We start from the raw sequence: 115,343 nt of genomic DNA on the forward strand, positions 1-115,343 counted from the left end.
GTTTAACGATGAAGCGCTGTTTAAAGGCACGGTCAACTACCTGTCGACGCACACCATGCCCGATGAAGTAATTGCTGACGAAGAGCTCTTTCTGGATAGAACCAAAAGTCGCATGACCATAGTTTCCGAGGCTGAATCCGCCCTCTAATCCCGCAACCGCAAGCGCTCGCGACCAGCCATTGCGCACCCGCACGCTATCGATACTTGAGGTACTCTTTGTCCGAATCCCAGGGCTTGCCCTTCCCCCGCCGCATTGTTGCGGTTTTCGCCCTCTGCAGTGGTGGCCTGACCTTAATGATCGACGCCTCCATCGCCAATATCGTGCTGCCCACCCTGGCCCAGGACCTACAGGTGAAAAGCTCGGAAGCGGTGATGGTGGTTACTGCCTACCAGCTGATTCTGGCCATGACACTCATGCCCCTGGCCGCGCTTGGCGAGCGCATCGGCCATCGCCGGCTCTACTGCGCGGGTTTAATCATCCACAGCCTGGCAGCGCTTTTGTGTTTGCAGGCCGACAGCCTGCCACTGCTGATTGCCGCCCGCGCCCTGCAGGCAGTGGGCACCGCCTCGGCCATGAGTGTGGCCTTTGGCCTGATTCGGGCCGTCTACCCGCCCCACCAGCTGGGCAAGGGCATGGCCATTAATACCATCGCCAATGCCAGCGGCACCGCCCTGGCGCCGGTGGTGGGCGGCCTGGTATTAACCTTCGCCAGCTGGCACTGGGTGTTTGCCGCCGCGGTGCCCTTCTCTCTGGTGACGCTGCTGTTTAGCCGCTACCTGCCGGCACCGGAGCCCCAGCCACACCCCTTTGACCGGCGCGGCGCCCTGCTCTGTGCCATCACCTTTGGCCTGGTCATCGGCGGCCTGGAGATGACCAGCGGTGGGCCGGGCCTGCCCCTGGCACTGTTGGTGCTGGCCGTTGGTATTGGCGCCGCCTGGCTGTTTGTTAAACACGAGCTACAGCAGGAACACCCGGTACTACCTGTGGATCTGCTCACCCAGCCGCCACTGGCCCTGGCGCTCATCTCCAACTTCGCCACCGTGCTCGGCTCCATGACACTGCTGATCTTTCTGCCCTTTTTGCTGCAACACCGCTTCGGTTATTCACCGGCAGCCGTCGGTGGATTACTCGCCTTTTACGCCCTGGCCAGCGTCATGATCGCCCCCACCTCGGGCTACCTGTCTGACCGCATTCCAGTTGCCATTCTCTGTACCGCCGGCATGGCGGTGGCAGCTACCGGCCTGATCCTGCTGGCCCTACTGCCCGAGGCGCCCAGCCGGGTCGATATCGCCTGGCGGCTGTGGGTCTGTGGCGCCGGCTTCGGCATGTTTTTCTCCCCCAATGCCCGGCTGGTCATTGGCTCGGCACCTATGCGCCGGGCCGCGTCGGCGGGGAGCATGGTGACCACCTCACGCATGCTCGGCCAGGCCACTGGCGCCACCCTGGTGGCGGGTCTGCTGGCCCTGGGCTTGGGCGACGGCAATGCCCCCATTTTCTGTGCCCTGGCCTTGATACTCACCTCTGGCTCAATCTGCGTGGTGCGGCTGCTGGGTGAACGGCGACAGAACACGGCCAGCGCCGGCTGAGCCATTGGCCCACAGGTCGATTGAGATCAATAGCCCAACTGAAGGCGACGGCTACACTGGCACCGACCCTACCCACTTGGCTGACTGTGAAGCAGGCCAGTCGGGCTGGAAACGCACCGCCACCGTTCGCAGCACTGCTATCGCCACCGGTTTGGCGTTAAACTGCTTCTCGTCTCAGAGCCCATATAGAAGGCAAGCATCATGAAACTGCTACAGTCACGCACCCTATCCGCATTCACACTCACATTCACATTCTGCCTGGCGCTGGCCACCGGTGGCCTGGCACTCGCTCAGGATGATGAGCTGGTATTGGAAACCGAAGAGATCAAACCCGTACCCGGCCAGCAGGAGCACACCCTGGGGGTTAAGGTCTACAGCGTGGAGGAGAGCGACGAAGGGGTTAAAATCAGTGTCTCGGTGCCCCAGGAGATCGCCAACGGCAGCCAGGGCAACCTGGAAGAGGTGGTGGTTTACGGCAAGCGCATCGAACAGGACAAACCCCGCCCCACCCTGCCGCAGATTAAACGCTATGAAGTGATCAACAACCTGGAAGAGGGGCGCAGCGGCATTGTCCTCTACCTGGGTAAAAACGAGGATTTCGTCCTGCGCTTCAACTACAGCGACGACCGTGTGCAGGACGGCCCCAACCTGTTGGAAAATTAAACCCGCAGCGCCGGGTAGGAACGCTAAGGAAACTTTGCGCAGCCCGGCCAGTCTACGCCACACCTCTGTGTTGTCGTCGTCCTGCTGGGAGCTGCCATGAAACTCAAACTGCACCACCGCTGTAAACTTCTGTCACTAGCCCTGCTCGCCACTGCCGGAGCGCTGCTCAGCCAGGGTTGCGCCACCACCAGCCAACCAGATCCAAGCGATGCTATCGCCGCGATTATTGATCGTGGCTACCTGCTGGGCGAAGAGGTCAACAAGATCCGCCAGTATGAAATTGATGGCTGGCAGTACCTCTCGGATGAGGCCATCATCCTGCCCGCCCGCCCTCGCCAGCAATATCTCATTACCTTTAAAAACAGCTGCCCCGGCCTGAGTTTCACCCCCGTTATCGGCTTTACCAATACCGGGCTCAGCGTGCTCTCTAACTATGACGCGGTAATCATTCCCGAGCGGCACAATCGCCTGCACGAGAAGTGTTTTATCGACCACATTTACACCATTACCCGGGCCGACAAGAGCGAGCCGGAGGCCCCTGAGGCGACAGCGCCCACTGAGGCGACAGAAGCCCCGGATGCAAACGCACCGGCTCCGGCAGACGCCGACCAGTGAGCCCAAGCAACCTCTGCCCGCCGCCGCTTTCGGTTAACTGATAGCAGCGGCGCGTTAGACTTTGCCGTTTAAATTGGCTAGCGTTGACCAGTGCTGCCCATCGAACAGCGCCAAATCAGAACAAGAAAAACAATCCCGAAACCGGCAAGACCAATCCCCAACCATAACAATCAGAAATAGAGGAGCCCGCCCATGAGTGATGAGTCCAGCGCAGAAATTCGCGATGCCCGCCAGGACTGGATGGTGCAACACCGTAATATGTACCTCAATTCCGGCGGTACCCTGGGCCACATCATGGACCTCACCGCCGTCGGCGGCCACAGCCTGGGCACCCACTGTTTGATCAAGTACACCGGCCGCAAAAGCGGTAAGGTGTTTATCACCCCACTCTGTTACGGCATCATCGGCGGTGAAGTGGTGCTGGCAGCCTCCAAAGGAGGCGCCGATGAGCACCCGGCCTGGTACCTTAATATCCGCGCCGCCGATGAGGTGGAGTTTCAAATTGCCAGCCAGGCCTTTCGCGCAAGCTGGCGTGAACCCGAAGGGGCCGAGCGGGACAAAATCTGGAATTTTATGGTCGACTGCTACCCCTTTTACGCCAACTACCAGGCCTCCACCCAGCGCCAGATTCCCCTGCTGGTGATGAAGCCCATCGAAGAGATCGAGCTCTTTAAAGTGTCTGACGCCACCGGCGAGCGTAAATTCTAAGCCGCGGCCAAGCCCCGGCCAAACCCACCCAGCCACGGTCCGGCCGTGGCATGCCCGGGTGAGTTAGGTCATAATCGCCGGCTCATCCGCATTCGCGTCATTCCATCACCTTTCAACCACAGTTGTCGATCATGAAATATATCGGAGCGCACGTCAGCGCCGCCGGCGGTGTGCAGAATGCGCCGCTCAATGCCCACAAGATTGGCGCCACCGCCTTTGCCCTGTTCACCAAAAACCAACGCCAGTGGCAGGCCAAGCCGCTGACGGAAACAGAGATCAACGCATTTCAGGCCAACTGCCAGGAGCTCGGCTTCAGCCCCGAGCAGATTCTGCCCCACGACAGCTACCTGATTAACCTCGGCCACCCGGAAGCGGAGCCGCTGGCCAAGTCCCGCGCCGCCTTTATCGACGAGATGGAGCGCTGCCAGCAGCTGGGGCTGATCTACCTCAATTTCCACCCCGGCTCACACCTGAAGAAGATCGACGAAAACGACTGCCTGGCGCGCATTGCCGAGTCCATTAACCTGGCTCACCAGGCCACCGAGGGCGTTATCGCCGTGATCGAAAACACCGCCGGCCAGGGCAGCAACCTCGGCCACCGCTTTGAGCACCTGGCCGCCATTATCGAGCAGGTGGACGACCGCAGCCGGGTTGGCGTCTGCCTTGATACCTGCCACACCTTTGCCGCCGGCTACGACCTGCGCAGCTGGGAGAGCAGCGAACAGACCTTTGCCGAATTCGAAGCCATCGTCGGTTTTGAGTACCTCAAGGGGATGCACCTGAACGGCTCCAAGTCGGCTTATGCCAGCCGTGTCGACCGCCACCACAGCCTCGGCCAGGGCAACCTGGGTATGGCGGTGTTTGAATACATCATGGCCGACCCCCGCTTCGACGGCATCCCCCTGGTGCTGGAGACTATCGACGAGAGCCTCTGGCCGGAGGAGATTGCTCTGCTGGCGAGCCTGGCCCAGGCTGCCTGAGCGACGCAGGCAATGACCAGCCAGCCGGCGGCTGCCTCCGAACATCGCCAAGCGCCGACTGTGACAAGGATTTGCACGCCGGCACTGGCTAAAATGCGCCATCGATAATAACAAGCGACACAAAGGACTATGTCTGATCAGCCAGAGCAGCTCACCGCAGCCGTGCGAGCGCTTCTCCACTCCGATAAAACAGTACTGCAAGCCGTAATCAACGCCGTACCCACCCCCATCTTCTTCAAAGATGACGAGGGCCGCTATCTCGGCTGCAACCGCGCTTTCGAAAATTACGTGGGCCTCACCCGAGAGGCGCTGGTGGGCCGTTCCGTATTCGAGCTGTTTGAGCCAGAGCTGGCCCGCGTCTACCACGAGGCCGACAGCGCCTTGCTCCAGGCGGGTGGCGAGCAGGTGTACGAGGCCCGGGTAAAATACGCCGATGGCTCCATTCGCGACGTTATGTTCCACAAGGCGGTATTTGAGGCAGAGTACGAGGGGATTTCCGGCCTGGTTGGGGTGATTCTCGATATTACCGAACGCAAGAAGATCGAGTCCGAATACCGGCAGCTGGCCCTGACCGACACAGTCACCAGAATTGATAACCGCTTTTCATTTATGAGGAGCGCTGAGGCCGCCATGGGGCGCCTGGCCCAGGCCGGCAATCCGGTCAGCCTGATGCTGATCGATCTGGACGACTTCAAAGGCATCAACGACAACCACGGCCATTTCGCCGGCGACACCATTCTGCGCGAGGTGGCCCAGCGCCTGCGTCAGGTCATCCAGCCAAACGATATGGTCGCCCGCATAGGGGGCGATGAATTTGCCGTGCTGCTGCCCGACACCCAATGCCCCGATGCTCTGGCCTCGCTGGCGGCCAAGCTGATTGAGCAGAGCGCCCGGCCAATAGCAACCGGCGACCAGCAGATCTGCACCGGGGTCAGCATCGGTATCGCCTGTGCTCCGCACCATGCTACCAATGTCACCGCGCTGCTGAGATGTGCCGATCAGGCGCTCTACCAGGCCAAGTCGCAGGGCAAGAATTGCTTCCATCTCTTTAATAGCGACCAGCCTGCCGCCAATCAGGAGTAGATACCGGCCCACCAGCCGATAACCGCCAGCGGCGCAATTTCCACCCGGCGATTGCCACTCCACGCGGAATGCTTCACCGCGCCACCATCCTGAGACCTGGTTCATGTTTGCCAGCGTCGTATTTGACGCCTTCGCCATGTCCGACTAAAGCTTACTATTGAGCGCCAAATTTACGGCCGCTTCAGCCTGTGGGCCTGCGTCCATCCAGCCAGCGCCGTCAGTCAGATTCAACCTGTACATCCAAGCTGATTGTTCAGCTGTTTACTCTTCACACAACCACCAATTGGAATCAATGCCATGTCCGATGCAGTCTCTTCCTTCTCGTTAATCACGGAAAGCTTTCAAAAAGGAGCCAAAAAGAAGATCGAAGCGTGGTTGACGGGTATGGGCGCCATCGCCTCCAACAAAGCCATGGTGAAGTACTCAGAGCTGCCCTTTATGGCCACTCAGGATGCCCACGGCTTTGCCTGGAGCCGCAAACACGATGGTTGGGTGGATATTTTACAAAGCGACGACCAACTCAAGCAGGTGGTCTGTAATATCCGCTACCCCAAGCAACGCTGGTTCTCGAAACAGAAGAAGGATTGGCAGGCGTTGAATAACTCTGCCGGAAAACTGTTTGGCAGTGCCAAAACCTTTGACTTTGGCGAGAAGCAGGGCCGGCTCTACAAAACCAAAGATATCGACGTGCTGCTGACCGCCTACCAGAAGAGCCGCAGCAGCCACATTGAAATCAAAATCGCCCGCGGCGGCTTTTGCAGTTAACAGGCAATTAACGGGCAGACAACCCCTGTTTGTAGGGCGGTACCCGTAGGCGCAAACTGTTTTGCAGATAGGCAACCGTCTTGTACTGCCCGGCCAGGACAATAATTTCGATCAACTGTTTATCGTTGTACACCTTGGCCAGCTCGGCCCAGGTTTCATCGCTGATCATGGAGTCGAAATGCAGCTCCTCCATCGCCCGCAGCAGAGCCCGCTCGTGGTCGACCCAACCGTCTGCGGTTGAACCATCGATCACCCGCTCCACCTCCTCTGCGGAAATGCCGTTGCGTTTACCGATCACCACGTGAGAACCCCACTCAAAGGGCGCCTGGCTGAGCCAACCTACGCGCATAATGGCCAATTCACGATCGCGAATGGGCAGCTCGCCATCGGAGAGAAATTTTTTACTCACCTCCAGATGCGCGTGGTAGAGCTCAGAGTGTCGGATCAGTATCTCCAGGGAGTCGATATCCTCACGCGGCTTGCGCACACCGTCAACCACCACCATGCTTATCTCATCCAGCAATTGCTGTTGTTGTGGACTGCGCGCATCGGGTGCCAGGGCGGCGAGCCTGGGCGGCTGGCCAAGGATATACGCTTCCCGCTGACTGGTATCGCGATCGGGTTCGCTGAAACTCTCGCTGGTTCGACGGCTATCGCTCATCAATCACTCCTCTCTGTTATTGTTAAACTGGCCAAACAATAACAGAGCCCCTGCGGAAACTCAGCATCGCAAAAACTGGATAATACGCATACACGGATTGCCATCCACGAATGAGAACCTTAGTGCAGGCACCAGCTCACCCAAGCACGCCCTGTTACTGGCCGGGGTTTAACTCACGCAGCAACAATATGGCCTGCTCTGCTTCCGCCGCAGTCATCCCGCCCTCCTGCAGCAGGCGAATATTGCCCTCGCCGTCGAGCACAATTATTGCAGCACTTTTCTTCTGTAACTGCCACCGTTGCCGGCCAACGCCAAGGGCATCGACTACCAGGCGATCCTCGGGGTGGGCCTTTTTACTCTTCGCCACCTCGCCCGCCACCAGCCCCGCCGTACCCCACAGGGCATCGGCAGAATTGACCAACTGGGTTACCGGGATTATGTCGCGCAGGCCGGCCGCCGCCAGGGCCTGATAAAACGGCTGGTTTAGCTTGTCGATACCGGCGCGGGCGGCCACATACTCAAAAATCTGTACCGGCCCGCCTGCACTGGCGCTCTGCCAGGGGACAAATAGCGCCTCACCATCTACCAGCAAACACTCACCCTTATCGGTAATACTCAGTGCCGGTAGGGTCTGCCCCAACTCGAGCCCAAGCGCCTCCCCCCAAGGGGACGACAACAGGCCAACAACGAGGTAAACGTACACTTTTATTATTCTGGTCATACTGGCAACCCGTTGAATTAAATGATGAACCGGGAGTCTTATTGGCTAACGCTTTTTATGGCCGCGTTGCATAGTGGCCAGTTAAGAGATCACCACTCGCTCTCTGGATTCGCCACCACTGGCCGCTGAACTGTGGCTGGCCAGGCGATAGACGCAGAAATCGAGCAGGCAGTATACTCCAGGCCAATTCTCGCCAAGGTAGGCAAAGAAAACGACTATGTTTATTCGATTGTGCTCACTACTGTGCTTGGCCCTATGCACACTCATGTGCTACGCGGCACCCACCGAGTTACTCAACCTGGATCAGCGCCACTTTCTGATCCGCCAACCACAGAATATCGCGCAGTTCTCCTTCACCGGTTACGACAGCAACTGGCGCTGGCTGAGAATTCCCAAACCGCGCCTAACCGAAACCGCCACTGGCAGCCTCTATCAATACGGTGACCAGGCCGATGACCTGATCTGGAAGCTGCAGGTAACCCCCACCGGTAACACCGTCCAACTCGATACTGACATCACCGCTAACCGTGATCAAAAGGTTGTCTACCTGGCCTTGGTCTTCTCATTCATTGATCAACTCACCAGTGGCCGCCTGGAGGTGACCAGCAGTGGCCAACAAACCAGCACTCTGCCACTACCATTGGCGCGGGCACAGCTTACCGGAGTGACACAGTTCAGCGTGTTTGATGACGCTGGCAGCAAGCAGTTTACACTCAGCCTGCAAACCCCGGCCGATATCCATATCGACAAAACCCTGCGCATCAAGTTGGTCAGCAATGCCATCGCCAAGGGGGAGGCGGCCCACAATCGCCTAACCCTGACCTTTGCCGAACCACCCAAGTTTTACGCCAGCCTGGACGAGCGGCCAGGGGTCACCAGCCAGTCCCACTGGTACCCTTTCACGCCCAACAATCAAACCGCACCGGGTGAATTCGGCCTGCAGGATTGGCTGAAGCTCCCCACCGAGGCCATCACCGCGCGTGGCGCCAGCCTGTTCGCCGACAATCAGCCCTTCAAGGTGTGGGGCACCAATGTCGAGTATCAGGCCAATGCCCCAAGCCACGCCGAGGCTGAACAACGCGCGGCCTTTTTTGCCAAATACGGCATCAATGGCGTGCGCCTTCATAAACTCACCAACCCCGGTTGGCAGGGTTTGGGCAACAAACATAGTGCCAGTGACTACGACCCCAAACGACTGGAGCTGTTTGACTACTTCACCGCCCAGTTGCGCAATCAGCAGATCACCTACGGCCTCTCGCCCATCTGGCAACTGCAGGTATTCGATGGCGATCGCGAAAAATTACTCGCCTACGACGAAGTTAAAAAAGCCGGCAGCACCCGCGGTCTGATCTGGTTTGCCAAAGATGTACAGGACCTGCACATCGCAACCATGCTCAATCTGCTCAACCACAAAAACCCCTACACTGGCCTGAAATACGCCGACGACCCTGCCGTTACCTATTTTGAGATCCAAAACGAGGAGGATGTTTTCTTCTTTAGCACCGGCGCCTCGGTGGCTCGCTCACCAACCTACTACGCTCTATTGGCCGGCCAGTTCAGCGATTGGCTACTGGCCAAATACGGCTCCCAGGCCGGGCTGGAACAGGCCTGGGGCAAAGCTGCCATCAACGCCTTTAAGAACGAGGGCGGTGCCAGTGATGAGGCTTTGAGCAAGCGCAATATCTTCCCGGTAGGCAACCCCTGGTTGTGGGACAACCAGATCCAGGACCGCGCCCGCGGCCGCCGCCTGCAGGACACCGCCCGCTTCCTGTTTGAGCTGCAAAACAACTACTATCAGCGCGCCAGCGAAGCGATTCGTGCGGCGGGCTTTCGCGGCCAGATAGTCGCCAGCAACTGGCAGGCGGGTTCGGGCAGTGCCCATTTCCTGAACTTAATTTCCGATGCTGAACACGGCATGATCGACCGCCACAACTACATGGGTGGCGCCAGTGGTACCCCCGGTAATCTTGGGCGCGGCAACAACTACGCCATGCAGTCCGGCTTCCAGCTCAACAACTACACCATGCTGCCCGAACCCGGCAGTGGCCTGCTCAGCGTGGGCATGCAACAGGTGCAGGATAAACCCTTCCTATTAAGCGAATGGATGTCGGTCGTACCCAGCGAGTGGGCGGCGGCAGACACCACCATCATCGCCGCCTATGGCATGGGCCTGCAGGATTGGGACATGAGCTACCACTTCGCCTCCAACGCCAGCGGCTTTACGCCATCACTCACCTTTCCCGGCCCCAAAAAATTTAACAATCTAACCCCCGTGGGCGTCGGCCTCTACCCGGTGTTGAGCCGCATGGTATTGCGCGGCGATGTCGCTCCCGGCCAGGTCATCGCCACCCGCCGGGTCAGCCTGCGCCAGGCCTACGACAGCGATTTCGACTTCACCAATATCACCTTGCAGGAGAACGATTTTAAGTCCTTTAGCGGCACCCCCAGCCACAACGCCCTGGCCGCCGGCCAGGTGCTGGTGCAGATCACCGACGACGATCAAGCCTCCAGCATCGGTGACTGGCAGCAGTACCAGCAGGGCGACACCATCACCGCCAGCACCGGGCAGCTGAAATGGACCGGCGGCAAGGAGCCACACTCCGGGTTTATCGAGATCAACACCGGCGGCACCCAGGGAGTGGCTGGCTTTGCCGAGGATCGCCAGCTTGCCTTCAACGACATGACCATCACCCCACACAGCAACTATGCCGTCATCCTGACCACCGCCAAGGCCCGCCAACAGACCCTGGCCAGTGACAAACAGGTGTTGATCGTCGCCATGGCCCGGGCTTACAACAGTGGCATGGTGCTCACCGACGACCTGATAATCGAGGCCGGCAAAGCCCCAGTGGTACTGGAACCGGTGCAGGCGGAACTCGCCTTTAAACGCCGGCAGGGCAAGGTGACCGTGCTCGACCACGATGGCTTGCGCACCAATAAAAGCTATCGGCTGGAGGATGGCCAGTTCCAGCTCGATACCGGCCGCGATCAGAGCCCCTACTATCTGGTTGAGTTCGATTAACGTCCGCAACCGGTAGTCTCTGCGCATAGGCGATACCCGGCGCCAATATTCGCCCGCCACCTTGCGGGAATTGCGCCCGGGGCCGTCCTTTCTCTGGAACCATCATTCAGCGCTACCCTCCAACCCCTGTTTGGAGGCCGCCGTTCCCTCTCCGCCACGGTGGCCCTGCCGCCTTCGCGGCCGTAACCGTACAGAGCCTCTTGCCGTACGCCATTAAGAGATTGAAATAGAGAGTTGTAGTAGATGCGTAAGCTTTTGATTACCGGGGCCTGTTTGTCTATTCTGGCCAGTGGTTGCGGTACGCCGCCACCCGAATCGACCTCCGCCGCCACCGAGACCCCTATGCTAAACCCAGCCAACCCCTTTGCTGCCACCAGCCCCCTGGATTACCAGACGCCCGATTTCAGCAAAATTCACATCGATGACTACGAACCCGCCTTTGCCGCGGGAATGGCCGAACACAGCGCCGAAATTGAGGCCATTGCCAACAACCCGGAGGCACCCACCTTTACCAACACCATCGTCGCCATGGAGAACGCCGGCGCCCTGCTGCATCGGGTGGATGTGGTGTTCGGCAACCTCTCGGCGCTGCTCTCCAACGACGAGTACCAGCGCATTGATACCGAAATGGCGCCTAAGCTGTCGGAGCACAAAGACAACATCTACCTCAACCCCAAACTGTTTGAGCGGGTGCAGGCCATCTACGATCAACGCGACCAGCTGCAGGCGGAGGATCGCCGCCTGATTGAGGTCTACTACACCGATTTTGTGCGCGCCGGCGCCAAGCTCGATGCCGCCGCCCAGGCACGCCTGCGGGAGATCAACGCCCGCCTGTCGCTGCTGGCCACCCAGTTCTCCCAGAATATTCTCAAGTCGTTCAAAGACGACACCATTCTCGTGGCGGATAAATCAGAACTGGCCGGCCTGTCGGAGGAGGATATCGCCTCCCTCGCCGCCGCCGCCGAGAAAGCCGGCAAAACCGGTTACCTGATCACCCTGGTCAACACCACCCGCCAGCCTATTTTGGGCCAGTTGGAGAACCGCGCCCTGCGCCAGCAGATCTGGCAACAGTCTGCCGAGCGCGCCCACGCCAGTAACGACCCGGTGCTGTTGGAGCAGGTACAGCTGCGTGCCGAGGCAGCCGCGCTGCTCGGCTACAGCAACTGGGCCGACTACACCCTCGACAACCAGATGGCCAAGACTCCAGCCCCGGTGTTTAAAATGTTGGATGACCTGGCGCCCAAAGCCCTGGCCAGAGCCAAAGCCGAAGCCGCCGATATCCAAGCCGAGATCAGCAAAACCGGGGGCGACTTCGCCCTGCAGCCCTGGGATTGGGCCTACTACGCCGAGCGGGTACGCAAAGCCAAGTACGACCTGGATGAAGATCTGCTCAAACCCTACTTTGAGTTCAACACCGTCCTGCACGCCGGCCTCTTCTACGCCATGAACAAGCTCTACGGCATCACTTTTAAAGAGCGCAAGGATCTGCCGGTGTGGCAGGAGGATGTACTGGCGTTTGAGGTGTTTGAGCGCGATGGCAGCAGCATTGGCCTCTTTTACCTCGACCCCTACGCCCGCGAGGGTAAAAATGGCGGCGCCTGGATGAGTTCGTTTGTCGACCAGAACCGTCTGCGCGGCGAGAAACCCGTGGTCTACAACGCACTCAACATTCCCAAGCCAGCCGCCGGCCAACCCACCTTGATGACCTTCGATGAAGTCACCACCATGTTCCACGAGTTTGGCCACGCCGACCACGGCCTCTTCTCCGACGTGGTCTACCCGTCGCTCTCCGGTACCGAAGTGCCCCGGGATTTTGTCGAATTCCCCAGCCAGTTTAACGAGGATTGGGACATCAACCCGGAGGTACTGAAACACTACGCCCGCCACTACCAGACCGGCGAGCCCATTCCCGCCGACCTGTTGCAGCGGCTGCTGGAAGCACACACCTTTAACCAGGGCTTCGATACCGTCGAGTACCTGGCGGCAGCGCTGCTGGATATGGAGTGGCACACGCTGCCCGCGGGGCAGGCGGTGACCGATGTCGATGCCTTTGAGCAGGCCGCCCTGGCCAAGCACGGACTCGACTTCGCTCCCGTGCCGCCGCGCTATAAATCGGCCTACTTCAGCCATGTCTTCGGTGGCGGTTACTCGGCCGGTTATTACGCCTACCTCTGGACCGAGGTGTTAGCGGCCGATGCCTTTGCCTTCCAGCGTGAACACGGCGGCCTGACTGCCGAGAATGGTGAGGCCTACCGCCAGGCGATTCTCGCCATCGGCAACAGCAAAGAGCTGATGCAGAGCTACCAAGCCTTCCGCGGCCAGGAGCCCGGTGTCGAAGCCTTGATGGTCCGCCGCGGGCTAGAGACACAATCCCTTCAGTAATTGCGGACGGGGTAATCGGCAGCCGCGTGAATCGCCGCTGCCGTTGCCCCCAAAGCATCTAATTAGTCGCCTTCATCCGCCGCCATTCAACAACACCCCTCAACACCCCCCCCCCAGCAGCACTGAGCGAACACCCCGCCAGCGGTATTAATGGTGATCAGAAATGTTAAGCCCGGAGAAATTAAGATAGTGACGATAATTTTTCTGGTAAACCGACTCCCCCATCAGGGCAATTTGCCGCTCCATAAAAGGCTTGAGCATCCCCGCCAATTGGCCATCGGCCACGGCCAGAGCAAACGCCTCCACGCTTGAAAGCGCCCCGGCATCGGCCACCTTGCGCAACAGGTAGTCGGAGCTTTTCTCAGGTCTGAGTGCCACCTTCGGCAGCGCCTGCAACCAGGGGTTTTGATGCAAAATCCGCTTCGCCTTGCGCCAGGTGGCGTCGATCAGAATCAGGTGTTCATACACCTGCAGGGCGCCGGTTTGGTCGTCGGCCTCACTGCCAATATTGGTCGCATCGGGAAACAGCAACGCCAATTTACTTTGCCGCAGCGGCGCAAAGTGCTCCCCTTCCTTCACCAACACTGCAGGGTAGCGCTGCTTGATTAACGACACGGTGGAGAGAGTGCGGCCGCGCTCTTCCGGGTGGCGCAAAATGGTAATCGGCGGTGGCGGCAGAATCGGATCAATAGCACCACAATTACAGACCCGCTTGGGCAGCGCACAACCAAAGCAGTAACGGCTGGCGCTAAGCGGATGGTGATAGATGGCCGTGCGTTTGAATTTATTTTCCGCCCGGTGCAACCGCACGCCGATTAGCTGGCCGGCCTCATCCACCTGCAGTTCAATCTCGCGCCGGGCAATGCCCTGCTCCAGCTTGGTGGCATCAACCACCGCCAGCCGATAACAGTGATCGGCAACGGCCAACGGCTCACCAGCAACCATCAGCACATGGCCGCTGTCTCCGGATTTCGGCAACTTGTCTTTGCGCCAAGCAAGCAGATTACCGGGTTTCAAATTGGCCAAACGGTTACTGCCGATCTCCTGCAAGATGGCAAAGTAGTGAACCGCTTTGGGCCTGGCTAATTGGTAGGGTTTACTGAGCTGCAACTGCTCAAACAGCAGGTTGATCAACCCCGAGCAGTCGCAGGCGATAGCCTCGCCGGTGACCACTGGCTCGCGGGCGAAAGCGCGGTTGGGCAGTGCCAACCAATGATTCAACAGTTGCTCTGGGGTCAAATAAAAATTCCTGTTAACGCTCAAGCCAACGACTCGGATCGGCCCGGTGCCAACGGCGAAAATCCTGAATGCCGTAGTACTCCTGATCCTCGCCCACCGCATCGGTAAAGCCATCGTAGCGCCAGGCAAACTGCGACCACCACTGGCCACGGTCGGGGAAGAGCATAAACTCCGCTGGCACCGTAGCCTGACCCACGGCATGCAGTTCACGCCCTAAATTATCGTGCAGGATCACCTCCACCTTATCAGGCCGGGGGCCGGCCCGCTCCAATACCCGGCGCACACCGCCGGTTACCGGGGCGATCACGCCATCGCGAAAAATATAACCACCCACCACCTTGGTATCGCGGCTGTTGTCCCAATCCTTGGCCAACAGATGCCAGCCGTTGTTGGCATCCGCCGACGACCAGCTGTAACCACCCGGTACCACCTTCTCCAAAAAACGGGGGCCGTTGGAGCCGTCTCGAATGGAGAAACAGTTAACCTCATACATCTGGCCATCCAACTCGACGGTGCCCTCAATTCGGCCCGGCTGTTCAAAATGGAGTTTAAAGGCTTTGTCTTCCTTGGTGACCGAGCCGATCACATTGGGCTCACAGCTGGCGGTAAACAGCAGGTCCAATTTAAAGCCTTCACGGTCGTAACCCAGACGAAATTGCTGCATCGGTTTTAGTGTGCGAATCGACATCGACCAGGGGGTAACAAAATCGTATTTGTCGTAATCAATGCCGTAACGCCCCTCCGGTAGCACGCGCATCTGCTGCCAATCAAAGAAGAGAAAATTCCAAACATTCTGGCCGGTAAGATTTTTGGCCGAGGTATCCCACATGGCCGGGCCACCCAACATGCAGTTCATATTGGGGCGAAAGTGATTGTAAAAAAAACCGTTGATGTTCTGCTCAGGAATGGCCCAGGAAAACCAGGAGCTGTCGGTCCAGTAGGGGTCGTCGGTTAGATTTAGATTGAGGTGGTCGGCAATATCAGGGGTCAGTTCCTGTTTGGGGGTAGGTGACATCAATGTTTCTCCGCGGGTCAACCATCTGCACCGCCAGAGACAATTATCCGGCTGCACTGCTGGGCGCTTGTGGCTCATTATTATTTAGCCGTTATAATGCCGCAAACCGGTACGCACTGCCACGCCCTCTCAATTGGGTAACCGGTTTTTACCGCAGTTTTTGCAAGGCTCAGGCCCACTGAATAATAATAATTTTTGGCCACGGGCCAACACAGCGGATTAGAGATGACAGGACAGATAATAATAATTAATGGCACCTCGGGCTCGGGCAAATCAACCACCTGTGAGCTGTTTGCCAAAAGCGCTGAGGATTTCTGGCTGGTTTACGGCATTGACCATTTTCTGGGTTCCACCTACCCCAAGGCTTACAGCCACGGTGGTGAACGCAGTGAGCAGGGCATCTACACCTACCCGGTCGACAGCAACGACCCCAACAGCGCCTGGCGCTGGGGCATGCAGGCGCAGGCCCTCAAAGCCTTTGCTGTCTTTCACGAGTGGGTCGCCACGGCCGCGCGCGAAGGCTGCAATATTATCGTCGACCATATTTTATTAACCGACCCGCCCCTGCTGCAGGATTGCATCCGCCGCCTGCACGGATTACCGGTATTAATAGTGACCCTCAAGCCCGACTACGAGGTGCTGCTGAAAAGAGTCGAACAGCGCAACATCGGTAAGCGCTTCTCAAATTCCAATCTCAATGAAGAGCAGGTGGCCAAATCGAAAGAGCGTCTGGCACGCCTGCGCCCCTGGTTTTACGAAGAGGTCTATCGCAATACGGTTTGCGACTTGGCCATTGATACCGTCGCTCACACACCCGAGTCGGTCTGCGCCCAAATTAAAGCGCGGCTGGCAGAAGGGCCGGGCAGCGCAGTCGCCGAGCTCGCCCGGCAGTTTGCTATTCAATAAGCCGATTTAAAACACCGACTTCAGTTAATCGGTCGCAGCGTTTTCGGATTGAGCCATCAGCAGCGGCTGAAAATAAGCCCACACCTTGGCATCGCAGGCCGTGGCTTTCTCCATAGCCGCTACAGCTTCAGGTAGACGCTGTAATTTTTGATAAGCCTCGCACAGAAAGGAGTAACAGATAGCGCGATTGTGGGCGGAGCCATGTTGATAATCAGCCAACGATGCCAGCATTGACTGCAATCCGCGATCGGTGTCACCAAAGCGGATATCAACTGCGGCTTGCGTGGCGCGCACCGCAGTTTCCCAGCCAATCTGAGCCATAGCACTGGCGACCAGCTCCCGAATAGAATCCCCATCCTCATAACCCAGGCTAAGCTCGCCATAGGCAATATTATTCTCCAGCACATAGCGTACAAATTGCCGTTGATCTCCCTCCGGCAGCGAAGCATCTTCACCCGACTGCAACAGGCGCAACGCATGTTTCTGCCAATATAAAAATTCCGCATATTGGCAGTTACTGGAGTATCCATAACCCAACAACTGACACAGCAGGATGCTACGCTCAAAATCTGGGCAGCTTTGTACGTAATCGATAATCGCTTGCGGCTGGGCACGTAGAAAGAGCACGTAGGCCATGCCGACGTGGTAGCTGTAATTCTGTTCAACTTGGTCGCTGGTGCGGGCAAAAAGCAGGGCCCAGATGCGGCGACCATCACTCACCAAGCCTGGTCGTTTAATGGAGCCAAATAAGGCCAGAAAAAACAGTAAGCTATTCACCACCCCAAACAGCATGCAGTAAAAATTCCATTGACTACCACTCGGGGCTGAGTACGCCAATGCGAGAGCTAGCATGGCCAAGCACAAATTCATAAGTCCTCCAGCCGCCAAGGTAGCCACCAGTCGCCAACGCTGCCTTTTATCGGGCGGAAACAGGCAGTAAGCCAACCCCAATGTAGGTGACGTACAAAATTGCCAGAGGGTATTGCGCCCTTGTAGCGTCCACAGAGGTTTGCCTTCGCCAATTATCACCGCAGGACACTGCCCACCTACAAGCAAAGCCACGGTAAAATGCGCTAGTTCATGGGCAATTACCGCCATTACCGTCATGACGCTATACCAAGCCACTGCAAGCAGCAAAAACCAGAGAATGGAATCGGGCTGCCAGCGAATCAACCATTCGCTGCCAACAATCAATAGTGGATAAAGCAGCCAAAAACGTCGGCCTTTGCGTGTCACACGGCGCTGCCAGCAGTTGGGACAAAAACGTTTATTCTGGGACTGGACCACAAATAAACTGGTTAATGACGATTGGCAACCACAGCCACAGCAACACACTTTTTCCTTGTGATCCGATTCCTGCATCCCGCATACCTTAATTTTACGCTCAACCAAAAATTGACCAGCCCGTGTGTTCAACCAACTTCTCCAATGCCGCGGAGCCGAGTTTGCTGTTGCCGATTTTATCCAGCCCCGGCGACCAGACTGCAATCGACGCGCGCCCCGGGGCGATAGCTAAAATGCCACCACCGACACCACTTTTTCCGGGTAAGCCTACCCGATAGGCAAATTCACCGGAGCCATCGTAGTGGCCGCACATCAACATCAATGAGTTGATGCGCCGCGCCCGCCGTGGCGAAACCACGCGCACGCCGGTCACCGGGTTTTTACCGTCACCCGCCAAAAAAAGCCCGGCCCGGGCCAACTGCCGGCAACTCATGGCGATGGAGCAGTGGTGAAAATAGGTGCCCAAAACGTAATCGACGGGATTTTTTAAGCGGCCAAAAGAGGCCATAAAATGGGCCAACGAAGCGTTGCGGTCACCGGTTTCCAACTCCGACCTGGCCACCTTGTCATCAATGGCGATAGTGTCGTCCTCGGCCAGGTAACGAACAAACTGCAGAATCTCCGCCAGCGTCTCTTTCGGCTGGTGGCCCATTAAAATGGCATCGACAATCGCCAGCGCGCCGGCATTGATAAACGGGTTGCGCGGCTTACCGCTCTCGTGCTCCAGCTGCACAATCGAATTAAACGGGTCGCCCGAGGGCTCGCGCCCAACCCGCGACCAGATGGCATCACCCAGTTTGCCCAATGCCAGGGTCAGGGTGAACACTTTGGAGATACTTTGAATGGAAAAGAGCTTGTCGCTGTCGCCGGCGACATACAGCTGGCCATCAACAGTGGCGACCGTGATGGCAAATTGATTGGGGTCGACACAAGCCAGTTGCGGAATATAGCTGGCCACCTGGCCGCGATCATCACTGGCGCCAATGGTGGCGACGATCTCTTCTAAAAATTTTTGCACGCGACAGCCCTAATCAGCGCAAATTAACAAATTACTCCAGGCAGTATAGCCATTGCCTGTGGTGGCTGGCGTTACACGCAGACCACTACAGGCTAACATCCAATACCGTTGCCGCCAGGTTGTAGTGGCCGTGCAGATAACCACGATAATAGCCACTGCGTAATTTGGCGATGGAGAAAATCAGTTGCGATTTCTCGGTGATCACCACCCCCTTCTCTTTCGCCACCAACTCGGCACCGGCCAGATCCAGGCGGCTGCCGGAAACATCGATGGCCGCGTCGCCGGAGAGAGACACATTGGTCCCCTCCAGATGGCTGTCGACCAACGTCAGCGCGGTACCCGGCCCAGCGACACGTACGTTGTCCAGCAGCACCTTGGCGTTGCGCACAATTAACTGCTCCGCCTGCAGATCCTGCAACAACACCCGCTCGCAATTTTCGATCACTACGGTCTGGTAGTGGCCGCTGATGCGCAGCCGCTCACGGTTATCGACGCAGTGGTAGTCGCCCAGATTGGGCTCGATCACGGCCGCATCGCTGACGGCACTGTGATCGGGAAGAGTCGTGTCGGCGCGTAGAGCCGTTAACAGCCGCTGATTAAATTGTTGTGTGTGGCTGTGCATGGGCACGTGCTCAGCGCCATCAATCACCTGCAGATCGGCGTGAGCCAGTTGCCCGGCCAACATCTGCCCGGTACGCAACGGCGCCACGCCATCGCTGCCACCCCAAATCAGATGCACCGGCTGCTGCAGGGTGTAGACCGCCGAGGAAAAATCTTCGTTTACCAACGACAGCGCGGCATTGGCGTTACTCTTGCCGTTAAAGACCCTGGCCCAGATAAAATCGAAGCGGCCGATACTGCTCGTTGGATCGTGAATTTTATCCATCCAGCCCAAGCCGACCCCGGCAATCAGTTCACCAAAATTACGCGATGCATCCCCCAACAGCGGCACGGTATCGCCGGTGAATGAGCCCGCCTCTTCCTTCAAAAAAGCGGTGCGCTCCAAAATACCGGCGGCGTCCACCAATATCAGCGAGCGCACCGCCTCGGGAAAGAGCACGGCAAAGCGCAAACTCACCGCTGCGCCCATGGAGTGGCCCACCACGGTGATGGGTTGCTCGCTGATATCGCGCTTTAAGGCGTTTAACACCTTGGCGTAGTTGCTGGGCGAGTAGCGGCCGGCGGGGGCGTCAGAGCGGGCAAAGCCCGGCAGATCCACCAGCACCACATGAAAATCATTCACCAGCGCCGGCACCACGGGCATCCAATCCTCCATACCCACCTGGCCCAGGCCATGCACCAGCAACAGCACCGGTTTGTCCTGGGCACCGGTTTCGGCAACAAACAGTTGGGAATTAAACACCGGCTCCAGAAACTGCCGGGTCCGCCACTCCTTGGGCAACTCCGCCGCCTGTACCAGCAGCGGCGCTAACCAAGCCAGCGCCAATAGATATTGCAAAGGCCGCAACCGATGGGAGGGAAAAAGAGAAGCTGCATTTTTCACTAAAGACATGATGATTCGCTAGCAATCAGATCAATTTTGAGCGCGCCAACCTCAGGCTTAAGGAGGCTCAACGCAGCCGGAAAGTAATGCAATAGGACTTTTGAGCCCGCCTCAGGCTTGCGGTTCAATGGCGGGCTGTACTTGTCCGCAATGGCCAGGCAGCCCCTGGCGGGGTGCGCTGGACCAGGTGGGGAGCGCGATAGAATGATTATTCCTAGCGCAGCTCAACTATTTGGCCGCGGGAATAATATCCGGATCGAAGGTGGCCTGTCCCTGGCCATTAAAGTAGGGAGTGCCAAAGAGCAGCAGTTCCATGGAGCCTGCCGCCAGGCTCTGATCAAACAGCAGCGCTACCCGCCCGCCCAGGTAGGGAGTCAAGGCGCCCAGCAGCTCTCTCGCCAGTGCGGTATCGGCAATGGCACAGTGCAGCACCACGCCGCTTTTGTTGGCCTCGTCGCTAAAGGGCTCGATAGTAACGCCGCCCAACTGATGGCTGGCCAGCGCTGCCCCCAAGCGCTGGGCAATCTGCTCGCGGCTGGCCAGCCCTTCATGAGCAATAATCTGCAGATGAGGCGGTGCGCTGGCATGGCCTTCGGCAAACTGGTTTAACAGCGCCTGCACGGTCTGTTCGGCCGGCGCTGATGCCGCCACCCACTCACCTTGCCAGCTGACTTTGCGGCTATCGGAGATTACCGGCAGTGCCAGCAACACTCCCTGCTCATTCTGCTCCAGCACTCGCGGCAGCGGGTACTGCTCGCCGGGTGTTAACCACAACACCAATAGCCCAGCGATCACCAGTATCACCGGAGCCCATAACCACCACATTTTTTTCATTGATCTCTTCCCGGCGCGCACAACAGAATAGAACGATTCACCCGCTCCCCGCGGGGGCGCCAGTGTAACAAAAACAGCTCCCAGGCCCAATCGGTCCGCCTGGTGAACACTGTCCCGCTTATTTCACCCCAACCGGAGAGCAATTTTTAATCACCACCTTGCCCTGCAACAGGTTGCCCTTGGAGTATTCATTGAAATAACAGGTGTTGGTTTCAGGGTCGTAATTTTCGATCCAGAGGTTGTCATCTTTCCAGGTAGCAGCAATGTGCAAGCGACCTTCGGGTACCGACACCGACATCACACCGCCATAATTTTTGACAAAGACCTGCTGAAAGTGAAAGTAGTAGGCCAGGCTGCCAACCAGCAACACCAGCGCGCAACTGATCAAGGCCGGCTTCCATTTTTCCCGCTTACCCAACAGCACCAACAAACCGATGGCAATGGCGATAACCAGCATCCAATAAAAATAGGTAATCATAAGCAACTCCTCACACAGCGATTAATTCCAGCACGCGCACGTAAATTGATTCCGGGGGCAATTCAACCACGGGCGATCGCCGATCGCCCAACCGAGGTATCAATTTATTCCCGGGTAACCCCACCACGGGCGACCACCGATCGCCCCTACAGGTGAAATATTTGATCCTCGCAGTAATCCGAACCCCCGTAGGGCAGAAAACTGTTCCTTCGTTTTTTGCATTCTCCGCCATCCATGGCGATCGGCGACCGGCGGTCGCCCAATCGAGGTATAAATTTATTCCCGGGTAACCCCATCACGGGCGATCGCCGATCGCCCCTACGGGTGAAATATTTGATCCTCACTGTAATCCGAACCCCCGTAGGGCAGAAAACTGCTCCTTCGTTTTTTGCATTCCCCGCCATCCATGGCGATCGGCGACCGGCGGTCTCCCAACCGAGGTATCAATTTATTCCCGGGTAACCCCACCACGGGCGACCACCGATCGCCCCTACGGGTGAAATATTTGATCCTCGCAGTAATCCGAACCCCCGTAGGGCAGAAAACTGTTCCTTCGTTTTTTGCATTCCCCGCCATCCATGGCGGTCGCCCAACCGAGGTATCAATTTATTCCCGGGTAACCCCACCTCGGGCGATCGCCGATCGCCCGCTCGGCATTTAACAACGTTTTACCACCTGCACCACCCCCGGGTCATATTCCAGGCGCTCACCGGTGGTACCCTTGTTGGTGTACTCCATATGACTCAATACAAAACGCATCGCCTCCAACCGGCCCAGGTCACGATCATTACCCTGCACCACAACCCAGGGACAACGGTCGGTGGCGGAAGCGGTGAACATGGCCTCCTTGTAGCGGGTAAAGTCGTGCCAGTGTTCCTGAGCCTGGGCATCCACCGTGCTCAGTTTCCACTGTTTTAACGGGTTGGTCTTGCGCTCCTCCAAACGCCGCTTCTGTTCAGCGACACTGATCGAGAACCAAAACTTCACAATCTTAATGCCGTCTTCCAGCAGCATATCTTCAAACACCACCACCTGCCGCAGAAAGCGCTGATACTGCTCCTCGTCGCAAAACCCCATCACCGGTTCCACCACCGCCCGGTTGTACCAACTGCGATCAAAAAAGGCGATGCGCCCCGGATCCGGCAGGTGGTTGATATAACGCTGAAAATACCACTGTCCCATCTCCATTTCGGTTGGTTTCGACAGCGCCACAATCTGGTAGTGCCGCGGATTCAAAAAGCGGACAAAGCGCATAATAGCCCCGCCTTTGCCGGCGGTATCCCGCCCCTCAAAAATAATCAGCAGACGCTGGCGCTGGCTGTGCAAATGTTGCTGCATCCAAACCATTTCAGTTTGTAAATTGACATATTCCGGATCGGTTTCCAGCGTGTGTAGAGCCATAACTTCGCCCACAAAAAAGTTGGAGTTGAGAGTAGTGAGGTAACTCAGGATGGCAAATCTAACTCAGCAGCTTCAGCCCGAGCAATTGCTTTTAGTGGCCAGCCGTAGGGGCGACCGGCGGTCGCCCAACCGAGGTACAAATTTATTCCGGAAGTAACCCAACCGCGGGCGACCACCGGTCGCCGACCGCCATGGCTGCGGAAGGCCGCCCCGGGGGAATGCAGAATACGAAGCGGTCTGACGATTCGGAGCGGTTATCTGCCCTAGAGGAGGAAATATTGAAACCCGGTGGGAACCCCAACTACTCGCGAGACAACCGGGAAGCGGGGTTTTGGCCGATCAACCACGCCTGAAAGGCACTGCTGGGCATGGGCTTGCCATAGAGGTACCCCTGGGCCAGATCACAGCCCAAAGATTGCAGATACTCAAGCTCCGCCTCCTGCTCTATCCCCTCGGCCACCACCGGCTTTTGCAAATTGTGACTCATCTCTATGGTCGCTTTTACAATCGCCTGATGTTTTGGGTTGTGGGTAATATCGCGGACAAAACTCTGGTCGATTTTCAGCAGACCAAAGGGAATCTTGGCCAGGTAAGCCAATGAGGAGTAGCCAGTACCAAAATCATCCAGGGCAATGGTGAAGCCGCGCAGGGTCAATTTTGCCAGCGCCGCCTGACTGATCTCCGGGTCTGTCATCAGAGCCGACTCGGTAATTTCAAACTGGATGCTGGTCGGGGGGACTTTATACTCACGCACCTTGGCCTGGATATAGTCCGGCAATTTTTTATCGAACAGATTGCGCGCCGACAAATTGATCGAGACCTTCAGGTCTAAGCCCTTATCCAGCCAGGATCTCAAATCCCGTAGGGTAAGGTCGATAACCCGGTAGGTCAGTGGCTTGATCTGATCGGTGGCCTCAATAAAAGGCACAAAATGGCCGGCACTCAACAAACCCCGGCTCGGATGGTGCCAACGCACCAGCGACTCGGCCGCACAGCAGCAACCACTGGCCAGATCCACCACCGGCTGGTAGTGCATCTCAAACTGGTTGGACTCCAGTGCATCGCTGAGACTCGCCATCAGCTGTACCCGGGCACGCACTTCGTTATCCGCCTCCTTACTGTAGATGGCGATAGTGGCATTGGTTTTTTTCGCCTGGTACATAGCGATATCGGCACAGCGCAACAGCTCATGGCTATCGAGCTCACTGGTCAACGCTTCCACCAAGCCAATGGCCGCTGTGGCCTTCAGACTGAGGTCGTCAATTTCAAAGCGAGCCTCAAAGACACTGCCTAACTTGTCAATGTAATAGCCCGAGGAGTGGCTGCTGTTGTGCTGGTTTACCACCACCACAAATTCGTCACCACTGAGGCGAAATACCGCCGCCACCGACGCCGGTAGCGCCTGAGTGATGCGCTGCGCCAACTGCTTCAGCAGTCGGTCACCCACCGGATGACCAAAGGTATCGTTAACCTCCTTAAAGCGGTTCATATCCAACAGCATCACCAACACCTGAGTCTCCCCCAGGCGGGCAATGTATTCGTGGTAGGCCAGGCGATTGCCCAGGCCGGTGAGGGAATCGAACTTGGCCTGTCTGGCCAGTTCTTCCAGAGATTGGGCATTGGCAATACTCATCCCCACCGAGTGACTGATCATCTCAAACAGCACCATCTCCTGCTCGCTGATCTCCCGCTGGCGATTGGAGACCAACAACACGCTGCCACAAGCTTCGTTATTGGCAATCAATGGGATGGCGACAATGGTCTGTGGCGTATAGCCAAGCACCTGGCCGATACGAGTAGCAGCCTCAAGGTCATCCTCCGCGCCCTGATAAATCAGCACCTTGCGCGAGGAGACCGCCCGGCCTGAGAGCGTGCCTTGCAGAGGCAGCTCCATATCCAGTAGAAAATTCTCCGCTCTGACGATGGTGCCGTGCAGGCCAACCACTTTTAAATAGTGGTGATCCGAAGCCAGCTGCAGCATCAAGCCATCGGTCCAGCCGTGTTCGGTAATAAACGGAGGAATAGTGCGGCTACCCAACTCTTTTACGCTGGTGACATTCTGCAGGCGGGTGGTAATACCGTGGGAGAGAGTCAAAATCGCCAGGTGATCGTTGAGGTCCGATTGCGAGCGTAAAAAACAGATCAACAGCAACAGCAGCACCGACACGACAATAGTCAGCGCCAAAAACAGATGGCCATAGGCGTGGGAGAGCTCCCGCATGCTGGGGAGCGCCAGGGCAACAACCGCCAAACCGATGCTGACGACGGCACGCACCACAAAGACCGAGGCCGCCAGGCGATGCCAGACATTTTTTGCCCAGACGGCCCAGGCCATAAAACACATCGCCAGGCTGACCGCCACCGCCGAATAGATATGCAGATAGGCAACCGAGCCAACGCTATAGGTGAGCAGAAACAGCAGAACAGAGGCGGCAGAGCCCCATAACGGCACTCGCTGATAACCCGAATCAAAACGAAAGTGGACAGAGCCCTTGAGCAAGGTGTAGGTGAGCCCCGTAATGGCCGAGGCAAACAGCAGCATCATCGGCCAGGAGGCGTAAAAATCCGGATCCAGTGCGGAACGCCCCAAGGCGATGCTGATGGTCATAAAGACAAACGCTATGCCCCACCAGAGCAGGTAGCGCCGTTTGGGGTCGGCCTGCCACATGGCAAACAGCACAGCCGCCGAAACCAGGTGTATAAAGGGAATAAATAGCGAAAACATGGATAAACCAATGCACCTTTTGGGCGACCGCCGGTCGCCCGTACGGCTGCGTATTATTATATTTGTGTGTACCCCAACCATGGGCAATCGCCAATCGCCGACCGCCATGGATGGCGGGGAATGCAGATCACGCAGGAGCGGTTATCTGCCCTACGGGTGAAATATTTAAACCTGGCGGTTATCCGCACCATCGTAGGGGCGACCGGCGGTCGCCCAACCGAGGTATCAATTTATTCCGGATGTAACCCCACCACGGGCGATCGCCGATCGCCCGAATAGGGCCTAGGGACAAAATTTACCAAATTAACCTTTAAGTAATAGCACAGGATTTAATCAGCGCCACAAGATAGGGCAGAGGTTCTACTGGCAACAAGCGCCACCCCAGCCAGAAGGATGGAGCGGCCACGGACGAGGGTTAGCGTTTAAAGGCAGTCGGCCACTCAATCGATGGTTGAGCGCAACGACAGGGTCACATCGTCGCGCAACGGAAAGGCGACACCAGAGACCGCCCGCGGCACATAGTGCTGCTCCAGGGCCGCCACCTCTTCCGGGCTGAGGCTCATCTCCAGGGCGGCCAGCGCATCGCTCAGGTGGTGCGGTTTGGTGGCGCCCACAATCGGCGCGGTAATGCCCGGCTTCTGCTGCAACCAGGCGTGGGCGATGGTGGCCGGCGCCACACCACGGGCCTGGGCGATAGCCGCCACGGCGGCGGCAATCTGCTGGTCGCTGGCGTCACTGGCCAGACTGTAGCGGTTGGCCTGGGTACGCTCGGTTGCCTGGTCAGCCGGCCGAACCAGACGACCACCGGCCAGCGGGCTCCAGGGAATCACCGCCACCCCCAGGTCCTGGCAGAGCGGCAGCATCTCCCGCTCCTCTTCCCGGTAGAGCAGGTTCACCTGCGGCTGCATTGCCACAAACGGCGTCCAGCCGTGCAGCTGAGCGGTGTACTGCAGCTTGCTGAACTGCCAGGCCATCATCGACGAGGCACCCAGGTAGCGGGCCTTACCCGCCTTCACGATATCGTGCAGTGCCTCCATGGTTTCAGTTACCGGCGTCTGTTCATCAAAGCGGTGAATCTGGAAGAGATCGATATACTCCACCCCCAAGCGGGTAAGGCTGTCGTCGATGGCGGCAAACAGCGCCTTACGCGACAAGCCACCGGTATTGGGGGCATTGCGCCAGGCGCCGTAGGCCTTGGTGGCCAGCACCACCTCATCGCGATAGGCCATATCGCGCAGCGCCCGGCCGGTGATCTCCTCAGAGCTGCCGGCGGCATAGAGGTTGGCGGTATCGAAGAAGTTGATCCCCGCCGCCAACGCCTGGCGAAAATAGCCGCGACTGGTGCGCTCATCCAACACCCAGCGCCAATAGGAGCCGCCGCGGGCGGCATCGCCAAAACTCATGCAGCCCAAACAGAGGCGGGAAACTTTTAATCCGGTAGAGCCAAGGTTGACGTATTGCACGGGGTTCTCCTAAGGCAGAGCCTGCGCCTAACGGCAGGTGGAAAATGGAAGATGAATCGGCCTGAATTATCGAAAGAGTAGGGCCTGAACAGTTTGCATAAAGCGCAGGTTAGTAGGGTAACGTGTTTTAGCGTGAATTTTTATGGCGAATTTACTTGCTGTGGCAAGGCACTTTTAATCAGCGATCACTTGGTTTTTTATGGGATTTCAACACCAACGATTGCCTGCCCAAGCCACGCTTACTCAGCAACAAACAGCTCGGCAACAGAAGCCACCAGACGCGCCGGTGCCGGCAGCTTGGCCTCATCGCCCGCCTGGTACTTGCCAGTTTGCACCAAGCAGCCCTGCAGGCCGGCGGCGATGGCACCCAACACATCGCTGTCGACATCATCGCCCACCATCAAGCACTCTGCCGCCGGGCAAGGGGTGGAGGCCACCACCTGGGCAAAAAAGTCTGGGCTCGGTTTGCCCATAATCACGGCTGGAGTATCGGCCGCCCACGCCACCAGGCGAATAAAACCGCCGGCATCCAGCTTCAAGCCCTCTTCATCTTTAAAGTATTTATTCATGCCGATGCCAATCAGCGCCGCGCCGGCTTTACACAACTGAAAGGCATGGTTGAGATTGTCGTAAGTGAGTGCCTCGCGGGCATCGCCCAACAACACACAGTTGGGGTTGCTCTGGGGCAGGTGGGCAAATTCAGCGGCCAGGGCCGGGTGCAGTAAACAGTAGGGTCTAAGCCCGTGTTGTTCCATATAAGCCTTGGCCGCCATGGGCGCGGTAAAGAGCTCCTCCGCTGCCACCTCAATACCCATCGCCGCCAGGTCCGCGCGAATGGTCACCGCCGGCTTGGTGGCGGTGTTGGTGACAAAGCGCAACAGCAATCCGCGCGCGCGGGCCTCTGCAATCGCTTCTACTGCCCCGGGAAGCAAACGGCTGCCCTCGTACAAGACGCCGCTTAAATCCAGCAGCAAGGCGCGATAATTGAGCGTCATAAACACCTCTGCATAAGAGCGATCATTAAACGAGACCAACCACGGGCGGTCGATGATCTTTTGGGCGACCACCGGTCGCCCCTACGGGTGAAATATTTAATTTCGGTGTTAATCCCAACCCCCGTAGGGGCGACCGGCGGTCGCCCGCACACACAAATCCATTCCGGTGTAATCCCAACCCCCGTAGGGGCGACCGGTGGTCGCCCGCACACACAAATCCATTCCGGTGTAATCCCAACCCCCGTAGGGGCGACCGGCGGTCGCCCGCACACACAAATCCATTCCGGTGTAATCCCAACCCCCGTAGGGGCGACCGGCGGTCGCCCGCACACACAAATCCATTCCGATGTAATCCCAACCCCCGTAGGGGCGACCGGCGGTCGCCCGCACACACAAATCCATTCCGGTGTAATCCCAACCTCCGTAGGGGCGACCGGCGGTCGCCCGCACACACACAAATCCATTCCGATGTAATCCCAACCCCCGTAGGGGCGACCGCCGGTCGCCCGCACACACAAATCCATTCCGGTGTAATCCCAACCCCCGTAGGGGCGACCGGCGGTCGCCCGCACACACAAATCCATTCCGGTGTAATCCCAACCCCCGTAGGGGAGATAATCGCTCCGAATCGTCGGACCGCTGCGTGATCTGCATTCCCCCCGGGGCGGCCTTCCGCGTCCATGGCGATTGCCAACCGACGGTCGCCCATCTGACGTATCAATTTATTCCGGTGGAAACCCCAACCACGGGCGATCGCCGATCGCCCCTACGTTCTTTGGTTGTTTGAATTCGCGGTCGCCCGCCATTAACCGAAATATTAAAACCCCACCTTCGCCCGATAAACCCCACCAATCACCAGATACTCCCCCTCCCCCTGCAATACCCCCGGCAGTAACCCAGGAAAATAGAGCAGTTTGGCCGAGGGGATGGCAATCTCCATGATGTAGTCGCCAAAGCTTTCACTGTGCAGCCGATCACTGGAAAATGAGTTGAGATTGTTCAATAGCAGTACGCAGTGGTCCTGGTCGAACTTGCCGAGCAGGTCGTGTTCATCCAGCTGGTTAACCCCGCGATAGAGCAGCCAGTGGCTCTGCCCGGGCCAGCGGTGATTCAGTTCATACTGGCAATAGCTGTAGAGCAGGTCGAGCTGCGCTTCCAGGGCATTGCTGTTATAGAGGCCGCGATTGACATCGGCCAGGTAGTGCCGATAAGTCGCGCCGTTAAAATCCTCCAGCCGCCCAGCGTGGCTGCGCGGTCGCAGGCCAAAGCGCGACTCCACCCACTGCTTAAGCACCGCCGCCTCCACTCCATCGGCATTAAACATCCAACCGCGCAGCAGACGCAGATAGTCGGCCTTGTCGCGGCGAACATTGCTGGCCGGGTCAAAACCCGCCTCGTTCAGGCACTCCAGCAAAAAGGCCGAACGCATATACTGCTGAAAATGGAGCGCCCGCCGGGCGGGTTCGGCCACGTCATCCAAGGCTTGGAACAGCTGTTGGTGCAGCTCCAGCACACCATCGATGAGCAGTGGCGAGGGCTGCTGCTGAAAAGTCAAACCACCCAAAATAACGGCCGGTAAATTGCAGCGATTGATAGAGCTGCGGGCAAAGGCTGGCAGCGAGGCGCGCTGGGATGGTGTAATAGCCGTCATGATTCCCACACAAGACTTAGGGTTTATGGAACATACGGCAAACATCAGCAGAAGACAACGCTACCGGGGCAGCCTGTTGGGGCTGGCCGCCGGCGATGCGGTGGGCACCACGCTGGAATTTAAAACCCCCGGCAGCTTCACTCCCATCAGCGATATGGTTGGCGGTGGCCCCTTCGGTCTGCACCCCGGACAGTGGACCGACGACACCTCCATGGCACTCTGCCTGGCGCACTCGCTGGTGGAGTGCCAGGGCTTCGACGCCAGCGACCAGATGCAGCGCTACCTCAACTGGAGCCGGCACGGCTATATGAGCAGCAACGGCCGCTGCTTTGATATCGGCGTCACCGTCTCCGAGGCACTCAGCCGCTTTCTACAAACCGGTGAGCCACTGGCCGGCTCCAGCAACCCCTTTGCCGCGGGCAACGGCTGCATCATGCGCCTGGCACCGGTGGTGATCTACTTCAGCCCGAACCTGGCCGATAGCCTCGAATACGCCGCCTTAAGCGCGCGCACCACCCACGGCGCCAAAGAGTGTGTGGATGCCACCACCTACTTCGCCTCTTTGTTGCACACCGCTTACGCCGGGCAGAGCAAAGCGGAGATCCTCGCCAGCGAGCTCTACCCGCCCACCACCAAAAAGGTGCTCGCTATTGCGCAACAGCACTACCGCCATAAAACCCCACCGGAGATCAAAGGCACCGGCTATGTGATCGACTGCCTGGAGGCCGCCCTGTGGAGTTTTGCCAGCACCGACAACTTCCGCGACGCCGTGCTGACCGCCGCCAACCTCGGTGACGACGCCGATACCACCGCCGCCGTAGTGGGGCAGATTGCCGGCGCCTATTATGGCGAGCAGGGCATCCCCGAAGCCTGGTTGAGCAAGCTGGTAATGCGCAGCGAGATGGAGCAGCTGGCAGACCAGCTCGGCCAAAAAAACTGAAGGCAGCCCCCAGGAAGCTGAAGGCTCTACCAAAGTAGCTGAGGGCTCTAGCTGACCAGCTGCAGGCTCTTGCCAAAAAGGTTAGTGCAGCGGCCACATGGCTAATGCCCGAGCCACACAGCCTGCGGTTTAAATGGATTTGTGCGTGAGAGGGCGACCGCCGGCCGGCAACCACCAAGGATGCCGTAGGCTCACCCGTGGAATACAGAATACCAAGCGGTCCGATGATTCGTAGCGGTTATCTGCCTCACGGAGGTGGGGTTGACGCCGGATAGGTCCAATACCGGCACCTAAAACATCCTCCAAACCCAACCACGAAATACAACACATGCGTTGTAATTTATACCATCACAGTGTAATTTAGCCTCCAGAAACTGGCACGGCTGCCACACCGAGTGGGTGTGGCCGGGTGACAAACATAACAATCGGTTTCATCGCTGCGCGGCCCCCTGAGTTCTCTCCGGGGGCCGCCAACCCTTCAGGCAGGGACATCACATGCAACACTCCTCCCCCCAAAGTCATTTCCAGCAACTGCAAGGTAAACGCATTATCGTCACCGGCGCTGCCCGTGGTATTGGTGCCGGCACGGTGCGCGCTTTTGTGCGCGCAGGCGCCCAAGTGGCGGCGCTCGACATCAACGCCGAGGGCGGCCGCGCCGCCACCGCCGAGGCCAACGCCCAAGGCGAGGGGTCGGCCACCTTCTACCCCTGTGATATCGCCAACCCGGAACAGGTGTTTGCAGTCTTTGCCGAGGCCGAACGGGCCATGGGCGGCCTCGATGTGCTGGCCCATATCGCCGCCATTGAAGAGGCCTGCCCGGCCGAGGAGTTCACCCTCAACGACATGAACCGCACCTGGGGTATCAACATCAACGGCACCGTGCTTACCAACCAGGCCGCCTGCAAACTGATGCAGAAGCAGGGTAAAGGGGCGATCATCAACTTCGCCTCCGACGTCGCCCTTTCGGGCATGCCCAACAGCGCCCTCTACGCCGCCTCCAAGGGGGCCGTGCTCTCCTGGACGCGCACCATCGCCTACGAGTGGGCGCTGAAATTCAATATCCGCTGCAACTGTATCAACCCCACCATCAAAACCCCCATGTACGAAGCCTGGCTCGCCAATCTCACCGACGAGCAGCGCCAGGCCCACCTCGCCAATGAGAAACGGCAGGTCCCCTTAGGCGGCGCCATGGGCGATATCGACAAAGACATGGCCCCGGTGATGGTGTTTATGGCCTCCGATGCCTCGGGCTTTATCAATGGCCAGATCGTGCCGGTCAACGGCGGCCGCAATATGTTGCGCGGGTAAATACCATCCAAACAAAATGAAATTTTTAAGCCAGCGGTAATCCGCACCACCATACGGGCGACCGGCGGTCGCCCCTACGGGGAAATATTTAATTCCCGCAGAATCCCAACCTACGTAGGGCAGATAACCGCTCCTTCGTGATCTGCATTCCCCGCCGTCCATGGCGGTTGCCGACCGGCGGTCGCCCGCACACAAATCCATTCCGGTGTTAATCCCAACCCCGTAGGGGCGACCGGCGGTCGCCCGCACACAAATCCATTCCGGCGTTAATCCCACCCCCGTAGGGGCGACCGGCGGTCGCCCACACACAAATCCATTCCGGTGTTAATCCCAACCCCGTAGCGCCGACCGGCGGTCGCCCTTGGCTTCGCATCACCACCTAATAACCAAATGACCCGCAATGACCAACATCTATTACAAATGCGCAGCAACGCCTGCTTTAATCCGTGCCGAGCGGCGCAAAATTGACGAACAATCGCGCTGATTTTTTGCTTACGGTGTCACCCTATACTACGCTTTTTTTAAATATTCCCGGGCCGCAGTGAGGCGACTTACCCGAGGGCAAAGACAATTAGGGGAGAGGTGCGCGTCCTTGGCAACAGATCCCGTTGCCCCGCGCACTCCAAGGCAAAACACCAGCCAGCAATGAATAAGAAAGCACTAATAAACCTCAAACAAATTTCACTCAGCACAGCGTTGCTGACTGCGTTGGTGTTCACGCACAACGCGGTCAGTGAAAACGGCTACTCAACCGGCAATAACAAAGATTGGCAGTGGGATACCACCAAGGCCACCAAATACGCGGTAACCGTCAACAATCAAGGCAGTCTGCTGGGTAAATTTTGTTCATCGGAGGATGGCTCCTGCATCTACATGACCTACCTCGGCACCGATTGCGAAGAGCGCTCCAAACGCCCCGCCACACTCAGCTCCAACGCCGGCACACTCAAGGTTACGCTCGGCTGTAAACACCTGAGCGACAACCACTACTTCTCCATCACCCAACCGGAAAAGGTCGAGGCGCTGGTGAAACGATCGGACTACCTGAAGATCTCCATGGAAGTGAAACCCAACCAGGTCCGCCAGGAGGAGTTCAGCATGGCCGGCTCCGCCAAAGCGATCGAAAACCTCGACTTCAATATGCAGGTGCTCTGCTACCGAGGTTGCGACGGGAAATAAAAAGGGCGATCGCCGATCGCCCCTACGTTCTTTGGTTATTGGAATTTCGCAGTTACCCCACCCCCGTAGGGGCGACCGGCGGTCGCCCACGTGCCCAAATTTAATCCCGCAGAAATCTGAACCCCAAATGGGCGAAATATTTAATCCTCGCCGAAATCCAAACCCCGTAGGGGCGACCGGCGGTCGCCCATGTGCCCAAATCCAAATCCCGCGATAACCCCAACCATCGCCGGGCGATCGCCGATCGCCCCTACGTTCTTTGGTTATTGGAATTGCGCAGTTACCCCACCCCCGCAGGGGCGACCGGCGGTCGCCCACGTGCCCAAATCCAAATCCCGCGATAACACCAACCATCGCCGGGAGATCGCCGATCGACGACCGCCATGGATACGGAAGGCCGCCCCGGGGGAATGCAGATCACGAAGCGGTCCGACGATTCGGAGCGGTTATCTGCCCTACGTTCTTTGGGTATTGGAATTTCGCAGTTACCCCACCCCCGTAGGGGCGACCGGCGGTCGCCCTAAATTCTTTCACCCCACAAATAATTTATCCAATTGCCACCGGGCTGGATTATTTTGAATATATTCCCGCAGCGCAGTCAGCTCCTGCTCATCGCGCACCACACGTTCCCAATAATTACGCTGCCACACTTTCACTCCGGAAGTGCCCCCCAATTGATTAATCTGTCTGGTGACTGCCGCTTTAAATCCGGCGACTAATGCTCCCAAACTGCGCGCTTGTAACCTTGTCCGCGCGGTCCCCTCACTCGCCTCGCCGTTTTCTATGTGAACAATGCCATGGAAATGGTTCGGCATGATCACCCAGTAATCCAAAGAAATTTCGGCACGCATCTGTTCACTCAACAACCACTGTTCAGCCACCACACGCCCCCAATGACCAAGCGCCATTTCACCATTAACCACCTCACCAAACAGGCAACGGCGCTGATCGGCACAAAGCGTAATGAAGTAAGCACCACCTTGGGAATAGTTGTAATGAGGCAGACGGAGAGAATGTCGGGCAGTTGGCATGGGTTGCTCCTAACAGATGGGCAGAAGAGCCCGAATGCTAGAACCGCCAACAAACGTCAACAATGTCAAAAAATAGGCGGATGAACAGAAATAGAAACCAGTTCACGTGGTGAATTTATTTACGTTTAACCAGACGCCAGAAATGAAGGGCGGCCGCCCACGTGCCCAAAGGCAACCCCCGCGGTAATCCCAACCAACGACGGTCGAATTATTTAATCCCTGCGGAAATCCGGCCCAACGATGGACGAAATATTTAATCCTCGCCGAAATCCAAACCCCGTAGGGGCGACCGGCGGTCGCCCACGTGCCCAAAGGCAACCCCCGCGATAACCCCAACCATCGACGGGCGGTCGCCCCTACAGGTAGCGGCCGGCGCTGGCGATAACCACGACCAACAACCCCAGGCTCATATTGATGGCAATTAACTTGCGAATCACCCCCAGCTGCTTACCACCCTCCGGCCAGTTTTCCGCCATTACCGCACGCCCCAAACGCTGGTAAGGCACAAAAAAGACGTGGCCATAAATGGCCATCATAATCACGCCCAACAACAGCATGGTATGGATGTACGAGCGCACATTACCCATGCCGCCGTAAACAGCGAAAATCATCCATAAACCGGTAATCAGCAATACCGCCACGGCCAGAGTTACCCAGACAAAAAATTTGTTGAACACCTGTCGCCACAACTGCAGGCGCACGGGTGGCTCCAGCAACTGCCCGGCCACCGGCCGCAGGCACATATAGGCGAAAAACATTCCCCCCACCCAAATAACCGCACTTAAAACGTGAAGCGCTAACGCAATTGGCATACTCCCTCCCAAGCTCAAAAAATAGTCGCCGGATTATAGCCTGAATGTGGAAGTGGTTACCCCGTCAATAGCAGTCCAACCTCCGGCGCCGGACATAGGCCACCTTCAGCCCTCGATTTGTTACAAATGCAACAACTCAGGCGAAGCCTTACTTAAAGAAATCAACCACTTACAAACTGGCTCGAAAAATGAAACCGAAGCGCTAGTAACGCCAGACAAAGCCTTAACGGCCCCGGGAAACGGCAGCCCGGGCTCGAACGGTTGAGAACAGCTTAGGGAGAAAATAAGGAAGCCACCATGTCGACCATTATCCAATTCCCCGTAACAGACAAACAAAAAGCCTCCGACATTGAAGTCGTCATCGACAAAGCGCTCGGCTCCATTCCGAAAATAGACCGGGAGAAGATCCGCTTCGAGCTGATCAAAACCATCGACAGCTACGACGCCTTCTTCACCGAGTGGTCATTGACGGTCCCCGAAGATAGCAGCGAAACCCTGAAAAAACAGATCTACGACATCGCCCGCCAGGAGCACGAACGCAAAATGCTGATGCTCGCCGATATCATCCGCCTGAAGATCCGGGTGCTGGTGGCGGAATATCACCGCAAGGGGTAATGCCACCTGTGGGGGCTGCCGTTATTTTGGGTAATCGCCCACAGGCCCAAATCCCAATCCCGTGGTAATCCCATCCATTACCGGGCGGCCGTCCAACCGAGGTATCAATTTATTCCGGGTAACCCCACCACGGGCGACCGCCGACCGCCGACCGCCATGGATGCGGAAGGCCGCCCCGGGGGAATGCAGAACACGCAGCGGTCCGACGATTCGGAGCGGTTATCTGCCCTACGTTCTTTGGTGGTTTGAAATCGCAGTTACCCCACCTTCGTAGGGGCGACCGGCGGTCGCCCACAGGCCCAAATTCAAATCCCCCGGTAATCCCATCCATTACCGGGCGGTCGTCCGAAAAATAAACACTGGTGGTAAACCGCTAAAACCGTTATCCTCGCCCCGGCTTTACGCCCCCTTCCATATTCGGTCGTTACAAATCCCCTGGAAACCAGATGCAATTCTCAGATTTAGGTCTGCGTCGAGAGCTACTTGATGCTGTCTCTGCGCAAGGCTACACCACGCCCTCCCCCATTCAGGCCCAGGCTATTCCTGCGGTATTGGAGGGTCACGACGTCATGGGTGCCGCCCAAACCGGCACCGGCAAGACCGCAGGCTTCACCCTGCCCATACTCCAGCGCCTCAGCCAGGGCACACCGGCCAAGGCCAACCAGGCCCGGGCTCTGGTGCTAACCCCTACCCGCGAGCTGGCCGCCCAGGTGGGCGACAGCGTCAGCCGTTACGGCAAGCAACTGCCCCTGCGCTCCACCGTGGTCTTTGGCGGTGTGGGTATCAACCCGCAGATGATGGCCCTGCGCCGCGGCGTCGATATTTTGGTGGCCACTCCCGGCCGCCTGCTCGACCTCTACAACCAAAACGCCGTCCGCTTCGAGCACCTGGAAATCCTGGTACTCGACGAAGCCGACCGCATGCTCGATATGGGCTTTATCCACGACATCAAACGGGTGCTGAAGCTGCTGCCGGCCAAACGCCAGAATCTGCTCTTCTCAGCCACCTTCTCCGACGACATCCGCGCCCTGGCCAAGGGGCTGGTGAACAACCCGGTGGAGATCGACGTGGCGCCGCGCAACACCACCGTCGAGCGGGTTAAGCAGACGGTCTACCCGGTCAACAAAGGCGACAAGCCAAGATTACTGATCGACCTGATTCAAACCAACGACTGGCACCAGGTGCTTGTCTTCAGCCGCACCAAACACGGCGCCAACCGCCTGGTGAAACAGCTCGACAGCGCCGGCCTGCCGGCGGCGGCCATCCACGGCAACAAAAGCCAGGGGGCGCGCACCAAAGCGCTGGCCGATTTTAAAGAGAACAAAATTCAGGTGTTGGTGGCCACCGATATCGCCGCCCGCGGTATCGACATCAGCCAACTGCCGCACGTGATCAACTTTGACCTGCCCAACGTGCAGGAGGACTACGTGCACCGCATTGGCCGCACCGGCCGCGCCGGCGCCAGTGGCGAAGCTTTGTCGTTAGTGGCCGAAGAAGATGCCGATCTGCTGTTTGCCATTGAGCGTTTCACCCAGCAGATTATTCCGCGCGAGATTCACGAGCGCTTTCCGCCCTCGTTTACCCTGCCGGAATCGAAACTGAAAGCGTCGCAAAACCGCAAACCGAAAAAGCCAAAAAGCGAGCAGCCCAACGGCAACCGCCAAGCGAAAGCCAACGCTAACGGCCAGCCGAGAAGCGGCGCAGCCAGGCAGACAGAAAACCGCGGTGACGCCCCCGCCAATCGCAACCGACGCAGACGCCCTCGCAGAAAGCCCGCCGCCGTGCGCGACGGGGCATAGTAGGGAGCCCGGTGGATAGGCCACCGCTGTTTGGGCGGTCGCCCAACCGAGGTATAAATTTATTCCCGGGTAACCCCACCACGGGCGATCGCCGATCGCCGACCGCCATGGATGGCGAGGAATGCAGATCACGAAGGAACGGTTATCTGCCCTACGGGTGAAATATTTAAACCTGGCGGTAATCCGCACCACCGTAGGGGCGACCGGCGGTCGCCCACATCGGGCGCAAATTTAATTCCGGCGGTAACCCCACCACGGGCGATCGCCGATCACCGACCGCCATGGATGGCGGGGAATGCAGATCACGAAGGAACGGTTATCTGCCCTACACGTGAAATATTTAAACCTGGTGGGATTCCGCACCATCGTAGGGGCGACCGGCGGTCGCCCACATCGGGCGCAAATTTAATTCCGGGTAACCCCACTACGGGCGATCGCCGATCACCCCTACATTCTTTGATTATTTGGATTCCGGCGGTCGCCCGCCACTGCCGTCAATTAAAATCGATCGCTTTCGGTGTAACCACCGCCTTACCCGCCGCCGCCCAGGCATCAAAGCCACCGGCGATGCTCTTCACCTTCAGATAACCCATCTCCTGCAGGCTCTTGGCCGCCAGCGCCGCCCGGCCGCTGCTTTTGCAGTAGACCACCAGATTTAAATCGCGGTCGGTCAGCTCCGGCGTGGCGGTTAATTTAAACTCCAGCAAGCCGCGCGGAATATTGATCGCCCCCGGCACATGGCCCTGGCGAAACTCATCCGGCTCGCGCACGTCGATCACGGCGGCGGCCTCCTGTATGGCCTGCTCGGCCGCATCCAAATTCACCTCTTCAATCATCTGTTTGGCTTCGCCAACCAACGCGTGAGCATCTTTCATATTTGTTCTCCTGGCTTGCTGATAAACAGCCGTTTAGAGCTGTTCGCTTCACGAAAAGTTTAGTGGCTTACGCGGTGAATTAAAATTTGTGGGGGCTTGTCAGATGGGTGCGCCGATGCCGTCGGCCTGTGCAACAAGCAGCGTGTCCAAGCGTGGCTTAGGCAGAGTAAGCGCCGGCGTGTGGCCCCCCCAGCAGCCCGCCACTGCGCTCTGCTAGCGGAGCTGACCGGGCGGAAACCGAGGCCTGCCAATAATTACCAAGCTGTTGGTTGAATTCCTGGCGCTCATTCCTTAAGGTCTACGGCAATCGCGATACCCGCCATTCACTCATCGACCATTGGAAATCCAAACATGCGCTATTCAACCTTGGGAAGCAGCGGCCTGCAGGTCTCCAGAGTCTGTCTGGGCACCATGACCTGGGGCAAACAGAACAACCAGCAGGATGCCGACCAACAACTGGCCTATGCCTTTAGCAAAGGCATTAATTTTGTTGATACCGCCGAGATGTACGCCATCCCGCCCAGCCCGGAAACCTATGGCAAAACCGAGGCTATTATCGGCAACTGGCTGGCGCGCAACCCAAGCCAACGCAGCGAATTTATTCTGGCCACCAAAATCTCACCGGTGCCCTACCTGCGCGACAACAAAATGCTCACCCGCGAAACCGTGTTAGAAGCAGTTGATAACTCACTCAAGCGCCTGCAAACCGACTACATCGACCTCTACCAACTGCACTGGCCCAACCGCACCAGCCCGCACTTTGGCAAACACTTCCCCAACCACTACAAAATCACCGACTTCAGTGCCGAGGCCGAAACCGCCGGCATGCTCGATATTCTGCAGGGGCTGAATGAGTGTGTAAAAGCGGGCAAGATTCGCCATTGCGGCCTCTCCGACGACACCACCTGGGGCATCGCCACCTACCTGAAATTGAGCGAGCAGCACCAGCTGCCGCGCATGGTCTCCATACAGAATGAATTTAATCTGCTGCACAGCAAAGATTGGCCCTACCTGGTCGAGCACTGTGCCATGGAAGATATCGCCTTCCTGCCCTGGTCACCCTTAGCCGGCGGCCCGCTCACCGGTAAATACCTGGATGGCGCCCGCCCAGAAGGCAGCCGCTGGACCATCGCCCAGCGCAACGGCCTGTTCCGCGATACCGCCGCCGTAAACGAAGCGGTCAAAGCCTACGGCGCCATCGCCCAAAAATACAATATCACCACCGCCCAGCTCGCCCTCGCCTGGTGCGACCAGGTCGACGGCGTCACCTCCACCATCATCGGCGCCACCACCATGGCCCAGTTGGAAGAGGATATTGCCGCGTTTGAAATTGAATTTACCGAAGAGATGCGAGCCGACGTGCAGGCGGTGCTGAAACAGTACACCATGCCGTTTTAAATTCGAACGCGTGGTCGTATCAATTTCGGGAGGAATCCAACCACGGGCGATCGGCGGTCGCCCCTACCGGTGAAATATTCAAACCTGGTGGTAATCCGCACCACCGTAGGGCAGAAAACTGTTCCTTCGTTTTTTGCATTCCCGCCATCCATGGCGGTTGCCGACCGGCGGTCGCCCGCGTGCCCAAATTCAATCTCCGCGGTAATCCCAACCATTGCCGGGCGACCATCGGTCGCCCGCACTCCTTAGCCATTTCACCGCACCCAAGCCTGCCCAGCGCCCGGTGGCAAAACAGGCGGTTAACAGATAGCCGCCGGTCGGCGCCTCCCAATCGAGCATCTCGCCGGCAACAAACACCCCCGGCAATTTTTTTACCATCAACTGCTCATCCAACTCCGCAAAAGCAACACCACCGGCGGAGCTGATCGCCTCATCAATCGGTTGCGCGGTGGTGACCGGCAGCGGCATCGCTTTTAACAGGCCGGCCAACCGCTCTGGCGATGCATGGGCTAAGGAACCCAGTCCACTATTACCCGGCCCATGATCACCGGCACGCTGCACACCAGCCGCCGGCGCACACTCGGTTAACAACGCCAGGCAGCAGGCCGACAATTTAAATTTTTTGCGCAGCAGGTTGGCCAGCGTTAACCCCTTACGCGGCGCGCTGAGTTTGGCTACCACCTCCGCGTGCGACAATTTCGGCAGCCAATCCAAAAACAGTTTGGGCGCGCTATCGGCCGGCAGCGCCAAACTGTCGCGAATAGGCGCGCTTAGGGCATACACCAAACTGCCCTCAATACCGTACTGGCTAACAATAAACTCACCGGTTTTTTCCACGGTGATCTGTTCGCGCCGATCATCCACAAGCGGCTCGCCCGCCGCCAAAAACAGCCGTACATTTTTAAGCGCCGCACCGGCATAGCGCTGCTGAATATAGTCACTCCAGGCAATTTTAAAGCCGCAGTTACTGGGTTGAAGCGGGGCCACCGTCACACCGGCAGCAGCGAAGGGCTCCACCCAGCCACCATCCGACCCCAACCGCCGCCAACTGCCGCCGCCTAAGGCCAACACCACCGCATCGAAGCGCCGCACCACCTCCCCTTCGGGCGTTGCCAACTGCAACTCGGTGGCACTATCAGCAAAGCCCAGCCAGCGGTAGCGCGGATGAAACACCACCCCCTGCTGGCGCAGGCGATGCAACCAGCGGCGCAACAAGGGCGCCGCCTTCATATCCGTGGGGAAAACCCGGTTAGAGCTGCCGACAAAGGTATCGATGCCGAGCGCATGAATCCAGGCGCGCAGCTGCTCGGGAGTGAACTCGTCGATGATTGGCTTTAGCGAAGCTGCCGCCTGGCCATAGCGACTAATAAATTGCGGGTAGGCCTCGGCGTGGGTGATATTCATTCCCCCCACACCGGCCAACAAAAACTTGCGGGCCACACTCGGCATCGCATCAAACACCGTCACCGTAAAACCGGCATTGGCAATCTGCTCGGCGGCCATTAATCCGGCGGGACCGGCACCGATAACGGCCAGATGGGGAGGGTTATTTGGGGAGCAGGTAGACATAGGCAACGGTTGAGAAAAAATAAATAACGAGCTTTAGATTATCGTGCAACGGTTAGCGGGGTGCCCCGATTAACTTAGAAACGATCATCCATAACATACAATTGGCAAAATAGCGTCGGCAATAATTTAAATGAGTAAGTTGCCCCCCCCCTATTTCCAATCATAACTCACCCCCATTTGGCCATTATTTTCAGGGTATTGAGCACCGGGTTGGGCGTAACATTCACCGTCATTAAGCCCGGCAAAATATTGAGGAAACTGTCGTTTAAGAGATTATTGGCCTGCTCAGCAAAGTAGCGCTTATGCTCATCCGACGCGGCCATCAACTCCACAATAAAGTCGCGGCGGTTTTCCAATACAAAGACAATATCTTCCATATCGTGACTGAAGTAATCGCCTTTGCCCCGATCCAAAAAGGCCTCAAATTTAGTGGCCAGAAAATCAACCGGACTAATCACCTGCAAGTACAAATTATCCTGCAGTCGGTATTTCGTTGCGTTTTGCACCGCCGTTTTATACCAGCGGTTGGTAAAACCCAAAGCTTCAGCATCGGCCGACATCACATCCAATTTTATTCGGGCGTTATCAGCCCTATACAACCAACGACAAATTGGGCCGCTGGTGTCTTCGACAAAGCCCTGCTGCCGCAATGACTCGGCAAATTTCTGATACTGCAGGTAAGTGCCTACATCAACAATTACATCAACATCTTCTGTTTGCCGAACACCCGAATAAGCCGCCTCGTCTACCAACAGCACCGTGGTACAACCACCCACAAAGGTCACTCTTGGCAAAAGCGGGCCGAGCGCTTCAGCCACGATGGTCAACTGCCGCAAATTAAAATCGTAATTGGTATTTTTCACGTCTCAAGCAGCCTACCGGTTATCAGGCTTTTCAAATGGGCCCGGGCGATAGCAAGCTCCCGGGGTTTACCCAAGCGAACCGCGTCCACCAGTGCCAACGCTTGATACAGGAGCGCATCGTTTGCGGCGGCCAGCGGTACCCCGCTCACAATCGGCTCCACAATCACCCCCTCCTGTTCACCGCCGCTGACTGCCCATATAGCAGCCGGCTGGGGAGGCACTATCTCTGTATTAACCAACGGGCAATTCCAGGCGGTCGCCATACCCCGGCCATAACCCAACGCTTGTGCGGGAAAGGCGTAACGTACGCCGTAGCACAACCACTCGGCCAAACCATTGGCCTCCGCGTAGTAGATACCCTCCCGCTCCACTAAAAGGTGAGCCACCAACAGACGTTTAGCACTTTTGCTAACCTCGCCGGCGCTTAGACTTAACTGTTCAGCCAACTCTCTCACCGTTACCTGCTGGCCACTGCGCCTCAGAGACCAGTATTTGAGTGCCAGCAATGTATCCTGAGGTTTTAGCATCATAACCATCTACCACGTTTCCTGTTTCGAAACAGGAAACATGGTAGATCACTCCAGTTTTTATTGTCAACCCCGGTGCCATTAACGGGTGAGGCAAGTGATAGCGGCTGATTGGCCCATTGATGATCGTGAACAGTAAGCGCCACACCACACACTCCTTACCCATCAAGCCGTGGCATTTATGAACTGAACGATTCCAATAGAACTGTGTGCCAAATTCGATAAGCGCCATTAAACTAGCGCCTTTTACCCTCACAGAAATTTGGCCTTGCCCCAACAAGCGCCCCCACCCAAACGCAAGGAGAGTTTAGTGGCTGCACGCCAATCATCCGCAACCGCCAGTGGCCTTGCCGCCCTATAGCCACTATGAGCGTACTGCTGGTTCTGATTATCTGTTCAATACTGCTGGTGATTGCCTTCGACTTTACCAACGGTATGCACGACGCCTCCAATATGATCGCCACCCTGATTGCCTCACGAGCGATGACGCCGGCGCAATCGATTATTCTGGTGGGCGGCTTTACCTTTTTGGGGCCGGTGTTGGGTGGCACCGCCGTGGCTGACACCATCGGCGGCTTTGTCGATCTGCAATCGCTACAGGCGTTTGACGCGGTGGTGGTGGTCACCTGCGGTATGGCGGCGGCCATCGCCTGGAACCTGCTCACCTGGCGTGTGGGGCTGCCGTCGTCCTCCTCCCACGCCCTGGTGGGCGGGCTGATAGGCGCGGTTAGCGTGGGCGCCAGTTACCACGATATTCACTGGGGCTTCGCGGCCCTGGCCGAGGGCCAGCTCACCGGCGTGAGCAAAATTATTATCACGCTGATCACCTCACCCGTACTCGGCTTCCTGGTGGGCTTTAGCCTGCACCGGCTGATGCGCTTTCTGCTGCGCGGCGCCAGCTCCAGCGCCAACCAGAAACTACGCCGGGGCCAGTGGTTTACCGCCGCCGCCATGGCCTTTGCCCACGGCACCAACGACGCCCAAAAAGGGATGGGCATTATCACCCTGATGCTGGTGCTGGGCGGCGCTATCGATCAGTTCTACGTGCCACTGTGGGTGATCTTGATCTGCGCCACCAGCATCACCGTCGGCACCCTGCTCGGCGGCTGGCGCATTGTCCGTACCATCGGCTTTGGCATCTATAAATTGGGGCCGCTGCACGGCTTCGATGCCCAGCTCTCCGGCTCGGTCATTATCTTTGGCGCCTCGCTGATTGGCGGCCCGGTCTCCACCACCCACGTCACCAGCACCGCCATTATGGGCGTCGGTGCCTCGGAACACCCACGCGCGGTGCGCTGGGCCAAGGCCCACGAGATCATCGTCGCCTGGCTGATTACCATACCCATCACCACCGCCATCGGTGCCGCACTCTATGGCGTGGTCACTCTTTTCCGTTCGCTGCTAACCCTGTGAGTTCAACCATGACCACTGCCCAACGCCGCCCCCTGATTAAAACCCTGCTCGACCGGGTCATCCCCCCCAGTACCGATTTTTTTAGCCTGCTGGTACAGCAGTGTGACAACGCCGTGGCCTGCACCGAGGCGCTGGTGGCCTACATGGAGACCGGCGACGAGCAGTACGCCCTGCGCGTGCGCGAGCTGGAGCATGTCGGCGACAAGATCAAGGCGCAAAATCTGGAGCTGCTGCACCGGGCCTTCTCCACCCCCATCGACCGGGAGGATATCTTCCGGGCCACCACGGTGATCGATACCCTGCTCAACTACGCCAAAACCACCGTGCGCGAAATGGGGCTGCTGCGGCTGCCGCCCGACCAACACACCCAGGCCATGGCCAAGCTGCTCGACAGCGGTGCCCGCGACCTGCAGGCGGGCTTCAGCGCCCTGCCCAAAAAACCGGAACAGGCCGCCAGCGCCGCCGAGCAGGCGCGCAAAACCGAACGCAAAACCGAAAAGATCTACCGCGCCGCATTAGCCGAACTGTTCGATGCCGAACACTACCTGGCCACCTTAACCGACGCCCACCGGGACGACGCCAACACCCTGGAGGTGCTGCTCAAACCCCTCGAACAGGATCAGCGCGCGGCGGTCGCCTCCAGCGTCGCCTTTGTGGTGGAGATAATGAAACGGCGCGAGGTCTACCGGCATATGTCCAACGCCGCCGACCGGGTCGCCCTGGCCGGAGAGACACTGAACGATATCGTGGTGAAAATGACCTAAACGGGTTTAGGGTTGCGCTGGTGAATAAACCCATGCCCATCAGAAAAATAGATTGCCGGAGGGCGCGATGAAACACTACAAAGAGACATTGCGGGCACTGCAGATTGAGCTGGTAAAGTTGCAGCGCCACTTTATCGCCTGCAACGATCGCATACTGATTATTGTGGAGGGGCGCGACGCCGCCGGTAAAGACGGTGTCATCAAGCGCATCGTGCAGCACCTAAGCCCGCGTGATACCCGCGTGGTCGCCATGCGCAAACCCACCGAACGGGAAATGGGCGCCTGGTATTTTCAACGCTTCGTGCCCCACCTGCCCTGCCCCCAGGAGTTCGTGATCTTCAACCGCAGCTGGTACAACCGCGCCGGTGTTGAGCACGTCATGGGTTTTTGCAGCGAGCTCGACTACCAGCAATTTTTTCGCATGGTTAACCCCTTCGAGCAGATGCTGGTCGACTCCGGCATACAGCTGCGCAAATACTATCTCGACATCAACCGCGAAGAGCAGCGCCAGCGCCTGGCCGCGCGCGAGGAAGACCCACTCTCCAACTGGAAAATCAGCCCCATCGACCGCGAAGCCCTGCGCTACTGGCCGCAGTACACTGAAGCCCGCAACACCATGCTGCGCACCACCCACAACGACATCGCCCCCTGGATAATCGTCGATGCCAACGACAAAAAAAGCGCCCGCATTCAGCTGATTAAAGATCTGCTGTCGGTGATGAACTACAACGGCAAGGATAAAGAGTTGTTGGAGACCGATAGCAAAATTGTGCGCAAGTTTAATGAGAGCATGATTGAGGATGGGTTTTTGGCATCGTGATTTTTTGCCCGGGTGGGTTTTGATTGTCATCGCGGGGAGGCCCGCAACGCCGATGGCAATCCCCACCACGGGCGATCGCCGATCGCCCAACCGAGGTATAAATTTATTCCCGGGTAACCCCACCACGGGCGATCGCCGATCGCCCCTACGGGTAAAATATTCAAACCTGGTGGTAATCCGCACCATCGTAGGGGCGACCGGCGGTCGCCCGTGTGCCCAAATTAAACCCCGCAGAAATCTGAACCCCCAATGGGCGATCGCCGATCACCGACCGCCATGGATACGGAAGGCCGCCCCGGGGGAATGCAGATCACGAAGGAGCGGTTATCTGCCCTACGGGTGAAATATTCAAACCTGGTGGCAATCCCCACCACGGGCGACCGGCGGTCGCCCGCGTGCCCAAATTAAACCCCGCAGAAATCTGAACCCCAATGGGCGATCGCCGATCACCGACCGCCATGGATACGGAAGGCCGCCCCGGGGGAATGCAGAATACGAAGCGGTCCGACGAAGGAACCGTTATCTGCCCTACCGGTAAAATATTCAAACCTGGTGGTAATCCGCACCATCGTAGGGGCGACCGGCGGTCGCCCGCGTGCCCAAATTTAATCCCGCAGAAATCTGAACCCCAAATGGGCGATCGCCGATCGCCGACCGCCATGGATGGCGGGGAATGCAAAAAACGTAGGAACAGTTTTCTGCCCTACATTCTTTGGAGATTTGAAATCGCGGGAATCCGAACACCGTAGGGCAGATGGCCATCCCCGGGCCAACCCGTTACTATTATCCCCCTCAAATAGAGGGGAATTGGTTAGGTATCACCATGAAGCATCCACGCAGTATCTATGAGGCTATACAAAAAGCGGCGCTGCAGTACGCCAAGCAGGGCAATGCCCAGGTGGAACGGTTTCAACTGGGGCTGACCTGGAGCAGCTGCCGGATCACCGCTGATGGGCAGGCCAGCATCGGCTTTGCCATGAGCCCACACGACAAAACCCGGCTGTTGCAGTGGCCGGGGACAGTAGCGGGCAAACCGGTGGATGAACTCACCACGCTGCTGCACTCCTGGAACGGTTTTGATGCCACCCTCGGCCTCGCCGCCTGCAACGCGGTGATCAACTCGCCCAGCAACCCCCTAATGCAGCAGGCGCAGGTGATTCCCGCCACCGAAGATGCCAATCTGGCGGTGTTCCGCTACTTCCGCCCCAAGCTGACCAACAAAAAAGTGGTCGTTATCGGCCGCTACCCGCATATGGATAGCGTGCTGGGTGGCCTGAACTACACCGTACTCGAACGCCAACCCCAGGCCGATGACCTGCCCGATAGCGCCGCGGAATTTGTCATCCCTGAGGCCGATTGGGTATTTATCACCGCCACCTCGTTGATCAACAAAACCTTCGGCCGCCTCAGTGAGCTGGCCAAAAATGCCGTCACCGTGTTAATGGGCCCCACCACCCCCTGGCTGCCGGAGTTTGCCGATTACGACATCGATTTTATGGCCGGCGTACTGCCCACCGATATCGACAAAGCCGAACAGATTGCCATGGAAGGGGGCGGTACCCGCCTGTTTGAGAGGGGCGTGCACTACGCCGTGGCCAATATCGCCAATACGCGTTTGCAGGCACTGAAAAAGAGTATTGGCGAAACCGTCACCCGCCGGGACCAACTCAAGCAGGCGATGGAAGCTTGGTATCAAGCGGGCAACGCTTCACGCTTTGGCCAGTGGCAGGAGCTGGAGGCGACCGACGCGCACTTGTCGAAATTGGATAGTGCGTATAAGCGGCTGTGGGATGCGTGTCAGTAGTTGGTTTTGTTTGCTCGAGTGCGGTAAGCGCAAAATTCAAATAACCAAAGAACGTAGGGCAGATAAAATATTTAATTCCCGCGGTAATCCAATCCCCGTAGGGGCGACCGGCGGTCGCCCAACCGAGGTATCAATTTATTCCCGGGTAACCTCACCACGGGCGATCGCCGATCACCGACCGCCATGGATGGGGGGGAATGCAGATCACGAAGGAACGGTTATCTGCCCTACAGGTAAAATATTCAATCCCCGCAGGAATCCAACCCCCGTAGGGGCGACCGGCGGTCGCCCGCGTGCCCAAATTAAACCCCGCGGAAATCTGAATCTCCAACGGGCGATCGCCGATCGCCCCTACATTCTTTGGAGATTTGAAATCGTAGTAATCCAAATACCGTAGGGCAGAAAACTGTTCCGAATCGTCGAACCGCTTCGTTTTTTGCATTCCCCCCGGGTCGGCCTTCCGCATCCATGGCGGTCGCCTAACCGAGGCATCAATTTATTCTGAGGCAACCCACCACCCACGGGCGATCGCCCAAACGGCTCCTCTTTAACAAATTTAGACGCCATTCGCTTTCCGAAACAGTCAACAGCGCTATATTCCCCTCTTGGCCTACTCTGCCCAAAGCAACCGAATCTCTCACTTCTGGAATCCCGCAACTTATGCCCACAAGTGCCGGCGATCAAAAAAGTCTCACCCCGCCGTCTGCGACCAGTCGTCCAGACCGGTACCCGCAACCCGTGCGGTTACTGGCAGAGGTCAAACAGGGCTTAAAGAAAATTGGCGATAACCCACGGAGCTATCGCAGCAGCGCCTTTAGGGAATGGCACAAACAAGCCCAGACGCTCTACCAGTCCGCCGCTTGGTTCGGTGCCCCGCCCATCATTGAGGAGACCTTTTCCCAGCGTGGCTTCGGCAGATCCAGAGATCTCTTAAACGATGCCCAGATTTTTGCGCTGTTCAAACAGGACGTTCAAATCACGATGAAAGAGCTGGACTATTTCATCGCCTGCTATCGGCGCATGAACAAGCCCGAGCAACCACAAACGTCTGCTGCATCGGCCGAATTATTACCGCCGATCCCCGTCGCCCGACTGAGCAAGCTATGGCTAGTTAGCGGGCTGGGTTTGTTGGCGGTAATGTTTTTGGTGGGGTGGTTGTTTAAAGCGGGAATAGTTACAGCCTGACGGTAGTTAAAACCTGTAAAGAGATCCAAAAGTAGCCTCAGGCGGTATCTCCATCACCACCACTGGCGGCGGTATATACAATCGTAGGGCAGAAAACTGTTCCGAATCGTCGGACCGCTTCGCTTTTTGCATTCCCCCCCGGGGCGGCCTTCCGCATCCATGGCGGTCGGCGACCGGCGGTCGCCCACGTGCCCAAATTAAACCCCGCGGAAATCTGAACCCCCGTAGGGGCGACCGGCGGTCGCCCAACCGAGGCATCAATTTATTCCCGGGTAACCCCACCACGGGCGATCGCCGATCGCCCCTACAGGTGAAATATTCAAACCTGGTGGTAATCCGCACCATCGTAGGGGCGACCGGCGGTCGCCCAACCGAGGCATCAATTTATTCCGGGGAAACCCAACCACGGGCGATCGCCGATCGCCCCTACGGGTGAAATATTTAAACCTGGTGGTAATCCGCACTATCGTAGGGGCGACCGGCGGTCGCCCAACCGAGGTATCAATTTATTCCGGGGAAACCCAACCACGGGCGATCGCCGATCGCCCCTACGGGTGAAATATTTAAACCTGGCGGTAATCCGCACCATCGTAGGGGCGACCGGCGGTCGCCCAACCGAGGTTTGTTTTTTATTTTCGGTTTTTGCCATAACAAAACTTAACACTCGCCAACCAGATATTTACTTACCGCTATAATCCCGCGCGCATAAACGGACCATCACCAACCTGCCTGCGCACCATTCAATTACACACCGGCCATTAAACTCTCGCCTAACCTTACACATTACTTGCTGCACGCATAGCCGCCGTTGGCAGGAGCTAACATGGCGCAATAATTGCGTTTCCAATTCCCTGAGTGTGAATGCCAGTAACTGCTCGGAAGGTACCTTACCCGGTACAAACCTCCCGCCTTACTGAATACAGGCTCCGTTAACCCTATATCGATTTTCGCGCGAATAGCCCTGCTCAACCCGGGCATTCGGCCCGCCGATCAGCGTCGGTCTTCTTTCTATAATTTATACAGTTACAAGGAATACGTTATGAGTGGAAATGAATCCAGGTTGCTTGCCGTAAGTGAAATTTGTAAAGCAACACCGATGGCCGTTGAAATGCCCCTGCCCCTCAACAAAATTTGGGCGGACGATGTCTTCAACCTGGCCACCATGGAAGAGTACCTCTCGAAGAACGCCTTTAAGGCGATGAAGAACACCGTGCAAACCGGCTCGCCGTTGGATGCCGCTACCGCGGATGTGGTTGCCGCCGCAATGAAAGAGTGGGCCTTAACCAAAGGGGTTAAATTCTTCTCCCATATTTTTTACCCCATGACCAACGCCACCGCGGAAAAACACGATGGCTTTATCGTTACCAACTCCGATGGCAACGCCATTACCGAATTTACCGGCAGCCTGTTAATTAAAGGTGAGCCCGATGGCTCCTCCTTCCCCAACGGCAGCCTGCGTATGACCAACGCCGCGCGCGGTTATACCGCCTGGGACCCAACCAGCCCCGCGTACGTGATGCACACGCCCAACGGCGCGACACTGATGATCCCCAGTGTGTTTATGTCGTGGACCGGCGAAGCCCTCGATAAAAAAATCCCGCTGCTGCGCTCCAACGCCGCCATGGATAAAGCCGCCAAAAAAGTACTGAGCCTGATGGGCGAAACCGAAATCAGCACCCTCAACTCCAGCTGCGGTGCCGAGCAGGAGTACTTTTTAATCGACGAAAAATTTGCCTACGCCCGCCCCGATCTGCTGCTCGCCGGCCGCACGCTGTTTGGCGCACCTCCGGCCAAAGGCCAGCAGTTCGATGACCACTACTTCGGTGCTATTCCAGAGCGGGTTCAGGTCTTTATGCAAGACTTCGAAGATCAACTCTACCGCCTGGGCATTCCCGCCAAAACCCACCACAACGAAGTGGCCCCCGGCCAGTTTGAAATCGCCCCCTATTTTGAAGCGGCCAACGTCGCCTCTGATCACCAACAACTGTTGATGACCGTAATGAAGCTCACCGCCAAGCGTCACGGCTTTGTTGCGCTGCTGCACGAAAAACCCTTTGCCGGCGTCAACGGTTCGGGTAAACACGTTAACTGGTCGGTTGGTAACTCCACTCAGGGCAACCTGCTCGACCCAGGCAGCACACCGGAACAGAACCTCAACTTCCTGCTGTTCTGTGGTGCTGTAATTCGCGGTGTGCATAAATTTGGCCCACTGTTGCGCGCCGTTATCGCCTCCGCCTCCAACGACCACCGCCTGGGAGCCAACGAAGCACCGCCGGCCATTCTCTCTGTCTACTTAGGCACACAGCTTGAAAAAGTCTTTATGGACATTAAAGAGGGCAACCTCGCCGCCACCGAACAGGGCGGCCAGATGGATATCGGCCTGGGCCAAATTCTGCCGTTTAAACGCGACCCCGGCGACCGCAACCGCACCTCGCCCTTCGCCTTTACCGGCAACCGTTTTGAATTCCGTGCCGTGGGCTCATCGCAGTCGGTCTCCGGCCCGCTGGTCGCCATGAACACCATGCTCGCCGACTCATTAAATTGGATTGCCGAAAAACTGGAGCCGGCCCTGGCTTCTGAGGTGGATAAAACCGCAGCCGTGGTGATGGTGTTAAAAGAGTTGATGGATGAACACAGCAATGTGGTCTTTGGTGGCGACGGTTACTCCAGCGAGTGGCACGAAAAAGCCGTGGCCGAGCGCGGCCTGAAAAACCTGCCCACCACCGCCGATGCCCTGCCCGCCTTTACCAGCCCCGAAGTGATTCAACTCTTCTCCAGCACCGGGGTATTGTCACCCGTGGAGCTGGAGAGCCGCTACGAGGTCTACTCCGAGCAGTACGTGCAAACCATCGAGGTGGAAGCAAAATTGGTGATCGATATCGCCACCACCAAAATCTACCCGGCGGCCATGAGTTATTTGTCGGATCTCACCGGCACCTACAGCAGTGCCTCGAGCCTGGGCATCTCCCTGGATACCGGCATCGCCAGCGCCATCGCCAGTGCCGCCAGCGGCATGATGGCCGGTGTAGAGAAACTGAAAACCGCCATGGGCAAACACGACTTCCCCGACACCGAAGCGCACCTGGTCTACTGCGCTAAAGAGATCTGCGCACTCATGTTGGAGATCCGCGGCTACGGCGACACCCTGGAAACCCTGGTCGACGACAGCTGCTGGCCACTGCCAAAATACGCAGAGATGATGTTCATCAAATAATTAGCGCTATCTGCGTAATCCATTTGAAAAGCCCCCGTTAATTCGGGGGCGATACTCTAATTTCTGTAATTACCTACCTAGAGCCCAGTTTTAATCTGATTAATGCACGGTCGGTATCCGCCAGATTACCGATATTAACGTAATCAGATATTCCCTCAGCCGCAATTAATTGCGGCTTTTTTTGTTTTTGAATTTATTCCCGGGTAACCCCACCACGGGCGATCGCCGATCGCCGACCGCCATGGATGGGGGGGAATGCAGATCACGAAGGAGCGGTTATCTGCCCTACGGGTGAAATATTTAAACCTGGTAGTAATCTGCACCATCGTAGGGGCGACCGGCGGTCGCCCATGTGCCCAAATTCACCACCCAAAGCAATCAGCTAGCTTGTCGGAATCCCAAACCGGGTCAGCACCTTGCTAAACCGCTCCCGCACGGCTGGGTCGGCAAAGGGAAACGAGCGGAACAATAGTGCCGCCGTCACATCCGCGCGCCGGTTTTTGGCATCCCGGGCCCAGAACCAGGCGCGGGGTTCGTTGCCGGCCAGGCCGTTGGCAATCAGCGCGATCAGCACAATGATGACATGGGCCCCGGGCGAGAGGGCGCCGCGCTCGGCCCAGTGCAGCCCCGCCTCCACCTCCCCCAGCACCAGGTGGCCCAGCCCGCGCGAGGAGTACATGGCGTAGAGCAGAGGGTCGAGTGGGCTGAGGGTGATGGCGCGCTCGGCGCTCTCCATGGCGTCCTGGCCGCGGCACAGGATGGCGCTGGCAAGCCCCCGGGAGTACTGGCCCTGGGCATAGCTGGGGCTCAGGGTATTGGCGCGATCGCACCAGACAATACCGGTTTCAAAATCCCCGGCCAGGTGGTGCGCACGGCCCAGCACCAGGTTGGTAAACGGGTCGACCGGGTCCAGCTCGTAACCGCGCTCGGCATAGCGGCGGGCACTCTCGATCGCCGCCGGCACGTCGCCGCTGTAGTTGAGCAGGGCATCCTGGAAGCGGGTGAAGGAGACGCCGGCATGGGCGCGGGCAAAGTGCGGGTCTAGTTTCAGCGCGCGCTGGAAGTGCGCCTCGGCCATCGCGTTATCGCGGTGATTGAAATGGTACATGGCCTGCAGGCCCAGGTGGTATTCAGCCCAGGCATCGAGAGATTCCGAGGTGCGCAGCCGCGCCAGACCCGCCTCGTGCAGGGGAATTTGCAGCTCCAGTGCGGCGATCACACTATCCACCAGCGAACTGCAAATGTCGTGCACCTCGCTGAAGTTAAAGTCGAACACCTCGCTCCAGAGGATATTGCGATTGCCGGTGTCCACCAAGTCCACCGACACCAGCAACCGGCCAGCGCGGCTCTCCACCAGGCCCGTCAGGCAATAACCCACCTTCAGCGCCCGCCCCACTTCTAAAATATCCACCGCCGGATCGCGGAAGCGAAAGGAGGAGGTGCGTGCAATCACCGACAGCCAGCGCAGCCGCGCCAGGGCGGTAATCAATTCATGGGGGAGCGCATCCGCGAGAATCACCTGGCGCTCGTCGACAGCGACCACGGCAAAGGGCAGCACCGCAATCGACGGCTTCACGGCTGGCACTGGCATTGCCAGCGCGCTTTCGGACGGGTTTGCGGCGAGATCTGTGGAGGGCTTTGTAGAGAACGCTGTAGAGAACTTTGTAGAGGGAGTTAGGGGCTGGCCCGGTTGCGCCGACGCGACCGGCACCTCCTGCCCCTGCACCTCGGCAATAAAGCGGAAGCCCTGCCCGCGTACGGTGCGGATCAGCCGTTGCTGTTCGCCGCTGTCGCCGATGGCCTTGCGCGCGGCCTTAATGCGGCTGGTCAGGGCGGAATCCGACACCACCCGGCCACTCCAGACGGCCTCAATAATCTCGTCCTTACTGACCATGCGCTCGCGATGCTCCACCAGATAGACCAGCAGGCGAAAGACCTGGGGCTCTATCGAAACCACCTCACCGTTACAGCGCAGCTCGACCACCGCCAGGTCCAGCTCGCAGTGGCCAAAACGGTAAATCACCGCCCCGCCACCGCTGGTTTAGCCTTCAGTTTCAACGTCCGTCCTCCCTTAACCATCAAGCATCGTGCAGCAGGCAGCCATCGCCTGGCCGACATTCACCAGCGGGCAAACCGCCACACAATCTCCAACAAATCTCCAGCAAACCGCCATGTTAGGCCCGCCCGTTTTTGGAAAACTAGGGCCTGTTAACACTAATTTAGCACCACTGCTGGAGGTCAGTTTTTTGTCCAGCTAGGCGCCAGACGTGCCAGGTAGTGGGCCTACATAAGCGGCTGGCAACAACGCTGGGCAAAAAACTGGCCCCAGCCCGAAGGGTTGAGCCTGAAATGAGCTCGCTCGTTGTTGCTCACCGCTAATTTGGGCCCACCAAACTACGCGGCTCGCGCCTAGATCGAGCTCATTTCAAGCTCAACAGAGGCGCTAAATTAGTGTTAACAGGCCCTAGCTATCAAGGCCGCAAGGCAAACCACCTAGGCCCCACCCAAAATCTAGCGAAAACCAAAAACAATCGAATCAAGGAGATAGACCATGTCACTCGCAAACCCTGTACAAGCGGCACCCATTGTAGATTTAGAGGCAATCAAAGCCAAACAACAAGCCACCTGGGGCAGCGGCGATTACGCCGTGATCGGCACCACCCTGCAGATCGTCGGCGAACAGCTGTGTGAAACCGCCAACCTGGTCAGCGGCAGCACCGTACTGGATGTCGCCGCCGGCAACGGCAACGCCACCCTCGCCGCGGCGCGCCGCTTCTGCCAGGTCACCTCCACCGACTATGTCGGCACCCTGTTGGAGCGTGGCAGCCAACGCGCCGAAGCGGAACGCCTGAAGATCGACTTCCAGGTGGCCGATGCCGAAAACCTGCCCTTCGACAACGACAGCTACGACGCGGTTATCTCCACCTACGGCGTCATGTTCACCCCCAACCAGGCCCAGGCCGCCGCCGAGATGGTGCGCGTCTGTCGCCCCGGTGGCACCATCGCCCTGGCCAACTGGACCCCGGAAGGCTTTATCGGCCAGGTGTTTAAGTGCATCGGCAAACACGTTCCCCCGGCCGCGGGCCTCAATCCCCCGTCACGTTGGGGTACCGAAGCCGGCATAGAACAACTGTTTGGCAATGCGGTAGACGTGGTCGCCTTCAAGCGCCGGGATTTCAACTTCCGCTACTGCTCGGCAGAGCATTTTCTCGACATCTTCCGCCGCTACTACGGCCCCATCCATAAAGCCTTTGCAGCACTGGATGAAGCCGGCGCCCGTGCACTGGAAGCGGATTTCAAAGCGCTGCTGGCAGAGGGCAACACAGCCACCGACGGCTCGTTAGTGGTGCCTTCGGAATATGTGGAGGTGGTATTGCGTAAACGCGGTTAGAGGATAGGAGGCTGCCCTGGCGGGCGGCCTTTTTCGGCTTACGCCAGGGTTGTGTGGCCATCTGCCCTACGGGCGAAATATTCAAACCTGGCGGTAATCCGCACCACCGTAGGGGCGACCGGCGGTCGCCCACGTGCCCAAATTACCCCCCCCTCAGAAATCACCAAACCACAGCTAACCCAAAGCACGCACCTGATCAGCAATCATAGAATTACCAGACAACAACACCTGTAATTGCGCTTGGGCTCGGGTCATGCCCACGTACACCAGGCGTGTGTTTGCAACTAGATCTTTATCCTTCATCTGGCCGATACCGGCCAATATCACCGCGGGAAATTCCAGCCCTTTACTGCTGTGCATGGTTAATACGGTGACGCGATCCTGCGTTGGGTCGTAGCTTTGTTTGTAGGCTTTGGTTCCCATCCACAGGTGGGGGATACCCGCCTGAGTTAACCGCTTATCAATCGAACTCCCTTGATAACCGGAAACATAGAGCACGGCCATATCCCGCCAATCCATCCCCTGCTCACGCCACGCCTGTAAGCTCTGCACGATATGCTCCAGCTCATTCTGCCAATGGCTCAATGAAATCACGGCCGGCGCGGGACCAGAGGTGCCGGCCGCTTCCGGCGCGATCAGTGGAATATGGTCTTCGTCGGAATCTTGTGAGGTGAGAAAGTCAGCAGCAAAGCGGTAGGCGAAATCGAGAATTTCGCGGGTGTTGCGATAGTTTAAGCGCAGCACCGTGGTACGCCCCTGGGCTTGAATGCCAACACTCGAGAGAGTGAAGTCGAGGCCCGATTTCTTTTTATAGATGGACTGAGCATCGTCGTAGAGCAATAAGAGCGAATTAGATTCCGGGTCGACCATCTGCACCACCAAGGTCAACCACTCTGCCTCGAAGTCGTGCCCCTCATCAATCATGACCGCACCGTACTGGGCGCGAGGAATGCGCCCCTTGTCCACGGCATCCATGACGGAAAACACCTGCCGCTCCCAAATGGGTTCACCACCTTGCAGTAAGTCGACACTGTAGGTTTTTAACTGAGCCTTACACCAGTCGTGAAAATGGTAAACCTGTACCTGCCCGGTTAGCCCCTTGGCCTCCATAACCGAGCGTAATTTAGCGGCCAGGCTGATGTTGTAACAGAGAATCAACACCGGCTTGGCCGTAAGCCTGGCGATTACCTCAGCTCGAAAGCCCAGTATCAAGGTTTTACCGGAACCCGCCACACCATGAATCACCCGGTGCCCTTCGCCCAGGCTGCGGGCCAGCTGCTCCTGCTGCACATCCATAATACGCACAATATCAGGCAACACTCGCTGCTCGGTGGAATCCGTTTCCGGGGCGGGGAAGAAATCTTGCTGGGGCGTATCGATAACAATTTCAGGAAAAAGATAGGCCCGAATACGGTCCATCTGTGGCAGTGTTAACTGGCGCGGAAACTGGTAGTTAAACATCGCCCACAGGCGGGATTGAAACTCCTCGGCATCCGCCGATTCGGTCATCTCATCTTTGTAGATAATCAGGTGGTCGGGCAACAGCCGCTCGCGCACCTCTTCCGGTACGGCGTTAGCCATCTGCTTGCGGGTAATGTTGGTTAACACCACGCCTACGCCCCAAGGCGCCGCCAACTTACCCTGATACTTTTCACAGGTTTGTTGCAAGAGCGGATCTCGCTGCAACTGGTGAACCACCACCAAGCCATACTGGCGTGCCTGTTCTAAAGGGTGTGGCTGCTCGGTTAGCCCAGTAGCGGTTAAATAGGTAACGCTCTTTTTATTGATATTGCGTAGTTGATCTATCTTCCAATCCTTAACCTCTAAAAACAGCAAGCCCCGGGCTGGGTGCAGAACAATAAAATCGGGATAGCGGCGCTGGCGGCCCACGGGAATGTCATACCAAACGATATAGTCATCTTCCAAAAGCGACTTCAAACGCTGGACGAAGCGCTTTTCGCCGGAGGTCATTCTGGCTAAAACATCCTTGCCTAAAGAGGGAATAATCTCTGCCATGAGTTTGCCTAAACGAATGTGGGTTTGCGCTATTGGAAATAGGATATGAACTCTATAGAAGAACTCGGCGCAGGCGTCAAATTTTAAGGCCGCTACACGGCGTGGGGCTTTGTTGTCTTGATGGATAGGTTGTGGCGTTATCTGCGCTACGGGTGAAATATTTAAACCTGGCGGTTATCAGCACCACCGTAGGGGCGATCGGCGGTCGCCCAACCGAGGTATCAATTTATTCCGGGTAACCCCACCACGGGCGGTCGCCCACAATGTTTGGCATGCAGAGAATAAATTATGTGTATATATCAAGCCTGCTCTACCGATATCGAACAGCAGCAATCAATGGTGAATTACCGAGGGGTGATACACGCCCACTCCGCCAACTGCTGATTCGTTTTTAAAGTTACACGTTGATGACAAACCGCCTCGTACAGGTCACCCAGGTCGGAGGTATTACTACCCATCAAAGGTAAGGCGGCTTCAGCCTGAATTAAAAACATCTCACTCATTGGTGACTCCATATAGCCACGCTGCCACCAGTCGATGATTAAATCTCTTGAGTGGTGTAACTGCGGTGCCGAGGGCAGTTTATCGCTCTTGTTGGCGTTTACCGAAAGGGTTGCTGGCAGTAAATTCCAGAGGTCATTATTCTGCCAGCGGGACCAAGGGAAGCAGTGGTCCACGGCGTAGGCATCGCCCTTAAGGGTTTTATCAGACCAGACACAGCGCACCACCTCACCCTGCCCAGTAAGCGTGTTGATACGCCCACGCACCTGGTTGGTATCACGCTTACCTTCATTCCACTCCAGTGCCCGACGATAGATATCCCCGGAATACCTTGCCTCCCATCCTGCCAATAGAGCTTCCCACTCGGTGACAATGGCGGGCTCTACCCAGCAGGCGTACTGGCCTAGCGTTTGCCACAGTGCGGCCGGCACCCGAAATAGACCAAAGCGGGCAAGAGACTCTTTATTCAACTGGAAGGGTTTGTTGCCGTTACGCACAGTTTCCCGTTCGCACTCAAACACCGGCCGGTTCTGCCCTGGGTACTGAATATAATGGGCGGGCATCGCTTTAATGTTAGCGCAGCAGTCACGAATGGCACCCACCAATGCCGCCGCATCAGCGCCATAAAAGGTGGCCCCCAAATTCAAATCGAACGGCGAGAATTTCTTCAGAAAATAGAAATCCTCTTTGGCAAAGCCATAACCCCTGTCACTGTTTGGGTGTTGTCGTAAACCGTGTTTGGTGATTAATGGCAAATAGAGTTTTAACCAATACAAACCCACCAAACCAAAAGGGATCTCTACAGTGTTGTCGGTGCGGTTAAGCACCATACCCGGTGCCCCCTCGGCAATACGAGACAGCACCCGTAACAGCCCCAACTTGTAGGTCGACGATTTATTGTCATTCACAATAATATGGCGCAACAGGGGCAAGCCACCGGTGCCGTCATCCAGCAGCCGCAGGCAGAGCGTCTCCCAGTAAACAGCACCACGCCCCAAGGCATCACCCGTTTTCACATACAAAGCTTCAGACAAAGCGCGCTCTCGCGCCTGGGCTTGTAACTCACCAATCGGCACATCGAAAAATTGCCGGCCATCATCCGGCCCGTGGCGAACACTCATCACCAGTAAACCACCGGGCGCTAACAGTTCACTCACAATTCGAAAAGCGCGTGCGCGCTGTGGTGGTGATAGGTGCATCCAAACCGCTGAAATTAAAATCAGGTTATAGCGCTGCCCCAGCGCCCGCACCCGCTTCAGCTCCGGCAGCGTATCGTCCAGCCAACACACATTGGCATGGCTGTTTGCTTTGGCTAACGCCCGCAACGCTTGGCAGGGTTCTACCGCAGTTACATCCCAGCCCAGCGCTGCCAACCAATTCGCATCCCGGCCAGAACCCGCCCCCAAATCACAGGCAATACCCGGCACGGTAGGCAGCAGATGCAACCAGGGCTGATGCAGCTGCTCCGGCTCAATACTGGTGTATTGAGCGTAAAGTGCTTGATGGTTTTGCTGGTAGTAGTTCATTGGTGGCGGTTAATCATTCACTAAAACTGGAAAATTACGGGGTAGGTAGGCGTTTAACATCACTGCAACAAAAGCGAAAGGGATGCCCAGGCTCAATGCTTTATGAGAGTAAAATGTAAGCTCTGCCTCTACCCTTTTATGGCCTGACTTCACCTATAGCCCTGTCGCAAATTCGCGGATTGCTGAGCAAAAAATAAGAGTTGGCCCTCGCCCCTTTTAAGCTACTACTCAATAACTTGAACGACACCAGAGCACTAACACCAAGCATTAAACTAATCATACTTTAGTATTAAAAAATTGGAACCATAATTAATAAGGCGCCACGGATTTGTGTGGCTGAGCCAATAACTAGAATTCCGTCACACTCAACACCCACTATTAAATTATTATCAGCGGCGGATTTAATTTGGGTGCTCAATTAAATTCTTTAGCGATTTGCTTTTTAAATCACCGGATAAAAAACACTGTTTGCTAAAAAAACAGGAAGACCATTAAGGAAAATAACCATGCCGCAAGAAAATAACTACAACCTAAGCATCACCGCAGAAGAGCTACAAACCGCCACGCAAGCGCTGCAAACGTTTGTTAACACCCTCCGCCCACACCTGGCGAACCTCACCGCCGACAGCCGAAGAGAGCTACCCAAGTTGGGGCCACGAACCCTGGACTTCGTCTTAAAAGCGCGTGAATACGCATCACTCAACCCGGAACTCGCCCCCGTATTTCTCTCCACCGAGCTGTTCGACGCCGACCTCGCCGGCCTGGAAACCCTCAATACCCTGCAACGCACGCTACAACCCATTGCCGAAGCCATAGACGACTCCATACTCCTGGCCGGCAGCGAAGCCTACCAGGCAGCGCTGATCTACTACCGAGGCGTAAAAACCGCCGCCGACAGCAACCAACCCAGCGCCAAAACCATACGCGATGACCTATCCGCCCGTTTCCCCAACACCCGCCGGGCCAATAATAACGAAACAGGCGCCACGATCGAGGAGGAAGGCTCCACGCTGGCCTAAGCCCGGCTCATGCCACCAGGGGGGTTGTTCCAATCCCCCTAACCTATCCAAGCGATACCCCCCGGCCACTTCCGTTATACCCCCTCCTATCACCAAGATAGCCCAGCCCCTCGCCAACCATCGGCCCGCTCGGAATTAGCTCAGCCTAGCCCGCCAAGAGCCCAGGCTAGCCCAATTCGAGCACAGGCTATCCCAAGGCAAGCTCAACCTATCGCCCGCTTAAAACAGGCTATTCGCCAGTTAGCATGGGTTAGCAAAGTTATAGGCTGGGCTATTTCAGGGTAAGAATGCGCTCACTTTTTTTGAGCCGATTGTTGGTTGGAGAGGGCCTAGGCTGGGTGTGTGAGGGGCTGGGCTTGGTTTGAGCGGGCCAGGGCTCAAATTGGCAAGGGTGATTCTTGGTTGAAACCAGCCTTGGCTCGGTTGGCGATGGGCTGGGCTGTTTTTGAGTGTGGTTGGTTTTGGTTGATTTAGAGTTGGCGTGTGAAATTTAAGACCTCGCTCTCGCCTCATGTGTGAAATTTAAGACCTGACCCTCGCCTCGGCGTGACCCTCGCCTCGGCGCAGGTCTTCCTGGATCAGTACCTCGTTGGGAGCTCGTTCCAGTTCGCCACCGGGGGTGTAGGGGTATCCCTGCTGCTCCAGTAGTTGAATAATCGCCTGCTCCAGCGCGGCCTCATTAAAGCTACTCAATCTTCCAATCCTTAGAGTCGATGATCAATGCAGATCACAAGTTACTATGATTGCGTCAAACCGACGGCCTGACCAGTTCTTTTGTGGAGAAGGCACTGATGACCTCTGCCTTATAAACCGCCAACGGTTTACTTTCTGAGAAACCTTGCATGGCGATCTTGTCTGTTTCGTAGGGGGCCCTTCTGATTAGCCTGAAGCCCAGATGAGGCAATGATTTGTGAATGGCGAGATCACCGGGGCGGGCTGTGTATTCAGCAGAGGGTGTCGGCAGGGACTCCGGGCGTTTCAGGGCGGCACCGAAGCCTTCTATCCAGTGCAGCCAGCTCAGATCGCCACTGCACAGCGGACCTATACTTTCCTTGGCTTGTGCCACCACACCTTCATCGCTGTTTATGATCTGGGCGATTGCCAATAAGGCCGCGTTAGCCATAAAACGTTCGTCTTCGGCCTCTGGCGGCTCCGCGTAGGGAGAATCCGGGCGGAACATCAATCCACAATCCCAGGCTAACCAGATCAGCAGCCCTTTTAGCCGGCTGAGATCTTCGGTATTCGCCAGCTCTGGCTGAGAGTTGTCAATTTGCATTAGCGACTGGCTGCCTTCAAACAGGGTTGCCAATGCAGAACTCAACAGCTGCTTTCGCACATCAAGGGGAACGGTGGTTTTCCCCTTTTCTATCCAGCTTTGGGTACGGTCACAGTTCCTCAGCTCCCGCAAAACAGCCAGCACAGCGATTAATTTCACCAGAACACTGTCAATGTCCAGCTTTTGGGCCTTGAGTTGACTCAGAGTGTCTATGGTGTGGCTTACAAGGGTCCTGATCTTACGGTGACAGAGTTGCAGGATCTTCTGACTCTCTTCAGTGCTCAACGCCTGTTGTTGCTGTACGGTTTCCTCTGAGTCGTCAGCATCGATTTGTTCTTCTTCGGTTCGTCCCAGCTTATCTGCACTTTCAAAGGCGTTCATTGATACATCATCGACTTTCAGGTGATAGATCAACACGTCCAGCAGGTAGGCCAAATCTTCCTTGGCTTCAAACCGGCGTTTCTTTTTAATCTTTTTGGTGTCATTGATATCCACTGACATACCGGCAGGGGTGGAGTCCGCCTGATTGCTGCTGGCCGGACCGGAGGCCTGTAGGGCGATGGGCTTGCTGCTTGGCTTGCCTTCATCATCAGAAAAAATCATCCGATGTACGCAGTTCAAAAAAGTGGACAGGTCCGGGGAATCGAAACTCAAGCTAGCCAGGGCATCGCTAAACTTGCGTTGAGCCCCGGTTCTTGAATGCTCCTGAATCTGTTCTACATGGTGAACATAGAACTGAAACTCTTCGCCTTCGCCGCCACTGATACAAATCATGGCAACCGAGGCCAATGCTTCCGGACTGGGCGAGAGATCGAAAGACTGCTGGCTGGCTTTTACGTCCAGTTGCTCCAGATTGATACCGTCAGCATCCATCAGCTGCACATGGATCGGAGCAGAGAGGGTGACTGGTGTCTTGAACTGGATCCTGCCTTCAGCCGCAATGGCGATCCCCAAGGGGTTGCCGGTGGGGGAGTCGGGCTCTTCTTTTTCCCAATTCTCTTTGACTGCCTTCCAGCTTTCTGCGCTGATTTCCGGCGCATTAGCGATATCCGACAGCCCGAGGTCTGCGCAAGCGGCGCGTACCTCGGCATCGGACCGAACCAGCATGATCTCCGTATTGCCGGTCAGCGTGGATGATAGCCAGGCTGGCTTGCTGGGGTTGGCGCTCCCGGTAACCAGATGGCGCCCTCCACTACGGGTGTCTACAACCATATATTTGGCGTGCAGGTAGGTATTTAATTGCTTGTCGGTGTCCTCTTCCTTGGTGAGCAGAGAGGTATCTACTACCCTGACCCCAGCCAGATCAGCCAGTTGAGGTGGTGCTTTGACGGTAGCTGGATCAATACCCACAATCAGCTCGTCGGGGTTTAGCGCGTCCTGCAATTGGGTCAGAAAGTCCAGGCGGCTATCGAAAAAGGCGCCGCCGACAATGACTCGGGAGACTTCATCATTAATTCTGGTTTTTAGCTGGGTCAATAGGTCAGGTCCCTGGGCAGACGACGCAATGATCCCGATATCGTCCGGCGGGGTTGCGCCTGTATTCAGCCAGGGGGCAAAGCCGGTCACTGTCCTGACCATGCTTAGAAGGTGAGTGGGTATGTTTTCACCCTGACTCTCCAGCCATTCCAATACATGGGCCCAGGCTTGTTGTATGACAGCGATGGAGTTTTCATCCTCCTTGCCCTGATAGCGAATCAGGTTGGTGAGCTCCCGATTAACGCCAAAGCCAGAGAGGGTAATGTTATGGCTCCCTATAGCCAGCAGCCCTTTACGCTTACCCACCAACAGAATGATTTTGGGGTGAAAGGCGCCGCTGGATTGCATGGGCACCAGGGTGTAGCGTCGGCCAGCAAACCGTGGAGGGTGGTTGGCAAAGCTCTGCTGGCATTGCGCCTGATCCATAATCAGTACGTTATGTCGCACACCATTGCTGGCCAGCTTGCGTAACAGCACATCCTCGTAGAAGGGCAGGTAGGCGTTAAAGGTGGTCATCAGCGAGGCCTCGTAGCCGCCGCTCTTGATCTCATCCAGCAGTGAAACCTTAGTTACCAATGGCCACCTCCTTGTAGTGCATGCCGGCTGACGAGCAGTGTGTGGTGTCTCCGTTGTCGGTTAACAGGTCCAGATCCTTCAGAACCCTAACCGCCTGATTGAAGCGCGGGCTGGTGTGCACCGCCGCAGGAATATCAACAACTTCCAGCCCCTTGTCCGATGGCCGGATTCGGAATGTAGACTGGCTCTGGCCCCGCAGTTTACGCAGTGCCACCTGAAGGTGGGCATCAATCCCCCACTTGGAAAAAAGCCATACCAAAAGCTCATCAAGGCGCATCTTGGGCCAGTTACTCTCCAGATGAGCCAGCAGCGCACCAAGGTTAATGGGGTAGGCGTGCAAATAGTTGGTCGGGAATACGATGGAGTCATACCCCTTAAGGGTTTCCTCCCGGGCAGCCAGTCCGATCAGCACGCGCAGGGCGGCTTCTATAATGCGTGCCCGGTTTACTACTGATTTTTCTGCCTTGCACAGGGCCACCACTTGTTCGGCTTGTGCCACCTCGTGCAGCTCGTTCCCCCAAGCCTGATATTTAGGCAGCCACTCCCCGCTTGCTGCAACCAGCGTGCTAAACCCGGAATCCAGGGGGAACACATCGCCCACAGGGGTAAGCTCGCCCGACTCCTGCACAAACCAGCGGGCAATGGCAGTACCGTTGGGTAATGCGAGACCAGACTCGGCGTAGGCATCCAGCACCGCATAGAACAGGCCCTGAATGCTGATGGAGAGGAGCTCGTTGCGCTCATAGACACCCCACAGGCCACCCATTTTGGCCAGATTGTCTGGCATCATCCACGGTTCACCATTGGGCATCGCTCCGGAGTAGACACACCCCCGAAAGTGAATGGAGTTCAAGGGTAAACCTTGCTCGCTTAGTGCGTCGCCCAAATCCAGCAGCATGCCTAAGGTACGTTGCCGGGGACTTGCTTCCGGGTCCTGATAGAGATCCTGTGCAAAAAACAGCTTACGGAGCAGCTCCATCTCGACGGCGGACTCCCTTAACTGGCACGGGCAAAAAACGTGCAGCTCATCCAGCCGATCAGCCGAGACCTTGCCTTCTTCTAGGGTTTGAATAAATAGATCGCTGCGAACCCCCTGATCCATCGCTTGTGCCAGCGGGAGACCCAGTTGGCGGGTGTAGCGAATACCCGTAGAGCTGGTGCCGTCAAGGATGGATAGCTCCGCCAGTACACCTAAATAGTATTGCCCCAGACCGCCAAGCTTATTTTTGAAATACGGCTGCGGGCTACCACTGCGGTGAGCATAATCGGCCAGTGTCACCGTTCCGCCCGCCTTGATTTTCGAAATATGCTCGGCGAGGTTTGCAGATCCCACCGTTGCGCCAGCGTGGTGTTCATGTTCTCCGCCTGCTGTATCGGCATGACGGTGTGCAATCAGGGTGAAAAGGCCATCCGCTTTGCGGAAGGCGTCGATAAACCGGTCGTCATGGCTGGTGTATCCGGCCTGTTCCAGCGCCCATATCAACCAGGGATAAAAGCTGTAGTAGCGGGCGCGGTCGGTCACATTGGTAATGCCGGGCAGCAGGCGACCGTAAATGTTGATGCAAGGCGCCTGAACCGCCAGATGGTCCAGGCCGCCTATTTGTCGTGGGGGTTTAACCCAGGCTGTTGTTACGTCCATTTAACCTTCCTGTCTGGTTTAAGAGCGGACAAATTAGTCCGCGATCCTGGTTATGCTATGGGCTAGAGCACCTCGGCTAGTTTCTGCTCGGCTTCGGGGATTTGGAGTTGGCCGGAGAGGAGTTTGGGGAGCAAGTTATCTCGGAGACTCTGCAAGACGCTTATATTTGACTGAATCAACAAAGACTTATTGTGAAACGAATCCAGCAGTGTGGTCGCGATCTCCATTATTTCAGTTGGAGGAACTATCACTGAGAGCGACTTTAAAATATCTGTTTTGAGGTTGGTGAATACGCTGCCATTCCCTTGCGCGAGCAGTTTCTCCTTAACCACTAAGAAAAGTTGATATAGATACGGATCAGTGAACTTAGTTTTAACTGGGAAATATAGCCATCCATCGTGAATACATGCATCGATGTTGAGAAACTTTGGAAGGCCAGGAGTAGCACTGTTCGATAGAATAAGCTCGCCGGCCTTTAACATAACAGTTTTTTTCAGTCCTTCTGGCTTAATAAACTGCTTTGTATTCATCAGAAACCTTGAGGAATCGCTGGTGGCGTCACTAATTTTTACCCACGGCAGTCCTTCCTCAACTAAAAAATCATGGATAGGTCGAGGTGATCCTCCACGCTTAACATGAACATAGTCTCCCAATTTTCCTTTGTCCCACCCCTCCGGCACCCAGCCCATCTCTTCGGTAAAGACAAAGCTGCTGGGGAAGAGTTGTTGTATCTCGGCGGGCAGGAAGTTTGAGTGGAAACCTGCGGCGATATCGTCACCCGCCGGGTTTGGAGTCGGGGCGGCTGGGTTACGCGCTTGCAGCTGCTTTCTTTTTTCGGCTCTTGTTTCCAGCTCGGGGGGGATGGGGTTGCCTGCGGCCAGGGCGTTGTCGATCACCGGATCAAAATCCACAAACCAGCTTTTAAACAGTGCCTGGGCCATGGATTCCAGGGTGGTGTTGATTTGGCGGTTTAGTTCGATTTTGTCATCCAACGCTTTTGCAAACACAAGAAGCTGTTGTCGATATTCTTTTGGCGGAACATCGACTATAAGATTTTGGAGGATAGTTGTATCCAGTTTGCCGGCACCGATTCCAGTATTTTCCACTAGGCCGAGAAGTTTTTCGTGATTAGCCATGAACCAGAAAAGCAAATACCATGGTTCTACAACGTCAGTATTTACCTTTAAGGCTTTCACATCCTGATTAAACGCGACATCCCTTAACGCGATACCAACTTGAATTTTTTGATGCAAAATGCTGCCTCTGACCAATAACAAGATGCTGTCTTTCAGGGCAATTCTGCTTCCATTTGCTAGTCCAAGATCAGTGATTTTCAACTTTGAATCGTTATACCGATTACCGTCCATGGATGAAGCACTGATCCAAGGTATATCACCATTCCAATACTCATCTTTTGACTTGGGTGGAGTTCCACCTGAGGTCCAGGTGGTTATGTCACCTAAACGATATTGAACCCACTCACTCCCCATATCCCAGCCCCACCAGATTCTGCTTAATCACTGCATCCAGCTTTTCCGATTCTGCCATCTGTTGATACAGGGCCTGAGTTAACTCACTCATTTTCTCTTCAAATAATTCACCATCATCTTCTACTTCAGCGGCACCCACATAGCGACCGGGCGTCAGCACATAGTCGTTGGCTTTAATATCGTCTAAGGATGCGCTGCGGCAAAAGCCCGCAACGTCTTTATATCCGCCACTTTGGCCGATAATTGCTCCTGCATTATCGGCACTTCCGCCATCCTTGGCGGTCGCACATCCGGGAATGGTCGCTCCCGGCGTCCTGCCTCCCGCGACACTTGTGCTTCCCTGCACATCGTCCACCGGTTCACCGCGCCAGGCATGGTAGGTGCGGGCGATCTCGGCAATATCGTCACTGGTCAGCTCTTTGTGAATACGGCTGATCATGGAGCCCATATTGCGGGCGTCGATAAACAGTGTTTCGCCCTGGCGGTTGCGGTGGTGTTGGCGGCCGTCGCTGAAGGTCTGCTCTTTTTTGTTTTTGGTGAGAAACCAGAGACAGACGGGAATCTGGGTGGTGTAGAAGAGCTGGCCGGGCAGCGCGATCATGCAATCCACCAGGTCATTCTCAATAATCTTTTTGCGGATCTCGCCTTCGCCCTTGGTGTTGGTGCTCATGGAGCCGTTGGCCAGTACAAAGCCCGCGACGCCGGTCTCAGAGAGCTTGCTGATCATGTGCAGTATCCAACCGTAGTTGGCGTTGCCGGTGGGGGGGCACTTCGTAGCCTGCCCAGCGGGGGTCGTCGGTGAGTTCATCGGGGCCGCGCCATTCTTTTAAGTTGAATGGCGGGTTGGCGAGGATGAAGTCGGCCTTGAGATCCGGGTGCTGGTCTTTGAAGAATGTGTCGGCGGGCACGTCGCCCAGGTTGGCGCTAATGCCGCGAATGGCGAGGTTCATCTTGGCCAGTTTGTAGGTAGTGCTGGTCTGCTCCTGGCCGTAAATGGAGATGTCTTTGGTGTTGCCCTGGTGGTTCTCCACAAATTTGACCGACTGCACGAACATGCCACCGGAGCCGCAGCAGGGGTCGTAGATTTTGCCGTGGTAGGGCTCGATCATTTCCGCCAGCAGGTTGACCACGCACTTCGGGGTATAGAACTCGCCCCCGCCCTTGCCTTCGGTGGCGGCGAAGTTGCCGAGGAAGTATTCGTAGACGCGGCCGACGATGTCGACTTCGCTCTCCGAGCCTTTGTCGTCAACGATGGTATCGATGTTGTTGATGGAGTCGATCAGGGCGGCCAGCTTGCTCACATCCAAATTGAGGCGGGAGAAGTAGTTGTCGGGCAAGGCGCCGCGCAGGGCTTTGTTGTTCTTCTCGACCGTGTGCAGGGCGGTGTCGATCTTGACGGCGATGTCGTCCTGCTTGGCGTTTTTGGAGATGGTGGCCCAGCGGGACTCTTCTGGCAGGTAGAAGGTGTTTGTCATGGTGTAGAACTCCACCATATCCACATAGTCGCCCTGGCCCTCGTCGATGAGCTGCTGTTTGCGAGCCTCGAACTTGTCGCTGATGAATTTGAGGAAGATCAGGGAAAGGACGACGTGCTTGTATTCGGAGGATTCGACGCTGCCGCGGAGTTTGTCGGCGGTGTCCCAGAGGGTTTGTTCGAAGGATTTCTTCGGTTTGGATGATTTTGCTTTTTCTTTGGCCATTGGCTGTTGCTTAGTCTTCGTTAAAGTAATCGGTATCGAGGGTTTTGATTTTTAGGGTGGCTACACAACCCTAAGTGCTCGGTTAATGCAATTATTATTGGCGAGTTAATATTCCGTATATTTTTTGGATTTCCCTTTTACCTTATCGGCAGGGTATTTGGCTGCATTCTTTACAATCTTATTATTGGCGGCCTCAACAATATTAACACTGAGCTTATCGGCTAGGCGGATGAGATAGAGCTGTACATCGGCAATTTCATCGGTGACTTCGGCCAGGGTTTTGGTATCCAACTGTTGTGAGTGCTCTTCCGTAAGCCATTGGAAATGTTCAACCAGCTCGGCCACTTCCACACTCAGGGCCATTACTAGGTTTTTGGGGGAGTGGAACTGGTCCCAATCGCGCTCCTCGGCGAAATCCCGTAGGCGCTGCTTTAGCTTTTCGATATCACTCACCTGTCCACCCATATCCCCGCGCCTGCAGGAAACATCCTTTTTGAATGAATATTTTCATCAATTCTTTAATACCAAAGCATTAATTCTAGACGAACCCACGCCCCAAAACCCACCCTAAATCATGGTTATTTAGTTATTAAAATCAGAAAGTTACCCCTTCTTTACAAACAATTACGTTGCCACTGACCATTTTTTAGCCAAGCCTGTTTGATTTTGGGTACGTTAATAGCGCACTGGGGTTTTGTTGGGGGTTTGTAGCCAGGTGTACCAATCCTTTTGCAGGGCGGCCAGGCCGCCTGGGTAGTGGCGGTTGAAGAAGGGGAGTGGGTCTAGCTCGGTGCATTTATCCAAGGCCTGCTGTTGTTGCAGTTGGGCCATAAGCTGGTGATTTTTGGGCAGCATTAGGAAGTAGATAAAGCTCCAGGCGTTGGCGTAGAGCTGGGTGCGGGCGCTGCTGTTCCAATCCTCTGGCGAGGCGATTAACAGGGTGTAGAGGGGCAGCGGGCCGTTGCGGTTGAGTTGGTTTAACCACTCCTCGGCCAGTTGCACGGTTTTTAACTGGCCGGCGAGTTCGAGCTTTTCAAAATATTCGGCGCTGCCTTCGTTGAACCAGCGTGGGGTTTTGCCAAAGTTGTGGGCGTTGATGATGTGGGTGGCTTCGTGCAGGGCCACCTGCACGGTGTGTCGGCTGGTGCCTTGGTGCAGTACCACCGCCTCGTTGTGGGCCCAGGAGTAGAAGCCAGCCACCGGGGCGGCGAGGCCCTGGGTGTTAAGGTCAGGCGCGATTTTGCGGCGGTAGCGGTTGTATTGGGCCTCGTTGCCATAAACGGATACCACCATATTGGCCCTGGCCATGTTGGCCAGGGGCAGGTAGCCGCTGTAGATGGTGTACACCGCCCGGCCGCCGTTTTGTACGGCGGTTTGTACATCGGCCGGCACGTAGCCTGCGGGGTAGTTTACGGTTAAGGCAAAATAGTCGAGCTGGCCGGGGCCGGCTGCCAACCGCTCGGCCGTGGTGGATTCGGGCGGCTTATCACCAAAGTGGGCTTGCCCCTGCTCATCTACCCAGTGGTAGATCTCCTGGCCTTGGCGTTCGGTAATGCGCGAGGCTGGTTTCACCGAGCAGCTGAACTCATCGCCATGGTTGCCGCTTGGCAACTGCACCACCTCACTCCCCGGCCGTGGTGGCAGCCCGGTGGCCTCCTCCGCTGGCGGCTGGCTGTGGCCGGCAATCAACTCACTCACCGCCACCTTAACCTCTGCCAGCGAAAGCCAACGGCCAGACAAATACCGGCTAAGCCCAGCCGACAGCGCCAGCAGCAAAAGGAAGAGCAACAGGGTGAAGGTTTTAGAGCGAAACAATTGCGCCGCTTCCCTGCCGGTATGGTTTACGAAGGTTCATATTCGCACGCGCCATTTTATTTAGCTATTTGGGTGTGAGTGGTAAGTGTGGTTTTTGTTGGTATGGGTTGGGTTAGTTTAGTCCATAGTGGGAGATAGGTTGCTTGCCCTGACGGGACGGGGTTTGGTTTGCAGGGGGTTGGGTACCACAGACGTGTGTATGACTCGGTTGTGTAGCTTCAGCCCTCTACTCCTGTGAAAATTTGTGGCGGCAACCGCGCCGCGAGTGGTTTGCAGGGGGTAACGCAGCAAGCTGCTCACCCATTAGGGTGTGGTCTCCGCTTCGCTCCGGCTCGCCCTGCAGCGACTTACTTTCTTTGGGCGCGCAAAGAAAGTAAGCAAAGAACACACGCCCCGATGCTTGGGTGCTGCGCACCTGCCCAAGCTCCAATCGAATTTTTGGGGTCGCGATGATGCGCATCCCGCTTAGCATCGCTCAAAGGCACTTCCCTGTGCCTTTGACCACCTAAACTTCGATCTCCAGTCGGCATTTTGCAAAGGGACCCGACGCCAGCAAAGCTGGCTAAGTCAAAATCGCTTTATAGCCGCCAAAGGCGGCGCCTTTAAATCCCCCTTTGCGCAGCCGAGTGGAGGCGCAAATCGGTGGGGCAAATGAACACGACGTTCATTTGAGGGCATCCACGCCAAGGATGCGGAAGGCCGCCCCGGCTGTATGCGCGACCCGCCTATTTGCACCGGAGGGAGGGAAGCCGCGTAGCGACCAAGCATCGGGGCGGCTTGATGCACAAGGATGTGCGAATGCCGTGTAGCGCAGGAAGCGCGAGAACGGCGAGATTGCTAAGACCTTTGGGCGCCCAAAGGTCTTGGCCCGCCTGCGGGGGCGGGACCCCGCCACCTCGATGGCAATCGCAGAATTCAGAACTTAGTCAATGCTCCCAACCTGCTTGGCGGCGCTGCAGGGTGATCAGATTACCGTGCCAGCCACTGAGGGGGCTGGTGAGCGGCGTTGTGTGATCATCGTTGCCGGCCTGCAGCGGAGGATGGCAAGCTTGGCTGCACAGTTGGCCAGAAGCGTCCAATGGCAGTTTGGCGAGAAGTTTTTTCGTACTGTGTCATTGGATCATCGGTTAGCCAATACCTATTTACGGTTGCGCAGTTGGTGACTGTTAAGAGGATTCCTCTTTACCAAACACGCCTTCATTTAATGCCTTTGGTGGGCAGTGAAAAGAAGATCTCATTTTCGGCGGTCGCCCGCGTAGCCAAATTTAAAATCCGCAGCAATATCAACCACTGTTTGGGCGACCGCCGGTCGCCCCTACGGGGGTGAGGTTAATGCGTAGGAGAGATCGGCGGTCGCCCCTACGGGGTGGGATTAATGCGGAGGATTATTATTGCGTAGGGCAGATAACCGCTCCTTCGTGATCTGCATTTCCGCCATCCATGGCGGTCGCCGATCGGCGATCGCCCATGCGGGGCTGGATTTAACCACACCGGTGCCCTGACGCACCGGGATGACGGGCGACCGCCGGTCGCCCCTACGGGGTGGGATTAATGCAGGGATTTACATTGCGTAGGGCAGATAACCGCTCCTGCATGATCTGCATTCCCCCGGGGCGGCCTTCCGCGTCCATGGCGGTTGCCAATCGGCGATCGCCCATGCGGGGCCGGATTTAACCACAACGGTGCCCTGACGTCACCGGGATGACGGGCGACCGCCGGTCGCCCCTACGGGGTGGGGTTAATGCGGAGGATTATTATTGCGTAGGGGCCGGATTTAACCACTATGGCTGGTGGAAATGCATCGTTGCAACATGAGAATGTGTCAGCACTCTTCGATATTCACATTGGTAGCCATTAACGCAGTCAGATCGTGCAGCGACATCGGCTTGCCAAACAGGTAGCCTTGGCCATATTTAACCTTAAACTCAATCAAGGCTTGCCGCTGAAGATTATTTTCAATACCTTCACCAACTATCTGTGCATCAATATTATTCGCGATGGCGACGATATGAGGGATCAACGTTGACCGTACCGAGCCATCTTCCATCTCATTAATAAAGCTTCTATCAATCTTTAATGTATCGCATTGCAACTGCTTCAATTGGCTTAGGTTAGAGTAGCCGGAACCAAAGTCATCGATTGCCACTTCAAAGCCCGCGCGGCGGAGCTTGCGCAACGCTTCAATACTGGATTCCGTGGTTAAGCTCTCTTCTTCCGTGACTTCAATAACAAACTTTACTTTGTTCTTATAAGAATCACATAGCGTGATCAATTCATCGGCATGGACTGAATTGATGTCGCGGGCAAAAAAGTTGATATTAACTTTAAAGTTACTGGCTGCAATGCCTGAAAATTCAGCTAAACCTTGCAGACATCGATTGATAATCACCCGGGTAAAATCCCAGGTTTTATCCTTGCGGCCTATTATTGGGATAAATACGAGGGGAGAAATGCTACTGTCCCGATCTTTAAATCGGGCCAATACCTCACAGCCGATGACGTTGCACTGTTGCAGATCAACAATGGGTTGATACTCACAATAGAAGGCCCCCTTTTTAAGGCCGCGTAAAATTCGGGAATCGATCGACCGGTAGTGGTTCAACCACTTTTGCATGAGCAGATAGATCAGAACGAATAGCAGCCCGGAAACCCCAGCCAAGGCGATTAATGCAACACGGTTTTGCTTATAAAACTGTGAACTTGTTGCCACGACGGTAAGGCAATAGGGCACTCTTTCGCTGCAAAGTGTCTGTGTGTAGTCATATGCTAGCGATATTGAAGAGTGCGCGTTTTCAGGCATTAAACCTTTGGCACCACTCACGTAGGTATATTCTTGGCCGGCCACAAAAACCAGCTCCCAAGGATACTGCTGAGGCATTAAATCGGTAATGGCATCATGCTTGATAATGGCATTGAAGCTGTCCAACCTGGCAACCAAGGCGAATGCTTGATTTTCAAAAAGCATGAGATCACCGTATACCCAAACCTGTAATCCGGCCGGCGTTATGTAATCTGGCTGTGTTTCTGGTTCGGTAACCTTAACCACCCCTTTACCGGTTGTGCATTGCAGGTACCGCCCCTCCAGGTAGCCGATATCTTTTATGTATTTTGAGCGGAACATCGCCTGGCTCATCGACATTAATGTATCTTTACTGCAACCGCTCAGCTTTTCCTGGTTAAGTGGCTGCAGCGTTAACAGAATGTCGTTTTCGATTTCGGATATTCTATCCAAGCCTGCCGATGCCATTGCTGTGATTTCATGTTTAAAGCTTTGCTGTAAGCCGTAAACGGCATAGAAAAACAGGCTGCCGGCAATCAGAGCGCTGGCTATAAATACAATCAGGTTATCCAGTTTTTGGCGAGCAGTTCCCGTCATACCCATCTCGATATCAATATTGAAAGCAATCCCGGCATTCTGCTGTCAGTTTGGCCAGAACATCACCAACAGCATGGCCAATTTAGCCTACTTTGCAAGAAAGTAACACATCACGAGATATCCTAGCCTTTGGACTTGACCTGCCGGCCAGCAATATAGTCACAAATACTGTGGTTGATACCTCACAACCAGTTAAGGCCCCATAAGCGACCGGTTTACAGCCGTAAGCAAGGCACCAGCAGAAGACTTTAATGCATTGATCAGATTGAAGAAGCAGGCCGATATTAGAAGCGAGACAGGCAGATGGGGGCGGGAAAGAAGATACAACGCCTAGAGGCCTTGATCCATATTCGCTGAGGTGGGTTTAATGCAGCGTGCGGCTCTAAAGCAAAATGGGTTGCTATCTACCGCCACTTTCCCAGTAGACAATTAAGCTTTACATCGGCTTTGGCCGCTAAGGCAAGCCAGAGTTGACCGGATTGGTGAGCCTAGGGCCTGTCTGTTCGAGTAGCGCAATTAGGCGAATGGCCAAGCGCTTGCCCGGCTACTCTGTAGAACGGATCGACGATTGCTTGAAAGGGTCCGCAACCCCATACTTTTCAAAAATAGCCGCTCGCTTGCCTTCGGCAACAAACTTCTCCAATTCGGCATTAAACTGTGCTACCAGCTCTTCAGCCCCAGGCCACTGCTTTGAAAAGCCAATATAATAGAGGCGTGTATTGCCCACCGGGTTATCAATATAGTCGATCATGTCAAATTCAGGCGCGTGGGTTTTGATCAGATACTGGCAAACAGAGAGCGAGCAGATACTTAGATCGACGAGCCCATATTTGAGCCTTCGTAAATGTCGCAACTCCAAGTTATTTCCAGCAATTTTATCAACCCGTTTAAACAGATTCCCTTTTATCGCTTGCATAAACTCAGGCGCATATTGGTAGCCCTGGCTGATGCCAACACTATAGTCTTTTAAGTCATCCATGCTCTGCCACTGTATCTCGTTTTTCTTGAGCTTAAAAAAATAGTTGGTGACGGTACAAAGCGGGTCGGAAAAGTAGTAGTACTGCTCCCGCTCAGAGTTTTTTACCAAACTATAAATAGCGGCAATATGGCCGCCTTTGACCATAGTTTCTGCGCGTGACCACGGCAGATTTTTTATGTCAGGAGAATATCCGAGGCGCTCAAGCACCTGCGCCACAATTTCCGTGGTAAACCCGACTATCTTGCCTTCCTGCTCAAACTCGAACGGCGGATAATTTTCCATGGCAATAGGCAGCACTTTTCCCGCCTCGCCTTGAACGTTATGGCCGACAAGCAATGCCAGACAGCCGATAACAGTCATCCACTTCAATAGACCCCCCCTTTGAACAAGCATTCCAACCTCCAATCTGTAGAAAATTAGCCTTATGGGCTACTCCAATATCTCTCATGTTGGTAGCGTCGACCTGGGAATTGAATTTGCCGATATATCTGCCTTTTATCAACCTATACAAAATCGCCATCCAGGTGGGCTGATGGCGCTCGCCCATGCCGGGCCGGATTTAACCACAACGGCGCCGGAACGCCACAGGTCTGCGGGCGACCGCCATGGATGGCGGGGAATGCAAAAAACGTCGCGGTCCGACGATTCGGAACAATTTTTTGCCCTACGGGTGGCATATTTGAGCCTGGCCATCAATTGACTCTGATGGCGACGTTATTGTGGGCCATGGCACCGCTTGGGTTAGAATAGCGGTTTGCCTATTACACCCGAGACAAAACCCATGGCCGTAACGCCGGACGATACCCTTGCCACCAAAACCCCCAGCAGCGCTTTGGAGCCCTTGCGTGAGCCTGCTTACCGCCGGATTTGGGGGGCCAGTTTCCTCTCTAACTTTGGCCAACTGATTTTGGGGGTTGGTGTCGCCTGGGAGATGACCCGGCTGACCGATTCCCCCGCCATGGTGGCACTGGTACAAACGGCGTTAATGCTGCCCTTGATGTTGGTGGCGCTGCCGGCGGGGGCGATTGCCGATATGTTCGACCGGCGCAAGGTGGCGATGACGGGGCTGGCCATTGCCTCCGGATTTGGCTTAACGCTGTCGCTGCTGGCCTATCTGCAGCTCACCACCCCCTGGCTGTTGCTCGCCTTCTGCTCGCTGATTGGCAGCGGTTATGCGCTCTACGCCCCGGCCTGGCAGTCGTCGATTGGTGAGCAGGTGAAACCGGCGGCGGTGCCGGCGGCGGTGGCGCTGAACACCATCAGCTACAACATTGCGCGCAGTTTTGGCCCGGCCGTGGGCGGCCTGCTGGTGCTGGCGGCCGGGGCTCAGGCGGCATTTGCGGTGAATGCCTTTGGCTACCTGCCGCTGATGCTGGCGTTCTTCCTCTGGCGCCGGGGCCAGGTGCCTTCGCGCCTACCGCCGGAGCGGATCAGCCGGGCGATTATCTCCGGTGTGCGCTATGTCTTTCACGCCGGCGGTATTCGTACGGTGCTGGTGCGCGCCTTTATTTTTGGTTTGGGCAGCGGAACCGCCACCGCCCTGGCGCCGCTGATTGCCAAGCATCTGCTGGGCGGCGATGCCGCCACCTTCGGTATTCTGCTGGGCGCCGGTGGCGTGGGCGCGGTGCTTGGGGCGCTCACCATCAACTGGGTGCACAACCATCTGGGCTTAGAGAAGGCGGTGTCGACGCTCTCGGCCCTGGCCGGTATTGCGCTGGTGGGGGTTGGCTTCAGCCACTCGTTGGTGCTGACCAGTATCGGTATGTTTCTGGTGGGCGGTGCCACCATGGTGACCATCTCGCTCTGTAATATTGCCGTGCAGGTGTCGGTACCGCGCTGGGTAACGGCGCGGGCGCTCTCGCTCTTCTCCTCGCTGCTGACCGGTGGTATTGCCGTTGGCGCCTGGTTTTGGGGGAGTGTGGCCAGCTGGTGGTCGGTGGAGGTGGCGATTATCGCCTCGGGGCTTTTCCTCTGCTGCCTGCCGCTGTTGGCTTTCGTGCTGCGCCTGCCGAATATTAACGAGGCCAGTGCTGAGTCGGTCGACCTGGATACCGAACCGGAGGTGGCCCTGGCCATCACCCTGCGCTCCGGGCCAGTGGCGATTGAGATCGACTACCACATCGCCCCGGACGACGCCCGCAGCTTCTACGATGCCATGCGCGATGTGCGCAAGGTGCGCCTGCGCAATGGCGGCTTTGACTGGTCGATCTCGCGCGATATCGCCGACCCGGCGCTCTGGACCGAGCGTTTTCACTTCCCCACCTGGGGCGACTACCTGCGCATGCGCGACCGCTACACCCTGGCCGATATGGCAGCCCAAACCAAGGCCGACCAGTACCAGATTGCCGAGCAACCAAAGAGCATCCGCCGCCGGCTGGAGCGGCCGTTTGGTTCGGTGCGCTGGCAGACGGAGACGCCCGATACCCACCAGGAGACGGTGGTTTATATGGGGCCCTAGGGGCCTGCGGCGGTCGCCCACCCGAGGTATCAATATATTCCGGGGCAATACCAACCATGGGCGATCGCCGATCGCCGACCGCCATGGATGGCGGGGAATGCAAAAAACGTAGGAACAGTTTTCTGCCCTACGTTCTTTGGTGGTTTGAAATCGCGGTAATCCAACCCCCGTAGGGGCGACCGGCGGTCGCCCACCCGAGGTTTCAATTGATTCCGGTTCAATACCAACCACGGGCGATCGCCGATCGCCGACCGCCATGGATGGCGGGGAATGCAAAAAACGTAGGAACAGTTTTCTGCCCTACGTTCTTTGGTGGTTTGAAATCGCGGTAATCCAACCCCCGTAGGGGCGACCGGCGGTCGCTCACCCGAGGTTTCAATTGATTTCGGTGCAATACCAACCATGGGCGATCGCCGATCGCCATGGATGGGTGAAATATTTATGCCTTGTGGTGAGCCCGACCATCGCTGGGCGATCGCCGATCGCCCCTACGTTCTTTGGTGGTTTGAAATCGCGGTAATCCAACCTCCGTAGGGGCGACCGGTGGTCGCCCGCATCCCCATATTTCAATCCCGGCAGGGGGCGCAGAACCATAGCCAAACCCTATCGCATCAATGAAAACAATACGCTTTAACAATAAATAAGAACCGTTATCATTTGGCTTTCACAACCCTTGCTGAGATCAAAACCATGACCAAGACCATCACCTTCGCCGCTATGCACTTCACCATCGCCTTTAGTGTGGCTTACCTGATGACCGGTAGCCTGGTGATTGGTGGAGCCCTGGCCATTGTCGAACCCGCCGTTAACACCGTGGCCTTCTACTTCCATGAAAAGATCTGGAAAAAACTGGAGTTCAAACAGGCGGGCATTCACAACAGCAGTGTGCTGACCCTGTAATAAAATAAAACCGCCGGCAAAGTTATTCACTCTGCCGGCGGTTTTTTATTTAATTTTTGGCTGGGTGTTTTTGTTTTTCAGAGGGGAGCTTTTATTGCACAGGGTATTGCAGAGGGCTTAATGGTTAACGGTAAAAATTAAATACCGACCCGATAAGCCAGGCGCTGCATGCTGTCGCACTGCCAACCGATCAACCCCTGACTTTGCGCTGCGGTTTGGAACTCTTCATAGCGCACATCCGGTGTGGCATTCACTTTGGATTGCCAAGCAATTACCGCATCCGATTGTTGATCCATCGATTTTAAAATATTGTTCATTAACCACTCGTAGCGCTCGGCGCTGTTGGTCTTTTCCAGGTTATTAAGTTTGGAGAGTTTGGTAAAACTGTCGCAGACCATATCGAACTGATTGGGTTTGTGTGAGCAGCCACTGACGGCCAAGGTTATCGGCAGGGTAAGGCAGACCAGTGCACAGGCGACGAACGCATTCATGAGTATTTCACTCCCCTAACCCGCACCGGCTATTCTGTCTAGCCGACAACCTGATAATAATCACAGGTAAGACTCCCTCTAAATATTTCCAACCCGGCCGAACAAAAAAATGAATAGCGAACGCTAATAAAATAAATCGGTTAAGGAAAGTTGCCAGGTAATTTTTTGGGGAAGTCGTCACGCTTGTTTAAAAAGAAACAGAACATTGAATATAAAATTCAACAAAAAATAAAAAACACCCCACCAATAAAATAAAAAAAGATCTAAAAAACTCCAAAACCTATAACGCAGAACCGCGCCTCTTTTATTTGTAGAGAACTTTTAACATTCAAAACCCTGACACTTTCTACAGGTGCCACCTTAATTGCTTTAGCACCTGGCTCTGTTGGTTGGCGTGTAAACTCACCACACAATTTATTGTGTTATAGTGCGCAACTGCCACCGCTCAACCACAGCGGCAAGTAATTGGTTACCTAAAAAAACACCATCATCCTCAAGGAGTGAGGAGTCACTCCTGCGCGATGTGGTAATAAAACAGAGCAAAGATCTTAGGAGTGGGCATGGGCCGGAAAGCGCTATTGTTGGGTATTTTATTGGTGGCCGCCGGGCTGCTGTTGTTGCGTGAGCCGTTGCAGTCGCAGTTGGCGAAATTGTCTGACTCCGGGGAAGAGGCGACGGCATCGATTCCTTTAAAGCCGATGCAACTACCGCCGGAGCTTAAGCAGAACCCTAATTTGCCGGAGAAGTACCGGGCCAAAGGCAGGGTTCGCAGCAAATATTTCTTAAAATCGCAATATTACACCCCCTTGCTCAGTGGCATCGCTGAAGCAACCCCCTGGCAATTGGCGGAACGCGACTACTACCTGCAGCAACTGAAAGCCAATGCCCCCTACGATGTATTGGTAGTACCCACGCAAAACGCGGGCTATTCCGACCTCGCCTCCCGCCGTTACACGGCAGAGACCTGGCAACAACTGCTACTGGCCAATGATTTTAACAGCGTGCCTATTCAGCCGGTGCTCAATATATTGGGGCGTCATCAGCGCGACTATTCCGATGAAGCGGTATACCAACTGGCCGATGAGCTGAAAGTAAAAGCCATCTACTGGTTGTATGCCGGTGATCAAGTGGATGGCACTCAGGGCTATCTAGATCAAGCAACCGGTCATATGGTACCGATGAATCGGGAGCTGAAGCTGGCTGTTGTAAAAGAGACGAACACCACGCAAGCCCCCTGGTTAAGCAGCGAGTTTTTACCCGAGATGCACGCCTGTAATTTGAATGGCGACCCCGAATTAAAACGCACTGCCATCGATTTTTTTGCCGAATGTATGCCCGAGTTGCAACAACAGTTTGGCTTGACCAACAACATTGGTAAAACCCTGGTAACCGATGCCGTCTCTCCCGAGCTAATCACCGCCGGCTTGCCCCTCTCGAGCGATACACACCCAGGCAACCTGGTGGAACAAGCCTACTATGTGCAGCTATTGGCCACGCTGGTCCCCGATGATGCCGCCTTTGTTGAAGCAGACCTGTGGCTGAAGTCGTTGTTAATTTTAAATAAGCTGGACCCGCAATCGACCGATTACAAGAGCCTCAAAGCGCGGGCTTATCTGCAGTTGGGCATGCGACCGCTGGCATTGACCACATTAGGCGAACCAACCACTGCCATTGAGCAATCGGTACGGGCGCTGATGGATGGCAATCTCTACGACCTAAAGGCAGCGGCGGAAGCTATTGAGCTGCCGGTGGCCAAGCTGATCGCCCGCATCGACTACTTCACTATGCTCTATCGCTACCGGGGCCGTTTTAACAGCGATGACCAAAAGGAGATTACCGCTCTGCTGGAGAGTAACCCGGCACTGGGTTATGAACTGAACCGCCGCGTTTACGATGTCGATAGCTGGGCACAAAATTCAAACGTCGACCTGAAACAGTATCTGGATCTGATCTACCCTGGGCCGCGCGACCTGGAAGAGGCGCTGGTGCAACTCAATTGGCAACCTAATAGCACCAATGATTTTTCCGATGTTATTGAATTGGAGTTCCAAAACCATATTGATGTCTTAAAGGAAAAAATGGATCAACCCCACGCCGATGGTGCCGTGGTTTCTGCCATGGATCACCTAACGCTACTGGAGGCCATTGGCCACATCAATCTGGCCGACCGTATTCGATTTCTAGCCAGTACCCAAGGCCGCCCTAAGGTTGCCGCGGAGACCTTTGCCATTTATGAAACGCGACTGGGTGGGCAGGTAGATCTGCTTAAAGCCCGCAACGACTTACTCGCTGTTCAAGCAGAGGACGCCAATGCCACCGAGCGGGCCGAGAAACAGGCCGAAGAGGAACGCTATCGGTGGACTTATGTTTACTACTACGATGCCCCTAACCGCTACCCACACCGGGAAAATGATGAGATTTATTGGGGCATCAATTCGATTGGGCTTTTTCAAGATCGTATTGCCAAGGCGTTACAAAGAAAAGGACGGATTGAGCCCCAATTGTTGACGGAATTTAACAGTCGGTTCAATGGCTCACCCTACAAAATGAATGTTGAATTGGCGATAGCCGATCAGGCCGGAGGCGAGGCAGCGGTAATACCGGTGATCGAAAAGGCATTAACGCAATTTGATGATGTCTGGGGAATTACCTGGCTCTACGTCAAATTACAGGCCGGCAATGGTGAGTTTGGCAAAGCCGATAAAGCGCTGAAGGATTACCGACCCTTTTTTGAAGAGAGCCGAAGTTACAACCGGGTAGGAATCTCACAGGACGCCTACGATGCCGGCAACCTGTTTTACAATAATGGTCAGTTTGATCGGGCCAAATACTATTTTAAAATCTCGGCCGACCTGCGCACCGGCAGTGGTGGCTCCATCCGCGCTTTCGCCAAGTTGGCGTTGCTGGAGCACGACTACCTAACGGCCTACCAGGGATTTTATGCCGGTGCCAGCCGCTACAATAAGACCTATGACTACGCCACCAGCCTCTCGTTAATGAGCCTTTTGGGTAAAGGCGAGCTGGCGTTTAACCTGGATAAAGAGCTACTCACCAAAAAGCCGCACAAGCTGCTTAGTGATACCTTGATGGGCTTGGCACGGTTCAACAAAGAGAGCGATGAAAACTTATGTACCTGGATTACCACCTCGGCTAAGGAGGCTCCTCAGCTGCTTGAGGCCGGCCTACTGCACCAATTTGCCTACACACAAGACAACCTCGACAGAGCCATAGCCGGCAGACAAGCCTCCGACAAGCTGCTTAACTGCGCTAAAAAGGTTGCCGGCGAAAACAACGACTACAGCGACTTCTTCACCGCGCTGGTGGATTTCCACCAGAACTTTTATCGGCGGGATTTTGTCGCTGCCCGAACCAGTTTCGATACCGCCCAGCGGGCCTGTTATCAAATTAATCGCCACGGTATGAAATTCAAGTGCCTACTACCGGAATACAATATTTACTTGGCGGCAGCAATGGGCCAACTGGAGGAGAGCAAGATAACAATGGGAATAAAACCGCCCATGCAATCCGCAATTAAAGCCGCTTTTGATGGCGACCATGAGAGTGCCCTTAAATGGCTGAACAAGGCTTGGGTAGGTTATCGCGGAGATGGCTTCAACCCCAAACGGGTCATTACCGATGAGTATCTGTTTGCCACATTGGTGGAAGCGTTAATCGACAAAACCGGCGATGAACGCTATGCCCAACTGCTGGTGAAAAAGATGCAGGGGTTCGAAACCATCGAGCCCTGGCACTCCTGGCCCTACGCGGTGGAGGCAAAATACTCCACCGACAAACAACGGGTAGAACGCGCCCTTGCCTTCACACTTTACCTGGACCCGAACTCGGCCCGCATCGCCGATTTTAGCGAGGCCGATAAGGAGCAGGCCCGGCAGTGGCTGCAGGCCAATTTGGAGAAGGAGTTAAATGTTAAAGAGGGAGTGAGTTACTGATTTTTTGATTGCTCAATAGCTGGAGCTTAAGACAGCGCAGTAAAAATAATCTTTAACCGCCAATAAGCCCAAACAAAAAAGCCACACCTCTAGAGGTGTGGCTTTTTTATTACGCAGCTAACCAACAATCAGAGCGTTGGGCACTGCTGCACAACCAGTGCGATATTGGCGTAGGCGACGGCCTGTTCGTAGCGCTGGTCGGCGGTGGTGCCGGCGGCGACGGCGTAGGGGTCGGCGCTGGGGCTGACCACTTTCACCAGCTGTACCCAGGCATCCATGGAGTCGCGGTCGCGCTGGTAGGCGTTGAAGGCGCCGTAGATCTGATCGCAGGAGAGCGCGGCCATGCCCGATTGTGACATGGTGCCCAGCTGGCCGGCCGTCTGGCAGCCACTGAGGAAGAGTACGGCCAATAAAAGTTTTTTCATGTGCATCCCACTTGTTGCCTGTTCATATTAGATTCCGCTGCTGTTAGTTTTGCCACCGCAGGGGAGTAGCCGGCTATTATTCCCATTCCCACCCCCGCCTGCCAGAGCGCAACGCGCATTTTTTACATTATCTGCACCGCCATTGCCCAGCAGCCCCGGAATTCACGGGTTGAGTGCGAAAAGTTAATCACTGGGGGATTGACCGGGGAAGAACGTCGGCAGGGGTACAGTGGCGCCGGATTGGTATTGGGCCAGCTCGGCCAGGTGGCCGAGGCGCTGCTGAGTGCCCGGGTGGGAGCTGAAGAAGGCGGGCAGCTCCAGGCCGGCTTCCTGCTGCAGGGTTTCAAACAGGGCGCTGGCGCCGCTTAGGTGGCCGTAGTGGCTTAACAGGGCGCTGGCGGCATCGTCATCGGCGCGCTGCTCCTGGTGGCGACTGAAGGCGAGCGCGGTGAGGCTGGTGGCCTGGGTGACCATCCCCTGGGCCAGGTCACTGTCGCCCAGCCCTACCAGGCAGCTGAGTGCCACCACCACGGTCAGCATGCGGCCGGAGGCAACAATCGGGTCGCGGTTTTTGATGTGGGCGATCTCGTGGGCTATGACCATGGCCAGGGCGTTTTCATGGGGCAGTTTGGCGAGCAGGCCGCGGTGCAGGTAGATGTGGCCACCGAGGCCGGCGAAGGCATTGACCACGTCGTCGTCGATGTAGTGGACGGTGATGGTCATCCCCTGTGGCAGTTGCTCGGCGGCGGCCAACTGGTTGGCCAGGCTTTGCAGGTAGTGCTGGGTGGGCCCCGGCTCTGCCTGCTGAGTGAATTCGCTGGTGAAAGGCTGGGCCAGGGTGGCCTCGGTGCTAAACGGGATAAAGCGCACCAGGTAGCCGGCCAGCACAAACAGCAGCGCCACCATCACCGCCGTGGCCCCCAGCACCGTGACCAGCAGCCAGGCGAAATCCTTAAGCGGGTGTTCGGTGCTGTAGTTGATCCCTTCCGGAATCTGCGGGTTTTCGTAGCTCATCGCTTTTTTGGCCGGCCGCTTAAACTTTGGCCGGGACCATGGCGGTGCCGTAGGCGTATACCTCAACGCAGGTGCTCTGGTTTTTGGCCCCCTTGGTGATGGAGGCGGTCTCCAGTTTGACGTTAACAATCAGCTTGGCGCCGCGCCGTTCGGCCTCCTCCTTCATGCGCAGAATCGCCTCGCGCCGGCCCCGTTCAAGCAGGGTCTCAAAGGCGGTTACCCGGCCGCCCACCAGGTTGCGCAGAGAGGCGGCCACCATTTTGAAGTAGTCCACCGCCACCACCACACTGCCGGAGACCAGCACCCCCTCGGCGCCCATGCCCGCCGGCGGCAGCCGCTCACTAAAACAGAGAATGTCCTGGTATTTGGCTTCGCGTTCGAAGATCGATTTGAAGTGACGTTTTTCCGCCTGCCGGCCAAAGATATAGCCCAGGGTAAGAAGAACTAAAAAGAGAATGAGCTGTTCCATGATCCCTCCCGATATTGGCCTGAGGCTCGCCGACTATTCCAACACCACCGCGGTGCCGTAGACAAACAATTCGGCGGCGCCAGCAGAGATGGAGGAGGTGGAGAAGCGGACATTGATCACCGCGTTGGCGCCGATGGCCTTGGCCTGGTCGAGCATGCGTTGGGTGGCCTCTTCACGGGCGTCGTTGAGCAGCTCGGTGTAGCCCTTCAGCTCGCCACCAAAAACATTTTTCAGGCTGGCCATTAAATCCCGGCCGGCGTGTTTGGCGCGCACGGTATTACCCTGCACCATGCCCAGATGTTTGGCGATTTTTTTACCGGGAACGATTTCGATATTGCTGATCAGCATGCTGACTCCTTGTTGGGTGGTAGCGCGCCGCAGGTGTGGCGCGGTCTGTTCCGCAACCAATAGAGGATCCCGCTTATTGGTTATTGATCAGTTATTAATTAGTTAATTATTGTTAAATTGGCTGGCTAAAGTGTAGTTCAGGCCAGAGGTTGGCGCCGGCCGATTTTACGCTTCGCCACCTCCGTTTGACCACGGCTATTTTGGCGTCAGCTTTACCACTTGGCACCTGTTACAACTGACCATCTATTAGGCCCCCAAAAGGATCTGTTGGCCGGCAAGCGCAATAGCCAAAGAGGTTACACGTGTGACCACTCTGCCGGGGGAATTAAATTCAATTAACTTTTTTCTATGCAGAGCTGCGTGGTTGGAACGGCTCGGTGTGAATTTATCAGCGCCACAGCAACCAGGCAGGGATAATTACTCACCCTTAACCGCTGCACTCAACTCACCCTGGCGGCTTAACCAGGCCAGGAAATGCCGGCCGGACATGGGCTCGGCGTAGTGAAACCCCTGGCCAATATCACACCCCAAACCACTCACAAAATCAGCGTCGGCCTGGTTTTCGATGCCTTCGGCGATAACGCATTTATTGAGGTCGTGGCTCATATCGATGGTGGCCTTCACTATGGCCTGGTTTTTACGTTTATTAACAATATTGCCGATAAAACTCTGATCAATTTTTAAAACATCGATGGGAAATTTGGAGAGGTAGGCAAGTGAGGAGTAGCCGGTACCAAAGTCGTCGAGGGCGATGGTAAAACCCTGCTCCGCCAGGCGCAGCAAATTAGCGCGGCTCATCTCCGGGTCGGTCATCAAGGCGGACTCGGTAATTTCAAAATGAATTAATTCGGGCGCAATCGCGTAGCTTTGTACCTGCTGGTGAATGTAGTCAGGTAGTTGATGATCGAACAGATTGCGCGCCGACAGGTTAATCGACACCGGCAAACGCCAGCCCAGCGCCTGCCATTGGCTTAGCTCTTTTAGGGTGAGGTTCAACACCTCGTAGGTGATGGGCTGTATCTGTTCGGTGGCTTCGATAAAGGGCATAAAAAGGGCGGCGCCCAACAACCCCTGCTGCGGGTGGCGCCAGCGAATTAACGACTCGGCACCACGGCACAAACCCGTGCGCAGATCAATTTGTGGCTGGTAGTACATTTCAAACTGATGCTGCTCCAGGGCCGGCTCCACGGAAGACAACAGCTGCACCCGGGCGCGCACTTCGTTATCGGCATCTTTGTTATACACGGCAATGAGGCCGTTGGACTTTTTCGCCTGGTACATGGCGACATCGGCACAGCGCAACATTTCATGGCTGTCGAGCTCTTCGGTGGTGGCTTCGACCACACCAATAGAGGCGGTGACCTTCAGACTCAAGTCCTGAATTTCAAAACGGGCATCAAACACCTTGGCCAGCTGCTGCGGATAGCCAGCCGCCCCGGGTAGTTTTTCCTGGGCAAGATTGATCACCACCGAAAACTCGTCGCCACTTAGGCGGAAGACTGCGGCCGAGTGCTCGGGCAACACGCGCTGCAGGCGCTCCGCCATCTGCTTGAGCAGTTGGTCGCCCACCAGGTGGCCAAATGTGTCGTTCACCTCTTTAAACCGGTTCAGGTCGAGCAGCATCACCATTAGCGGTGCACTCCCCAGACGCGCTACATGCTCGTGATAAGCGGCGCGGTTGCCCAGCCCGGTAAGGGTGTCGTGGGTGGCCTGCTGCGCCAGCTCATCCACATAGCTGGCATTGGCGATACTTAACCCCACAGCATTGCTGATGGTGGCAAACAGCGATCGCTCCTGGGCATTGACCTGGCGATGCAGCGGTGTGGTGAGCACAATCACCCCGTAAATTTTGCCGCTGCTGACCAGTGGAATGGCAGCCACGGTTTTCGGCACGTAACCGTAAAAGCCGGTGGTGCGCGGCAGGTCGATATCTAACTTGCTGACGTCGCCACCGATATAGACATCCCGGGCACGCACGGCATAGCCGGAGATACTGCCATTAACCGGAATCACCGGGTCATACTGTTGCCGATTCTCCGGCAGGTTGTGCCCCCAAGAGGCCACCACACGCAGCGTGTTGTCGCTCTCAACAATGGACATCAGGCCATCCTGCCAACCGTGGTCGGTAATAAAGGGCGGAATAATGCGATAACCCAGTTCGCGCAGGGAGTCGTTATTTTGCAGTTTGCTGGTCACCTCGTGGGCAATCGAAAGCACCGCCAGGTGTTCATTCAACTCCTGCTGGGAGCGGATAAAACAGATAAGCAGTAAAAACAGCACCGACAGCACAATGGTTAAGGAGAGGTAGAGGTTGCCATGTTCCTGTAAAAGCCCGTGCAGTGACGGCGCCTTAATTAACAGTACCGCCAATAGAGTGGTGGCCACGGCGCGAACAATAAATATCAACGCGGTGATGCGATGCCAAAACCCCTTGGACCAGATGGTCACCCCCATGATGACCCAGGCGGCACCAACCGCCACCGTGGTATAGAGGTGGACCATGCTGATGGATCCCAGGGCATAAACCACCAGGAAGAAGAAAAAAGCGAGCCCGGCAGAGAGGTGGGGTGAAAACGAGTGCTGCTGTTGGGCGTTGAACTCCAAGGAGCCCTTGAGCAGGGTAAATACCAGCGCAGCGACAGCCGCAGCAAAGCCCCCTATAAAGAACCACGATTTGTCATAAGGGGGTAGATAGGCCAGGCGGCCGAAAACCACGGCACCGGGCACGATCAGGAAGGCCGCCCCCCACCACATCAGGTAACGGTTTTTGCGATCGGATCGCCACATCACCAACAAAACGATGGCCGAAGCAAAATGGACAAAGGGAATAAAAACCGAAAACATAGGTTTAGCTTGCGCGGTTCTCGCTCGTTTTATTATTTTTTTAACCAATGGCCAACGATCAATACCCCGCCCCACACAAACCTGTGAGAGAACAACGCTTACTATCGCTAGCCTGTGATTGCCCACCCACAATCCAGGCGACTCATTGGTATTGCATCCATGGTCAAGGGATAACGGCCCCGACAATCGCTGGCGCACTGGCGCTTAGGTCAACGACTTTGGCACGAGGCATATCCTGACAAGTATAGTCCGTGAAACCCCGCCTGGCGCGACAAATTATCGCCAGATAACAGCAATAGCCGCCACAGACAGCCCGCTAAGGGCACCGGCGTCCTCTTGCTCGCTAAGCGGATTAATTAAAAAAGCCACCGCAAGCGGTGGCTATCAAGTTCAGCCGAGGGGGCTGATTATTGTGGGTTGGGTTGGTCCGTAACGGAATTAATCAGCTGTTGCGGATCAGGTAGTCGAAGGCGCCCAGCGCCGCCGTGGCGCCACTGCCCATGGAGATGATGATCTGCTTGTAGGGGTTAGTGGTCACATCGCCGGCGGCAAACACCCCGGGCAGCGTGGTTTGGCCATGGCCATCGATCACTATCTCGCCGCGGTTGGTCAGCTCCAGAGTCTCTTGCAAAAAATCACTGTTGGGCACCAAGCCTATCTGCACAAAGATCCCCTCCACATCCAGCACGTGGCTCTGGTCGGTGGTGCGATCTTTGTATTGCAGGCCGATTACCTTGCCGTTAGCACCGAGCACTTCGGTGGTCATGGCCGATTTAATAATGGTGACGTTGCCTAAGCTGTTGGCCTTTTTCACCAACACTTCGTCGGCGCGCAGGCTGTCGGCAAACTCCAGCACGGTTACCTCTTTAACAATACCGGCCAGGTCGATGGCCGCTTCGATGCCGGAGTTACCGCCACCAATCACCGCCACCGGCTTGCCTTTAAAGAGCGGACCATCGCAGTGTGGGCAGAAGGCAACACCCTTGGTTTTGTACTCGGCCTCACCGGGTACATTCATCTCCCGCCAGCGGGCACCGGTGGCAACAATCACCGTTTTCGCCTGCAGCACAGCACCATTGGCAAGCTCCACCGCTTTGCCATGGGCAGTATCGCGCAGGGCGACCACGCGCTGGTTATTCATAATATCCACGTCGTACTGTTTAACGTGCTCTTCCAGGGCCATGGCCAACTTTGGCCCTTCGGTCTCTTTGACGGAGATAAAGTTTTCAATGGCTAAGGTATCCATCACCTGGCCGCCAAAACGGTCGGCGACAATGCCGGTGCGAATACCTTTGCGCGCGGCGTAGATGGCCGCCGAGGCACCAGCCGGGCCACCGCCCACCACCAGTACATCGAATGGGGCTTTGCTATTGATTTCCGCCGCCTTACGGGCGTCGGCGTCGTCATCAACCTTATTGACAATCTCTGCCAGGGTCATGCGGCCGTTACCAAAGGGCTCACCGTTTAAGTAGAGCGAGGGCACGGCCATAATGCCGAGCTCTTCCACCTCTTGCGGGAAGACGCCGCCATCGATCATGGTCGCCTGAATATTCGGATTTAATATCGCCATTAAATTAATGGCCTGCACAACATCCGGACAGTTGTGGCAGGAGAGCGAAATATAGGCCTCAAAATTCAGCGGTTTGTTGATGCCTTTTATCTGTTCAATCATTTCCGGCGCCGCTTTACTGGGGTGGCCACCGGCTTGTAACAGGGCCAATACCAGCGAGGTAAATTCGTGGCCCATGGCAATGCCGGCAAAGCTGACCCGCGGCGTTTCACCTTCGGGGGCTATCGCCATGCGTGGCAGGCGACCGCGGTCACCGGTTTTAATGGTCAGAGAAACCTTCTCCGACAACTCGGCAATTTCGCGGCACAGGGCTTCCAGTTCCTGGGACTTGGCCGAATCATTAATGGACACCGTTAACGCAATCGGATTAACGATATTTTGCAAGTAGGCGCCCAGCTGCTGTTTTAAAGATGCTTCTAACATTTTGGGTATCCGATAATTTAGAGTAAAAGTTGCCATTCGCCGTCAGTGCGAAGGCGTTAAGGTGTTGGCTTGAATTGAGATTATTAAGAGCGGCACCGGAGGGTGCCGCCTTGGGTTTGGTTAGATCTTGCCAACCAGGTCAAGAGACGGGGCCAGGGTCGCTTCGCCCTCTTTCCATTTGGCCGGGCAGACTTCACCGGGGTTGGCCGCCACATATTGCGCGGCTTTTACTTTGCGCATCAGGTCGTCGGCGTCGCGGCCAATGCCTTCAGCGGTAATTTCCACGGCCTGAATAATGCCCTGTGGGTCGATCAGGAAGGTGGCTCGATCGGCCAGGCCCTGACCTTCGCGCATCACACCAAAGTTATTGGTGATGTTGCCGGCTTGGTCGCCCACCATGTAGTAGTTGATCTTGCCGATGGTGTCCGAGGTGTCGTGCCATGCTTTGTGGGTGAAGTGGGTATCGGTAGAGACCGAGAAGACCTCAACGCCCAGCTTTTGCAGCTCTTCGTACTTGTCGGCAACGTCGCCCAGCTCGGTGGGGCAGACGAAGGTGAAGTCGGCCGGGTAGAAGAAGAAGACCGCCCACTTGCCTTTTACATCGGCTTCGGTAATTTCGACGAATTCGCCCTGTTTGTAGGCGGTGGCGTTGAAGGGTTTGATTTCGGTGTTGATCATGTTTAGCTCCAGTCGTGTTGGGTTGCTGTAAGTAAGTGACAGGAGCCAGTATGTTGATCCTGGCTTGATTGTTGAAATTGATCATAACAAAGCAATCGATAGCCAATATAAATAGTTATGATCTATTACGATATCTACAGCTAATTGCCATGAGCTATGAGAATTGACAGAGGTGTGTACGCAGAGGAGCCATCCAATGCCGGCCAGCGGTGTTTGCCTTAGGCAGGCTTCGGGCCTGCCAGCGGGCCATTTCGAAACGGGCCGTGTTACCGGTTCGCCACTGCGAACAGCGCAGCGACCCCATACCGTGCGCACTCTCAATCCGTTACACTGCCCAGCCAGCCAATCGTCTTCCCAACAAAAACAAAAAGGTAAACCGGCAATGATCAAGCACGTGGTATTAATCAAATTGAAAGCGGACTACGACCCACAACAACTGCAATCTCTGATCGAAAAACTGGACGCGCTAATTGATGAGGTGCCCACCTTGAAACGCTTTGACCACGGCAAAAATGCCGCCGGTGAAGGCGGTAAATTCGATTATGGCGTAGTGGCCGAATTTGATTCCATGGCCGATTGCCAGGCCTATCTGGTGCACCCGGCCCACCAAGCTGCGGGCGCGGTGTTGATGCCACTGATTGCTGAAGCGGCCTCCATGCAGTTTGAATATTAACCTCCTCGATGGCCGTACCGTTGACGGCCATTTCTATTTTCGGCCAGTACCAGCTGGCCGCCTCAATCCAGAATCAGATTTTCCGCCATAAAGCGCATAAAAGTGCGCACACGCTCGCTGTTGCGTAGATCCCGATGGGTGAGAATCCAGATGGAGTATTCGGCCAGGGTCTGACCATCAAACAGCGCCACCAGATTTTTGTGCAATTGCGCCTGTTGGGTGGAGAGAAAGCCCGCCCCCATGCCGTGGTGAATGGCGCTGACCACATCCGGCATGGAGCCGGCGTACATCACCACCTTGGGGTTGGCAATATTCAATGACTGAAGGTACTTCAGGTTGGCGGTGGCGGTCATCTGCCAGACTATCCAGTCGTAATCGGCGGGGGTGGCATCGGCGGGTAGGGTATCCAGATATTTGCGGTTGGCGTAGGCCTTGCCCTTCACCTTGCCCAGGCAGCGGCCGGCCAGCAGCTCCGGTGGTGACTCGGAGATCCGTATCACAATATCCACCTCCTGCTGGTTGATATTGTCGGCCTGCATGGTGCTGTGTACCTCCAGGGTGATCTCCGGGTGCTGGCGCCGAAACTCGGCATAGAGCGGGTAGACATTGATAATACCGATCTCCGGCTGGGAGATACGCAGCTTGCCCTCGGTAACATCATCGCGCCCCTCCGCCAGGGCCAGCACATGGTCGATATTGCCTTCAATGGCCTGAGCGTTCTGGTAGAGCTCCTCGCCGGCCAGGGTGAGTTCATAGCCCCGCTGCAGTTTTTTAAAGAGCTTGCTGCCCAGCGCCTTTTCAAATTGCTCGATGCGGCGCAACACCGTCGAGTGGCTCACCCCCAATTGATTGGCCGCTCCCAGCACAGTGCCCTGGCGAGCCACCGCCAAAAAGTAACGTAAGTTTTCCCAATCGCGCACCCTGCCCTCCTGCCGCTGCGACCTAATGTGCCTGTTGAATGGCTGGAATCGGTCGATTGGACCCGGTTTCAACAGCAGCTTTCAAGCCGCCCCAATGTGCAAATCCAAACAATAATTGTTGAACAATATGCAATTTACGACAATCGCCACCATTTTTACAATGGCCCCTGTTTTACAACAACCGGGGATTCCGTCATGAAAAATCTGTTACTGAGCAGTGTTATCGTTGTAACCGGCTTGTTTGCGTCCTACGCCCTGGCCGGCGACGCCACCAATGCCAATTTGGTGATTTTCCGTACCATTGATGTAGCCCAAACCCGCGGTATTCACTACCGACTGCTGGTGGATGGCGAAGAGATGGGCAAACTCAAGCCCGACACCGTCATCAGTCTGCAGCTCGCACCTGGCGAACATGTGATTACAGCCAGCGACAAGAAACAGAGCCAGATGGTGGTCACTGTAAGCGCCGGTGAAACCGCCTTCGTCACCGGCTCGGTGGATCGAAAAAGGGTAATGAATTTTAGCGAAGCCGAACCCACCGAAGCGGTGCTAGCCACCTTGGCCGACCGCGAAGCGGTGGTGATGGCCGAGTAGACAACCGAACCACATGCCATGCAGCTTAAGCCCGGGGGTCCTACCAAGTGTTAACCCCCGTTTTTTTTGCCCGCCAAAATGCGACGCCCGCCACTGGCCAGCCAGCCAAAATAGATCACCCAATCCGAGATAAACGAATAGAACGGATAACCAAAGGTGGCCGGTTTGTTCTTTTCAAAAACAAAATGGCCGTACCAGGCACGGCCATAACCGATAACGGGCAGCAACAAAAGCCCCCAATAGAGTTGCCACAGCAAGCACACTAGGGCCTGTTAACACTAATTTAGCACCACCGCTGGAGGTCAGTTTTTTGTCCAGCTAGGTGCCAGACGTGCCATGTAGTGGGCCTACCTAAGCGGCTGGCACCTAGCTGGGCAAAAAACTGGCCGCAGCCCGAAGGGTTGAGCCTGAAATGAGCTCGCTCGTTGTTGCTCACCGCTGATTTGGGCCCACCAAACTACGCGGCTCGCGCCTAGATCGAGCTCATTTCAAGCTCAACAGAGGTGCTAAATTAGTGTTAACAGGCCCTAGCAACCAACGTACTGCCCAGGTAGTGACAATAGCGGCAGCGAATATCACTGTGTTGCGTTAAATAGTATTGATAAAACTCAGAATAGTTGGCGAAGGTCATGGCTTGGCCCTGGTTATTATTGTTATCACAAAGGGTGTAATGGTTGTTACCCGGAAGTGGCCACAGTCTACTCCTGCCCTCCCCTGCTTGCCCTTCGCCCCATGCAGTAATTACTTATGGCAGGTGGGTATCGTTCTTAATTATTGAGGGGTTAATTATCGGAAGAGGTTAATTATGGAGAGCGATTAATTATTGAGAAGCGCAAACTTTACGACGGCCAATAACAGTGGCCAGCGTTAACACCCAAAGCGCAACGACCAAAAAAGGCGACTGCTGAGCAACCGCATCAATAATTCCACTGCTATTGAACGACGGCAGTTGTAGCCGTTGCAAACCCCAACTAACGGCCGCCACCAGTGCCAGCCCTCCGGTTACAGCCGCAAATTGACGATAACACCGAAAATGGCGGCTACCCAACACAATTAAACAGGGCAACACCGCCATCACAATCGCCGCCTGCACCAGCTCGATACCGGCCGTAAACGCCATTAACGTTAATAGCTTTGTGCTCAGGTTCAAACCCAGCAGGCTCAAACTATTCGCAAACGCCAAGCCATGAATTAAGCCAAACACACCGGCACAGCAATAGAGATATTTTTTTAACACCGGCTTTAACAAATTGATCGCCGCCAGCGCGATGGTCAGCGCGATAGCCACCTCCACCGGCGCTGACGGCAGGGTTAACCAGCCAAGGCCGGCAACAATCAAAGTGAGGGTGTGGCCAAGGGTAAAGGCACTGACCAGTAGTAGCGCCTGGCGAATGGCCGTGAAACGTTTCGGGCCGGATTGCCAGCGCCCGCGTTTAATAACCATCGGCGTGGTTAACAACAGGCAGAACAGAAATAACAGATGATCAGCACCCGCCAGAATGTGGTGTACGCCCTGCACAAACACCGTATAAACACCCAACAGCGTGCTCGCCTGGGTGCGATCAATTTCAATATGGGTATTGTGGTGTTGCAGTGTGGGCAGCAGCTTTGTGCTCTCCGGTGTTACACCCAAGGCGAAATCCCGGCGCAACGACGCATAGGTAATATGGTTAATCACCCGGTGGGCGATAACATCGTAATCCAACACCAGGTTGCCCACTGAGCTGTTGGCAAACGCCGGGTTTTCGAAATTCAACTGCGCAACCAATTGCAGTTCACCGTTATGCTCAGCCACTTGCAGGCCAGCCACGGTCATAGGCCAAGCCAATTCGTCGCTGGCGTGATCTCGGCCCACAACGCTTGCAAGACGAATATGCTGGCGCAGGTAATCCGCGGCGGCGGCACTATCAAACTGGGAGAAAATCGTTAACGCTTCGTCCAGGTTTTGTGCGGCATGGGCCTTGGGAAAAATCTCCGGGGCGGCAATGAACAGCTGATCAACCGGCAGATGCAACTCAAAAGCAGCGTGATCGGATAACAGATCGATCGATAGCGTGCTGCTTTGGGCGGGGTGCGCGAACACCGGCTTGGCCAACAGCAGCGCCAGCACGAGCAGCCCTGGCAACCAGGTATTTTTAAGCGGGCCACGCGCCGGCACCCTTGCCAGCCATCGCCCACAAAAATTGCCGAGCCTTAAAAGCCCGACAAGCCCACCCCACTCAGCCCTCACAGATCGTTACCGTAATCGAGGGTTTTATCGCGAAATACAGTATGGAAGTGGGTTTGACTGCGAATCACGACGCCGCCCTGACAGGCAATTTCAATCCAGACGCGCGGGCCATCAATGCGCATGTAAGTACCACTCACATCGACATCCACCCCCGACGATTGGCTACCCGCCCAGGCGATATAAGTTTCGGCAAAGGCTGCGTCGGAGGTGTAGTCGGCGATCAAGCCATCAGCCACCGCCTGGCTGTAGTCATCGACAAAACTGGCAATTGCCTCTGTCACTAACGCCTGTTGCGCCGAGCTGAGATCACTCACCAAAATACCACCACGATCGGAACCCGAGGGGTAGTCGTCAGGCATTTCTCCACTGCCGTTGTCGGGGCCAACCAGCACATCCGAGAAACTTTGCCCATCCAGATAGGCGTAATCCAACTCAGAAGCAGAGAGCGAATCGAACATCGCCAGGAAGGCATCGGCTTCGTTATCCAAGGTGGAGTATTCGTTGCTGTCGACCACAAAAGTGCCTTTTGGCTCGGAACCGATATGGTGTGGGAAAGGGTAGCCCTCGCCACTCAGATAGGTGATGTTAAACGCCAGGTGGTGGCCGCCAATCTGCAGCATCCAACGGGAATCGGTGCCCGGGTAGCCAAAGATCGCCACATAGTAGAGATCTTTGCCATAACCGTTCGCGCCCAAATCATTTAAATATTGGTCGGCGGCCATGGCGGCGATCATATCTTCATAGCCGGCATCACTCAGCGCCGCTTTGGCCAACACCAGGACAGCGGTTTTGCTCTCATCCGACATCACTCCAAAACCCAGGCCATTGCGCGGCACACCTCCGGTTGGCAGGTTGGACCAGGTAGTGCGCGCTTCGGCATCGGCGTAGTCCAACTGCGCCGTGGCCAGTTCGTCGCTATCCAGTGTCGCCAGGAAAGCATTGGCGGCACAGGCGATAGCGGTCATCTCATCCGTATCGTCACAATCCCCCAGGCTGACGCTGGCGGTAAGGGTATCGACATCACCACTACTGCTGGTGTTGGATGAGCTGCTCGATGAAGAGCTGCCGGAGCTTGACGACGAACTGCTGGAGGAGCTGCTGCTGTTGCTATCGCCACTGCCGGAGCCACCACAGGCCACCATCGTTAGCGGAGCAAATAGAATCGCCACCAGCCACAGGCGGGTGGTCTTTTTGTGAATAGTCATATCGGTTACACCAGATCATTAACAGATAGAAACCCGTCCCAAAACCTGGTGGCAACCACCAACTCGGTTAGGGCAACGTTAACAATCAGTGTCGCCAACAACTGCGCACCAATTAGTGAGCAAATGTGCAACAAATGTTAAAGCGGTGGCGTTTAAAAAAAGTGGCGGGCAATAAAACCAGGCTGGCCTAGAGAGGCAACTCGAACTTGTAGCCCACACCATAGACCGAGCGGATAACCTCCTGCTCGCTATCGACGGCCGCCAACTTGCGGCGCAGCTTGGTGATGTGGGAATCGATAGTGCGATCGTTAACCACGCGGTGGTCATTGTAAATGTTGCTCATCAGCTGCTCGCGGGAAAATATCCGCCGCGGCTCCTGGGCCATGGTGTAAAGCAGGCGAAATTCCACCGCGGTGAGCGCCAAGGCCTGGCCACTCCAGTAACCATCCAGTGTCGCTTGGTCGAGAGTCAGCGGTGAATTTGCGTTGTCTGGCAGGGCCTGCGCCAGGGGCGACATCGCCTGGTAACGGCGCAACACCGCTTTGCAGCGCGCCACCACCTCGCGCGGGCTGTAGGGTTTGCAGATATAGTCATCGGCACCAATCTCGAGCCCCAACAGGCGATCAATCTCATCGATGCGTGCCGTCACCATAATGATCGGCACCTGGCTGCGCGCGCGAATCTCCCGGCACAGCGTCAGGCCATCGACGGAGGGCAGCATTAAATCGAGCAGCACCAGATCCGGTGCCAGCCGCTCGAAGGCCGCCAGCACCGCGCCGCCATCGGCCACCCACTCCACGTCGAAACTATCACGTTGCAAAAAGGCCTGCATTACCTCGGCCAGGCTCTCTTCATCTTCAACGAGTAACACTTTGTTATTCATGTCGATCACTCATTAACGCGGGCAGTTTGACGGTCACCGCCAGGCCACCCTGGGGGCTGTCGCTAAACAGAAGCTGGCCACCGTGGGCTTTAACTATGGCGGCACACAAATTCAAGCCAAGCCCGGCACCACCACTGCGACGATGGCGCGATACCTCCACACGAAACAGGCGCTCGGTAAGGCGCTGCTGGAGTTCGGCTGCGACCCCCGGGGCGGAGTCCTGTACGGTGACCGTCACCCAGTCGCCCTCTACCCCGACAATGATTTCAACCTCGCCCGGGCTGTCGGTGTAGCGACGGCTGTTCCCCAGCAGGTTGCAAAACAGCTGGGTAATTCGCTGTTCATCCGCCCACACCTGCGGCAAACATTGGTGGCATTTAACCAAGGTCAGCGACAACTGTCGCTGCCGAAAACCCGGCAGTTCGGTGGCAACAATGCGTTCCATAAGCTGCGCCAGGTCGCAATCCATCATCTGGTAGGAGAGCGCGCCGGCATCGGCCAGAGAGAGCTGGTAGAGATCATTGATTAAACTCGACAAGCGCTGGGTTTGATCGTGCAGTTTGGGCAGCGTCTCTGGCGTAAGCGGTATAATCCCCTCTTGCATGGCCTCGATATAGGCCTGCAGACTGGCCACCGGAGTGCGCAATTCATGGGAGATATCGGCCGTCACCTGTTGCCGCTGGCGCTGGCTGTCGTCGAGGGTTTGGGCGAGCTTGTTGAGGTTTTCGGCCAGGCAGGCCAGCTCGTCGTTGCCGACCACCTTCGCCCGGGCTTGGTAGAGCCCCTGACTTAAATCGGTGACAGTTTCATGCAGCTGAATAATGCGCCGGCTGAGCAGCGCCGACAGCGGTATGGCAGCCAGTACCGACACCAGCAGACTGGCGAGCGCTAAACAGAGCAGCAGCGCCCGCTGCTGAGTGACAATCGGGTCCTGCCAGAAGTCGCCCAGGCGCGCCGGTGGTGGTGGCAAACCGATATAACCCACCACCAATGCGGCACTGCCCTCCCCTACCACAATCGGCTGCAGTGTGCCCTCCAAATCGACCTTGCCAACCACCTGGCGGCGCTCCGCATCCAACAGAAAAAATGGCAGTGTGGCCCCCTGAGGCGGCAGGCTATCGGGGGCCGGTCCCGGGGGCTGCATTGACGGAGGTTGACCAATGGGAGGTTGTCCTAAAGGTGGTTGGCCTATTGGTGGCTGATCGGGCCGACCATTGCTCAATCCACCAGGCGCAGGCGGCGCCTGCTCGCCGTTACTGGCTAGAGGACCACTGCGATCATGGGCGACTAACCACGCCCGCCAAACATCCTCCTGCCCGGTAAATGCCTGCCAGGATTGGTGATCACGAAAATAGTCGCCCAGAGGTTCTGCCAAAGTCTGCAGGCGTTCCTGATCGGCCTGCTTGATGTAACTGGTCGCGCCGCGCTCAAAGCTCCAGCGCAACATAAAATAGCCGGCCACAATCATCACCGCCATGGCGGCGACAAAAGCCAAAAAAAGTTTGCTACGTAATTTCAAATTAATTCCAACAATTACCTGAACTGCGTATAGCGACGCGGGTTTGGCGATCCACACTTTTCTGCACTATTTGCGGCATTGCATTGCCATACAATCCGCCGCGTATTATTACCACTGACAACCTCAGCCGCCAATCTACTCCTCATCGCCATCACCATCACCGTCACCATCGCGCGGCTTGCGATAGACCGTCAGCCAATCCAGTACCATCCCCGAGATGGCATTGAAGCGGGCGATACGGTAGGCGATTTTAAGCATCTCCGGCCGCGGCCGAATATGGGGCTCTTTAATTTGGGGCAAAAACCAGAGACTGACCAGCGAGCGCAACAAGCTACTCAAAATAAAAACCACAAAAAGGGTGGAGGCCAAATTGAATGGCAACCAATTGGCGATCTCTGCCCGATAGGTGGCCACCCAACCACCCAGCATTGCGCCCGCAAAAACGAAGCCGGCCATGGTCGACGACTGCAGGGCCGCGTAGATGGCAAAGTTGGAGCGATGGGGACGAATATCGTAGAGGTAGTTGGCGGTGCTCAGGTTAAAGCCGCTCCAACCAATACCGGAGATCAACTGCACCAGAATCAGATAGTAAAAATTGGGCGAGAAGAGCCACAACACCGGCAACCCCGGCAGAATGATCGAGGTGATCATCATCACCCAGCGGTTGCCGTAGCGGTCGGCCACCTTGCCCCAGATGGCCAACATAAAAAACTGCATCACAATCGAGGCCATGCTGGTGATGGCGTACTGGAAATAGGTGAACTGCAGCTCGTCCAACTGGTAGACCGCAAAGAAGGGGGCGGAGATGGCCACCATGCCCTGCATGAAAGCGACAAACAGGGAGTATTGGCGGAAGCTTCTATCTTTGATCGCCTCTTTGCAATGCGCCAAGGTGGAGCTGATTACCGCCGGCTCCGACATCCGCGGGTGTGGATCCGGGTCATGCATGCGGCTGAAATAGTAGGCGGAAACACCGCGACCGGCAGCCGCCGCCAAAAAGATAAAACTAAAGCCCGCCCAGGCCAGGGCAAACTGCTGGCCCAAGGTGAGCAGGCCGCCGCCGGCCAGATACATCACAAACGAGGTGGCCATGGTCAGCCGGGTGCGGTGGGCAAAAAAGACACCGCGCCGGTTGGCCGGCACCAGTGAGCCCATCCAGGCGCGCCAGTAGGGTTGAATAATATTGAGACAGGCGTGGTAGACAATCACCAGCACAATCAGCCAGCGGATGGCCGGCAGCCCCAACCAGGCCGCCGCAGAGAGCAGCGCCAGCAGCAGCACCGCCAGGGCCTGCACCAGTGCGGTTACCACCACCAGTTTCTTGCGCTCGACAAAATGGGCGGCCGAGAGCGACGCCACCTGCACAAAGGCCCCCACGAACTGGGGAATGGCGGTCAGGCTGGAGAGCTGCAGGGCGCTCGCCTGCAGGTGGATGGCGAAGGCGCTGAAAAAGTTATCGCCGGTGGCGGTCATCAAGGCGCTGGCGACGGCCTCTTTTTGCGAGTGCTGAAGGGTGCTGCGCAGACGCCGGTCGAGACGCCGCTTAGCCGTCGATGGAGTCGCCGCCATAGGGTTGGAATGTCCTTGGTTCAATTCAAAAGTGGAGATTAATTGGGGAGCTGCAACGGTTTAACTCTGAATCGGCAGCGGCTCAATCCTGAAACTGAATTTGATAGCCCGCCTGATCATCCAGCGCCAACCGCTCACTCAGCCAGGGCAGGCCCGCGTTTAAGTTCTCCCGCAGAGTATAGGGCGGATTGATCACCAACATACCGCTGCCGTACATGCCATGCCCCTGGGGTTTGGCAGAAACGCTCAGGGTGACATTCAGCCACTTACCGGCCCCAATCTTTGGCAGGCGCGCCCGGAACTGCTCGACCTGCTCGCTGGCCAGCAGCGGATACCAGACCAGATAGGTGCCGGTGGCGAAGCGCTGCAAGCCCGCCTTTAAGGCCTCCAGTACCTGGCCATAGTCACTTTTCAGTTCATAGGAGGGGTCGATCAGCACCAGGCCGCGCCGGCTGGCCGGTGGCAGTGCCGCCTTAAGCTGGCCAAAACCATCGCCCTCGATAATCCGTACCCGTTTATCGCGCCCCAGATTGGCCCGCAGCAGCCGTTGATCAGTGGAGTGCATCTCCGCCAGGCAGAGCTGATCATCGGCGCGCAGCAGGCGGGCGGCAATCACACAGGAGCCCGGGTAGTGGGCAAGCCCGGCGCCGTTCTCCTGCTGCACCACCTGCAGATAATCGCTGAACACCGCCGGCGCCTCGGCCTGCCAGAGTCGGCCAATACCACCCTGATACTCGCCGGTCTTTTCAGCAAAGGCGTCGCTGAGCGAATAGCGGCCGCTGCCGGCGTGGGTATCGAGGTAAAAAATGGGCTTGGGTTTGTTTTTCAGGTACTGCAAACAGAGGCTAAGCACCCAATGTTTGAGAACATCGGCATGGTTGCCAGCATGGAAGGCGTGACGATAACTGAGCATGGGCGTAGAAGTGGCTTGGGCCGGGTGGGCTGAAAGACGGCTACTTTAACCATGCCCAGCCCGGCTGGATAGCGGTTTTTCCTGCTCTTGATTCAGAGGTCTGGCAGAACCTGTTGGCAGAGCAGCCACTAAACCCATCGCAACGTAAGCAAATGGTTAATTAGAAGGCTGCCGCCAGCTTCGACCGGGATACCTCAACCGAGCGGTGGGCTACTTTGCCAAGGGCGAAGATTCCATTCCCCCTGTGGCGATACGCTAGGGCCTGTTAACACTAAGTTAACAGGCCCTAGGCCTGCGGCCGAATCAGATACTTCTCACCGGTGGCCTGCTTGGTGTAGCTGCGCAGTGCCTCCTCGGCCAGTACTTCACGCAGGGAGATCTCCCGGGTGTAGTGGCTGGCGAAGGTGGTGTTGATCTCATCCGCCACCCGCCGGCGCAATACCTGAAAGCGTTCCATACCCAGGCGCTGCAGGAAAGGCGGTAACAGCCAGCCACCCACACCCCAGCACATACCAAACGAGCGGTTCAGCTGAATGGGGTTGAGGTCGAGCGCTCCGTACACATAAACCTGTTTGGTCACCTCGGAGCCATAGGGGCTCCACTGGCTCATCGCCTGGCTGGCGACATTCTCCATGGCGGTTAATATCTGCCCGGCCAGGCGGCCGCCACCAATGGCATCAAACGCCAGCGTGGCTCCGGTGGCGGCCACAGCCTGCACCAGCTGCTGGCTGAAATCCTCGGCGCTGCTGTTGCACACCCACTCGGCACCCAGGCCCTGTAACAGCTCAACCTGCTCCGGCTTGCGCACAATATTAACCAGCGGTACGCCGTCGGCCTGGCAAATTTTCACCAGCATCTGGCCCAGGTTGGAGGCCGCTGCGGTGTGCACCAGGGCGGTGTGATTCTCCAGACGCATGGTCTCCACCATGCAGAGGGCGGTGAGGGGATTGATAAAACTGGAGGCGGCTGCGGCGACGTCGGTACCCGGGTGCATCGCCAGGCAGCTGGCGGCCGGCACCACCCGGTATTGGCAGTACATGCCACCGCCAGAGACACCCACGGTTTTACCGAGCAGCGCCTGGCAGTTACTGCCGGCCGCCACCACGGTGCCACCACCTTCGTTACCCACGGGAATACCCTTATCCAAGCGCTTGGCCAGCGCCTTCAACGCCTGTGGTGGCACGGCCATGGTGGCCACCGCCTCCTCGCCCTGGCCGCTCACCGCCAAGGTGTTGATATCGCCGGCGTTGATCAGCACCGCCAGATCAGAGGGGTTGATGGGAGCCGCCTCAATTCGTACCAGCACTTCGTGAGCCTTGGGTTGTGGCACCGGTACCCGCGCCAAAGCCAGCTGCAGCTGGCCTTGGCTGGTGATGGTGGACTTCAGTTGCAGTTGGGTTTCAGCCAGGGATTCGGCCAACATAAGCACCTCGCTTGCGGATCAGGTTATTGTTTTAATTTTCGCTGGCTCAAACAGCGGTCATGCCGCCATCGACCAGAAGTTGGTGGCCCAGCACGAAGCCGGCCTTGTTGGAACAGAGGAACAGTACCGCCTCGGCGATCTCTTCCGCTTCGCCCAGACGGCCAATGGGGTGCAGCGCCACCACATGCTGTGCCCTTCTCGGCTCCAGGGCGATGGCCCGCTCGGTCATTGCGGTATCGATAACACCCGGGCAGACCGAATTGATGCGGATTCCCCGGCGGCCATATTCGACGGCGGCCGATTGCGTGAGACCCACCACGGCGTGTTTAGAGGCGGCGTAGATGGGCTGGCGGCCGGCGCCAATCACCCCCGCCACCGAGGCGATATTAACGATGGCACCGCCTTGGCCCTGAGCCAGCATCTGCTCAATTTCATGCTTCATACAGAGCCAGGTGCCTTTGACATTCACCGCCATGATCTGGTCAAACTGGGACTCTTCGGAACGGGCGAGGGGCTCTTTTTCGATTTCGATACCGGCGTTATTGCAGGCCACATCCAAGCGCCCAAAGTGCACCACCACCTGGCGGATGGCCGCTGTTACCTGCTGCGCTTGGGTGATGTCGGCAGCCACGGCCAGCGCCTCACCACCGGCCTCAATAATGGCGGCGGCGGTGGCCTCTGCTCCGGCGAGGTCAATATCCACAATTGCGACCTTGGCACCCTCACGGGCAAAGGCCAGCGCCGTCGCCCGGCCAATGCCCGAACTGCCGCCGGTAACCAAGGCGACCTTACCATTTAATCCATAATCACTCACGGCTCGCTCCTGTTATTTTTATAATGCGCTGAAATTAAGTGGTGGCTAAAAGCCTGTGATGATGGTCGCCAAACACCCCCCAATCAATAACCAAGCTTACGCAGAAGCCCTGACCAATTCGCTCACGCTATTTTCTGCAGCGCATAAATCGCCGTAATGGCAAACTGGCCACACGCCCTCTTTCCAGCGATAGTGGGTAAAAAATTTAATGGGAGACGCCTGAAGCAATAGGCTGCACCACCCACCGGCATTTTCGCCCGCAAGCCATTGGCCTCCGGGTTGCTGTTATTACCAGCATTTGATCTGGCCGAAAAAAAAATAAGTCGGTGGGAAATAAGCAGCCAGTAGTGCACTCTAACCAGCCATAAAAAAGTGTTGCTCCGCTTGGGTGAATTCAGATCGTGAGGAATTGAACATGAAAATAGTAAACCACTTACAACACGTCGCGCTTGCTCTACTGCTTGCCGGCTGTGCGGCAACCGATTCGGCCTCGACCAATCAGGCCCCCACCGCAATGGAGGTGGCTATTGAGCGTGGTTATCTGTTGGGCGAAGAGGTGGATAAAATTCACAACTACGAAATCAGCGGCTGGCAGTACCTCGCCGCCGATGGACTGCTGTTACCCGCCAGCCCCAGTAAAACCTATTTGGTACTTTTGAAAGATCGTTGTTCGGAGTTGTCGAGCACCGAGACCATCGGCCTCACCACCACCGTCTCCAGTGTGCTCTCGCGCTTTGATGCGGTAATAGTGCACCCCCACCCAGGCGGCATTGAGCGCCGGTGCTACATCGACACCATCTATCTGGTGGAAAAACCGAAAAAGGGCGATGAATAAACTTAGTTAACGCGAGGCGTCTCGGCCATGCACTTTATTGCCCGGCCGGGGGCTGCCACAGCTCCACCTTGTTGCCGTCCGGGTCGATAACCCAACCGAACTTGCCAAACTCAGATGCCTCGGTCTTCTCTAACACTTCGCACCCCTCTGCACGCAGGGCGGCGAGCAGACGCTCCAGGTCGTCGACGCGGTAATTGACCATAAACGATGCTTGGCTGGGGGCAAAATAGTCTCCGTCACCAATCGACCAAACCGTGCTACCCGCCGTCGCCTGCCCGGCATCGTCGACCCAGCGAAATGTGGTACCACCCCAGGCCTGTACATCAATGCCAAGGTGTTGTTGGTACCAGGTGCGCAGCCGCTCTGGATTTTCTGATTTAATAAAAATCCCGCCAATCCCGGTCACTCTAGCCATGGTTGATTCTCCTGATTTGGCAACAGCGGTGTTCGCCGCCTCGGCCACAGATTCGGAGCTGGCCACTGCCGACAACAGCGTCAGCAACAGGGCTCTGTTCAAGTTAGTGATACCCATCGAACCCTCGACCAGCTCTGTAAGGTAGTGTGGCGAAACGAGGCAATTTCGCCTCGTGCTGATTGCAAGCCTTACAGATTACAACACAAGGCAAACCGGTAGACATTGATAATCTTGGCAGGCTAAAGATTTTCGAATAACACCTGCGTGAACAATTACAGATCCAGCTGGCTGACCAGGCGATTGCCGTAGCGGTTTAGCTTTTTATGGCCGGGCATCCAGCCCTGTAAAAAGCGATAAAAATCGGCCCAGGCAAAGGGGTAGAGCGCACGCCACTCCGCCTCCAGGGCGGTGGCGTCGATAGTCGGCTGGCTGGCCGCCAACGCGCCTCTCAACGATTGAAAATAGTGCGTTAAAAACTGCGCTTCCTGGCGCTCACACTCGGCTTCGCTCAACACACTGCCGACAAAATACGCTAGGTCTTTCATACCGCAGCCAGCGCCCACGTATTGAAAATCCACCGCCGCCACCGGCCCGCCACTGTCGCCAAAACAAAAGTTGGCAAGCTTGGCATCGCCGTGGATAAGGGTTTGAAAACGCGCCTGGTTTAAGCGCGCATCGATTAGCCCGGCGGCCTCTTTTAACGGGCCATCGGCCATGGCCGCCCACTCCTCCGGACGGGTGGCCAGGTGCCAATAGCTGCCCACCGGCCACAACCCCTGCGGCTCCGCCCCCATAAAACGGGCGTGAAATTGGGCCAGCCACTCGATGCAGGCGGCGAGCTCGGCCGGGGTTATCTGCTGCTTACGCAGGGGAAAGCCCGCCGCATTGAGGTCTTCCAGCACCAGGGTCGTGCTTTCGCCCTGTTGCGCCACCCCCAAACAGGCCGGTACCCGGCAGCTGGGCAGGCAGCGGTGCGCCCACTGTTGATACCAGGCCACCTCGACCTGATAGGAGCGCAGCTTGCGCTGATGGCCGATATCACTATTCCAGCCACGTGGGTGTTGGCTATTGGTCGGCGGGTTGATCTGCTTGACGATCACACTGCTCTGCGGAGCACCGGTTAAGCGGTAACGGACAATCTCGCCGTAGCCGCTCCACAGGCTCTGCACCACGGCAATGGGCTCGGCGGCAGTAGCGCCGGTGACTTGCAGAATATAATCGCTATCGATGGACATGGGCAAAAACTTAAAGGAGCTGGCGAGCCGCCATTATGCCCTATTGTTTACCACCGCCGGTTGCGTTGATTTGGGGAAAAGTTGAGTGCAGGTAACTAACTCAGCGCTCTGACTAATGTGTTGCAAAATGGAGTCGTGCAGGTGGTAGTGAAAATCGTAGGGGTGAATGGCGATGCGCAACACCCGCGCGCGGCTCAGCCATTTAACATTGAGCTGATTCCACAGCCAGAGAAAAGGCACACGCCAGTATTGGTCGGCCTCGTAACCGGTAAGAGCGAGCGTTAAAAACTGCTGCGCGTGGGCATCAAACAGGCCGCTGGAAAATTCGTAGTAGCGAAACGGCAGCTGCTGCAATTCGGCCTTACTGACCGCCCCCATAGCCCAGGCGGGCGGCACATACAGATCCGGCGGCGGCAGACCGTTGGCATGAAACCAGTGGTAATTATCGCTAATTAATTGGCTGATTTCGTCGCCGCTGAGTGAGAGATGCTCAGCCACATTGCGCGAGATAAACAGTGAGTGCAGCTGGTGCTTTATGCCGCGCTTGCGGCGAATAACGTGCTGCCAACCGTGGCCCGCCAGCTGATAGCCCCGTTGTTGCCAGGTACTTAATTGCGCGATTTGGCTGGCCTGCCATTGGCGGCCGGGCACCACCAGCAGGTAGACTTTTTCCGGGCTCACCTGGGCGGCGGAGAGTTTAGCCAGTATCTGTTCGACCTCCGCCAGGGTTTCGGGCATCACGTCGTGTACCGAGACCAGCGCCCTCATTTTTTTACCAGGGCATCGAGCAGGGAGTACCACATTCCCATGCTCCAATCGTTTAATTCACAGGCCGCGGCGCGGGCGGTGTCGGCCCGTTGCTGCAGTAATTTCTCGTCCATGCCGCGCAGGGTGGCCAGCGTAGTGGCCAGCGAAGATTCTGGCTCAACCACAAACAGGCCGTTTTTCAGCTTGGGCCATTGGCAGATGCCGCAGTTGTGCGATACCACCGTCAGGCGCCCGCGCGACATCGCTTCCAAGGCGACGGTTCCAAAGGATTCCACGTGGGAGGGCAGCACCAGGCAGTCGTGCTGGTCCAGCTGCGCCAACAGATCACTGCGATTTAACCAACCCAGGTAGTTTAAATTGGGTAGCGTCTTGGCCGCGGTTTCTATCAACTGCCGCTCCGGGCCATCACCCGAGATACTGAAAATCAGATCGGGGTGCGCACGGGCAGCTTCGACAATGGCCGGCAGATTTTTTTCGGCGGCCAGGCGGCCGGCAAACAGCACCTTTTCGATGCGACAGGCAGGCTCCGGCTGAGGCCGGTTAATAAAATCGAACGCCACCGGCGTGCCCACCCGGTAACTTTTTTTCGAGCCAAAATCGTTGGCGATTTGCACCATCTCATCGGAGTTGGCCACCACCACATCGGACCAGCGAAACAGCAACTTATTGGATACCCAAAAATAGGCACGATTGAGCGACCCCTCTATGCGCCCCCAATACATATCGGCCAGTTTTTCAAACCAGGTATGAAAACCCAAGAGCACAATGGCGCCCTGCTTGCGCCCCTGATAAGCACCGGCCAGGCCGATTAAACCGGGGGTGGGCACTATAACGATATCCGGCGCAAAGGCTTTTATCTGCCGTTTAATTTTAAGGAAATTGGGGATTAAAAACTTCTGCGTGGTATCGCCCGGCAAAGGCACATTGAGCCCACCCTGCCAGCGGCCATTGGCCTGAATAATGGGGCAGATGATCTCCAGCTCCGCTACCTTTGGCTTCAGGTATTGAATTAAATCCTGGTAGTAGGCACCGACGCCATTGCGCTCGGGGGCGGCGTCGGAGACGATCATCACCCGCATATGCTCTATTTGAACCGGCGGCTCCGTTAACAGCTCTGCACTGGCATTTTGATTCATAGGGTTCTCTCTGAAGCCGGATAAAGCGAGTTGGCCACCGCCAGCGGCCAAGCCACATTGAGCTTGGCCGAGGCCTCTGGGTATTTATGGGAACTCTGATATTTTTTATTGGCTTGGGCCAGGGGTTGATAGACCGCCAAAAGCTCCTCCGTGAGCGGCAAGCCGGCCTTCTCATAAAGGTTGTGCAGTCCTTCCAGCAGGCGGTATTTCAACTGTTCTATCTCCACCACCAGCACCGGCGAGCGGGCACTGGCCTGCTGCTCAATCTGGGCAAAGTAGTAGCGCAGCATCGCCGCCACATCGGCCTGAAATTCCGCCGCCTGCCAGTCGTAACCCAATAGCGACAGGGCCGGCTTCAGGGAGCTGAGTTGGGAGGCAAACACCTCCTCCGGTTGGCGAACGCAAGCGACAAAGGTGGCATCGGGAAAATGGTGCTGAAAACTGGCCAGGGCGCCGGTAAAGGAGGGGTTTTTGGCGAGGTAGGTTTTCTCTTCGCCGTGAACGTAGAGGTGGCGCTGCACCATACGCCGATAAAAGCACATGATGATCTCACGCTCGTGCTCGGTCAGTTGGCTGTCGAAATGGGCCAGTCGCCAGAGCCGGCGGTTGCCGGGAAAGAGCACCATCAGGATAAAACAGCTGAATATTGGCAGCAGCAGCAGGAAATCCTCTTCCGGCTCGCCGAGGCCCAGGGGGTGAATCGAATCCATCGCCTGCAGCCAACGCGGTTTAATTTTGCCGGCCAACGATTGCAGTGGCCGCAGGCACCAGGCCAGGGCGCGGCCGCAGTAGCGGGCGGTGATCGAGGGGGTTAACAGGCATTCGGCCAGGGTGGTGGTGGTAAATTGCGGGTCCGAGGCCAGGCTGCGCTGCAGAAAGGTGGTGCCACTGCGCGGTGCCCCGACAACAAACAGCGGCCGCGTTACCTTAACCTGGCGGTAACGGTGGAAAATGATCTCATCAAGCAACAAGCCCAGCCATTGCAGCTGCAGATAGACAAAGAAGAGCACCAGCCCCAACAGCAACAACAGATTGCGCAACAGAGGTAACGGGCGCCAAGTCACCACACGGCCCAGCTGCCAGGCCATCAGCAAGCCACCATTTTTAATGAAAAGCAGATATCCCCGAAACATACCTCTGCCGCTGCCTATAAAGCCCTATTCACTGCCCGTTTCTGACCGCAGCCGGTGCCAATAGCTCCACAGCGGTCGTAAATCCCGCACAGGTTTACTTACTAACATGACATAAATGTTACAAACACAGATTTGGTCACAGTTTTTCAGATTACCGGATGAATAGGCTGAGCGGGGCTACACTGAATAGATGCAACCGATTTTGGGGTAATGGAGAGAGCTTATGCCATACATCGATGGCTTTATCATCGCTGTGCCACACAGCAATAAGGAACGTTTTATCAGTCATGCCAGCAGCTGCGACAGTATTTTTATCGACTTTGGCGCAACCCGGGTTATTGAGTGCTGGCAGGACGACCTGCCCAGCGGCGAGGTGAGCGACTTTCGCCAGGCGGTGCAGGCCAAGGGCGACGAAGCGGTGGTCTTCTCCTGGGTGGAGTGGCCCGACAAAGCCACCCGCGACACCGCCATGGCCAAAATGTTGGACCCAAGCAACAGTGACCCACGCATGGACCCCAATCAGAACCCCATGCCGTTTGATGGTATGCGCATGATCTTTGGTGGCTTTACACCGGTGGTGCAATTGAGCCACCCCTGAGCGGGCAGCCCATCGTCACCATCAGCGGTGCCCCCAGGAGGGGACTCAGCAGGTGAGTGGTCAGAGGTTTTTCGGGACAAAATCGATGTAGGGGGTGGCCGGCTCCACACCCGGGGGCAGAGCATGAGGGGCCTCGCCCTCGGCTGCACCCAGGCTCTTGATAAAGTCGTACATAGCAATCAGATCACTATCGCTCATGGTGGCGATGGCCGGTGCCGGCATCGGTGGCAACATCGGCCGACGCGCCATTTGAATCCACTCCTCGGCCGACATTTTGGCCGCAGACGAACGCAGGTTTTGCGGATAACTGGTACCCCAAGGCCCTTTAAAGCCAACGCCGTTACCCGTTAACCAGGTCGCCTGTGGCAGACGCCCACCCGACTCAGAATAACCCGGGGTATGGCAATCGTTACAACCACCCACCCCGATCAGAAATTTACCTTTGGCGATACTCTCGGCATTGGCAGCCACCCCTTGCACGGTGGCCGCCAGCAGCGCTGAAAGCGCAAATTTTGTTAGTGTTTTAAAACCGCTATCCATACTATTCTCCAATTTATTATCCAGTTCTCCAGCGCCGTTTTTATGCGCAAACATGCTTTTACCGGAGCAACGATTATCAATGGGTCGGCGTCTAAGCCGCCTTGAGATCGAACCAGCAGTCCGTGACCGCGTTGATGGCGAACCTTCATGACGGGAAACCCCGGCAGTGGGCCTGTCGGCGCCAACTGGCGAGTTTAAAACCCTGCAGAGAACACCCCGCCAGCGGGGGAAGATGGCTGGGGCAGTGCCGACCTGGGACTGTGCTGATCGAGGTCGCCACTGTAGCGAATTCCGCAAACGGCGGTTGCTAAAAAAATACTAAAATTTCCTAAAAATTGGCTAACTGGCGAGCCGAGGCAGGGAGGACGATAACGAAGGTGGACAAGCCTCTACAAACAGAGCACTTAACATTGCTGCAAGCCGGGGTGGCCATCACTCTGGCCTCCGCCAATTTCCGCCTAATTCCATCGGTGGCCATGGCCTTGGCGGCCTATCGGGAACCGGAGAGTGGCCATCTGCGCATTCTTGCGCGACGGGCCGAGGCCCAGATGGTAATTGAAGATGCCCTGGCTACTCGCCAAATCAGCACCGTCGCCTGCCAACCCAGCAGCCATAAAACCGTGCAGATAAAAGGCGAACTGTTAGAACAGGTGGCCGTTACCGATAGGGATCTGGCCAATGTCACCCGGGCGATAACAGCCTTCGCGAAGGAGATAGTTCTGGTGGGTTTCGACGATTATTTCGCCCAGGGTTTTTTAAGCTATCAACCCAGCGAGCTAACCTGCCTGGTGGTCGCCATCCAGGCCATTTTTGACCAGACACCTGGCGCGCAGGCCGGCACTTTATTGAGTGGAACGCAGCCGTGCGCCTAAGTGAATTAAGAGATTGCCTGGAGGGTAATATTCCCTCCGTTATTGCCACCTGCGATCACCAGGGTATGGCCAACGCCAGTTATGTTTCGCAGGCCTACTATGTGGATGACCAACACCTGGCTCTGACCTTCCAGTTTTTTAATAAAACCCACCGCAATATTTGCGAAAACCCCAATGCCACGCTGCTGATTAAAAACCCGCACACCGCCGCACGCTATCGCCTGGCCATTCAGTATTTACGCACCGAACACGAAGGGGCTCTGTTTGAACAGATGAAGGCGCGCCTGAACAGCATTGCCCATCGCGCCAAAATGGAAAACACCTTTGTACTAAAAGGGGCGGATATCTACCGCGTGCTGCACATAGAGACCATCGACTGCTTTACCCTAGCAGATCGCCGCGCGGTTACCCCATTTCCACTGCTACTGCGCGAAAGCATCGCCGAACTTGCCAAATGTAAGAACGTGGAGCAGCTGATCGAAACAGTAGCGACATTGTTACAGGAAAAATTCGCAATCAGCCACGCGCTGATGCTGATCAGAGAGCAGGCCAAACTGTTTACCATCCACAGTTTCGGCTACGAAAATTCCGGCATTGGCTCCGAGATACCCATCGGCAAAGGTGTGATCGGCATCGCCGCGCAAATAAATGCACCGATACGAATTACCCAACCCACCCACGACTACAACTACGCCCGCCTGCTAACCACACAACTGCAACAGAAAATGTTATTGGCAAGCCTGGAGACCACTATCGTCTACCCCGGCCTAAGTAACCCCGGCAGCCAGCTTGCAGTCCCCCTTTCGGTAGCGGATAGCGTGCGTGGCATCTTGTACCTGGAGAGTCCAGAGCCCTTTGCCTTTGATCACCAGCACGAAGATACTTTCGTTTGTCTCTGCCAATTTTTCGCCAGTTGCCTAGAGCAATTGCAAAGCTGCAGTGACACAAACCACAGCCACAACAAGCACCACGCAATCCCCAGTATGGCAAGCAGTGCTGAGCCCATTCAGGTGCGTTTTATCCGTGATAACGCCAGTGTGTTTATCAACAACGAATATTTAATTAAAGGGGTGGCCGGCTCCATTTTGTGGCGCCTGCTAAACCTCTACCAGCAGGAGCAACGCAATCACTTTACCAACAAAGAGATACGGGCCGATTCACAACTGAAACTACCGGAGCTGAAAGACAATTTAGAGACGCGTCTAATTTTGTTGCGCCGGCGCCTGGCCGAACGCACTCAGGCGATAACCATAGAGAGCGCCGGACGCGGCGCCTTTCGTCTGGCGATTGACCGGCCACTGCAGTTGATTGAATGAACAGTCGCTGCACCTGTTTGGGCCAATTTCGCAAGAGCTAAAACGCCTTAGTGAAATTAGATAGGGGAAAAAATAAAAAGATCGTAGCTTTCGCTAAGATCTTCCTAGACGTGGTGCCCACTCTTTTGTCCGGAGCAAAAGAGCACACGCACAGCGTGCCCGCAGGGTGAGGCATAGGGGCCGAAAGCCGCTCCGAATCGTCGGACCGCTGCGTATTCGGCATACTCGCCATCCCTGGCGATAACATGCCTCATGCACTGGGTCGGTAACTGATCCTTCGTGATCGACATTCACGTCATCCGTGACGTTTGACCTTGGTCCGGCTTGGGCAGAAATAAAAAAAGGCCTTAGCTTTCGCTAAGGCCTTCCTTTTTAATGGTGCCAAGGCCGGACTTGAATCTTACATCTAAACCTCTGTTATCATTAGATTTAATTCAGTTCAAATTTTTCAATAGCAGCTCAGATAGCAGCTTTTCTAACTGCTTGAGATCGATCCTCCTTGAAGGCCCGCAGCGACACTTCACGATAGTGACAACTTTTATTGACATTTAAACCCAACGAGTAGATTTAAAATCCCGAAACTAATAGTATCGACTTTATAATCAAAACGCGCGCGAGCCTTTTCCCAACACATCAAAGCATCACTCTAATGGATGAGCTGCATAAAATTATGGAACTGGAAGCCAGGGTCAAGAAACAGGAAACTGAAATCGATAGGCTGGCCACTTTGGCAGATAACTACCGAGCTCAAACAACCAATCTAGAATCGAAAATTGACAAGCTAAAACACATCTTGACGTTCTTAATCTGGCTTGCTGGTGCGGTCTGCTTATTTGAAGCATGGGAGTGGCAAAAAGGAATACGAGGCACACCAGGGGAAACAATTGCTCTCATCTTGATGGTTATTGCGTGGTGTTACGCTTTTGCTTTATGGCCTATTTCTATCTGGGTATCTACCCGAATCGATAAGATGTAGTTTACAGACTAATTCAAAGCTTTAGCTGATTACGCGACGACTTCAGCAAATAAGCTTCTCAGGAACTGCTTTCATCATAGAGACGATCATACTCCTCCAGCCACTCTTTATCGCTTTGACCGGTTATTCTATCCTGCTCTTTGTGGTGACTATCCATAGAGTATTGCACGTCACCCTTATCGCTCTTACTGATTACCTTATTTACGTAGCTTTCTTCACGCGCACCTATATTGTCGTGGGGACCATAAGGTACGTGGGCTAGCTGAGAACTCTTACTTGTGTGACTTACTTGAGCCGTGCTTGCGGAATACTTGCTATCTACTTGTGCGTTACTCGTAGCACTTATACATCGCAACTGCTCAAAACTGATACTTGCCACCTCAATACTGTCGTGTAGCGCCTTTCCTTCTTCGCTCGCAACCATAAAATAATATTTTTCGGAGAATAGCCCCATGTATTGGTGCCTTTCGCTAGTCGGTAGTGATTTCATTCCTAAACGATTCCACAAACTGCTGAAATGTGACTTTGGCTTTGCGCGAAACTGTTTATCTGGAAGTCGATCACCTTTTTTGCCATACCGGGTATTTCGCTGGCGGGTGAGCTCGACATTGAATATAGCGAATACCTGCTGCCCCGTTCGCAAGTTACAAAACTGCATCGTTAACCCGGACTTTCTTACACCTGATTTTACTTCGTAATAGCCAGTACTATAGGATTCATATTTAAGAACATTCACAGCTAAACGCTTGGCAATTTCGGCAACAATCAATTCTCGATTATCACTCAGCCATTTATCCGGAACGTCGACTCCACTCTGTGCCTCGATGACCAACTGACCACCTTCTAAAGACAGTCGATCCCCCCTAGCCAACAACCTATCCAATAAAGTCTCTGGCATGGCAGTACTCACCAAGTGCCTTAAGGCTTATGAGCGCCGCCTTCTTGGCGCTTTTGATACGGCCTAAACAGCCATAACGGGCAAGCCACACTACGACATCCAGAAATATCTTTTCTAAATCCTGGCTCGATATGTTGGGCATTACAGCCCATACAGTGGGCACACATAGCAGTTGCCGCTAACCGTAAACTTTTATCGTTACCAACGTTTTTTCTACAAGGGTTATGTTCCATGCTAACCCCCAAAGTTTGAGCTAGTAGCGCGTGAACCTTTTACACGCGAGCGTTTCCACTCTTCCACTTCAGATTCAAGCCAAGCAGAGGCTTTAATACCTAACTTAATCGGCTGCGGAAATTCACCACAACCTGATAACTGATAAATGTAAGACCTGGATAAACCTGTCGATTGAACTACATCCTTGATTCGCAAAAACCTGTCACTACCGGAAAAACCTGCCATCTGAATTGCTCCTATTTTTATTTAAAACTCATCACTAGGTGAATGAGTACGAGCATAAAAGACAGCATCAGCCAATTCCTGCCAGTAATTACCTATTTATTGTCATTGACACCATCACTAGAGCTGTAAAGGTCATAAATCACCTCTTCCGACATACCCTTGTAAATTGGAAATTCAGAAAGCTCTTTACATGCGCCCATTACACCGAGACCAGTTTCTTTCATCAAAAGCGTTACATGAAGGACGACAGCCTGCCTTATCCAATCGTCTTTTTTGCTTGGCCTTCCCCGTTTCTTGAAAATATTGGATGTTCTACTTTTATGCTCAACCCTAAACCTTTCGTTTCGGCGAATTAGCTCTACCAAGTTATCTAATAGCAGATCCTGCAAGGACTCAGACGCCTCTACTGCAGACATCGCGGCTAATAGCACACTCCTATCATCCTTGTACCAAGGTACCGCAGCTTCATTAGCACCGCTTGAAATTAGGGAGCCCTTATCTTTCAACGCTCCGTTTGATGTAACCTTTTCTTTACTTTTAGTCACGATTAGCAGCGCTCTTATTTATTGCGGTGACCGAAAAGAGGGATGACCTTCCCCGTATCCCTTAGCTCATCCAAATAATCTGCCCACCACGCCATCATATTCACTCGATCATCGAGATAACGGGCATGATGAATGTAAGCCGCCCTAACCCCGTTACGCTCCATATGCGCCAACTGGCGTTCAATCGCATCAGGGTTAAAACCGGCCTCATTGAGTATCGAGGATGCCGTGGCGCGGAAACCGTGCGGGTTTGCTTTTGTCTTCCCTGGTTGATTACCGTCATAGCCCAGCTTGAAGATAGCCCGGCGCATAGTGTTTTCGCTCATGGCCTCATTGCGCTTACGCTCGGAGGGAAATAGCAACTCATAACTGCCGCTAATCTCTTTGACACGTTCTAGCACTTCCAGAGCTTGGCGGCACAGAGGTACTAGGTGGTCGGTACCCATCTTCATTCGTTCGCCGGGCACCCGCCAAACAGCTTGCTCGAAGTCGAACTCTTCCCATCGAGCACCACGCAACTCACCCGGGCGCACAAAGGTGAGCACCAGTAGCTCAATTGCCAATTGGGTGAGCAAACGGCCTTGCTTATGGTAGTTCGATAGCAGCTTTAGGAACTCGGGTAGCTCTTCTCTGGGTAGCGAAGCACGGTGGGTGGTTTTGCGGCCCTTGAGGATGCCATCTAGCTCGCTTGCGGGGTTGGTCTCGAGC

At 56.0% G+C, this 115,343-nt stretch carries 97 protein-coding genes and 2 pseudogenes (2 of these 99 running past the window's edge); 37 read left to right on the plus strand and 62 right to left on the minus strand.

Annotated elements, in window-relative coordinates:
* The 8 genes from SBL51_RS06545 to SBL51_RS06580 all read left to right on the plus strand — a co-directional run.
* Positions 1-148 carry the end of an EthD domain-containing protein gene (locus tag SBL51_RS06545; protein WP_317930096.1) on the plus strand. It extends 212 nt beyond the left edge of the window, so 148 of the gene's 360 nt are visible here — the last part of the coding sequence; the start codon falls outside the window, past its left edge; its stop codon occupies positions 146-148.
* Positions 149-216: 68 nt separating this feature from the next.
* Positions 217-1,587: an MFS transporter gene (locus SBL51_RS06550; protein WP_317930097.1), complete on the plus strand. Its 1,371-nt coding sequence runs from the start codon at positions 217-219 to the stop codon at positions 1,585-1,587.
* Between the two features lie 201 nt (positions 1,588-1,788).
* Entirely contained in the window at positions 1,789-2,250 is a 462-nt protein-coding gene (locus SBL51_RS06555; protein ID WP_317930098.1) for a hypothetical protein, read from the plus strand.
* 96 nt (positions 2,251-2,346) lie between these two features.
* On the plus strand, positions 2,347-2,865 hold the full coding sequence (locus SBL51_RS06560) for a DUF6491 family protein (RefSeq protein WP_317930099.1): 519 nt from the start codon (positions 2,347-2,349) through the stop codon (positions 2,863-2,865).
* A 192-nt stretch (positions 2,866-3,057) separates the two neighbouring features.
* Complete coding sequence (locus SBL51_RS06565; RefSeq protein ID WP_317930100.1) at positions 3,058-3,573, plus strand: nitroreductase/quinone reductase family protein; 516 nt, start codon at positions 3,058-3,060, stop codon at positions 3,571-3,573.
* Positions 3,574-3,704: 131 nt separating this feature from the next.
* Entirely contained in the window at positions 3,705-4,553 is an 849-nt protein-coding gene (gene nfo, locus SBL51_RS06570; protein WP_317930101.1) for a deoxyribonuclease IV, read from the plus strand.
* 129 nt (positions 4,554-4,682) lie between these two features.
* The gene (locus SBL51_RS06575) at positions 4,683-5,636 is read left to right on the plus strand and encodes a diguanylate cyclase domain-containing protein (protein ID WP_317930102.1); all 954 of its coding nucleotides are present in this window, start codon (positions 4,683-4,685) and stop codon (positions 5,634-5,636) included.
* Positions 5,637-5,933: 297 nt separating this feature from the next.
* Positions 5,934-6,401, plus strand: coding sequence for a hypothetical protein (locus SBL51_RS06580; RefSeq protein ID WP_317930103.1), 468 nt, complete (start codon positions 5,934-5,936; stop codon positions 6,399-6,401).
* Between the two features lie 7 nt (positions 6,402-6,408).
* Here SBL51_RS06580 and SBL51_RS06585 read toward each other — a convergent pair whose 3' ends face one another.
* Positions 6,409-7,062 carry a carboxymuconolactone decarboxylase family protein gene (locus tag SBL51_RS06585; protein ID WP_317930104.1) on the minus strand — a complete coding sequence of 218 codons (654 nt, stop codon included), beginning with the start codon at positions 7,060-7,062 and terminating at the stop codon, positions 6,409-6,411.
* 154 nt (positions 7,063-7,216) lie between these two features.
* Positions 7,217-7,783: a YtfJ family protein gene (locus tag SBL51_RS06590; protein WP_317930105.1), complete on the minus strand. Its 567-nt coding sequence runs from the start codon at positions 7,781-7,783 to the stop codon at positions 7,217-7,219.
* Between the two features lie 217 nt (positions 7,784-8,000).
* Here SBL51_RS06590 and SBL51_RS06595 point away from each other — a divergent pair, with 217 nt between their 5' ends.
* Entirely contained in the window at positions 8,001-10,805 is a 2,805-nt protein-coding gene (locus tag SBL51_RS06595) for a hypothetical protein (RefSeq protein WP_317930106.1), read from the plus strand.
* A 243-nt stretch (positions 10,806-11,048) separates the two neighbouring features.
* Entirely contained in the window at positions 11,049-13,187 is a 2,139-nt protein-coding gene (locus SBL51_RS06600; protein WP_317930107.1) for a M3 family metallopeptidase, read from the plus strand.
* Positions 13,188-13,334: 147 nt separating this feature from the next.
* Here the strand turns inward: SBL51_RS06600 and SBL51_RS06605 are convergent, their stop codons facing one another.
* Entirely contained in the window at positions 13,335-14,426 is a 1,092-nt protein-coding gene (locus SBL51_RS06605) for a DTW domain-containing protein (RefSeq protein WP_317930108.1), read from the minus strand.
* A 13-nt stretch (positions 14,427-14,439) separates the two neighbouring features.
* Positions 14,440-15,441, minus strand: a complete 1,002-nt coding sequence (locus tag SBL51_RS06610; protein WP_317930109.1) for a hypothetical protein — start codon at positions 15,439-15,441, stop codon at positions 14,440-14,442.
* Between the two features lie 225 nt (positions 15,442-15,666).
* Here SBL51_RS06610 and SBL51_RS06615 point away from each other — a divergent pair, with 225 nt between their 5' ends.
* Positions 15,667-16,347 carry a phosphotransferase-like protein gene (locus SBL51_RS06615; RefSeq protein ID WP_317930110.1) on the plus strand — a complete coding sequence of 227 codons (681 nt, stop codon included), beginning with the start codon at positions 15,667-15,669 and terminating at the stop codon, positions 16,345-16,347.
* Positions 16,348-16,371: 24 nt separating this feature from the next.
* Here the strand turns inward: SBL51_RS06615 and SBL51_RS06620 are convergent, their stop codons facing one another.
* The 11 genes from SBL51_RS06620 to SBL51_RS06670 form a co-directional block, all read right to left on the minus strand.
* On the minus strand, positions 16,372-17,583 hold the full coding sequence (locus SBL51_RS06620; protein WP_317930111.1) for a site-2 protease family protein: 1,212 nt from the start codon (positions 17,581-17,583) through the stop codon (positions 16,372-16,374).
* Positions 17,584-17,731: 148 nt separating this feature from the next.
* Positions 17,732-18,649, minus strand: coding sequence for a glutaminase (locus SBL51_RS06625; protein ID WP_317930112.1), 918 nt, complete (start codon positions 18,647-18,649; stop codon positions 17,732-17,734).
* Positions 18,650-18,734: 85 nt separating this feature from the next.
* On the minus strand, positions 18,735-20,162 hold the full coding sequence (locus tag SBL51_RS06630; RefSeq protein WP_317930113.1) for an alpha/beta hydrolase: 1,428 nt from the start codon (positions 20,160-20,162) through the stop codon (positions 18,735-18,737).
* Positions 20,163-20,381: 219 nt separating this feature from the next.
* A complete protein-coding gene (locus tag SBL51_RS06635; protein WP_317930114.1) occupies positions 20,382-20,987 on the minus strand; it encodes a hypothetical protein in 606 nt (201 codons plus the stop codon).
* A gap of 118 nt (positions 20,988-21,105) precedes the next feature.
* Positions 21,106-21,465 (minus strand): hypothetical protein, encoded by a 360-nt coding sequence (locus SBL51_RS06640; protein ID WP_317930115.1) that lies wholly within the window; start codon positions 21,463-21,465, stop codon positions 21,106-21,108.
* Between the two features lie 657 nt (positions 21,466-22,122).
* Positions 22,123-22,866, minus strand: coding sequence for a polyphosphate kinase 2 (gene ppk2 / locus SBL51_RS06645; RefSeq protein ID WP_317930116.1), 744 nt, complete (start codon positions 22,864-22,866; stop codon positions 22,123-22,125).
* 301 nt (positions 22,867-23,167) lie between these two features.
* Positions 23,168-25,591, minus strand: a complete 2,424-nt coding sequence (locus SBL51_RS06650; RefSeq protein WP_317930117.1) for a putative bifunctional diguanylate cyclase/phosphodiesterase — start codon at positions 25,589-25,591, stop codon at positions 23,168-23,170.
* A 440-nt stretch (positions 25,592-26,031) separates the two neighbouring features.
* Positions 26,032-27,054, minus strand: a complete 1,023-nt coding sequence (locus tag SBL51_RS06655) for an aldo/keto reductase (RefSeq protein ID WP_317930118.1) — start codon at positions 27,052-27,054, stop codon at positions 26,032-26,034.
* Positions 27,055-27,293: 239 nt separating this feature from the next.
* Positions 27,294-28,121 (minus strand): TIGR01458 family HAD-type hydrolase, encoded by an 828-nt coding sequence (locus tag SBL51_RS06660; RefSeq protein ID WP_317930119.1) that lies wholly within the window; start codon positions 28,119-28,121, stop codon positions 27,294-27,296.
* A 36-nt stretch (positions 28,122-28,157) separates the two neighbouring features.
* On the minus strand, positions 28,158-28,499 hold the full coding sequence (locus SBL51_RS06665; protein ID WP_317930120.1) for a hypothetical protein: 342 nt from the start codon (positions 28,497-28,499) through the stop codon (positions 28,158-28,160).
* 367 nt (positions 28,500-28,866) lie between these two features.
* Positions 28,867-29,700 carry an NAD(+)--dinitrogen-reductase ADP-D-ribosyltransferase gene (locus tag SBL51_RS06670; protein WP_317930121.1) on the minus strand — a complete coding sequence of 278 codons (834 nt, stop codon included), beginning with the start codon at positions 29,698-29,700 and terminating at the stop codon, positions 28,867-28,869.
* 25 nt (positions 29,701-29,725) lie between these two features.
* Between SBL51_RS06670 and SBL51_RS06675 the strand changes: the two genes are divergently transcribed.
* From SBL51_RS06675 to SBL51_RS06685, 3 genes are all read left to right on the plus strand, one after another.
* Entirely contained in the window at positions 29,726-30,640 is a 915-nt protein-coding gene (locus SBL51_RS06675; RefSeq protein WP_317930122.1) for an ADP-ribosylglycohydrolase family protein, read from the plus strand.
* A 495-nt stretch (positions 30,641-31,135) separates the two neighbouring features.
* Positions 31,136-31,948 (plus strand): SDR family oxidoreductase, encoded by an 813-nt coding sequence (locus tag SBL51_RS06680; protein ID WP_317930123.1) that lies wholly within the window; start codon positions 31,136-31,138, stop codon positions 31,946-31,948.
* Between the two features lie 645 nt (positions 31,949-32,593).
* Positions 32,594-33,127, plus strand: coding sequence for a hypothetical protein (locus SBL51_RS06685; RefSeq protein WP_317930124.1), 534 nt, complete (start codon positions 32,594-32,596; stop codon positions 33,125-33,127).
* Positions 33,128-33,657: 530 nt separating this feature from the next.
* On the opposite strand, the gene SBL51_RS06690 is transcribed toward SBL51_RS06685, so the two are convergent.
* A complete protein-coding gene (locus SBL51_RS06690) occupies positions 33,658-34,158 on the minus strand; it encodes a transposase (protein ID WP_317930125.1) in 501 nt (166 codons plus the stop codon).
* 356 nt (positions 34,159-34,514) lie between these two features.
* The gene (locus SBL51_RS06695) at positions 34,515-34,970 is read right to left on the minus strand and encodes a DUF4149 domain-containing protein (protein ID WP_317930126.1); all 456 of its coding nucleotides are present in this window, start codon (positions 34,968-34,970) and stop codon (positions 34,515-34,517) included.
* 297 nt (positions 34,971-35,267) lie between these two features.
* On the opposite strand from SBL51_RS06695, the gene SBL51_RS06700 reads away from it, so the two are divergent.
* Together SBL51_RS06700 and SBL51_RS06705 are read left to right on the plus strand one after the other, a co-directional pair.
* Complete coding sequence (locus tag SBL51_RS06700) at positions 35,268-35,585, plus strand: hypothetical protein (protein WP_317930127.1); 318 nt, start codon at positions 35,268-35,270, stop codon at positions 35,583-35,585.
* 446 nt (positions 35,586-36,031) lie between these two features.
* Complete coding sequence (locus SBL51_RS06705) at positions 36,032-37,384, plus strand: DEAD/DEAH box helicase (protein WP_317930128.1); 1,353 nt, start codon at positions 36,032-36,034, stop codon at positions 37,382-37,384.
* 494 nt (positions 37,385-37,878) lie between these two features.
* Here SBL51_RS06705 and SBL51_RS06710 read toward each other — a convergent pair whose 3' ends face one another.
* Positions 37,879-38,259, minus strand: a complete 381-nt coding sequence (locus SBL51_RS06710) for a rhodanese-like domain-containing protein (protein WP_317930129.1) — start codon at positions 38,257-38,259, stop codon at positions 37,879-37,881.
* A 351-nt stretch (positions 38,260-38,610) separates the two neighbouring features.
* Here SBL51_RS06710 and SBL51_RS06715 point away from each other — a divergent pair, with 351 nt between their 5' ends.
* Complete coding sequence (locus SBL51_RS06715; RefSeq protein WP_317930130.1) at positions 38,611-39,657, plus strand: aldo/keto reductase; 1,047 nt, start codon at positions 38,611-38,613, stop codon at positions 39,655-39,657.
* Positions 39,658-39,846: 189 nt separating this feature from the next.
* On the opposite strand, the gene SBL51_RS06720 is transcribed toward SBL51_RS06715, so the two are convergent.
* The 3 genes from SBL51_RS06720 to SBL51_RS06730 all read right to left on the minus strand — a co-directional run bounded on the left by SBL51_RS06720 (position 39,847) and on the right by SBL51_RS06730 (position 42,625).
* The gene (locus SBL51_RS06720) at positions 39,847-41,226 is read right to left on the minus strand and encodes a TIGR03862 family flavoprotein (protein ID WP_317930131.1); all 1,380 of its coding nucleotides are present in this window, start codon (positions 41,224-41,226) and stop codon (positions 39,847-39,849) included.
* Between the two features lie 167 nt (positions 41,227-41,393).
* Positions 41,394-42,089 carry a nucleotidyl transferase AbiEii/AbiGii toxin family protein gene (locus SBL51_RS06725; RefSeq protein ID WP_317930132.1) on the minus strand — a complete coding sequence of 232 codons (696 nt, stop codon included), beginning with the start codon at positions 42,087-42,089 and terminating at the stop codon, positions 41,394-41,396.
* Positions 42,086-42,625, minus strand: a complete 540-nt coding sequence (locus SBL51_RS06730; RefSeq protein ID WP_317930133.1) for a hypothetical protein — start codon at positions 42,623-42,625, stop codon at positions 42,086-42,088. Before SBL51_RS06730 ends, SBL51_RS06725 begins: the two co-directional genes overlap by 4 nt.
* Positions 42,626-42,982: 357 nt before the next feature.
* Between SBL51_RS06730 and SBL51_RS06735 the strand changes: the two genes are divergently transcribed.
* The 6 genes from SBL51_RS06735 to SBL51_RS06760 all read left to right on the plus strand — a co-directional run bounded on the left by SBL51_RS06735 (position 42,983) and on the right by SBL51_RS06760 (position 51,816).
* Positions 42,983-44,029 (plus strand): inorganic phosphate transporter, encoded by a 1,047-nt coding sequence (locus SBL51_RS06735; protein WP_317930134.1) that lies wholly within the window; start codon positions 42,983-42,985, stop codon positions 44,027-44,029.
* An 8-nt stretch (positions 44,030-44,037) separates the two neighbouring features.
* Positions 44,038-44,793, plus strand: coding sequence for a DUF47 domain-containing protein (locus SBL51_RS06740; RefSeq protein WP_317930135.1), 756 nt, complete (start codon positions 44,038-44,040; stop codon positions 44,791-44,793).
* Positions 44,794-44,860: 67 nt separating this feature from the next.
* Positions 44,861-45,613 carry a polyphosphate kinase 2 gene (gene ppk2 / locus SBL51_RS06745; protein ID WP_317930136.1) on the plus strand — a complete coding sequence of 251 codons (753 nt, stop codon included), beginning with the start codon at positions 44,861-44,863 and terminating at the stop codon, positions 45,611-45,613.
* 823 nt (positions 45,614-46,436) lie between these two features.
* Positions 46,437-47,417, plus strand: a complete 981-nt coding sequence (locus SBL51_RS06750) for a DUF364 domain-containing protein (protein ID WP_317930137.1) — start codon at positions 46,437-46,439, stop codon at positions 47,415-47,417.
* A 660-nt stretch (positions 47,418-48,077) separates the two neighbouring features.
* Entirely contained in the window at positions 48,078-48,602 is a 525-nt protein-coding gene (locus SBL51_RS06755) for a hypothetical protein (RefSeq protein WP_317930138.1), read from the plus strand.
* 1,039 nt (positions 48,603-49,641) lie between these two features.
* Positions 49,642-51,816 carry a glutamine synthetase III gene (locus SBL51_RS06760; RefSeq protein ID WP_317930139.1) on the plus strand — a complete coding sequence of 725 codons (2,175 nt, stop codon included), beginning with the start codon at positions 49,642-49,644 and terminating at the stop codon, positions 51,814-51,816.
* Between the two features lie 382 nt (positions 51,817-52,198).
* Here the strand turns inward: SBL51_RS06760 and SBL51_RS06765 are convergent, their stop codons facing one another.
* The gene (locus SBL51_RS06765; RefSeq protein WP_317930140.1) at positions 52,199-53,839 is read right to left on the minus strand and encodes a winged helix-turn-helix domain-containing tetratricopeptide repeat protein; all 1,641 of its coding nucleotides are present in this window, start codon (positions 53,837-53,839) and stop codon (positions 52,199-52,201) included.
* Between the two features lie 528 nt (positions 53,840-54,367).
* Here SBL51_RS06765 and SBL51_RS06770 point away from each other — a divergent pair.
* Positions 54,368-55,207, plus strand: a complete 840-nt coding sequence (locus SBL51_RS06770; protein ID WP_317930141.1) for a methyltransferase domain-containing protein — start codon at positions 54,368-54,370, stop codon at positions 55,205-55,207.
* Positions 55,208-55,381: 174 nt separating this feature from the next.
* Here the strand turns inward: SBL51_RS06770 and SBL51_RS06775 are convergent, their stop codons facing one another.
* On the minus strand, positions 55,382-57,223 hold the full coding sequence (locus tag SBL51_RS06775) for a 3'-5' exonuclease (protein WP_317930142.1): 1,842 nt from the start codon (positions 57,221-57,223) through the stop codon (positions 55,382-55,384).
* Between the two features lie 344 nt (positions 57,224-57,567).
* Complete coding sequence (locus SBL51_RS06780; protein WP_317930143.1) at positions 57,568-59,250, minus strand: methyltransferase domain-containing protein; 1,683 nt, start codon at positions 59,248-59,250, stop codon at positions 57,568-57,570.
* A gap of 506 nt (positions 59,251-59,756) precedes the next feature.
* Between SBL51_RS06780 and SBL51_RS06785 the strand changes: the two genes are divergently transcribed.
* Positions 59,757-60,269, plus strand: coding sequence for a hypothetical protein (locus SBL51_RS06785; RefSeq protein ID WP_317930144.1), 513 nt, complete (start codon positions 59,757-59,759; stop codon positions 60,267-60,269).
* Between the two features lie 522 nt (positions 60,270-60,791).
* Here SBL51_RS06785 and SBL51_RS06790 read toward each other — a convergent pair.
* The 7 genes and pseudogenes from SBL51_RS06790 to SBL51_RS06820 all read right to left on the minus strand — a co-directional run bounded on the left by SBL51_RS06790 (position 60,792) and on the right by SBL51_RS06820 (position 70,241).
* Complete coding sequence (locus SBL51_RS06790; protein WP_317930145.1) at positions 60,792-60,962, minus strand: hypothetical protein; 171 nt, start codon at positions 60,960-60,962, stop codon at positions 60,792-60,794.
* A 55-nt stretch (positions 60,963-61,017) separates the two neighbouring features.
* Positions 61,018-63,597 (minus strand): hypothetical protein, encoded by a 2,580-nt coding sequence (locus SBL51_RS06795; RefSeq protein ID WP_317930146.1) that lies wholly within the window; start codon positions 63,595-63,597, stop codon positions 61,018-61,020.
* Positions 63,587-65,236: a hypothetical protein gene (locus tag SBL51_RS06800; protein WP_317930147.1), complete on the minus strand. Its 1,650-nt coding sequence runs from the start codon at positions 65,234-65,236 to the stop codon at positions 63,587-63,589. The genes SBL51_RS06795 and SBL51_RS06800 overlap by 11 nt, the downstream gene beginning before the upstream one ends.
* A 62-nt stretch (positions 65,237-65,298) precedes the next feature.
* On the minus strand, positions 65,299-66,726 hold the full coding sequence (locus tag SBL51_RS06805; protein ID WP_317930148.1) for a restriction endonuclease subunit S: 1,428 nt from the start codon (positions 66,724-66,726) through the stop codon (positions 65,299-65,301).
* A pseudogene (locus tag SBL51_RS06810) lies at positions 66,716-68,426 on the minus strand (N-6 DNA methylase). Before SBL51_RS06810 ends, SBL51_RS06805 begins: the two are co-directional and overlap by 11 nt.
* 105 nt (positions 68,427-68,531) lie before the next feature.
* On the minus strand, positions 68,532-68,879 hold the full coding sequence (locus SBL51_RS06815; protein WP_317930149.1) for a nucleotide pyrophosphohydrolase: 348 nt from the start codon (positions 68,877-68,879) through the stop codon (positions 68,532-68,534).
* A 222-nt stretch (positions 68,880-69,101) separates the two neighbouring features.
* Complete coding sequence (locus tag SBL51_RS06820; protein WP_317930150.1) at positions 69,102-70,241, minus strand: DUF4124 domain-containing protein; 1,140 nt, start codon at positions 70,239-70,241, stop codon at positions 69,102-69,104.
* 929 nt (positions 70,242-71,170) lie between these two features.
* Between SBL51_RS06820 and SBL51_RS06825 the strand changes: the two genes are divergently transcribed.
* On the plus strand, positions 71,171-71,404 hold the full coding sequence (locus SBL51_RS06825) for a hypothetical protein (protein ID WP_317930151.1): 234 nt from the start codon (positions 71,171-71,173) through the stop codon (positions 71,402-71,404).
* A gap of 659 nt (positions 71,405-72,063) precedes the next feature.
* On the opposite strand, the gene SBL51_RS06830 is transcribed toward SBL51_RS06825, so the two are convergent.
* Both SBL51_RS06830 and SBL51_RS06835 read right to left on the minus strand, forming a co-directional pair.
* Positions 72,064-73,617, minus strand: a complete 1,554-nt coding sequence (locus SBL51_RS06830; RefSeq protein WP_317930152.1) for an EAL domain-containing protein — start codon at positions 73,615-73,617, stop codon at positions 72,064-72,066.
* A gap of 544 nt (positions 73,618-74,161) precedes the next feature.
* On the minus strand, positions 74,162-74,956 hold the full coding sequence (locus SBL51_RS06835) for a substrate-binding periplasmic protein (RefSeq protein WP_317930572.1): 795 nt from the start codon (positions 74,954-74,956) through the stop codon (positions 74,162-74,164).
* Positions 74,957-75,020: 64 nt separating this feature from the next.
* Between SBL51_RS06835 and SBL51_RS06840 the strand changes: the two genes are divergently transcribed.
* From SBL51_RS06840 to SBL51_RS06850, 3 genes are all read left to right on the plus strand, one after another.
* A complete protein-coding gene (locus tag SBL51_RS06840) occupies positions 75,021-75,296 on the plus strand; it encodes a hypothetical protein (RefSeq protein WP_317930153.1) in 276 nt (91 codons plus the stop codon).
* 54 nt (positions 75,297-75,350) lie between these two features.
* On the plus strand, positions 75,351-77,054 hold the full coding sequence (locus SBL51_RS06845; RefSeq protein ID WP_317930154.1) for an MFS transporter: 1,704 nt from the start codon (positions 75,351-75,353) through the stop codon (positions 77,052-77,054).
* A gap of 690 nt (positions 77,055-77,744) precedes the next feature.
* Positions 77,745-77,954: a DUF2061 domain-containing protein gene (locus SBL51_RS06850; RefSeq protein WP_317930155.1), complete on the plus strand. Its 210-nt coding sequence runs from the start codon at positions 77,745-77,747 to the stop codon at positions 77,952-77,954.
* A gap of 137 nt (positions 77,955-78,091) precedes the next feature.
* Here SBL51_RS06850 and SBL51_RS06855 read toward each other — a convergent pair whose 3' ends face one another.
* On the minus strand, positions 78,092-78,445 hold the full coding sequence (locus tag SBL51_RS06855; RefSeq protein ID WP_317930156.1) for a hypothetical protein: 354 nt from the start codon (positions 78,443-78,445) through the stop codon (positions 78,092-78,094).
* A 560-nt stretch (positions 78,446-79,005) separates the two neighbouring features.
* On the opposite strand from SBL51_RS06855, the gene SBL51_RS06860 reads away from it, so the two are divergent.
* Positions 79,006-82,395 (plus strand): hypothetical protein, encoded by a 3,390-nt coding sequence (locus SBL51_RS06860; protein ID WP_317930157.1) that lies wholly within the window; start codon positions 79,006-79,008, stop codon positions 82,393-82,395.
* A gap of 128 nt (positions 82,396-82,523) precedes the next feature.
* Here SBL51_RS06860 and SBL51_RS06865 read toward each other — a convergent pair whose 3' ends face one another.
* From SBL51_RS06865 to ahpC, 7 genes are all read right to left on the minus strand, one after another.
* On the minus strand, positions 82,524-82,820 hold the full coding sequence (locus SBL51_RS06865) for a hypothetical protein (protein ID WP_317930158.1): 297 nt from the start codon (positions 82,818-82,820) through the stop codon (positions 82,524-82,526).
* 183 nt (positions 82,821-83,003) lie between these two features.
* A complete protein-coding gene (locus SBL51_RS06870; protein WP_317930159.1) occupies positions 83,004-83,834 on the minus strand; it encodes a M48 family metallopeptidase in 831 nt (276 codons plus the stop codon).
* 19 nt (positions 83,835-83,853) lie between these two features.
* The gene (locus tag SBL51_RS06875; protein WP_317930160.1) at positions 83,854-84,303 is read right to left on the minus strand and encodes a YbjQ family protein; all 450 of its coding nucleotides are present in this window, start codon (positions 84,301-84,303) and stop codon (positions 83,854-83,856) included.
* Positions 84,304-84,336: 33 nt separating this feature from the next.
* Positions 84,337-84,651 (minus strand): YbjQ family protein, encoded by a 315-nt coding sequence (locus SBL51_RS06880; protein ID WP_317930161.1) that lies wholly within the window; start codon positions 84,649-84,651, stop codon positions 84,337-84,339.
* Between the two features lie 417 nt (positions 84,652-85,068).
* Complete coding sequence (locus SBL51_RS06885; protein WP_317930162.1) at positions 85,069-87,495, minus strand: putative bifunctional diguanylate cyclase/phosphodiesterase; 2,427 nt, start codon at positions 87,493-87,495, stop codon at positions 85,069-85,071.
* A gap of 442 nt (positions 87,496-87,937) precedes the next feature.
* Entirely contained in the window at positions 87,938-89,488 is a 1,551-nt protein-coding gene (ahpF, locus tag SBL51_RS06890; protein WP_317930163.1) for an alkyl hydroperoxide reductase subunit F, read from the minus strand.
* A gap of 120 nt (positions 89,489-89,608) precedes the next feature.
* Complete coding sequence (ahpC, locus tag SBL51_RS06895; protein ID WP_317930164.1) at positions 89,609-90,166, minus strand: alkyl hydroperoxide reductase subunit C; 558 nt, start codon at positions 90,164-90,166, stop codon at positions 89,609-89,611.
* A 382-nt stretch (positions 90,167-90,548) separates the two neighbouring features.
* Here ahpC and SBL51_RS06900 point away from each other — a divergent pair, with 382 nt between their 5' ends.
* Complete coding sequence (locus SBL51_RS06900; protein WP_317930165.1) at positions 90,549-90,839, plus strand: Dabb family protein; 291 nt, start codon at positions 90,549-90,551, stop codon at positions 90,837-90,839.
* Positions 90,840-90,901: 62 nt separating this feature from the next.
* On the opposite strand, the gene SBL51_RS06905 is transcribed toward SBL51_RS06900, so the two are convergent.
* On the minus strand, positions 90,902-91,759 hold the full coding sequence (locus tag SBL51_RS06905; protein WP_317930166.1) for a LysR family transcriptional regulator: 858 nt from the start codon (positions 91,757-91,759) through the stop codon (positions 90,902-90,904).
* Between the two features lie 195 nt (positions 91,760-91,954).
* Here SBL51_RS06905 and SBL51_RS06910 point away from each other — a divergent pair, with 195 nt between their 5' ends.
* Positions 91,955-92,353: a hypothetical protein gene (locus SBL51_RS06910; protein ID WP_317930167.1), complete on the plus strand. Its 399-nt coding sequence runs from the start codon at positions 91,955-91,957 to the stop codon at positions 92,351-92,353.
* Positions 92,354-92,403: 50 nt separating this feature from the next.
* Here SBL51_RS06910 and SBL51_RS06915 read toward each other — a convergent pair.
* From SBL51_RS06915 to SBL51_RS06955, 10 genes and pseudogenes are all read right to left on the minus strand, one after another.
* A pseudogene (locus tag SBL51_RS06915) lies at positions 92,404-92,622 on the minus strand (Mpo1-like protein); the annotation flags it as partial.
* A 248-nt stretch (positions 92,623-92,870) separates the two neighbouring features.
* Complete coding sequence (locus SBL51_RS23280; protein ID WP_411860464.1) at positions 92,871-92,984, minus strand: Mpo1-like protein; 114 nt, start codon at positions 92,982-92,984, stop codon at positions 92,871-92,873.
* A gap of 189 nt (positions 92,985-93,173) precedes the next feature.
* Positions 93,174-94,478, minus strand: a complete 1,305-nt coding sequence (locus SBL51_RS06920; RefSeq protein ID WP_317930168.1) for a HupE/UreJ family protein — start codon at positions 94,476-94,478, stop codon at positions 93,174-93,176.
* Between the two features lie 101 nt (positions 94,479-94,579).
* Positions 94,580-95,788, minus strand: coding sequence for a DUF3500 domain-containing protein (locus SBL51_RS06925; protein WP_317930169.1), 1,209 nt, complete (start codon positions 95,786-95,788; stop codon positions 94,580-94,582).
* A gap of 187 nt (positions 95,789-95,975) precedes the next feature.
* A complete protein-coding gene (locus SBL51_RS06930) occupies positions 95,976-96,671 on the minus strand; it encodes a response regulator (protein WP_317930170.1) in 696 nt (231 codons plus the stop codon).
* On the minus strand, positions 96,664-98,190 hold the full coding sequence (locus SBL51_RS06935; protein WP_317930171.1) for an ATP-binding protein: 1,527 nt from the start codon (positions 98,188-98,190) through the stop codon (positions 96,664-96,666). The genes SBL51_RS06930 and SBL51_RS06935 overlap by 8 nt, the downstream gene beginning before the upstream one ends.
* A 135-nt stretch (positions 98,191-98,325) precedes the next feature.
* A complete protein-coding gene (locus tag SBL51_RS06940; RefSeq protein ID WP_317930172.1) occupies positions 98,326-99,759 on the minus strand; it encodes an MFS transporter in 1,434 nt (477 codons plus the stop codon).
* A gap of 82 nt (positions 99,760-99,841) precedes the next feature.
* Complete coding sequence (locus tag SBL51_RS06945) at positions 99,842-100,672, minus strand: 23S rRNA (adenine(2030)-N(6))-methyltransferase RlmJ (RefSeq protein ID WP_317930173.1); 831 nt, start codon at positions 100,670-100,672, stop codon at positions 99,842-99,844.
* Between the two features lie 286 nt (positions 100,673-100,958).
* The gene (locus tag SBL51_RS06950) at positions 100,959-102,080 is read right to left on the minus strand and encodes a zinc-binding dehydrogenase (protein ID WP_317930573.1); all 1,122 of its coding nucleotides are present in this window, start codon (positions 102,078-102,080) and stop codon (positions 100,959-100,961) included.
* Positions 102,081-102,141: 61 nt separating this feature from the next.
* A complete protein-coding gene (locus SBL51_RS06955) occupies positions 102,142-102,909 on the minus strand; it encodes an SDR family oxidoreductase (protein WP_317930174.1) in 768 nt (255 codons plus the stop codon).
* Between the two features lie 415 nt (positions 102,910-103,324).
* Here SBL51_RS06955 and SBL51_RS06960 point away from each other — a divergent pair, with 415 nt between their 5' ends.
* Positions 103,325-103,744: a DUF6491 family protein gene (locus tag SBL51_RS06960; RefSeq protein WP_317930175.1), complete on the plus strand. Its 420-nt coding sequence runs from the start codon at positions 103,325-103,327 to the stop codon at positions 103,742-103,744.
* Between the two features lie 34 nt (positions 103,745-103,778).
* Here the strand turns inward: SBL51_RS06960 and SBL51_RS06965 are convergent, their stop codons facing one another.
* From SBL51_RS06965 to SBL51_RS06985, 5 genes are all read right to left on the minus strand, one after another.
* Positions 103,779-104,159, minus strand: coding sequence for a VOC family protein (locus SBL51_RS06965; RefSeq protein WP_317930176.1), 381 nt, complete (start codon positions 104,157-104,159; stop codon positions 103,779-103,781).
* Between the two features lie 272 nt (positions 104,160-104,431).
* Entirely contained in the window at positions 104,432-105,394 is a 963-nt protein-coding gene (locus SBL51_RS06970; protein ID WP_317930177.1) for a phosphotransferase, read from the minus strand.
* A gap of 33 nt (positions 105,395-105,427) precedes the next feature.
* A complete protein-coding gene (locus tag SBL51_RS06975) occupies positions 105,428-106,162 on the minus strand; it encodes a polysaccharide deacetylase family protein (protein WP_317930178.1) in 735 nt (244 codons plus the stop codon).
* Positions 106,159-107,298, minus strand: coding sequence for a glycosyltransferase (locus tag SBL51_RS06980; protein WP_317930179.1), 1,140 nt, complete (start codon positions 107,296-107,298; stop codon positions 106,159-106,161). Before SBL51_RS06980 ends, SBL51_RS06975 begins: the two co-directional genes overlap by 4 nt.
* Positions 107,295-108,431, minus strand: coding sequence for a sulfotransferase (locus SBL51_RS06985; RefSeq protein ID WP_317930180.1), 1,137 nt, complete (start codon positions 108,429-108,431; stop codon positions 107,295-107,297). Before SBL51_RS06985 ends, SBL51_RS06980 begins: the two co-directional genes overlap by 4 nt.
* A gap of 223 nt (positions 108,432-108,654) precedes the next feature.
* Here SBL51_RS06985 and SBL51_RS06990 point away from each other — a divergent pair, with 223 nt between their 5' ends.
* Complete coding sequence (locus SBL51_RS06990) at positions 108,655-109,029, plus strand: DUF1428 domain-containing protein (protein ID WP_317930181.1); 375 nt, start codon at positions 108,655-108,657, stop codon at positions 109,027-109,029.
* 60 nt (positions 109,030-109,089) lie between these two features.
* Here SBL51_RS06990 and SBL51_RS06995 read toward each other — a convergent pair whose 3' ends face one another.
* The gene (locus SBL51_RS06995) at positions 109,090-109,569 is read right to left on the minus strand and encodes a c-type cytochrome (RefSeq protein ID WP_317930182.1); all 480 of its coding nucleotides are present in this window, start codon (positions 109,567-109,569) and stop codon (positions 109,090-109,092) included.
* A gap of 377 nt (positions 109,570-109,946) precedes the next feature.
* On the opposite strand from SBL51_RS06995, the gene SBL51_RS07000 reads away from it, so the two are divergent.
* The 3 genes from SBL51_RS07000 (at position 109,947) to SBL51_RS07010 (ending at position 112,733) form a co-directional block, all read left to right on the plus strand.
* A complete protein-coding gene (locus tag SBL51_RS07000; protein ID WP_317930183.1) occupies positions 109,947-110,441 on the plus strand; it encodes a hypothetical protein in 495 nt (164 codons plus the stop codon).
* Complete coding sequence (locus SBL51_RS07005; RefSeq protein ID WP_317930184.1) at positions 110,432-111,757, plus strand: pyridoxamine 5'-phosphate oxidase family protein; 1,326 nt, start codon at positions 110,432-110,434, stop codon at positions 111,755-111,757. Before SBL51_RS07000 ends, SBL51_RS07005 begins: the two co-directional genes overlap by 10 nt.
* Before the next feature lie 649 nt (positions 111,758-112,406).
* Entirely contained in the window at positions 112,407-112,733 is a 327-nt protein-coding gene (locus tag SBL51_RS07010; RefSeq protein ID WP_317930185.1) for a hypothetical protein, read from the plus strand.
* A 58-nt stretch (positions 112,734-112,791) separates the two neighbouring features.
* Here SBL51_RS07010 and SBL51_RS07015 read toward each other — a convergent pair whose 3' ends face one another.
* From SBL51_RS07015 to SBL51_RS07030, 4 genes are all read right to left on the minus strand, one after another.
* Entirely contained in the window at positions 112,792-113,631 is an 840-nt protein-coding gene (locus SBL51_RS07015) for a hypothetical protein (RefSeq protein ID WP_317930186.1), read from the minus strand.
* Between the two features lie 234 nt (positions 113,632-113,865).
* Complete coding sequence (locus SBL51_RS07020) at positions 113,866-114,090, minus strand: AlpA family transcriptional regulator (RefSeq protein WP_317930187.1); 225 nt, start codon at positions 114,088-114,090, stop codon at positions 113,866-113,868.
* Positions 114,091-114,182: 92 nt separating this feature from the next.
* A complete protein-coding gene (locus SBL51_RS07025; RefSeq protein WP_317930188.1) occupies positions 114,183-114,635 on the minus strand; it encodes a hypothetical protein in 453 nt (150 codons plus the stop codon).
* A gap of 14 nt (positions 114,636-114,649) precedes the next feature.
* Positions 114,650-115,343 carry the 3' portion of a tyrosine-type recombinase/integrase gene (locus tag SBL51_RS07030; RefSeq protein ID WP_317930189.1) on the minus strand. The gene runs 557 nt beyond the window's last position, so 694 of the gene's 1,251 nt are visible here — the last part of the coding sequence; its start codon lies beyond the right edge, outside the window — the gene reads right to left on this strand; it ends in the stop codon at positions 114,650-114,652.

This window comes from Halioxenophilus sp. WMMB6 (assembly GCF_033283405.1).
In the GTDB taxonomy this organism is placed as follows: Bacteria; Pseudomonadota; Gammaproteobacteria; order Pseudomonadales; family Cellvibrionaceae; genus Halioxenophilus.

Bases quoted from the DNA above. Each gene is read 5' to 3' on its own strand.
- SBL51_RS06735 (WP_317930134.1), top strand. From the start codon at position 42,983: ATGAGCGTACTGCTGGTTCTGATTATCTGTTCAATACTGCTGGTGATT.
- SBL51_RS06885 (WP_317930162.1), bottom strand. From the start codon at position 87,495: ATGTTTTCGGTTTTTATTCCCTTTGTCCATTTTGCTTCGGCCATCGTT.
- SBL51_RS06575 (WP_317930102.1), top strand. From the start codon at position 4,683: ATGTCTGATCAGCCAGAGCAGCTCACCGCAGCCGTGCGAGCGCTTCTC.
- SBL51_RS06865 (WP_317930158.1), bottom strand. From the start codon at position 82,820: ATGAAAAAACTTTTATTGGCCGTACTCTTCCTCAGTGGCTGCCAGACG.
- SBL51_RS06775 (WP_317930142.1), bottom strand. From the start codon at position 57,223: ATGGCAGAGATTATTCCCTCTTTAGGCAAGGATGTTTTAGCCAGAATG.
- ppk2 (WP_317930136.1), top strand. From the start codon at position 44,861: ATGAAACACTACAAAGAGACATTGCGGGCACTGCAGATTGAGCTGGTA.
- SBL51_RS06960 (WP_317930175.1), top strand. From the start codon at position 103,325: ATGAAAATAGTAAACCACTTACAACACGTCGCGCTTGCTCTACTGCTT.
- SBL51_RS06580 (WP_317930103.1), top strand. From the start codon at position 5,934: ATGTCCGATGCAGTCTCTTCCTTCTCGTTAATCACGGAAAGCTTTCAA.
- SBL51_RS06945 (WP_317930173.1), bottom strand. From the start codon at position 100,672: ATGCTCAGTTATCGTCACGCCTTCCATGCTGGCAACCATGCCGATGTT.
- SBL51_RS06780 (WP_317930143.1), bottom strand. From the start codon at position 59,250: ATGAACTACTACCAGCAAAACCATCAAGCACTTTACGCTCAATACACC.
- SBL51_RS06715 (WP_317930130.1), top strand. From the start codon at position 38,611: ATGCGCTATTCAACCTTGGGAAGCAGCGGCCTGCAGGTCTCCAGAGTC.
- SBL51_RS06675 (WP_317930122.1), top strand. From the start codon at position 29,726: ATGGAACATACGGCAAACATCAGCAGAAGACAACGCTACCGGGGCAGC.
- SBL51_RS06975 (WP_317930178.1), bottom strand. From the start codon at position 106,162: ATGAGGGCGCTGGTCTCGGTACACGACGTGATGCCCGAAACCCTGGCG.
- SBL51_RS06640 (WP_317930115.1), bottom strand. From the start codon at position 21,465: ATGATTACCTATTTTTATTGGATGCTGGTTATCGCCATTGCCATCGGT.
- SBL51_RS06700 (WP_317930127.1), top strand. From the start codon at position 35,268: ATGTCGACCATTATCCAATTCCCCGTAACAGACAAACAAAAAGCCTCC.
- SBL51_RS06560 (WP_317930099.1), top strand. From the start codon at position 2,347: ATGAAACTCAAACTGCACCACCGCTGTAAACTTCTGTCACTAGCCCTG.
- SBL51_RS06770 (WP_317930141.1), top strand. From the start codon at position 54,368: ATGTCACTCGCAAACCCTGTACAAGCGGCACCCATTGTAGATTTAGAG.
- SBL51_RS06990 (WP_317930181.1), top strand. From the start codon at position 108,655: ATGCCATACATCGATGGCTTTATCATCGCTGTGCCACACAGCAATAAG.
- SBL51_RS06840 (WP_317930153.1), top strand. From the start codon at position 75,021: ATGGGCTACTCCAATATCTCTCATGTTGGTAGCGTCGACCTGGGAATT.
- SBL51_RS06800 (WP_317930147.1), bottom strand. From the start codon at position 65,236: ATGGACGTAACAACAGCCTGGGTTAAACCCCCACGACAAATAGGCGGC.
- SBL51_RS06590 (WP_317930105.1), bottom strand. From the start codon at position 7,783: ATGACCAGAATAATAAAAGTGTACGTTTACCTCGTTGTTGGCCTGTTG.
- SBL51_RS06870 (WP_317930159.1), bottom strand. From the start codon at position 83,834: ATGAGCTACGAAAACCCGCAGATTCCGGAAGGGATCAACTACAGCACC.
- SBL51_RS06860 (WP_317930157.1), top strand. From the start codon at position 79,006: ATGGGCCGGAAAGCGCTATTGTTGGGTATTTTATTGGTGGCCGCCGGG.
- SBL51_RS06900 (WP_317930165.1), top strand. From the start codon at position 90,549: ATGATCAAGCACGTGGTATTAATCAAATTGAAAGCGGACTACGACCCA.
- SBL51_RS06710 (WP_317930129.1), bottom strand. From the start codon at position 38,259: ATGAAAGATGCTCACGCGTTGGTTGGCGAAGCCAAACAGATGATTGAA.
- SBL51_RS06755 (WP_317930138.1), top strand. From the start codon at position 48,078: ATGCCCACAAGTGCCGGCGATCAAAAAAGTCTCACCCCGCCGTCTGCG.
- SBL51_RS06565 (WP_317930100.1), top strand. From the start codon at position 3,058: ATGAGTGATGAGTCCAGCGCAGAAATTCGCGATGCCCGCCAGGACTGG.
- SBL51_RS06750 (WP_317930137.1), top strand. From the start codon at position 46,437: ATGAAGCATCCACGCAGTATCTATGAGGCTATACAAAAAGCGGCGCTG.
- SBL51_RS06965 (WP_317930176.1), bottom strand. From the start codon at position 104,159: ATGGCTAGAGTGACCGGGATTGGCGGGATTTTTATTAAATCAGAAAAT.
- SBL51_RS06930 (WP_317930170.1), bottom strand. From the start codon at position 96,671: ATGAATAACAAAGTGTTACTCGTTGAAGATGAAGAGAGCCTGGCCGAG.
- SBL51_RS06760 (WP_317930139.1), top strand. From the start codon at position 49,642: ATGAGTGGAAATGAATCCAGGTTGCTTGCCGTAAGTGAAATTTGTAAA.
- SBL51_RS06785 (WP_317930144.1), top strand. From the start codon at position 59,757: ATGCCGCAAGAAAATAACTACAACCTAAGCATCACCGCAGAAGAGCTA.
- SBL51_RS06595 (WP_317930106.1), top strand. From the start codon at position 8,001: ATGTTTATTCGATTGTGCTCACTACTGTGCTTGGCCCTATGCACACTC.
- ahpF (WP_317930163.1), bottom strand. From the start codon at position 89,488: ATGTTAGAAGCATCTTTAAAACAGCAGCTGGGCGCCTACTTGCAAAAT.
- SBL51_RS06600 (WP_317930107.1), top strand. From the start codon at position 11,049: ATGCGTAAGCTTTTGATTACCGGGGCCTGTTTGTCTATTCTGGCCAGT.
- SBL51_RS06555 (WP_317930098.1), top strand. From the start codon at position 1,789: ATGAAACTGCTACAGTCACGCACCCTATCCGCATTCACACTCACATTC.
- SBL51_RS23280 (WP_411860464.1), bottom strand. From the start codon at position 92,984: ATGACCTTCGCCAACTATTCTGAGTTTTATCAATACTATTTAACGCAA.
- SBL51_RS06880 (WP_317930161.1), bottom strand. From the start codon at position 84,651: ATGCTGATCAGCAATATCGAAATCGTTCCCGGTAAAAAAATCGCCAAA.
- SBL51_RS06805 (WP_317930148.1), bottom strand. From the start codon at position 66,726: ATGGGGAGTGAGTGGGTTCAATATCGTTTAGGTGACATAACCACCTGG.
- ppk2 (WP_317930116.1), bottom strand. From the start codon at position 22,866: ATGGCTCTACACACGCTGGAAACCGATCCGGAATATGTCAATTTACAA.
- SBL51_RS06740 (WP_317930135.1), top strand. From the start codon at position 44,038: ATGACCACTGCCCAACGCCGCCCCCTGATTAAAACCCTGCTCGACCGG.
- SBL51_RS06855 (WP_317930156.1), bottom strand. From the start codon at position 78,445: ATGAATGCGTTCGTCGCCTGTGCACTGGTCTGCCTTACCCTGCCGATA.
- ahpC (WP_317930164.1), bottom strand. From the start codon at position 90,166: ATGATCAACACCGAAATCAAACCCTTCAACGCCACCGCCTACAAACAG.
- SBL51_RS06730 (WP_317930133.1), bottom strand. From the start codon at position 42,625: ATGGTTATGATGCTAAAACCTCAGGATACATTGCTGGCACTCAAATAC.
- SBL51_RS06825 (WP_317930151.1), top strand. From the start codon at position 71,171: ATGCTCCCAACCTGCTTGGCGGCGCTGCAGGGTGATCAGATTACCGTG.
- SBL51_RS06985 (WP_317930180.1), bottom strand. From the start codon at position 108,431: ATGTTTCGGGGATATCTGCTTTTCATTAAAAATGGTGGCTTGCTGATG.
- SBL51_RS06585 (WP_317930104.1), bottom strand. From the start codon at position 7,062: ATGAGCGATAGCCGTCGAACCAGCGAGAGTTTCAGCGAACCCGATCGC.
- SBL51_RS06685 (WP_317930124.1), top strand. From the start codon at position 32,594: ATGAATAAGAAAGCACTAATAAACCTCAAACAAATTTCACTCAGCACA.
- SBL51_RS06830 (WP_317930152.1), bottom strand. From the start codon at position 73,617: ATGACGGGAACTGCTCGCCAAAAACTGGATAACCTGATTGTATTTATA.
- SBL51_RS06695 (WP_317930126.1), bottom strand. From the start codon at position 34,970: ATGCCAATTGCGTTAGCGCTTCACGTTTTAAGTGCGGTTATTTGGGTG.
- SBL51_RS06635 (WP_317930114.1), bottom strand. From the start codon at position 20,987: ATGAAAAAAATGTGGTGGTTATGGGCTCCGGTGATACTGGTGATCGCT.
- SBL51_RS06995 (WP_317930182.1), bottom strand. From the start codon at position 109,569: ATGGATAGCGGTTTTAAAACACTAACAAAATTTGCGCTTTCAGCGCTG.
- SBL51_RS06875 (WP_317930160.1), bottom strand. From the start codon at position 84,303: ATGGAACAGCTCATTCTCTTTTTAGTTCTTCTTACCCTGGGCTATATC.
- SBL51_RS06630 (WP_317930113.1), bottom strand. From the start codon at position 20,162: ATGTCTTTAGTGAAAAATGCAGCTTCTCTTTTTCCCTCCCATCGGTTG.
- SBL51_RS06610 (WP_317930109.1), bottom strand. From the start codon at position 15,441: ATGTCACCTACCCCCAAACAGGAACTGACCCCTGATATTGCCGACCAC.
- SBL51_RS06690 (WP_317930125.1), bottom strand. From the start codon at position 34,158: ATGCCAACTGCCCGACATTCTCTCCGTCTGCCTCATTACAACTATTCC.
- SBL51_RS06705 (WP_317930128.1), top strand. From the start codon at position 36,032: ATGCAATTCTCAGATTTAGGTCTGCGTCGAGAGCTACTTGATGCTGTC.
- SBL51_RS06680 (WP_317930123.1), top strand. From the start codon at position 31,136: ATGCAACACTCCTCCCCCCAAAGTCATTTCCAGCAACTGCAAGGTAAA.
- SBL51_RS06940 (WP_317930172.1), bottom strand. From the start codon at position 99,759: ATGGCGGCGACTCCATCGACGGCTAAGCGGCGTCTCGACCGGCGTCTG.
- SBL51_RS06910 (WP_317930167.1), top strand. From the start codon at position 91,955: ATGAAAAATCTGTTACTGAGCAGTGTTATCGTTGTAACCGGCTTGTTT.
- SBL51_RS06980 (WP_317930179.1), bottom strand. From the start codon at position 107,298: ATGAATCAAAATGCCAGTGCAGAGCTGTTAACGGAGCCGCCGGTTCAA.
- SBL51_RS06650 (WP_317930117.1), bottom strand. From the start codon at position 25,591: ATGTTTTCGCTATTTATTCCCTTTATACACCTGGTTTCGGCGGCTGTG.
- SBL51_RS06925 (WP_317930169.1), bottom strand. From the start codon at position 95,788: ATGACTATTCACAAAAAGACCACCCGCCTGTGGCTGGTGGCGATTCTA.
- nfo (WP_317930101.1), top strand. From the start codon at position 3,705: ATGAAATATATCGGAGCGCACGTCAGCGCCGCCGGCGGTGTGCAGAAT.
- SBL51_RS06615 (WP_317930110.1), top strand. From the start codon at position 15,667: ATGACAGGACAGATAATAATAATTAATGGCACCTCGGGCTCGGGCAAA.
- SBL51_RS06670 (WP_317930121.1), bottom strand. From the start codon at position 29,700: ATGACGGCTATTACACCATCCCAGCGCGCCTCGCTGCCAGCCTTTGCC.
- SBL51_RS06835 (WP_317930572.1), bottom strand. From the start codon at position 74,956: ATGACTGTTATCGGCTGTCTGGCATTGCTTGTCGGCCATAACGTTCAA.
- SBL51_RS07015 (WP_317930186.1), bottom strand. From the start codon at position 113,631: ATGCCAGAGACTTTATTGGATAGGTTGTTGGCTAGGGGGGATCGACTG.
- SBL51_RS07010 (WP_317930185.1), top strand. From the start codon at position 112,407: ATGGATGAGCTGCATAAAATTATGGAACTGGAAGCCAGGGTCAAGAAA.
- SBL51_RS06720 (WP_317930131.1), bottom strand. From the start codon at position 41,226: ATGTCTACCTGCTCCCCAAATAACCCTCCCCATCTGGCCGTTATCGGT.
- SBL51_RS07020 (WP_317930187.1), bottom strand. From the start codon at position 114,090: ATGGCAGGTTTTTCCGGTAGTGACAGGTTTTTGCGAATCAAGGATGTA.
- SBL51_RS06850 (WP_317930155.1), top strand. From the start codon at position 77,745: ATGACCAAGACCATCACCTTCGCCGCTATGCACTTCACCATCGCCTTT.
- SBL51_RS06970 (WP_317930177.1), bottom strand. From the start codon at position 105,394: ATGTCCATCGATAGCGATTATATTCTGCAAGTCACCGGCGCTACTGCC.